The sequence below is a fragment of the Streptomyces sp. NPDC003027 genome, assembly GCF_053591435.1.
The window spans coordinates 1-114,477 of sequence record NZ_JBSFTU010000003.1 but is presented as its reverse complement, the minus strand read 5'-3'; the positions used below and the strand labels follow the sequence as shown (position 1 = coordinate 114,477).

The window sequence follows — 114,477 nt, the reverse complement described above, 5'->3', positions numbered from 1 at the left end:
GTAGGCCCAGTTCATCGGCATGCAGCCCAGGCCCACCGCCCCCACGTCGAGCGCCGCCGCCCCGATAGTCCTGCGCTCCACCTGCCGGTACCCCTCCCTGTGCCGTCCCCCAACGTAACCAATGGCGCCCGGGGATCCCCGCACGGCCTCCCGGTCATGGCACTCGATTAGCCTCGCGGTCATGACACTCGATGACACGACCTCCGACGTGTGGCTCCCGATACCGGCGGAGGAGATCGAAGGACTTCCCGAACCGGGCACGTCGGGGCTGAGCTACCGCTTCTGGGACGGCGGACCGGACTTCCCCGCCGATCCGGCGCTCTGTGTCTTCTACGTGGTCCCCTACATGAAGGGTTCGGAGATCGCCGTCCGGCCGCTCGCCGGTATGAGGTCGCTCAGGGCCGTGCAGACCCTCTCCGCCGGTATCGACCATGTGACCCCCGGCCTTCCGGCCCTGCACCCCGGTGTGGAGCTGTGCAACGCCAAGGGAGTGCACGAGGCCAGCACCGCCGAGCTCACCCTCGCGCTGATCCTCGCCTCGCTGCGCGGAATTCCCGGCTTCGTGCGCGGGCAGGACGCCGAGGAGTGGCGCGCCGGCTTCTATCCGGCGCTCGCGGACAAGTCCGTGCTGATCGTGGGGTACGGGTCGATCGGCGCCGCCATCGAGGACCGGCTCGCGCCGTTCGAGTGCGCGCGGGTGGTGCGCGTCGCGCGCTCCGCACGCACCACGGAGCGCGGACCGGTGCATCCGCTCTCCGAGTTGCCCGCCCTGCTGCCGGGGGCGGATGTGGTCGTGCTCTCCACGCCGCTCACGCCCGAGACGCGGCACCTCGCCGACGCGGGCTTTCTCGGCCGGATGAAGGACGGCGCCCTGCTGGTGAACGTGGCGCGGGGACCGGTCGTGGACACAGCCGCGCTGCTCAAGGAGGTCGAGAGCGGCCGGATCACCGCGGCACTCGATGTCACCGACCCCGAACCGCTCCCGGCCGGGCACCCGCTGTGGCACGCTCGCGGTGTCCTGGTGAGTCCTCATGTCGGCGGTTCCACCTCGGCGTTCCTGCCGCGCGCCAAGCGGCTGATCGCCTCCCAGCTGGCCCGGTTCACGTCGGGTGAGCGGCTGGCGAACGTGGTCCTGACCACCTGAGCCGACGCCCGCCGAGCGTCCGCGTCCGGGCGCCTCGGCCACCGGCCCGTCACCTCCCCGTGATCGTCACGGAGAGTACTGCACCCCTGTCCCTGAGTGACCATCCTGGTGTATCGTCCCGATGCGGGGGGCTGCGTCGAGTACGAGCTGACGCTGGGGAGCGACGTGACGGGTCATCAGATTCCGAGGGGGGCGACGGGTGAAGTACGGCCGATGGACCGACGATCCGACGCGGCGGGACCGCCGTCGACGACCCTCGCGCGCGACGACGACACGGGGACAGACACGGCGGACGCCCGCCCGGGCGAGGTGTGCGGCACGACCGCCCTGCCCGCCCAGGCCGACCGGCGCACCACCGAGGCGGACACCGACGGGCCCGCCCGTCCCCTCCCCCTGCCACGCGGCGGAAAGGGTGCCGCCGACCTCACCGCGGGCGGGCGCGACGGCACGGCCGAGGACCGGGGAGCACCGATGAGGACGCCCGGTGCGCTCGTCGAGCGCCACCACGCGGGCGAAGCCGCCACCGCACCCGTCTCCGGGCCCCCGCCCGCTCCCGCACCGCACCCGCCCGGCCCCGTGCGCCCCGGCCCCCCGCCGCCCGGACGCGGCCCGGTCCTCGCGCAGATCGCCCTCGGGCTGATCTGCGGGGGCTACGCCACCGGCGCCGCGCTCGGCTGGGGATCGCGCCAGATGGCGTTGATCATGGGCGACTTCGGCCTCAGCGCGGCCGCGCTCGCGGCCGCCGTCTCCTGCCTCCTGTACGCCCGCGTCCGGGAGAGCCGCTTCTGCCCCGCCTGGCTGCTCTTCGGCTTCTCCTCCGCCATGGCCGCCGCCGGGAACGCCGTCTGGGGGTGGTACGAGGTCGTCCTCCAGCGGGAGGTGCCCAGCCCCTCCGTCGCCGACCTCTTCTTCCTGCTCTTCGCCCCGCCCGCCATCGTCGGACTGCTCGTCCTCGCCAAGAAGCCCGTCACCCGGGCCGGCTGGGTCTGCCTGGCACTCGACGCCTGGCTCATCGGCGGCTCCCTGCTGACCCTCTCGTGGAGCCTCGCCCTCGCGCACACCGCGCACTTCGAGGGCGAGAGCGTCGCCCGGGCCGCGCTGTCACTGGCCTACCCGCTCCTCGACATCGTGCTCGTCAGCATGGTCCTCGCCCTGCACTTCCGCCGCTCCAACGTCAACCGCTCGGCCACCAACACCGCCATCGCCGCCCTCGCCCTGACCGTGCTGTGCGACGCCCTGTTCACCTCGCCGCTGCTGCGCGAGAACTACACCTCGGGCCAGCTGCTCGACGCCGGCTGGTTCACCGGCTCGCTGCTCCTCGCGTACGCGCCCTGGGGTGCGCGCCGGACCCCGGACACCGTCTCCGAGGCGCGCGGCCCGCGCCTCCCGAGCCGCCCCGTGGCCGGCTCGCTCGCCGCCCTCACCCCGTACCTCGCCGCGGCCGTCTGCACCCTCGGCATCCTGTACAACGTCGTCGAGGGCCGCCGAGTGGACCGGGTGGTCGTCTTCACGGGCTGCACGGTCGTGCTCGCCCTGGTCGTACGACAGGGCATCATGCTCCTCGACAACATCGCCCTCACCCACGAACTGGCGCAGAAGGAGAACCACTTCAGGTCCCTGGTGCAGGGTTCCAGCGACGTCATCATGATCGCCGCCCCCAGCGGCATACTCCGCTATGTGAGCCCCGCCGCCTCGGGGGTCTACGGCCGCGACGCCGAGGAGCTGATCGGCTCGGAGCTGGCCTCCCTCATCCACCCCGAGGACCTGGGCGGCGTGGTTCACGAGGTGCGCCGGTTCCTCGCCGCCTCTCCCGCCGAGGAGCCCACCACCCGGATCGAATGCCGCTTCCGCTCCGGCCGGGGCGACTGGCTGCACGTCGAGTCCACCGTCAACCGCCACCAGGGCGGCCTCATCTTCAACAGCCGGGACGTCACCGAACGGGTCCGCCTCCAGGCACAGTTGCAGCACAACGCCGAGCACGACCCCCTCACCGACCTGCCCAACCGGGCCCTGTTCACCCGGCGGGTCCGCCAAGCCCTCAGCGGCCGGCGCGCCTCCGACCCCGGCACCGCCGTCCTCTTCATCGACCTCGACGGCTTCAAGGCGGTCAACGACCGGCTGGGCCACCAGGCCGGCGACGAACTGCTGGTCCAGGCCGCCCGCCGCCTCCAGGACTCCGTACGGGCCGGGGACACCGCCGCCCGGCTCGGCGGCGACGAGTTCGCCGCCCTCATCCTCGGCGACGGCGCACGGGACCCGTCGGCGCGCGAGTTCCAGGTCCACGAGATCGCCGACCGGCTGCGCCTCACGCTCTCCCAGCCGTACCGCCTGGAGGGCGGCGACGACGTCCGCGTCGCCGCCTCCATCGGCGTCGCCTTCGCCGAGCCCGGCATCAGCGCCGGGGACCTGCTGCGCAACGCCGACCTCGCCATGTACCGGGCCAAGGCCGGCGGCAAGGACCGCGTCGAGCTCTACGCCCCGCAGATGCAGGCCGAGGTCGACCGCAGGTCCGAGCTGGCCACCCGGCTGCGCACCGCCCTCCACGACGGCGAGTTCGCCCTGCTCCACCAGCCGGTCGTCGACCTCGCCACCGGCCGCATCATGGCCGTCTCCGCCCAGGCCCGCTGGCGCTCCGCCCAGGGCATCCTCTTCACCCCCGCCGAGTTCCTGCGCGCCGCCGACGCCGGCGAGCGCACCACCGAGCTCGGCCGCTGGCTCCTCGAAGAGGCCGTCGAGCAGGCCGCCGAACGGGCCAGACTCGGCCATCGCACGCCCGTCTCCGTCCGGCTCTCCGCCCGCGTTCTGCTCGACCGCTCGCTCCCGCTCGACTCGATCGAGGCCCTGCTGACCCGCCACGGCCTGGCGTCCGGCTCCCTGATGATCGAACTCGCCGAGAGCGACCCGCGGGTCTCCTTCGACGAGCTGGAGCAGCGTCTCGTCGCCCTGCGCCGTCTCGGCGTACGGATCGCGCTGGACGGTTTCGGCAGCGGATACGCGGCCATCAACGCCCTGCGCCGCCTCCCGGTCGACGTACTGAAACTGGACAGAGGCCTGGTGGAGGGCGTGGCCGAGTCCGCCCGCCTCCGCAAGATCACCGGCGGGCTCCTCCGTATCGCGCGCGACCTCGGCCTGCGGTCCGTCGCCGACGGCGTGGACACGCCCGAGCAGGTGCTCGCCCTGCGCGCCATGGGCTGCACACACGGCCAGGGCATGGCCTTCGCGGGGCCGCTCGACGAGTACCGGCTGCGCCGCGCGCTCGTACGGGACGGCTATCCGCTTCCCGGGCGGGACCTCGAAGCGGTTCCGGTCCCGGTCGGAAACCATCCCCCGTTCCGCTCACATACTGAGACGCCCGTCCCACCCACTTGACACTGGTAGTGCGTCGGGGGGAGGGTCAGTGCCATGCGCACCCGAATTCTCGTACTTGGAAAGCGCGTCGGCTGAAGCGGGGCCCTCCACGGCCCGGCTTGAACGCTCCCGACGCGCTCCCCTCGCTTGCCTCCCGGCACGAGGGGTTTTTTGTTGCACCGGCCCCCGCCAAACCCTCGCAAAACCCTCGCAAAAACCCTCTGCTTCGAGAAGAGAATGCTGATGACCGAGCAGGCCACCGGGCACCATCCGCAGCCGCGGGCCCGTAGCGGCGGACAGTCCGCCACCATCGTCGAGCACGTCACGGGTGCGCAGTCCCTCATCCGTTCTCTCGAGGAAGTGGGGGCCGACACCGTCTTCGGTATTCCGGGCGGTGCCATCCTCCCCGCGTACGACCCGATGATGGACTCCAAGAAGGTCCGCCACATCCTGGTCCGCCACGAGCAGGGGGCGGGCCACGCCGCCACCGGCTACGCCCAGGCCACCGGCAAGGTCGGCGTCTGCATGGCGACCTCCGGGCCCGGCGCCACCAACCTGGTCACGCCCATCGCCGACGCCCACATGGACTCCGTCCCGCTGGTCGCGATCACCGGCCAGGTCGCCTCCAAGGCCATCGGCACGGACGCCTTCCAGGAGGCGGACATCTGCGGCATCACGATGCCGATCACCAAGCACAACTTCCTGGTCACCAAGGCCGAGGACATCCCGAGGACGATCGCCGAGGCGTTCCACATCGCCTCCACCGGCCGCCCCGGGCCGGTCCTGGTCGACATCGCCAAGGACGCCCTCCAGGCGAAGACCGTCTTCAGCTGGCCGCCGCAGACCGACCTGCCCGGCTACCGCCCGGTGACCAAGCCGCACGCCAAGCAGATCCGCGAGGCCGCCAAGCTCATCACCGCCGCGAAGCGACCCGTCCTGTACGTCGGCGGCGGCGTCCTCAAGGCCGGCGCCACCACCGAGCTGAAGGTCCTCGCCGAGCTCACCGGCGCCCCCGTCACCACCACCCTGATGGCGCTGGGCGCGTTCCCCGACAGCCACCCGCTGCACGTGGGAATGCCGGGCATGCACGGTGCGGTCACCGCCGTCACCGCGCTGCAGAAGGCCGACCTGATCGTCGCCCTCGGAGCCCGCTTCGACGACCGCGTCACCGGCAAGCTGGACAGCTTCGCCCCCTTCGCCAAGATCGTCCACGCCGACATCGACCCGGCCGAGATCGGCAAGAACCGCACCGCCGACGTCCCGATCGTCGGTGACGCCCGCGAGGTCATCGCCGACCTGGTCCAGGCGGTCCAGGCCGAGTACAGCGAGGGCAACAAGGGCGACTACACCGCCTGGTGGAGCGACCTCAACCGCTGGCGCGAGACCTACCCCCTCGGCTACGACCTGCCGGAGGACGGCAGCCTCTCGCCGCAGCAGGTCATCCAGCGCATCGGCCAGCTCGCCCCCGCCGACACCATCTACGCCGCGGGCGTCGGCCAGCACCAGATGTGGGCCGCCCACTTCATCGACTACGAGAAGCCGGCCACCTGGCTGAACTCCGGCGGCGCGGGCACGATGGGCTACGCCGTCCCGGCCGCCATGGGCGCCAAGGCCGGCATGCCGGACCGCCCGGTCTGGGCGATCGACGGCGACGGCTGCTTCCAGATGACCAACCAGGAGCTCGTGACCTGCGCGCTCAACAACATCCCGATCAAGGTCGCCATCATCAACAACGGCGCCCTGGGGATGGTCCGCCAGTGGCAGACCCTCTTCTACAACCAGCGGTACTCCAACACGGTGCTGCACTCCGGCCCGGAGGCCACCGGCCTGGAGCCCTCCAAGGGCACCCGCGTCCCTGACTTCGTCAAGCTGTCCGAGGCCATGGGCTGTGTCGCGCTGCGCTGCGAGGACCCGGCGGACCTGGACAAGGTCATCGCCGAGGCCAACGCCATCAACGACCGCCCCGTCGTGATCGACTTCATCGTCCACGAGGACGCCCAGGTCTGGCCCATGGTCGCCGCCGGCACCTCCAACGACGAGGTCATGGCCGCCCGGGGTGTCCGCCCCGACTTCGGCGACAACGAAGACGACTGAGACGCAGAGCCGTAAGGACCTGAGGAAAAAGGGATCGACGCACATGACTAGGCACACGCTCTCCGTCCTGGTGGAGAACACCCCCGGCATCCTGGCCCGGATCGCCGCCCTGTTCTCCCGCCGCGGCTTCAACATCGACTCGCTCGCCGTCGGTGTCACCGAACACCCCGACATCTCCCGCATCACCATCGTGGTCAATGTCGAGGACCTGCCCCTGGAGCAGGTGACCAAGCAGCTCAACAAGCTGGTCAACGTCCTGAAGATCGTCGAACTCGAGCCCAGCGCCGCGATCCAGCGCGAGCTCGTCCTGGTGAAGGTCCGCGCCGACAACGAGACCCGCTCCCAGATCGTCGAGATCGTCCAGCTGTTCCGCGCCAAGACCGTGGACGTCTCGCCCGAGGCGGTCACCATCGAGGCCACCGGTTCGAGTGACAAGCTCGACGCGATGCTCAAGATGCTGGAGCAGTTCGGCATCAAGGAGCTCGTGCAGTCCGGCACGATCGCCATAGGGCGTGGTGCCCGGTCCATCACGGACCGGTCCCTGCGCTCCCTCGACCGCAGCGCCTGACCCCTCACGCGATCGCCGGGCGGTCGACCGCCGGTCCGTCCGGCGGTCCGCCTGGCGAGACCCGAAAACTTTCCTTCCGCTCCCCGCCGTACGGTGGGACGCAACACCAGCACATCAAGGAGATTCCCAGTGGCCGAGCTGTTCTACGACGACGACGCCGACCTGTCCATCATCCAGGGCCGCAAGGTCGCGGTGATCGGTTACGGCAGCCAGGGCCACGCCCACGCGCTGTCGCTCCGTGACTCGGGTGTCGACGTCCGCGTCGGTCTGCACGAGGGCTCCAAGTCCAAGGCCAAGGCCGAGGAGCAGGGCCTGCGCGTGGTGACGCCCGCCGAGGCGGCCGCCGAGGCCTCCGTCATCATGATCCTGATCCCGGACCCGATCCAGGCCCAGGTCTACGAGGAGTCCATCAAGGACAACCTGGAGGACGGCGACGCGCTGTTCTTCGCCCACGGCTTCAACGTCCGCTTCGGCTTCATCAAGCCCCCGGCCAACGTCGACGTCGCCCTGGTCGCCCCGAAGGGCCCCGGCCACCTGGTCCGCCGCCAGTACGAGGAGGGCCGCGGCGTCCCCGCGATCGCCGCCGTCGAGCAGGACGCGACCGGCAACGCCTTCGCCCTCGCGCTCTCCTACGCCAAGGCCATCGGCGGCACCCGCGCCGGCGTCATCAAGACGACCTTCACCGAGGAGACCGAGACCGACCTCTTCGGTGAGCAGGCCGTCCTGTGCGGTGGCGCCTCGGCGCTGGTGAAGGCGGGCTTCGAGACCCTGGTCGAGGCCGGCTACCAGCCGGAGATCGCCTACTTCGAGTGCCTCCACGAGCTGAAGCTCATCGTCGACCTCATGTACGAGGGCGGCCTGGAGAAGATGCGCTGGTCGGTCTCCGAGACCGCCGAGTGGGGCGACTACGTCACCGGCCCGCGCATCATCACCGACGCCACCAAGGCCGAGATGAAGAAGGTCCTCGCCGAGATCCAGGACGGCACGTTCGCCAAGAACTGGATGGACGAGTACCACGGCGGCCTGAAGAAGTACAACGAGTACAAGACCCAGGACGAGCAGCACCTCCTGGAGACCACCGGCAAGGAGCTGCGCAAGCTCATGAGCTGGGTGAACGACGAGGAGGCGTAAGCGCCTCGGCGCGGGGCCGGACAGGGTGTCCGGCCCCGCGCCCCATCGTTGGACAGGCCGTCCAACCACGGACGGGTGATCCTTCCAACGAGGCGCAGGAAGTGCGCCGACGCACCACTAGACTTCGTCACAACATCGCGTCTGGCCCACAGCGTCGTGCGCTTTCACGCGGCAAGCCCCCTCCACCGCCTGCGGCCGTCGGGACGGCCGTCCTCCCCCGAGGCGCTGCGCGCGCGGGGGGATCCCCAGCCCTTGTGAGGACCCACGTGAGCTCGAAACCTGTCGTACTCATCGCTGAAGAGCTGTCGCCCGCCACCGTCGACGCACTGGGCCCGGACTTCGAGATCCGGCACTGCAACGGCGCCGACCGCGACGAGCTGATCCCCGCCATCGCCGATGTGGACGCCATCCTGGTCCGCTCCGCGACCAAGGTCGACGCCGAGGCCATCGCCGCCGCGAACAAGCTCCGTGTCGTCGCCCGCGCCGGCGTCGGTCTGGACAACGTCGACGTCTCCGCCGCCACCAAGGCCGGCGTGATGGTCGTCAACGCGCCGACCTCCAACATCGTCACCGCCGCCGAGCTCGCGTGCGGTCTGCTCGTCGCCACCGCCCGCAACATCCCGCAGGCCAACACCGCCCTGAAGAACGGCGAGTGGAAGCGGTCGAAGTACACGGGCGTCGAGCTGAGCGAGAAGACCCTCGGCGTCGTCGGCCTCGGCCGCATCGGCGTCCTGGTCGCCCAGCGCATGTCCGCGTTCGGCATGAAGATCGTCGCGTACGACCCCTACGTGCAGCCGGCCCGCGCCGCCCAGATGGGGGTGAAGCTGCTGGCCCTGGACGAGCTCCTGGAGGTCGCCGACTTCATCACCGTCCACCTGCCGAAGACCCCCGAGACCCTCGGTCTCATCGGCGACGAGGCGCTGCACAAGGTCAAGCCGAGCGTCCGCATCGTCAACGCCGCGCGCGGCGGGATCGTCGACGAGGCCGCGCTGTTCTCCGCCCTCAAGGAGGGCCGGGTCGCCGGCGCGGGCCTCGACGTGTACGCGAAGGAGCCCTGCACGGACTCCCCGCTCTTCGAGCTCGACCAGGTCGTCTGCACCCCGCACCTCGGCGCGTCCACGGACGAGGCCCAGGAGAAGGCCGGTATCGCGGTCGCCCGCTCGGTGCGCCTCGCGCTCGCCGGCGAACTGGTGCCGGACGCGGTCAACGTCCAGGGCGGTGTCATCGCCGAGGACGTCAAGCCCGGCCTGCCGCTCGCCGAGAAGCTCGGCCGGATCTTCACCGCCCTCGCCGGCGAGGTCGCGGCGCGGCTCGACGTCGAGGTGTACGGCGAGATCACCCAGCACGATGTGAAGGTGCTCGAACTCTCCGCGCTCAAGGGCGTGTTCGAGGACGTGGTCGACGAGACCGTGTCGTACGTCAACGCCCCGCTGTTCGCGCAGGAGCGCGGTGTCGAGGTCCGTCTGACGACGAGCTCCGAGTCGCCCGACCACCGCAACATGGTCACCGTGCGCGGCACCCTCTCCAGCGGCGAGGAGGTCGCGGTCTCCGGCACGCTGGCCGGCCCCAAGCACCTCCAGAAGATCGTCGCCATCGGCGAGTACGACGTGGACCTGGCGCTCGCCGACCACATGGTGGTGCTGCGCTACGAAGACCGTCCGGGTGTCGTCGGCACCGTCGGCCGGATCCTCGGCGAGGCCGGTCTCAACATCGCGGGCATGCAGGTCTCGCGTACGGAGGAGGGCGGCGAGGCGCTCGTCGTGCTCACCGTCGACGACACGGTGCCGGCGAACGTGCTCGCGGAGATCTCCGAGGAGATCGGCGCGAACTCGGCCCGTTCGGTCAACCTCATCTGACCCGAGGGGCGTTCGCACGCTCCCGTACCCGGCATCCGGACATCGTCCCAGACGGTCGTCCGGGTGCCGGGCACGGTCGGCCCGTCACCGCCACGGGATGTGGCGCCAGGGGCTGCCCTCGTGCTCCGACAGGGCGCGGTGCGCGATGACGCTCTGCTCGTAGAACCGGCCGTACTCCTCCCCGTCGAAGCGCAGCACCCGCCCCAGGGCGTACCCGGCCGAGAACTCCTGCCACGAGGTGTACGCCGACTTGCTCAGCGCCCCGGCGTAGACGATCGCCTGCTCGGCCTCCGGCGGTGCGCAATACCTGGCCGACAGGCCCCAGCGCGCCAGGTTGACCGCCCGGCCGTAGTCGTAGGCGACCGTCGTCCGCACCCGGCCGTCCGGCGCCAGCAGCCCGTCGGCGCGGAAACGGGCCTCGTACCGCAGGATGCGGCGCACCAGCTCCTCGATGTGCGTGACCGCCGCCTGGCCCGCGCCGAGGTCCTGGGCGTGGCCCGCGGCGGTCTCGCGCCACAGGTCGGGCGACGGCGCTTCGCCGTGGCGGGACCGCAGCTCCTCGCGCACCCGCAGGGCGAAGTCGGGCTCCGGCGGGCTGTTGCGCGCGTCCAGCAGCGCGTTCAACTCCCCCTGCCAGCCCGCGCGATCGGTGATGCCCCACGACTCGCTCAGCGTGTCGAGCTCGTCGGTGTAGCCGGAGTACACCGTGCCGACCTCGTTCCACGGCACACCGTTCCCGATCGCCAGGTGCGCGCCGCAGGCCAGGCCGTAGGCGAGCGGTCCGTACAGGGCGCCGTGCCGCAGGGCGACGAGCCGGTCGCCGGCCGGCCGGTCGTTCTCCGCGTAGCAGCGGAGCCAGAAGGCGCGGTGCTGGGGTGTGGTGGGCAGCAGCAGCTGGGCGGGGGTGCCGGCGTTCACCGCGAGCAGCTGCCACGGGTCGCGCCACCCCTCGAACTCGGCGGCCCACCGGAGCGTGACGCTGTGGAACACCCACTCGGGGTGCCAGGGCGGCAGCATCCCCCGGGTGAGCAGCGGCCGGACGGTGCGCCCGCTCTCGTGCGGAAGGGCGCGCCAGTAGACCGTCTCGGGCTCCGCGTCGACCTCGGCCTTCGGCACGCCGATGAAGAGGAGGGTCCCGGCGAGCACGCGCAGCTGCGCCTCCACGTCGCCGCGCAGGCCCGCCTCGTACAGCAGGTGCTCGGTCTCCGTCGGCGGCGCCCAGGGGACGCCGTGGGGGAGGTGCGGGGGGACAGGCGGGGGAGTCATGACCATGGGATGTTCCGGTACGGGCTCGCGGGGTCCTGGATGAGGGTGCGGTGGAGGGCGAGGCACTCCTGGTACATGCCCTCGGGATCGCCCTCGTCGAAGTGGATCAGCCGGGCGAGGAGGTAGCCGAGGGAGAAGTCCGCCCAGGAGCCGTACGCCTGCCGGGCGAGGCCGGCGATCCGCAGGACGGCCTGCTCGGCCTCCGCCGGGTCGCAGTACCGCGCGCCCAGCGCCAGGCGTACGACGTTCACCGCACGGCCGTGGTCGAAGGCGGCCAGGGTGTCGACCCGGCCGTCCGGCGGCAGCAGCCCGTCGGCGCGGAACCGGCCCTCGTAGTGCGCGATCCGGCGCTGGAAGTCGGCGGCCTCGCGCAGGTCGTCGTCGTCCGCGTACCGTCCGCCGAGGGCCGCGGTGACCCCGGCGGCCCACTCCTCGGGGGAGGGCGTCCGGTCGAGCCGCGCCACGAGCCCTCGCCGGGTCCGCAGGACGAGTTCGGCGACGCGCCCCACGAGCCGGGTGGCCAGCAGGCTCTCGAACGTCCGGTGGTAGCCGGCCCGTTGGGTGACGCCCCAGGGGCGGCGCAGCCGCGCGACGTCCTTCGGGTAGTCCTCGTAGACGGCGCCGAGCAGGTTCCACGCGAGGCCGTTGACGATCGCGAGATGGGCGCCGAGCGCGAGACCGGACGCGACCGGTCCGTGCAGATGGCCGCCGGCGTGCGTGATCAGCCGCATCCGCGTCGATCCGGCCGCGCGCGCGGCCGCCTCCCGCCACGCCTGCCGATGGGCGGGCCGGGCCTGCAGGACGGTGGCGTACGGGGTGTCCGGATTGACCGCGAGCCACCACTTGCCGTCCGGCCATGCCTGTGCGAGCTCGTCGAGCGTCGTCTGCCGGAACACCCACTCCGGGTGCCACGGCGGCAGCATCCCCTCGGTGAGGACGGGGACGACGGTACGGCGGGCGGCCTTGTCGCGCCGCGACGGCAGGGGAGCGGTGTAACCCGGGGCGTCGGCGTGCAGCCGAGCGGTCAGTACGTACAGACGCCCGCGGGCGAGTACGTCGAGCGTCCCGGCCTCGTCGCCCCGCGCCACCGCCTCGTGCAGCGACCGCTCGGTGGACGTCGGCGGCGCCCAGGTCTGCGTTGGCATGAGCCCGATCATATAAACCGCGGCAGGCCGTCAGAGTCGCGCCGCCTTGATCGCCATGTGGAGGAGCAGGCGGTCCTCGCCCGCGTCGAGGTCGAGTCCGGTGAGCTGTTCGACGCGGGAGAGGCGGTAGTAGAGGGTCTGGCGGTGGATGCCGAGAGCGGCCGCGGTGCGGCCCGCCTGGCCCGCGTGGTCGAGGAACGTCTCGGCGGTGCGGGCCAGTTCGGCGTGGGCCGGGGTGAGCAGGGCGCGGACCGCCGGGTCGGGTTCGCCGGCCGGGAGGGCGGTGAGCAGCCGGTACGGGCCGATGGCGGACCAGGGCGCCAGCGGCCCGAGCCGGGGCTGGGCGGCGGCGGCCCGGGCGGCGGCGGTGGCCTCGCGCCAGGCCGCGTCGAGCTCCTGGAGCCCGCGCCGGGGCCCGGCGATCCCCGCGACGGCGCCCGCGCCGGCGGCGTCCCGCAGCCGGGTGGCCGCCGTCGTCGCGGGCGCCAGGTTGTCGGCCGACCGCAGGCGCACCACGACCGCCAGCGCGTGCGCGGCACCGGGCCGCCGGGCCTCGTACGGCCCGGCCGGTCCCGTGACGGCGAGGGGTCCGGCGGCGTCGGACCCGCCGCCGTCCCGGGACCGGCCGGCCGAGCCCGGGCCCGCCGGACGTCGCCAGGGGAGGGTGCACAGCGCCGCCGCGCCGGGGATCGTACGGAAGGACGGGCCCTCCTCGTCTGGCCACGGGGCGACGCACACCAGGGCGTGCAGGCCGTCCGCGTCGGGGCCCAGAGCCGTGCGCAGAGCCGCGAGAGCCATGTCGTACTGCCAGCCGCGCTCCGCGCTCAGGGCCGCCCGGAGCTCTCGGGAGAGGTCGGTGCCCGCCCGCTCCTCGTCGGCGAGGAGATCGCCGATCCGGGCCGCGACCTCCATCGCCGCCGCCAGCCGGGCGGGCGAGGGGCCCGGCTCGGCGTCGAGGAGCCAGACGTATCCGAGGACGACGCCCCGATGCCGTACGGGCAGACAGATCCGGTCCCGGAGCACCCCCGCGTCCGGGGCCGCCGGGATCCGCACCGGCCCGGTCGCCCGGGTGATCCCGAAGCCCTCGAACCAGGCCCGTACCGCCGGTGTCGACTTCCTGGTCAGGATCGAGCGGGTGCGGACCGGGTCCAGCGCCGACTCGTCGAAGAAGCTGTCGCTGTCGTGGGCCCCGAAGGCGATCAGACCGAAATCGCGGTTCTCCAGCGTCGCCGGGGCGCCGAGCAGTGCCGAGATCTCGTCCACCAGCTCCTGGTAATCGCCCTTCACGCGGCCATTCTCGCACCCGCCGCCCGCTCCTTCATACAGATGTCTGAGATGCCGTGTGTGGATGCGTGACAGCTGTCGATGGCAGAGGATCGGAGCGATCCTTAGGTTTCACGGTGGTTCTCCGTGCTGTTTCCGAAACCTTCCGTATGTTCGGCTACGGCACCTTTTCAACACCCCGCCCTCAGGAGGTGCCCCGTGCTGGGTCCCGTGATCCTCGCCGCGTCCCGCAGCGACAAGATGCGCCGTTTCGTCTCGGCCGCCCCGGGGACCAAGCAGGTCGTCGACCGGTTCATCGCGGGTGAGACCGTCGAGCACGTCATCCCGATCGTCGAGGACCTCACCGGCCGGGGCCTGGAGGTCACCCTCGACGTCGTGGGCGAGGACATCACCACCGTCGAGCAGTCCTACGCCGCCCGGGACGCCTACCTGGAGCTCATCGGCCGCCTCAAGGAGCTGGGCCTCGGCGAGCGCGCCGAGATGTCGGTCAAGCTGTCGATGTTCGGCCAGTCGCTGGAGATCGAGGGAGGCGAGCCCGCGGGGCTCGCGGCCGAGGGTGGTGGTGGGCGACGGGCGGGCGGCCACGAGCTGGCGCTCGCCAACGTCCGCCCGGTCGTCGAAGCCGCCGCCGAGATCGGCACCACGGTCACCCTGGACGCCGAGGACCACACCACCCTCGACTCGATGTTCGCCATCCACGAGGAGCTGCGGAAGGACTTCCCGCAGACCGGCTGCGTCATCCAGGCGTACCTGCACCGCACCGAGGAGGACGCCCGCCGCCTCGCCGCCGACGGCTCCCGGGTCCGGATCGTGAAGGGCGCCTACAAGGAGCCCGCCTCCGTCGCCATCCAGGACAGGCCCGAGATCGACAAGGCGTACGTCCGGATCATGAAGATCCTCATGGACGGCGAGAGCTACCCCATGATCGGCTCGCACGACCCGCGCCTGATCTCGATAGGCCAGGAGCTCGCGCGCCGCGCCGGGCGCAAACTGGACGAGTACGAGTTCCAGATGCTGTACGGCATCCGCAGCGAGGAGCAGAACCGTCTCGCCGCCGAGGGTCACCGCGTACGCGTCTACACCGCGTACGGCACCGACTGGTACGGCTACTTCATGCGCCGCCTCGCGGAGAAGCCGGCCAACCTGCTCTTCTTCGCACGTTCCATCCTCACCAAGGGCTGAGCCCACCCCTCAGAAGGAGTTAAGAGACTCATGGACGCTGTCACCCAGGTCCCCACTCCGGTCAACGAGCCGGTGCACAGCTACGCCCCCGGTTCCCCCGAGCGCGCCCGCCTGGAGGCCAAGCTCAAGGAGCTGGCCGAGAACCCGCGCGAGCTGCCGATGACCATCGGCGGCGTGAAGCGCATGGGCGGCGGTGAGCGCGTCGACGTCGTACAGCCGCACAACCACAAGGCCGTCATCGGCACCTTCGCCGGCGCCACCCGGCAGGACGCCCAGGACGCCGTCGACGCGGCCCTGGCCGCCGCTCCGGCCTGGCGCGCGATGTCCTTCGACGACCGCGCCGCGATCATCCTGCGCGCCGCCGAGCTGCTGGCCGGCCCCTGGCGCGAGACGCTGGCCGCCTCCACCATGCTCGGCCAGTCGAAGACCGCCCAGCAGGCCGAGATCGACACCCCGTGCGAGCTCGTCGACTTCTGGCGCTTCAACGTCTCCTACGCCCGGCAGATCCTCGCGGAGCAGCCGCCGGCGAACTCCCCGGGTGTGTGGAACCGTCTGGACCACCGCCCGCTGGAGGGCTTCGTCTACGCGATCACGCCGTTCAACTTCACCGCCATCGCGGGCAACCTGCCCACCGCCCCCGCCCTCATGGGCAACGTGGTGGTCTGGAAGCCGTCCCCGACCCAGACCCACTCCGCGGTGCTGCTCATGGAGCTGCTGGAGGAGGCCGGTCTGCCCAAGGGCGTCATCAACCTGGTGACGGGCGACGGCATCGCCGTCTCCGAGGTGGCCCTGAACCACCCGGAGCTGGCCGGTATCCACTTCACCGGCTCGACCAAGACCTTCCAGCACCTGTGGAAGACGGTCGGCAACAACATCGAGAAGTACCGCTCCTACCCCCGGATCGTCGGCGAGACCGGCGGCAAGGACTTCGTCGTCGCCCACCCGAGCGCCGACCGCGCCATCCTGAAGACCGCGCTGACCCGCGGCTCCTTCGAGTTCCAGGGCCAGAAGTGCTCCGCGTCCTCGCGTGCGTACATCCCGGCCTCCCTCTGGAACTCGGGCTTCAAGGAGGAGTTCGCGGCCGAGGTCGACGGCATCAAGATGGGTGACGTCACCGATCTGACGAACTTCATCGGCGCCGTGATCGACGAGCGTGCCTTCGCCAAGAACAAGGCCGCGATCGACCGGGCGAAGGCCGACCCGACCTGCACGATCGTCGCCGGCGGCACGTACGACGACTCGGAGGGCTGGTTCGTCCGTCCGACCGTCATCGAGTGCTCCGACCCCGAGAACGAGGTCTTCACGACCGAGTACTTCGGCCCGATCCTCGCCGTCCACGTCTACGAGGACGAGAAGTACGAGCAGATGCTGGAGCAGATGGAGTCGGTGTCGGCGTACGCGCTGACCGGCTCGATCATCGCCGGTGACCGCGCCGCCGCGGCCCACGCGATGGACAAGCTCCGCTATGCCGCGGGCAACTTCTACATCAACGACAAGTCGACCGGCGCCGTCGTCGGCCAGCAGCCCTTCGGCGGCGGCCGCGCCTCCGGCACGAACGACAAGGCCGGCGCCCCGCAGAACCTGATGCGCTGGACGCTGACCCGCGCGATCAAGGAGACCCTGGTCCCGCCGACCGACTACTCCTACCCCCACATGGGCTGACGCCCCCAGGCCTCCCGGAGGCCCCCTGACACCGCCCCCGTCCTCGGTCCCCCAACCGAGGACGGGGGCGGTTCCATGTGCGGGTGGGGCCACCAGGCGGTGTGGCGGACGCGCGCGGTCGATCTGCCGCTACGCAGCGCGAACGACAGCGCGTTCCAGGAAATCGGCGATGAGTGCGGCGATCCGGGGCGCGTGCGTCTCCAGGGCGAAGTGGCCCGTCGGGAGCAGGTGGACCTCCGCGTGCGGGAGGTCGCGGCGGAAGGCTTCGGCGCCCGCCGGGACGAAGATCTCGTCTCCGGCGCCCCAGACCGCGAGCAGCGGGACCCGGGAGGTGCGGAAGTACTCCTGGAAGGCGGGATAGAGGGCGAAGTTGGAGCCGTAGTCGCTGATCAGGTCCAGCTGGATCGCGTCCTGGCCCTCGCGTGCCATCAGGGCGGCGTCGTGGTGCCAGGCGTCGGGGCTGAGGAGGTCGCGGGACTCGGGCGGGACGCCCGTCTCGTACTGCCACCTGATGCCGTCCAGTGAGCGGATCGCGCGGACCGGTGCCTCGGTCCGCGGGGTGCGGTCGGCGATCAGGGCGAGGACCGGAGCCCAGGCGTCCGCGCCCAGCCCCTCTTCGTAGGCGTTGCCGTTCTGCGTGACGATCGCGGTGATGCGCTCGGGGTGGGCGAGAGCCAGGCGCAGACCGATGGGGGCGCCGTAGTCCTGGATGTACAGCGCGAACCGGTCGAGGCCCAGGTTGTCGGCGAACTCGGCGGTGAGCGCGGCCAGTTCGGCGAAGCTGTAGTCGAACTCGTCGGCCGGAGGCGCGGCGCTGCGGCCGAAGCCGAGGTGGTCGGGGGCGATCAGCCGGTAGCGGTCGGCGAGCAGTGGGATCAGGTCGCGGAACATGTGCGAGCTGGTGGGAAAGCCGTGCAGGAGCAGGAGGACGGGGGCGCCGGCCGGCCCGGCCTCGCGGTAGTGGATCTCGTGACCCCTGACCGTGGTGGTGCGGTGGTGTACCTGCTGTACGAGGACCATGCCTAACCCCTCAAACGGCTTTTAGTGGTTGAGGTGGGAGTCAAGCACCGCATGTCTAACTGGTCAAGGGGTGATGAACGGTTAGGTGGCGTGTGGGGGAGACTCGGAGCATGACTCTGACGACCGCGCCCACCCACGCTCTCGGGGCCGAGAGGCTCCTCGCCGTCCGGGAGATGCTCGATGCCGCCTTCGGTGGTGACTTCTCCGACGAGGACTGGGACCACGCCCTCGGCGGTGTGCACGCCTGCGTGGAGGACGAGAGGGGAGTCGCCGCCCACGGCAGTGTGGTCATGCGCCGGGTGCTGCACGGCGGGCGTTCCCTGCGCGTGGGTTACGTCGAGGGCGTCGGCGTCCGCGCCGATCGGCGCCGGCAGGGGCTGGCCGGTGTCGTCATGGCCGAGCTGGAACGGGTGATCGACGGGGCGTACGCCTTCGGGGCGCTGTCGGCCTCGGACGAGGGGGCCGCGCTCTACCGCGCCCGTGGCTGGACCCTGTGGCAGGGGCGGATCGAGGTCCTGAGTCCGGATGGGATCGTCCGGCTGCCGGACGAGGAGGGCTCCACCCACCTGCGTCCGGCCCGGGGCGGTCTTCTGCCCGACCCCGCCGCCCCGCTCGTCTTCGACTGGCGCGACGGCGACGTGATGTGAGCCGCGGAGGGCGCGGCCCGTGCCGCGTCCGCCCGCGCCCTCAACGGCCTTCGCCGACGCGCCCCTTCTCCGTCTCCAGCTTCGCCGTGTACGTCGCCGACACCGCCCAGCCCACACCGAAGAGCGCCAGGGCGTACCCCGGCATCCCGAGCCCCAGGCCGGCCGCCGCCAGGCACGCCACCACGGCGACCGCCCAGACGGCGAGCGCCACCTTGCCCCGGCGGCTCAGGAACAGCCACTCGCGCGGGCGGGCCGGGCGGGTGGCCAGTTCGCCCGCGGGCCCCTCACTCGCCGCCTTCGGGCGCTTGAAGTAGCCGTACATCATCCATTCGCCGCAGAGCTCCCAGCCCTCGGGCTCCAGCGCGGCCAGGACCTGGTCGCGGCGCCGGCCCTTGATCACCTCGCGCCGGTACTCCCAGCGCAGCGCAGCGCCCGGCGCCCGGCGGCACACGAACCGCCCGAGCGCGTCGAGGGACTCCACCTCCCAGCCCTGGTCGCCGTGGACCGCCAGCATCCGCCGGTCGTTGAAGATGTCCGCGGTCCAGGTCCAGCTCTCCGCCGCCTCGTCCGGCTCCCCGGGCAGCGGCGCCAGACCGCCGAGCTGCGCCGCGAAGGCGGCGGCCGGACCGAACTCCTCCTCCGCCGTCACCCCCGTCCGGTCGAGATGGCCGCGCAGGTCGGCGACGGTCGCGTCGATCTGCGCGCGCGGCACGCCGGCGGTGCGCAGCGCGGTGGCGAGCTGCTCGAAGTACGTGTCCGTGGTCATGGTGTCGATCCCCCTGGGTGCAGCGCGGCCCGTACGGCCGTGTGGAAGTCCAGCCAGGCCCCGCTCTCGGCGGCGAGATGCTCCCGCCCCCGCTCGGTCAGCCGGTAGTAGCGGCGTCCCGGTCCTCGCTCGGCGGCCCGGAACTCGGCCTCCAGCAGGCCCGCTTCCTCCAGCCGGTTGAGCACGGGATAGAGCGTCCCGCCCTTGATCTCGCCCAGTCCCGCCTCGGCGAGCGACTTGGCGATCTCGTACCCGTAACTCTCGCCGTCGGTCAGGCAGGAGAGGACGAGCAGGTCGAGGACTCCCTTGAGCCAGCTGGATCTGCGGTCTGCGGCCATGCGTGCATTCCATCACCACCTAGATAGGAAAGCAATCTAGCTAGCGGGGTCGACTTCGCGGGACACCAGCATCTTCCCGGCGTTCTCCCCGCGCAGCATGCCGAGGAAGGCGTCCACGATGTGCTCGAACCCCTCCACCACCGTCACGTCCAGCGGCAGCCGCCCGCTCCGCAGGTGCGGCACCGCGAAGTCGTACAACTCCCCCCGCGCGTCCTGGTGGTCACGCACCAGAGAGCCTTCGAGGCGCAGGCTCTTGCCCACCACGTCGAAGAGGTTGCGCGGGGCGGGCGGGGGAGCGGGCCCTCGCCCACGCGCGACGGGTACTGCGGCTCCTGGAGGTGATGGCCGCCGAGGTGCGCGGCGCGGAGACCGGCACCGCCTCCGGACCGCTGCGGATCGCCGCCTTCCGCAGCGCCGCCCTGATGGCCCTGATCCGGGCCCTGCGGGAAACCCGCCGTCTCAGATAGTAGGAAGTCCGAGTAATTGTGGAGACAGACCCGGCCGCCTGTCCTAGCTTGGTAGGAGCCGAACGTCTCGCTCCATCAGCGAATGGCGGTCGTGAGCGCGATGCCCTTGTGCAGGCAACCCCTGCGGCGGCGCTCCCCGCCCCTTCCGGCGCCTTCGATCACCACTGATCTCGGATCACCACTGATCTCAAGGAGTCGATCCCCCATGGCCGCTGAGACCCTCCGCCGCGTCCGCCACTCCGCCACCCGCCCCAGCGACGACGCCCGCAAGAACGCCGCCGCCGCCCTCCAGCGGGCCCTCGACCGCCGGGACAACGGCGGGTCCACGGGCCACTGAGGCTTACGGATCCCACCGGCGCCGGGGCTTACGGAGCCGCGCGCCGCACCTCGAAGTGGTCGACGCGCTCGCCGCTCCCGGCGAGCGCCGAGACCTTGGGCACCGGCGACGCCCCGGCCACCGCCTCCACGATTTCCGAAGAACCCGGTTCCGTCCGGATGGTGGACAATGAGTGTCAGGAACTGGGACGAGGAGTAGGGTGCCGACATGTCTCACAGCATCGATCTCGCAGTCATTCCCGGCGACGGCATCGGCCAGGAGGTCGTGGCCGAGGGCCTCAAGGTCCTCGCCGCCGCGCTCCCGCAGGACGTGAAGCTGGAGACGAAGGAGTACGACTTCGGCGCCAAGCGCTACCACGCGACCGGTGAGACCCTCACCGACGCCGACGTCGCGGCGCTGAAGCAGCACGACGCCATCCTGCTCGGCGCCATCGGCGACCCGTCGGTCCCGTCCGGCGTGCTGGAGCGCGGCTTCCTTCTGAAGCTCCGCTTCCTCTTCGACCACCACGTCAACCTGCGTCCCTCGAAGCTGCTGCCCGGCGTGTCGACCCCGCTCAAGGGCCAGCCCGAGATCGACTTCATCGTGGTCCGCGAGGGCACCGAGGGTCCGTACACCGGCAACGGCGGCTCGATCAGGACCGGTACGCCGCACGAGGTCGCCACCGAGGTCTCCGTCAACACGGCCTTCGGTGTCGAGCGCGTGGTCCGCGACGCCTTCACCCGCGCCCAGGCCCGCCCGCGCAAGAAGCTGACGCTGGTCCACAAGAACAACGTCCTGGCGTACGCGGGTCACCTCTGGACCAACATCTTCAACAAGGTGGCCGAGGAGTTCCCCGAGGTCACCACCGACTACCTGCACGTGGACGCGGCGACGATCTTCCTCGTCACGCAGCCCGAGCGGTTCGACGTGATCGTCACCGACAACCTCTTCGGCGACATCATCACCGACCTCGCCGCGGCCGTCTCCGGCGGCATCGGCGTCGCCGCCTCCGGCAACATCAACCCGAGCGGCGAGTTCCCGTCCATGTTCGAGCCGGTCCACGGCTCCGCGCCGGACATCGCGGGCCAGGGCAAGGCCGACCCCACGGCCACCGTCCTCTCGGTCGCGCTCCTGCTGCGGCACCTCGGCTACGAGAACGAGGCCGGCCGCATCGAGGCGGCCGTCGCCGCCGACCTGACCGAGCGCGGAGACGCCAGGAACGCGGCCCGCACGACGGGCGAGATCGGCGACGCGCTCGCGGTACGCGTAGCGAGCTGACCCGCCGACTGACGCATCACCACAGCCGCCGGGTCGCATTCCGCACCCGGCGGCTGTACCTATGCGGTCGCAGGGTGCCACCATCACATCCTGGACCGTATGCACACCGTTTCCGTGCACCGGACCCCACAGGCGATAATCGAACGTGGGGCCGCGGCATGCGGGAAAGCTCGGACGTCCTAGCAGAGCACTGATAGCGGCGTGAGCGCGGTCCGTCACACACAACCGGTGAAGGACAAGCACTCATGACGACGCCCACGATCGAGCTCAAGCCCTCCTCCAGCCCGCTGTCCGACGCGGAGCGCGAGGCGATCCTGGCCAACCCGGGATTCGGCCGCCACTTCACCGACCACATGGTGACCATCCGGTGGACCGAGGGCCGCGGCTGGCACGACGGCCAGCTCGTGCCGTACGGCCCGCTCTCCCTCGACCCGGCCACGAACGTCCTGCACTACGCACAGGAGATCTTCGAGGGCCTGAAGGCCTACCGCCACCCCGACGGCTCGGTCGCCAGCTTCCGCCCCGACGCCAACGCCCGGCGCTTCCAGGCGTCCGCCCGCCGTCTGGCGATGCCGGAGCTGCCCGTCGAGACCTTCATCGAGGCGTGTGACGCGCTCGTCCAGCAGGACAAGGCGTGGGTCCCGGCGCACGGCGGCGAGGAGTCCCTCTACCTGCGCCCGTTCATGATCGCGACCGAGGTCGGACTCGGTGTGCGGCCCGCCAACGAGTACCTCTTCGTCGTCATCGCGTCGCCCGCCGGACCGTACTTCCCCGGCGGCGTGAAGCCCGTCTCCATCTGGCTCTCCGAGGACCGCGTCCGCGCGGTCCCCGGCGGTATGGGCGACGCCAAGACCGGCGGCAACTACGCCGCCTCCCTGCTCGCGCAGGCCGAGGCGGCGGCGAAGGGCTGCGACCAGGTCGCCTACCTCGACGCCGTGGAGCACAAGTGGGTCGAGGAACTCGGCGGCATGAACCTGTACTTCGTGTACGGCGGCGAGGCCGGCCGGAAGCCCCGGATCGTCACGCCCACGCTGACCGGTTCGCTCCTCGCCGGCATCACCCGCGACTCGCTCCTCCAGCTCGCGAAGGACCTCGGTTGCGAGGCGGAGGAGGGCCGGGTCTCCATCGACCAGTGGCACGCCGACTCGCTGAACGGCACCCTGACGGAGGTCTTCGCCTGCGGTACGGCCGCGGTGATCACCCCGGTCGGCACGGTCAAGGCGGCCCGCGGCGAGTGGCAGCAGTCGGACGGACAGCCCGGCGAGGTCACGATGCGCCTGCGCGAGGCGCTGCTCGCCATCCAGACCGGCAAGGCGGAGGACGTCCACGGCTGGACGCACCAGCTGGGTTAGTCGGTACGTGAGTGGGGGCGCCCTCCTGGAGAGGGCGCCCCCTGAGCCTTTCGTTTGGATCGTGCCGGGCTCGCGGGCCCTCAGGAGACGGCGACCTCCGGTTCCGGCGCCGTCGCCGGCTTCGGTGTCAGGACCGCGTACAGCACGCCGCCCACCAGGCCCGACAGCACGAAGCTGCAGTCGATGCCGTCCGTGAGGGCGAGCAGCGGCCCCTCGTACAGCGGCGTGGCCACCGACGCCAGGCCCACGCCCGCCCCGATCGCCCACGAGGCGGTCGCCCGCGCGTTCCACCCCGCCGTGAACCAGTACGCCCCGCCCCGCGCCCGGCGGTTGTAGACCTGGAGCGCCTCCGGGTCGTACGCGCCCGCGCACCGCGTGTGCCCGATCAGGGTGATCACCGCCCACGGAGTGCCGACCGCGGTGAGCAGCAGCACGAACGACGTCATCGCCGTCTGCGCGTCCGTGGCGAAGTGGCCCAGGAAGACGAAGGCCGTCGCCACCACCGCGACCACGAGCGTCGCCCGCGCGCGCGTCGCGCGGGGCAGGATGGCGTCCAGGTCGAGCCCCATGGAGTACAGCATCAGCCCCGCGTTGCCGACCGAGCCGGCGGTCGCCGCGAGCAGCAGCGGCACCAGGTACCAGACGGGGGAGGCGTCGACGAGCGGCCCGGCGTAGTCGAGGGCGCCGCGCGCCGCCAACGCCGTGTACGTACCGAAGAGCTGAGGGATCAGCAGACCCACCAGCAGGCCCAGACAGGTCGCTCGCCAGACGGACTTCGAGCTGTGCCGTTCGGGTGAGATGTAGCGCGTGTAGTCACCGAGCAGCGTGATGAAGGCGACCGGGCCGCTGAGCCCGGCGGCCACCGCTGACAGTACCCAGGTCGGCCAGAACGAGCCCAGCAGATACGGGGTTTCGGGCACCGCCGCCGCGGTGAAGTCCCCGGCGTACGCGAACAGGCCCAGCGCGAGCAGCAGGGTCATGCCGACCGCCAGGGCCTTGCTGAGCCTGAGCAGCAGCCGGTAGCCGTAGACCGCGGCGACGACCGTGCAGGCGGCGAGCACCGCGTACACGACGGTGTGCGTGACGTCCCCGGTCGGCAGCCCCACCAGCCGGTCCAGCGTTCCCACGATCACGTCCCCGCCGATCCACAGGGTCAGCGCGGTGTAGCCGAGGGAGAGCAGCAGACCGACGACGGAGCCGACCAGCCGTCCCCGGACGCCGAAGAAGGCGCCGCTGGAGGTGGAGAGGTTCGTCGCGGTGCGCAGCGAGACGAGGGCGAGCGGGGCGGTCACGGCGACGCCGACGAGCGTGCCGGCGACGACGGAGGTCACCGACGCCCACAGGCCCAGGCCGAAGGAGACCGGCAGCCAGCCGAAGACGATCACGCCGAGGCAGAGGTTGGATCCGAGGAGGATCGAGACGAGGTCACGCGGGCCGCTGGTGCGTTCCGCTTCGGGGATGGTGTCGACTCCGCGCTGTTCTATCGGCATGGGGGCTCCCTGCGGGCAAGCGGACGGACTGGTTTTTGAGTGGCGCTCAATGTGACCTACTACGACTCGGTACGTCAATCCTTGGAACAAGTGCGTTCAGCGATTAGAGTGTCGCTCAAACAGGAGGTGTTTCTGACGTGCGACTGACCCCCACGGAGCGCGACCGGCTGCTGCTCTTCGGCGCCGCCGAGCTCGCCAGGGCCCGCCGGGCCAGGGGCCTGCGGCTGAACGTGCCCGAGGCGACCGCCCTGATCGCGGACACCGTCTGCGAGGCGGCCCGCGACGGCAAGCGGCTCGCCGAGGCGATCGCGGCGGCCCGCTCCGTCCTCGGCCCGGACGACGTGCTGCCGGGCGTGGCCGACATCGTCACCGAAGTGCATGTCGAGGCCGTTTTCGACGACGGCTCGCGGCTCGCGGTCGTCTCCGACCCGATCGGCTGGGGGTCCCCCCGCGAATCGGGGGGAGGCGCTCTCGGCGAGGGCGCCCCGGGCGCCCTGCTGCCGGGCCCCGCGCCGGCCGAGCAGCAGCCCGCGCTCACCCTGACCGTCCGCAACACCGCGGCCGTCCCCGTCAGCGTCACCTCGCACTTCCACTTCTTCGAGGCCAACCCGCGGCTCGACTTCGACCGCGCCGCCGCCTACGGCATGCGGCTCGCCGTCCCGGCCGGGTCCTCGTTCCGCTTCGACCCGGGCGGTGAGGCTGAGGTCGGCCTCGTCCCCATCGGCGGCGCCCGCGTCGCCATCGGCTTCGCGGGCCTGGTCGACGGCCCGCTCGACGAGCCGGGCGCGAAGGAAGAGGCGCTGCGCAGGGCGGCGGCCTGTGGCTACCTCGGTGCCGAGTCCCCGAAGGAGGGCAACTGATGGACCCGTACGAGTACGCGTCGGTGCACGGCCCCCGTGCCGGGGACCGGGTCGTCCTGGGCGACTCCGGGCTCGTCGTCCGGGTCGAGTCGGACTCCCAGAAGCCCGGCGACGAGTTCCTCGCCGGCTTCGGCAAGACCGCCCGCGACGGCCTGCACCTCAAGGCCGCGGCCGTCCGCGAGACCTGCGACGTCGTGATCAGCAACGTCCTGCTGATCGACGCCGTCCAGGGCATCCGCAAGGTGTCCATCGGCATCCGCGAGGGCCGCATCCACGCCATCGGGCGGGCCGGCAACCCGGACACCCTCGACGGCGTCGACGTCGTCGTCGGCACCGGCACGTCGATCGTCTCCGGCGAGGGCCTGATCGCCACCGCCGGAGCCATCGACACCCACGTCCACCTCCTGTCGCCGCGGATCATGGAAGCCTCGCTGGCCTCCGGCGTGACCACGATCATCGGCCAGGAGTTCGGCCCCGTCTGGGGCGTCGGCGTCAACTCGCCCTGGGCCCTCAAGCACGCCTTCAACGCCTTCGACGCCTGGCCCGTCAACATCGGCTTCCTCGCCCGCGGCTCCTCCTCGGACGCCGCCCCGCTCGTCGAGGCGCTCGCCGAGGGCGGCGCGTCCGGCTTCAAGGTCCACGAGGACATGGGCGCGCACACCCGCGCCCTCGACACCGCCCTGCGGGTCGCCGAGGAGCACGACGTCCAGGTCGCCCTGCACAGCGACGGCCTCAACGAATGCCTCTCCGTCGAGGACACCCTGCGCGTCCTGGACGGCCGTACGATCCACGCCTTCCACATCGAGGGCTGCGGCGGCGGACACGTGCCCAACGTCCTCAAGATGGCGGGCGTGCCGAACGTCATCGGCTCGTCCACCAACCCCACGCTGCCCTTCGGCCGCGACGCGGTCGCCGAGCACTACGGGATGATCGTCTCCGTCCACGACCTGAAGACCGACCTCCCCGGCGACGCCGCCATGGCGCGCGACCGGATCCGGGCCGGGACGATGGGAGCGGAGGACGTCCTGCACGACCTCGGCGCGATCGGGATCACCTCCTCCGACGCGCAGGGGATGGGAAGGGCCGGCGAGACCGTACGCCGGACCTTCGCCATGGCCGGGAAGATGAAGGCCGAGCTGGGCCCGCTGGAGGGCGACGGCGCGCACGACGACAACGCGCGCGTGCTGCGCTACATGGCCAAGCTCACCATCAACCCGGCGATCGCCCACGGCCTCGCCCACGAGATCGGCTCCGTCGAGGTCGGCAAGATGGCCGACATCGTGCTGTGGCGGCCCGAGTTCTTCGGTGCCAAGCCGCAGATGGTGCTGAAGTCCGGCTTCCCCGCCTGGGGGGTCGTGGGCGATCCGAACGCCGCCACCGACACCTGCGAACCGCTGGTCCTCGGACCGCTGTTCGGGGCGCACGGCGCGACCCCGGCCGACATCTCCGTCGCCTTCGTCGCCCAGGCCGCCGTCGACCTCGGCTCCGACTCCATGCCGACCCGGCGCCGCCGGGTGGCCGTCCGCGGCACGCGGGGCATCGGCCCCGGCGACCTGCTCCTCAACTCCCGTATCGGAGACGTCTCGGTCGACGGCCGGACGGGCCTGGTGTCGCTGGACGGCGACCCGATCCGCTCCGAACCGGCCGAGTCCATCTCCCTCAACCGTCTCTACTTCCTCTGAGGACGCATCCCATGAGCTTCCGCATGCCGCCCGAGTGGGCCCCCCACGAGCGCACCTGGATGGCCTGGCCCGGCCCCAACCCCACCTTCACCAGCGAGGAGGAACTGACCGAGGCGCGCGCCGCCTGGGCCTCGGTGGCCCGTGCCGTGCGCCGCTTCGAGCCGGTGACGATGGTGGTCGGCCCCGGGCAGCTGGACTCCGCGCGGGCCCTGCTCGGCGACTCGGTCGACCTGGTCGAGCGGGATCTGGACGACGCCTGGATGCGGGACATCGGCCCCACGTTCGTCACCGACGGCTCCGAACTCCGCGCGGTCGACTGGGTGTTCAACGGCTGGGGCGCGCAGGACTGGGCGCGCTGGGAGCACGACTCCAAGATCGCCCGCCATGTCGCGGACCTGGCCGGGGTGCCGGTGCTCTCCTCGCCGCTCGTCAACGAGGGCGGCGCGATCCACGTCGACGGTGAGGGAACGGTCCTGCTGACCGACACCGTCCAGCTCGGCGCGGGCCGCAACCCCCAGTGGACGCGCGAGGAGGTCGAGGCCGAGATCCACGCCAAGCTGGGCACGACGAAGGCGATCTGGCTCCCGCACGGCCTGACCGGGGACTACGGCCTCTACGGCACCCAGGGACATGTCGACATCGTGGCCGCCTTCGCCAAGCCCGGCGTCGTGGTCGTCCACAGCCAGCAGGACCCGGCCCACCCCGACCACGAGCGCTCGCGCCTGTACGTCGACCTGCTGCGCGGCCAGACCGACGCGAAGGGCCGCACCCTGGAGATCGTCGAGATCCCGGCCCCGACCGTCCTGAAGGACGAGGAGGGCGACTGGGTCGATTACTCGTACATCAACCACTACCTCTGCAACGGCGGCGTGGTGCTGTGCGGCTTCGACGACCCGAACGACGAGATCGCGGCGGGCATCTTCCGCCGGCTCTTCCCGGAGCGGATCGTGACGCTGGTGGACGCGCGCGCGATCTTCGCGGGCGGGGGCGGCATCCACTGCATCACGCAGCAGCAGCCGAAGGTCTGAGAGGCCGAGGGGGGCGGGCCGCGGGCTCCCGGAGGGCCCGCGGCCGGGCTGCGGCACGCCAGGAGCCCCCGTTCCCGGGGGTGCGCCCCCGCCGGAAGGCGGACCGAACCCCCTTGAGCCCATGAGGTAGAACGTACGAGTGACCCGCATCAACCCCGCCGCCCCCCGGCGCCGCAACCAGGCCGCCCCGCCCCGCGACGAGCTGCTCGCCGCCGCGATGGACACCATCGCCGAGCGCGGGCTCGACGGGCTGACCATGGCCGGGCTCGGGCGCGAGGTCGGGATGAGCAGCGGGCACCTGCTCTACTACTTCCGCACCAAGGACGAGCTGCTCCTGCAGACCCTGGAGTGGAGCGAGGGGCGGCTCGGCGTAGAGCGCAGCGCCCTGCTCTCCCGGCCCGGGACCGCCCGCGAGCGGCTCGACGGATACATCGACGTCTACGTCCCCGACGGCCCCCGCGACCCCCACTGGACCCTCTGGCTCGAGGTCTGGAACCGGTCCCAGAACGCCGAGGCCGACGCCCGCGCCCGGCAGGCCGCCATCGAAGGGGCCTGGCACCGGGACCTGGTCGCGCTGATCGCCGAGGGCGTCTCGCGCGGCGAGTTCCGGCCGGTGGACCCCGACCGCTTCGCGGCCCGGATGCGGGCCCTCCTCGACGGGTTCAGCGTCCACGTCGCGGTCGGCATCCCCGGCACCGGACGGGAACAGGTCCTCGCCCACGTACGGGAGTTCGTGGAGGACACGCTGGTCGCGCGAGCGTAGCGCGGGCGAGGGCGCCCGGGTGGGGACATCCGCCCCGCCACCGCCGATCCCGCCCGCGTGAGCGCGGGCCCTGCGACGACCTGCATCCGGGCTCCCGGGCGTCGCCGAGCCGGACGCCGGTGCGTCGCCGCGCTCCCGGGCGGCGCCGTTTCGTACGCCGGCGCCGCGACCCGGCACGGGCGGGTGCCCGAATCGTGAGATCCGTGTCCCGCGGCCGGGAGGGGTGTGGCACACTGCGGGCGTGCTTGCTACCACGATGATTATCGGCAGCAGCGCGCCGGTCCGCAGTGACCGCTGAACCGCGGCTCGATCCCCGCGGCAGTGGACACCGTGCCCCAGACCCGCGCGCAGACCTCTCGCACCCGCGAGGGGTTTTTTCGTTTTCCGGCCCCACCCACGCCGGAGACGGACCGCGCGCGAAAATGGGGGCAAGTGGAGCCAGACCTTCCGGAGCCACATCCGACAGGAGCCAACACAGTCATGACCACGGAGACCGACGCGAGCGCGCGTCCCGACGACAGCTTCCACGTCTTCGACACCACGCTGCGCGACGGGGCGCAGCGCGAGGGGATCAACCTCACCGTCGCGGACAAGCTGACCATCGCGCGGCACCTCGACGAGTTCGGCGTGGGCTTCATCGAGGGCGGCTGGCCCGGCGCCAACCCGCGTGACACCGAGTTCTTCGCGCGCGCCCGGCAGGAGATCGACTTCCGGCACGCCCAGCTCGTCGCCTTCGGCGCCACCCGCCGGGCCGGCGGCAACGCCGCCGAGGACCCGCAGGTCAAGGCCCTCCTCGACTCCGGCGCCCCGGTGATCACCCTGGTCGCCAAGTCGCACGACCGGCATGTCGAGCTCGCGCTGCGCACCACCCTGGACGAGAACCTGGAGATGGTCCGCGACACCGTCTCCCACCTGCGCTCCCAGGGCCGCCGGGTCTTCGTCGACTGCGAGCACTTCTTCGACGGCTACAAGGCCAACCCGCAGTACGCCAAGGACGTCGTCCGCGCCGCCCACGAGGCCGGCGCCGACGTCGTGATCCTCTGCGACACCAACGGCGGCATGCTCCCCGCCCAGGTCCAGGCCGTCGTCGCCACCGTCATCGCCGACACCGGCGCCCGGCTCGGCATCCACGCCCAGGACGACACCGGCTGCGCCGTCGCCAACACGCTGGCCGCGGTCGACGCGGGCGCCACCCACGTCCAGTGCACCGCCAACGGCTACGGCGAGCGCGTCGGCAACGCCAACCTCTTCCCGGTCGTCGCCGCGCTCGAGCTCAAGTACGGCAAGCGGGTGCTGCCCGAGGGCGCGCTCGCAGAGATGACCCGCATCTCGCACGCCATCGCCGAGGTCGTCAATCTGACCCCCTCCACCCACCAGCCCTACGTGGGTGTCTCGGCCTTCGCGCACAAGGCCGGACTCCACGCCTCCGCCATCAAGGTCGACCCGGACCTCTACCAGCACATCGACCCGGAGCTGGTCGGCAACACCATGCGGATGCTCGTCTCCGACATGGCCGGACGCGCCTCCATCGAGCTCAAGGGCAAGGAGCTCGGCGTCGACCTCGGCGACGACCGCCAACTGGTCGGCCGGGTCGTCGAGCGGGTCAAGGAACGCGAACTCAAGGGCTACACCTACGAGGCCGCCGACGCCTCCTTCGAGCTGCTGCTGCGCGAGGAGGCGGAGGGCAGGCCGCGCCGCTACTTCCGTACGGAGTCCTGGCGCGCGATCGTCGAGGACCGGCCCGACGGCATCCACGCCAACGAGGCGACCGTGAAGCTCTGGGCCAAGGGTGAGCGGATCGTCGCCACGGCGGAGGGCAACGGCCCCGTCAACGCCCTCGACCGGGCGATGCGGGTGGCCCTGGAGCGGATCTACCCCCAGCTCGCCAAGTTCGAGCTGGTCGACTACAAGGTCCGCATCCTGGAGGGCCGCCACGGCACGGAGTCCACGACCCGCGTGCTGATCACCACCAGCGACGGCAACGGCGAGTGGTCGACGGTCGGCGTCGGCGAGAACGTGATCGCCGCCTCCTGGCAGGCGCTGGAGGACGCGTTCACCTACGGGCTGCTGCGGGTCGGCATCGAACCGGCGGAGTAGCCCCACGCTCTGAGGGCCTGCCCCGAGTGATGGGAAACGGTCTGCGTCCTCTATGTCTTGTTCGAGCCTGTTCGGGTAGCTTCGAACTATGAGGACCAGGCCGTTTCCCCTTCTGTCGGCCCTCGCGGGGCTGGCACTGCTGCTGCTCCTGGTCCTGACCCCGTCCGCGGGCGCCAGGGCCACCGGGATCTCCGACGCCGCCGAGGCCCTGAAGCAGGGTCCGGTGTACGTCCATCCAGGCGCCGCCGACCAGCTCTCGCGGGCCGACGCGGACGCCCTCGCCCAGAAGATCAAGGACGCGGACAAGCCGCTCTTCGTGGCCGTGCTGCCGGCGAACGAGGAGTTCCCGCCCGAGAACCTGCTCCGCAATCTGCGCACCGAGACCGGGGTGACCGGCCTCTACGCCGTCCGCCTCGGTGACGGCTTCAACGCCGCCGCGGACTCCTCCGTGCTGTCCCGCGACGCCGTGCAGAACCTGATCACGGCCGTGCGCCAGCCGGGGGTCGACGCCGGGACCGAGCTGAACAACTTCGTCGACCAGGCCCTGCCCACCCTGCGCGGCTCCGCCCCCGCCTCCTGGGGAGACGTGGGCACCGACAGCGGTGCCCCGGTCGCCGGTCTGGTGACCCTCGGCGCGGTCGCCGCCGCGGGCGGTGCGAGCGCCTACGCGGTCGTCCGCCGCAACCGGCTCCGCAGGGAGGCCGAGGAGCGCGCGGCCCTCGACCGGCTCCGGGTCGTCGTCGACGAGGACATCACCGCCTTCGGCGAGGAGCTCGACCGCCTCGACTTCCACCCGGCGGAGCCCGGCGCCGACGACGCCATGCGCGGCGAGTACGAACGCGCCCTCGACTCCTACGACAAGGCCAAGTCGCTCATGGGCTCGGCGAGGCACCCGCACGACGTCCGCGCCGTGACCCAGGCCCTGGAGGACGGCCGCTGGTCCCTCGCCGTGCTGGCCGCCCGCCGCGAGCGCCGACCGCTGCCCGAGCGCCGGCCGCCCTGCTTCTTCGACCCGCGGCACGGCCCGGCCTCCGAGGACCGGACCTGGACCCCGGTCGGCGGCGCCGCCCGCCAGGTCCCGGTCTGCGCCGCCGACGCCGCCCGCCTCGACGACGGGCGGGACCCCATGGCCCGTACGGTCGAGACCGACGGCGGCCGCCGCCCGTACTGGGAGGCGGGACCGGCGTACGGCCCCTGGGCGGGCGGCTACTTCGGCGGCGGTCTGCTTCCCGGCCTGCTGGTCGGCACCATGCTCGGCTCCATGCTCTCCACCCCGGCCTACGCGGGCGAGTACGGCGGCTCGGAGTTCGAGGGCGGGGACTTCTCCGGCGCGGACTTCAGCTCCGGTGACTTCGGGTCGAGCGACTTCGGTGGTGGCGGCGGGTTCGGCGACTTCGGCGGCGGCGGGGACTTCGGTGGCGGGTTCTAGGGGGCGAGGCGCACCCTGGGCCGGGTCCCGAGAGCACCGGCCGCCCCAGAGCCCGGCCGCCCCAGAGCCCGGTCGGCCCAGAACCCCCGGCCGCCCGAGAACCCCGGCCGCCCGAGAACCCCGGCCGCCCAGAGCCCCGGTCGGCCCATCCCCGGCCGTCACATCAGCGGCTTCACCGACATCAGCAGATGGCGGTGGGCCGCGCCCTCCCCGTCCGTGATCAGCGCGCGCTGGCCCGGGCCGAGCAGATGGAAACGGACCGATCCGGTGCCGAACGAGCCGAGCGCGTCCAGGAGATAGCCGGGATTGAAGGCGACCGTCATCGACTCGGCCCCGGTCAGGACGGCCCGGAGCCGCTGGGAGGCCACGTCGTCCTCGTACCCGGCCTGGAGATGGACGGCGTCGCCGGTGAAGGCCAGCTGGACCGGGCTGTCGCCCTCCGCGACCACCGCGACCCGCTTCACGGCCTCGACCAGCGGCACCCGGTCCGTCCGCGCGACGGCGTGGTCACCGAGGGCGAAGAGCTTGTCGTGGCGGGGGAGGCGGCCGTCGAGCAGCCGGGTCGTCGCCCGCGTCCCCTCGCTCTCGAAGCCGATCGAACCGCCGTCCAGGGCGAGCCGGACCGGACCGGCCCCGGAGAGGGAGCGGGCGATCTCGGTCAGCCGGCGCGCCGGCACCACGACATCGGTCTCCCCGGTCTCCTCGGCGGAGGGCTCCGGCTTCCACTCCAGCGTGCGGACCGCGTAGCGGTAGCGGTCGGTCGCGGCCAGCGTCATCTCCGTACCGTCGAGGGCGAGCCGTACGCCCGTCAGGACCGGCAGCGAGTCGTCCCGGCCCGCGGCCACCGCCACCTGCCCGACCGCCGTCGCGAACGCCTCGGCGTCCACCACTCCCCGGAACGCGGGCAGCGCAGGCTGCGCCGGATAGTCCTCCAGCGGCAGCAGGGAGAGGCCGAACCGGGCGTCCCCACCGGTCACCGCGAGCCGTGCCCCCTCGACCGCGCACTCCACGGGCCCCCTCGGCAGGACCTTGCAGATGTCGAGCAACCGCCGTCCCAGCACCAGGACCCGGCCCGGCGCGGCCGTGTCCGCCGCGACCTCGATGCGTGCCGACGCCTCGTAGTCGAGTCCGGAGACGCGCAACAGGCCGTCGTCCCGCGCCTCCAGGAGGAGCCCGCCGAGCACAGGCACCGGCGACCGGGCGGGCAGGACGCGGGCGGCCCAGGCCACGGCGTCGGTCAACACACTGCTGTCGATGCGGAATTCCATGCCGCCGACGCTAGCGGCCACCACTGACAAGGCCCCCGCAAACGCCGAGCGCCCGCCCTTCCGCTGTCGCGGAGGGCGGGCGCGCTCGTGTGGCGGGGCGTCCCGGAGCGATCAGGCGGCGTTCCTGATCGCGGAGATGTCGAAGTTCAGCTTGACCTTGTCGCTGACCATGACGCCGCCGGTCTCCAGCGCCGCGTTCCACGTCAGGCCCCAGTCGGAGCGCAGGATCTCGGCCGAGCCCTCGAAGCCGACGCGCTCGTTGCCGTAGACGTCCGTGGCCGCGCCGTTGAACTCCAGGTCGATGGAGAGCGGGCGCGTGACGTCCTTGATCGTGAGGTCACCGGTGACGCGGTACAGGTCGCCGCCCAGCTGCTCGGCCCTGGTGGAGCGGAAGGACATCAGCGGGAAGCGCTCGGCGTCGAAGAAGTCGCCGCCGCGCAGGTGGCCGTCGCGGTCGGCGATGCCCGTGTCGATGGAGGCGATCTTGACGTCGATCGAGGCGGAGGAGGCGCCCGGGTTCGACCCGTCGAGCGTCAGCGTGCCCTCGTGCTCGGCGAAGCTGCCGCGCACATTGGTGACCATCGCGTGGCGGACGGTGAAGCCGATGCTGCTGTGGGCCGGGTCGATGGTGTAGTCGCCGGTCAGGGCGGCCAGGGCCGGGTCGACGGGGAGGGTGGCGACGGCGGTGGTGGCGGCGGTCTCGTTCCTGCGGCCGAAGATGCCCATGACGTACTCCTTGAGGGATCGCGGATGTTGTTTAAGCTTCAACAACAACGACCGTAACCCGATTCCGTTCAAGTTTCAACATCTTCGGCGAAGGATCACCCGGACGGCGCTTGGACTAACCGAAGAGGGTTGTTGGACTGGTGCGGCCCGCGGCCCGCGATCTCGTTGACGGTGCCGCGCGCCACGGGCCAACTAGGGGCCATGTCCCTCGCCAAGCCCCTCCCCAAGCCCCTTCCCCGGCCCGCGCCCGGGTCGCGACGTCTCCGCGCGGCCTGTGCCCTCGCCGCCGCCTCGTCCGTCGTGGTCGCCCTGGCGGGGCCGTCCCTCGCCGACGCCCCCGGCCCGCAGGCGGCCTCCTCCGCCGCCTCCGCCACGTCCCTCATCGGCTCCGACCAGCTCTCCGTCGCCGTCGCCCAGGACTTCCCGCGCGTCGTCTCGTACACCGACCGCGCGACCGGCGCCCGCCTCCTCGGCAGTACGGCCCCGGTGACCCGGATCGTCCTCAACGGCACGGCGTACGAGGTGGAAGCCACGTCCGCCCCCGTCCTCACCCCCGCCACCGCCGCGTACACCCTGGCCTTCCCCGCCCTGCCCGGAGTCGAGATCGACGCGACCCTGAGCGTCAGCGGCCGCGCCACTACCTTCAAGGTCACCACCGTCCGCGACACCGGGGCGTTCCGGGTCGGCACCCTCGACATACCCGGCCACGACCTCGTCTCCGTCGGCTCCTCCGACAGCGGCGCCGAGACCGCCTTCACCCGGCTCGACCCCGACTCCACCCGCACCGCCGACGTCTTCGCGAAGGTCACCGACGCCACACCCGCCGAGGCCGCCCCGACCGGCGCCAGCTACGCCATCGTCAACACCGGGTCCCTCGCCGCTGCCGTCGAGTCGAACTCCAGCTACGACAAGCCCTCCGGCCCGAGCGCCCGCGACGGCGCCCGCTTCTGGCACCAGGCGCGGAAGAACGGCGCCGAGACCCGCGTCGGCGTCTGGTCCGGCCAGTGGACCTACCGGGGCGCCGGCGCGCCCGCCCCCGAGAGCGGCGCCGACCTGCCCTGGGCCAAGGTCGTCGTCACCCCCGACGCCAACGCCGACGGGCGCACCGACTGGCAGGACGGCGCCCTGGCCTTCCCCGCGATCGGGATCAAGGCACCGGGCAGCGACGCGACCCCGGACCGGGTGATCGCGCACATCCCGTTCAACTTCGCCAGCAACGCCACCCACCCCTTCCTGCGCACCCTCGACGACGTCAAGCGCATCTCGCTCGCCACCGACGGCCTCGGCCAGTTCGCCCTGCTCAAGGGGTACGGCTCCGAGGGCCACGACTCCGCCCACCCCGACTACGGCGGCAACTACAACAAGCGCGCGGGCGGCCTCGACGACCTCAACACGCTGCTCAGGGAAGGCCGGAAGTGGGGCGCCGGCTTCGGCGTCCACGTCAACGCCACCGAGTCCTACCCGGAGGCGAGGAACTTCAGCGAGACCCTCGTCGACAAGACCAGGCCCGGCTGGAACTGGCTCAACCAGAGCTACTACATCGACCAGCGCCGGGACATCAACAGCGGCGACCTCGCCCGCCGCTTCCAGCAGCTGCGCGACGAGACCGACCCCAACCTGTCGATGCTCTACATCGACGTCTACTACACCCACGGCTGGATCGCGGACAAGACGATGCGGGCCGTGCGGGCACAGGGCTGGAACGTCGCCACCGAGTGGTCCGAGAAGTTCGAGCGCGCCTCCCTCTGGTCCCACTGGGCCAACGACCTGGACTACGGCGGCGCCACCAACAAGGGCCTGAACTCGCAGATCATCCGGTTCATCCGCAACGCCGAGAAGGACGTCTGGAACAACCACCCGGTCCTCGGCCAGACCGCCCTCGAAGACTTCGAAGGCTGGACCGGCGAGACGGACTGGAACCACTTCTACGCCAACATCTGGCAGAAGAACCTGCCCGCCAAATACCTCCAGCAGCAGAGGATCACCCGCTGGAACGGCAACGACCTCACCTTCACCGGCGGCGTTCGCGGCACCGTGGAGAACGGCCGCCGCACCTTCCACGACAACGGCCGCAAGGTCCTCGACGGCGAGACCTACCTCCTGCCCTGGGACGGCGGCAGGAAGCTCTACCACTACAACAAGGCGGGCGGCACGACCACTTGGGCGGTTGCGGGCACCGGCCCGTACACCGTCCACAAGCTCACCGACAACGGCCGGGTGAAGACCGCGACCGTACGGCCCGTCGGCGGGAGGATCACCCTCGACGCCGTCGCCGGACAACCCTACGTCCTCTACCCGCAGCGGGCACCCGAGCCGCGTGACCCGCGCTGGGGCGAGGGCACCCCGGTCAAGGACCCCGGCTTCAACGACCGGAACCTCGCCGCCTGGTCGAAGACCGGCACGGTCACCCGTGACACCGACGACCACGGCCGCAACAGCGCGAAGCTCACCGGATCGGCCACCACCTCCGTACGCCAGCAGCTCACCGGACTGACCCCCGGCAAGCGGTACACCGCCTCCGCCCTGATCGAGGTGGAGCCCGGGAAGACCCGCCCGACCACGCTCTCCGTCGCCGGCCGGTCCGTCACCGTCACGCGCTCGGCCCTCGAGGACCGGGTCGCCGCCTCCGACTGGAACGGCACCCGCCTCCAGCGCGCCAAGGTCACCTTCACCGCCCCGGCCGGCGGGACCGCGACCCTGAGGATCGAGGCCGCCGGCGGCAGCACCGCCACCGTCCGGGCCGACGACGTCCGCGTCGTGGCCAACGACCCGGCGACCAAGGCCGGCGCGGCGGTGTACGAGGACTTCGAGGCCGTCGACCAGGGCTGGGGCCCCTTCCTCAAGGGCGACTCCGGCGGTACGACCGACCCGCGCACCCACATCGCCCAACTGCACGCCCCCTACACGCAGTCCGGCTGGAACGGAAAGCTGATCGACGACGTCATCGGCGGCGCCGAGTCCCTCAAGTCGCACGACGAGAACACCGGCCTGGTCTACCGGACCGCGCCCTGGACCGTCCCCATGAAGGACGGGCACACCTACCGCGTGGAGTACGCCTACCAGTCCAGCCACGCGGGCGCCTACGAGTGGGTCACCGGGTACGACCGCGGGCACGGGAACGGCGCCTCCGTCGAGACCCGCAGGACCCCCCTCGGCGAGCAGCGGACCACCGGGCACTTCTCGGAGACGGTGACGGCCGGCTGCGGCGACACCTGGACCGGACTGCGCAAGCGCGGCGACGCGCCCGACGGAGCCGACTTCGTCCTCGACTCCTTCACCGTCACCGACCTGGGTCCGGCCGCGCGGAAGCCCGCCTGCGGCACGCTCGCCGTCACCGCCCCGGACGCCCTGGAGCCCGGCCGGGCCAACGAGGTCACGGCCACCTTCGCCAACGACGAGGCGGGCGCCGTCGGCGACGCCCGGGTGACGCTCACCCTCCCCGAGGGCTGGACCGCCGAGCCGGCCGCCCCCGTCGCCCTCCCGACGGTCGCGCCGGGCGCCAGGACCACAGCGAAGTGGAAGGTGACACCCCCGGCGGACGCCGCCCACCAGCCGTACCCCCTGGGCTCCACCGTCACGTACAGCGTCGGGGGAGAGGCCAGGAGGCTGACCGCCACCACCTCCGTCCGTACGCTGCCCCCGCCGCCCACCGCCGACAGCTGGGCGAGCGACCTGGACTGGACCTCGGCCACCAACGGCTGGGGACCGGTCGAGCGCGACCTCTCCAACGGCGAGACGGGCACCGGCGACGGCGGCCCACTGCGTATCGGGGGAGTGGCGTACGCCAAGGGCCTGGGCACCCACGCCCCGGCCCGGATCCGCTACCACCTCGGTGGCAGGTGCACCTCCCTCACCGCCGACGTCGGCGTGGACGACGTCCAGACGACCCGGGGCACCGTCCGCTTCAGCGTCCTCGCCGACGGTACGGAGAAGGCCGCCTCACCGGTCCTCGAGGCGACCGACCCGGCCTGGTCCCTCACCGCCGACGTCACGGGCGCCGCCTTCGTCGACCTCGTCGTCACGGACGGCGGCGACGGCAACGGCAACGACCACGCCGACTGGGGGAACGCCCGCTTCCGCTGCGGCGGCTGACCGGGCCCGGCCTCCGGGAATCTCCGGCGGGCCGGTACGGTGCCCGTACCGGCCCGAGCCACCCACCGCTGCCAAGGCCTTCGCCCAGGTGGGTTATGTGAGAATCCTACAAACACTAGGGGTCTCCCGCTGTCGACTCGCGCCGGGTGCGGCACGGTTCTGTCCAGCCCCACCAGGAATCGACGCGGGAGACTGTACGGAGTGGACGGCGGGATTTCCTTGGTCGACTTCGTAGGGTCGGTACATGACCGTTGTGGACCAGATCCCGAGCGAGCCGACCGACGCCCGTGGCCGTGTGGCCGAACTGGACGCCCTGCGCGACGAGGCCAGGCGTGGCCCGAGCGACCGAGCGACCGAGGCGCAGCACGCCAAGGGCAAGCTGACCGCCCGGGAGCGCATCGAGCTGCTGCTCGACCCGGGCTCCTTCCACGAGGTCGAGCAGCTGCGCCGGCACCGCGCCACCGGCTTCGGCCTGGAGGCCAAGAGGCCGTACACCGACGGTGTCGTCACCGGCTGGGGCACGGTTGAGGGCCGCACGGTCTTCGTCTACGCCCACGACTTCCGGATCTTCGGCGGCGCGCTGGGCGAGGCCCACGCCACCAAGATCCACAAGATCATGGACATGGCCATCGCGGCCGGCGCCCCGCTCGTCTCGCTGAACGACGGCGCGGGCGCCCGGATCCAGGAGGGCGTCTCCGCCCTCGCCGGCTACGGCGGCATCTTCCAGCGCAACACTCGCGCCTCGGGCGTCATCCCGCAGATCAGCGTGATGCTCGGCCCGTGCGCCGGCGGCGCGGCCTACAGCCCCGCCCTCACCGACTTCGTCTTCATGGTCCGCGAGACCTCGCAGATGTTCATCACGGGACCGGACGTCGTCAAGGCCGTCACCGGTGAGGAGATCACCCAGAACGGCCTCGGCGGCGCCGATGTCCACGCCGAGACCAGCGGCGTCGCGCACTTCGCGTACGACGACGAGGAGACCTGCATCGCCGAGGTGCGCTACCTCCTGTCGATGCTCCCGCAGAACAACCGCGAGAACCCGCCGACCGTCGCCTCCGAGGACCCGGCCGACCGCCGCTCGGACGTCCTGCTCGACCTGGTGCCCGCCGACGGCAACCGTCCGTACGACATGCACAAGGTGATCGAGGAGCTCGTCGACGACGGCGACTACCTGGAGATCCACGAGCGCTGGGCCCGCAACATCATCTGCGCGCTGGCCCGGTTCGACGGCCAGGTCGTCGGCATCGTCGCCAACCAGCCGCAGTCGCTGGCGGGCGTCCTGGACATCGAGGCGTCCGAGAAGGCCGCACGATTCGTCCAGATGTGCGACGCTTTCAATATCCCGATCATCACTCTTCTGGACGTACCCGGCTTCCTGCCGGGCGTCGACCAGGAGCACGGTGGAATCATCCGCCACGGCGCGAAGCTGCTGTACGCGTACTGCAACGCGACCGTGCCCCGGATCTCGCTGATCCTGCGCAAGGCGTACGGCGGCGCCTACATCGTCATGGACTCCCAGTCCATCGGCGCCGACCTGACGTACGCCTGGCCCACCAACGAAATCGCGGTGATGGGCGCCGAAGGTGCCGCCAACGTCATCTTCCGCAAGCAGATCGCCGAGGCCGAGGACTCCGAGGCCATGCGGGCCCGCATGGTCAAGGAGTACAAGGCCGAGCTGATGCACCCCTACTACGCCGCGGAGCGCGGCCTGGTCGACGACGTGATCGACCCCGCCGAGACGCGGGAGGTCCTCATCCGGTCCCTCGCCATGCTCCGCACCAAGCACGCCGACCTGCCGTCCCGCAAGCACGGCAACCCGCCTCAGTAAGAGGAGACCTTCGTGACCATGCCCGCCAACCTTCTCCGAGTCGAGAAGGGCCACGCCGACCCCGAGGAGCTGGCCGCCATCACCGCGGTCCTGCTCGCCCGCGCGGCCGCCCAGCCCGCCGACGCCACGACGTCCGCCCGCTCCACGGCCGGCTGGCGCCGCCTGGAGCGCCAGTCGGGCTTCCGCCCCTCCCACTCCTGGCAGGGCTGAGCCCGCAGGGCACCGAAGGCCCCCCGCTCCGTGAGGAGCAGGGGGCCTTCGCCGTACCCGGTCATGCGCCCCCGCGCCGGTACGCGCCCCCGCGGACGCCAGGAAGCCCCGCGCACCGGACGGTGCGGCGGGGCTTCTTCACACCTCGCGGTGGGACTTACCGAAGGCGGGCCATCAGAGCGTGCTCCACCAGCGTGATCAGCGCGCTCTTGGCGTCCGCGCGGTGGCGGGCGTCGGTGGTGATGATGGGGGTGTCCGGGCCGATCTGCAGCGCCTCGCGGACTTCCTCCGGGTTGTACGGCTGGTGGCCGTCGAAGCCGTTCAGCGCGATGACGAACGGCAGGCCGCTGTTCTCGAAGTAGTCGACCGCGGGGAAGCAGTCGGCGAGCCGCCGGGTGTCCACGAGCACGACGGCGCCGATGGCGCCGCGGACCAGGTCGTCCCACATGAACCAGAAGCGGTCCTGGCCCGGGGTACCGAAGAGGTACAGGATCAGGTCCTGGTCCAGGGTGATACGGCCGAAGTCCATCGCGACAGTCGTCGTCGTCTTGTCGCCGGTGTGCGTGAGGTCGTCGATGCCCGCCGACGCAGACGTCATCACGGCCTCGGTACGCAGCGGGTTGATCTCCGAGACGGCGCCGACGAACGTGGTCTTGCCCACGCCGAAGCCACCCGCCACCACGATCTTCGCGCTGGTGGTTGAACGGGCCGCGCCGCCGCTAGAGCTTGCGAAGTCCACTGAGCACCCTTTCGAGCAGTGTCACGTCTGGCTGACCGCCGGCGGCTTCGTCGCCGCCGGGCTGGTGGATGGCGACAAGTCCGGCCTCGGCCAGGTCGGCGACGAGAATCCGGGCAACGCCGAGGGGGATGGAGAGGAGCGCCGAGATCTCGGCGACCGACTTGATCTCGAAGCAGAGCCGGCAGATCCGCTGGTGCTCGGGCAACTGCCCCTGCAGCCGGGACGGATCGGCCGTCGTACTGACCAGCGCCTCGATGGCGAGCTGGTAACGCGGCCGGGTCCGGCCGCCGGTCATCGCGTAGGGACGCACGAGCGGGTTGTGCACACCCGGACCGGCCGAACCGCCCGAACCACCCGAACCGCTCGGACGACGCGCGGCGCTCGGCGCGCTCGGCGCGCTCACGGGCGACGGCTGGGCCTGCGGCTGCTGATAGGGCTGCTGTGCACCCTGTCTGCTCGGTGCGGAGGGAAAGTTGAACCGGTTCTGCGCCGTGTCTCCGTGCGGCTGCTGCGCCTCAAAACCGTTGTAAGGGCGTCCGCCCGGGGGTGTTCCCACGTCTCCTCCTCCGACTGCCTCGCGGTCCATGTCCCTGTGGAGCCGCGCCACCGCACCTTACGGTGCGGTGGCGAGATACGCACTGTCTGTCTGTTAGTTGAGCAGACTTCCCTGAAGCTCCGCCCGGAGGTCAGGAGTCAGCACGCTGCCCGCACGGTCGACGAGCAGCGCCATCTCGTAGCCCACGAGACCGATGTCCGCCTCCGGGTGCGCGAGTACGGCCAGCGAGGAGCCGTCCGAGATCGACATGATGAAGAGGAAGCCGCGCTCCATCTCCACGACGGTCTGGTTGACCGCACCACCCTCGAAGATCCGGGACGCGCCCGCGGTCAGCGAGGTCAGTCCGGAGGCGACGGCCGCCAGCTGGTCGGCTCGGTCCCGGGGGAAACCCTCGGACATCGCCAGCAGGAGTCCGTCGGCGGAGACCACCACCGTGTGGGACACCCCGGGGGTGTTGTCCACGAAGTTGGTGATCAACCAGTTCAGATTCTGCGCCGCCTGGCTCATGCTCACACTAACGCTCCTGGTTGTAGGTACTGCCCGGGCCGAGGCCCGATCCGTTCGTGTCCGTTCCCGCGGTGCGTCCCTGCTGGACGCCACGGCGCAGGTTGCTCAACCTGCCTCGCACGTCCTCGGGGGCGCGGGAGACCTGGGGGCCACCCTGCGGGGTCTGCTCCGCCGTCCCCTCGACCAGATTGGCCTTCGGGACGCGCCGCGGAAGGCCGGAGGAGGTGACCCCGCCCGCCTTCGGCTCGCGGAGCTTCTCGGCCCGCATCCAGCGCTCGTCGTTGGTCGAGCGCCATTCCTCGGTGCCGTCGGCTTCGTTCTGCTGCGCCGGCTGCGGGGCCGCCCGCGTGGGCAGCGGCTGCTGCGCGGGCTGAGGCGCCTGCGCGGCCGTGCTGCCACGGAGCGGCAGACCGGCGTCGGTCAGCGCGTGGCCGGCGTCCGGGGCCGGGTTCGGCGTGGGACCCGGACGGTCGAAGCCTACGCGGTCAGGAGCCTGTTCGGGAGCGTCCGAAGCAGATTCCGCTTCCGCCTGGTACTGCTGCTCGTAGCCACCCTGGTACGCGCCCTGATCCGCCCACTCGCCCTGCTGGGACTGGGCGTCATAGCCGCCGTCGTACTGCGCCTGAGCGTTGTCCCCACCCTGGTAGGCGGCTTCCGCATAGCCGGACTGCGCGGCCTGTCCGTAGTCGCCGACGGGCTGGGCGTACTCGTCGTAGCCCTGCTGCGGGTAGTCGTAGCCGCCGTGCTGCTGAGCCTGCTGACCGAAGTCGGCCGCGTACTCCTGTACGTACCCCTGCTCCGGTGCGTACTCCTGCTCCTGCTCGTGCTGTACGTACCCCTGCTGCTCCGGGTCGAGCTCGTCCCGGAACAGCGGACGGTCGCCGCCCTGCGCCTGCGCCTCCAGCGCGGCCCGCCGCTCCTCGCGCAGCAGCGAACGGTTGACCGGGTCGAGCGGCCGGCCCTCGCCGGGCTGCTCGTAGCGGGAGTCGTCGAAGCCGAGCTCGGCCGCGGTCCGCATCGGCTGCTGCACGGGCTCGAAGGACTGCGTCTGCTGCTGCGGGATCATCTGCGAGACGGTGAAGTCGTCCTGCGGCAGCGCCTCGCCACCGCCACCGTGGGTGATCGCGTCCGGCAGCATGACCAGCGAGGTCGTACCGGCCTGCTCGCCCGAGGGACGCAGCTGGACCCGGATGCCGTGCCGGTCGGCCAGTCGGCCGACCACGAACAGGCCCATGCGCTGCGAGACGGCGGCGTCCACGGTGGGCGGGTTCGCCAGCTTGTGGTTGATGTCCGCGAAGTCCTCGGCGGTGAGACCGATGCCCTTGTCGTGGATCTCGACCATCACCCGGCCGTCGGGCAGCCGGGTGGCCGTGACGCGGACCTTCGTCTGCGGCGAGGAGAACGTGGTGGCGTTCTCCAGGAGCTCGGCGAGCAGGTGCACGAGGTCGGTCACGGCCTGGCCGTGGATCTCCGCCTCCGGGACACCGGCCAGCTCGATGCGCTCGTACTGCTCCACCTCGGAGGAGGCGGCGCGCATCACGTCGACCAGCGGCACCGGCTGGTCCCAGCGGCGGCCGGGCTCCTCGCCGGCGAGGACGAGGAGGTTCTCGCCGTTGCGCCGCATACGGGTGGCCAGGTGGTCCAGCTTGAAGAGGTTCTCCAGCTGGTCCGGGTCCGCCTCGTTGTTCTCCAGGTCGGTGATGAGGGTCAGCTGGCCCTCGATCAGCGACTGGTTGCGGCGCGAGAGGTTGGTGAAGATCGCGTTGACGTTGCCGCGGAGCATGGCCTGCTCGGCGGCGAGCCGGACGGCCTCGCGGTGGACCTGGTCGAAGGCGCGGGCGACCTCGCCGATCTCGTCCTGGGAGTCGATCGGGATGGGCTGGACGCGGGTGTCGACCCGGCCGGGTTCGGTGCGGGAGAGCTGGTCGACCAGCATCGGCAGGCGCTGCTCGGCGATGCCGAAGGCGGCGGTGCGCAGCTGCTGCATCGAGCGGCTCATCTGCCGGGCCATCATCCCGGCCAGGATGAACGCGGCGAGCAGCGCGATGACGACGATGCCACCGTTGAGGAAGGCGTCCGTCCGGGCGTCGTCGGAGATCGCGGAGGCCTCGTTCACGGCCTTGTCGACGAGCTCCTTCTCGACCTCGGTGTAGCCGTCGAACTTGGCGGTGGCCGCACCCATCCAGGTCTCGGGGGTGACGTCCTGCTTGCGCAGGTCCTCGATCGCGTCGGCGTCCTCGGCCGAACCGATCGCCTTCGCCATCCCGGTGTAGACCGAGCCGTCCTCCGTGCCCTTGGGCGGGTTCAGGTCGGCGGCCTCGAGCTTCTTGGCGCCCTCGGTGGCCTTCTCGGTCATGACCTGCTTCAGACGGTCCACATCCGCCTGGGTGCCGCCGGACTGGTACTCGCCGAGGGCGATCTGCTCCAGGTAGTTGTACGAGTTGAACGCCACCGACTGCTGGGCGAAGACCGCGTCCGACTTGCTGGGGCGCACCAGGAGCTGCATGCCGATCGAGCGCTGCAGCGACTCGGCGGCCTTGGCGAGCTGGATGGCGTAGACGGTACGGCCGTAGCTGGTGATGTTGCCCGTACCGAGCCCGAGCTCGTTGGAGAACTCCATCAGGTAGTGCTGGACGTCGGTGTACCCGAGCTGGGTCTGCACCGGGTCCATGGCCTTGGTGTACGCGACCTCGCGAAGCTTCTTGAGGTTCGGCTCCTTGTCCTTGAACAGCTTCAGGCGGCGCTCCAGGCCCTCGCCCTCCGGCATGTCCTTGGTGGCCTGCTCGAACTTCACCGCGGCGGCGTCGCTGGCGGCGTACGCCTGCGCGACCTCCTGGCTCTCGCGGTCCTTCGCGGAGGTGGCCTTCAGGAGCGGAGCGGCCGTGAGGTCGCGCTCGTTCAGCAGGGCCTGGCTGTACTCCGAGGCGGCGCGCACGATGAGCGCCGTCTTCTCGGCGTTCTGCGCCTCCTGCCAGGTGTCGATCGACCCCTTCACCTGGAAGCCGCCCATGACGAGGCCGACCAGCACGGGTATGAGGAGGATGGCGTTCAGCCTGGTGGGTACACGCCAGTTGCGCGGGGACAGCTTGCTGGAGCTGCCCTTGCGGGCCGGGGGCGGGACAGGCGTGGCAGCGATGTCGGCGGGAGACGCCACCGTGCGCGCAGGCGGTGTGAAGTTGCCTCGCGCCTGCTGCTCCGCGGAGCTTTCCTTGCTTCGCCTCACTCGACCAACAACCTCTCGGCGTCGGCACCTACGTTGTGCCGGTGTTTCTGTCAGGGCCGTACTACTCGGGAGTTCATGAATTGCAGCACGTGAAGGGGGTCCCCTCCAAACAGCGCTGAGCGGGCGCTTTCACGACTCGAGGCCGAAGATAAAACGGGCATAAAGAACGAGCCCCGTCAAAAGGCGGGGCTCATGTGAGCACAGTGGTACCGAACGGATGCGTCGGGTGTCCGTGGCTCACCAATTCTCTGTCGAAACGTTATGAACGCGAGGGCGGACCGTGTCAAAGGACACAGGCCGCCCCCAGAGAGGCGTACGACAACTGCCGTATGCGTTCGCCTACTTGAGTCGCGCCATCAGAGCGTGCTCCACCAGCGTGATCAGCGCGCCCTTGGCGTCCGCGCGGTGGCGGGCGTCGGTGGTGATGATCGGCGTGCCCGGTCCGATCTGCAGCGCCTCGCGGACCTCGTCCGGAGTGTACGGCTGGTGGCCCTCGAAGCCGTTCAGCGCGATGACGAACGGCAGGCCGCTGTTCTCGAAGTAGTCGACCGCGGGGAAGCAGTCGGCGAGCCGCCGCGTGTCCACGAGCACGACGGCGCCGATGGCGCCGCGGACCAGGTCGTCCCACATGAACCAGAAGCGGTCCTGGCCCGGCGTACCGAAGAGGTACAGGATCAGGTCCTGGTCCAGCGTGATGCGGCCGAAGTCCATCGCCACCGTCGTGGTGGTCTTGTCCCCGGTGTGCGTGAGGTCGTCGATGCCGGCCGAGGCCGAGGTCATCACGGCCTCGGTACGCAGCGGGTCGATCTCCGAGACGGCGCCGACGAACGTGGTCTTGCCCACGCCGAAGCCACCCGCCACCACGATCTTGGCGCTGGTGGTCGCCCGGCCCTGGGAGCCGGTACCGCCGTCAGATCTTGCGAAGTCCACTGAGCACCCTTTCGAGCAGTGTCACGTCCGGCGTGCCGCCGGTCTCTCCGTTGCCCGGCTGGTGGATCGCCACCATGCCCGCCTCCGCCAGGTCGGCGACGAGGATCCGGGCGACACCGAGCGGCATCGACAGCAGGGCCGAGACCTCGGCCACCGACTTGACCTCACGGCACAGGTGGCAGATCCGCTGGTGCTCGGGGAGCAGACTGGCGAGGTGCGCCGGGTCGGCCGTGGTGCTGACCAGCGCCTCGATGGCGAGCTGGTAACGCGGCCGGGTCCGGCCGCCGGTCATCGCATACGGACGTACCAGCGGCTGGTCGCCCTCATATCCGTACGACTCGTCGAGTGAGGCGCCGTACGGATCGTGAGAGGCGGGGGGCGGGGTCATGAATCCTCCGGGCGTGACAGCAAGAAGTCTGCCGTCTGATGGGGCCGGTGGGGGGCCGAATGGGGGCGGCCGGACGGTGTGTGTGCCCGGTGCGGTACGGAGGGGCGTACCGCGCCGTCGGGCGGGGCTAGTGGAGCAGGCTGCCCTGGAGCTCCGCACGGAGGTCCGGGGTGAGGACACTGCCGGCCCGGTCGACCAGCAGCGTCATCTCGTAGCCCACGAGGCCGATGTCGCACTCCGGGTGCGCGAGCACGGCCAGCGAGGAGCCGTCGGAGACGGACATCAGGAAGAGGAAGCCGCGCTCCATCTCCACGACGGTCTGTGCGACCGGGCCGCCCTCGAAGATGCGGGACGCGCCCGCGGTCAACGAGGTCAGTCCGGACGCGACCGCCGCCAGCTGATCGGCACGGTCACGGGGAAACCCTTCCGACATGGCCAGCAGCAGGCCGTCGGCGGAGACCACCACCGTGTGGGACACCCCGGGGGTGTTGTCCACGAAGTTGGTGATCAACCAGTTCAGATTCTGCGCCGCCTGGCTCATCGCGCTCAACTAACGCTCCTGCTGGTGGGTCGGGCCGAGGTGGTGGTTACCCGTGGTCGAGTTACCGGCCTGGCGGCCCTGTTGGATACCGCGGCGCAGATTGGTGAGCCGCCCGCGGACGTCGTCGGGTGCACGCGAGACCTGGGGGCCGGCCGTGTGGGCCTGCTCCTGTGCGGTCCCGGGTACGAGGTTGGCGCGCGGCACCCGCCGCGGCAGCCCCGAGGTGGTGACACCGCCGGCCGCGGGCTTGCGCACCCGCTCGGCCTGGCGCACCAACTCGTCGTTGGGGGAGGTCCGCCAGGAGGCGGGGGCGGCCTGCTGGCCGCCGTCGCCGCCCTGGGGGGCGGAGGGACGCCGCGGCGCCGGAGCGGCGGACGGCTGCGGCACGACCGGGGTCTGCATGGTCTGCTCGGCGTCCGGGACCCGGCCGCCGTCCTGCCGGCCCTGCTCCTGGGCCTGACCGTGGAACCAGTTGGTCTCCAGCGTGTCGTACAGCGGCGTACGGCCGTCGCCCGACCCGCTCGCCGGAGGCAGGGCCTCGGGCTGACGGGGCTGCTGCACCTGGGGCTGCTGAGACTGCTGGGGCTGCTGCGGCAGGCTTCCGGCCGGGCGCGGGGCGCCGTAGTCGGAGCCGCCCCGGCGCGGGGCCGGGCCCTGCTGCTGGGGGGCCTGCTGCTGGTAGCCCTGCGGTGCCTGCTGCTGCGCGCCGAAGTCGGGGCGCGCGAACTGGGCGGTGGCCGCCGGGTCCTGCGCCGGGGGCTGGTACGCCTGGGGCGACTGCTGGGGAGCCTGCGGACGGCCGCCGAGGTCCGGGCCCGTGAACCCGCCGGTGGAACCGGGGGCCTGGGGCGACGCCGGACGGGCGTACCGGCCCGTGGTCTCCGGCTCCTCGTGGCCGCGCGGCGCGTCCAGCGGGGACGGCTCCTGCCGCGGGCGGCGGACCGGCTGCGCCTGGTCGGTGCCCCAGCTCGCGGCCTGCGGACGCTGCTGCTGCGGGGCGCCGCCGGGGAGTTCGGCGCGCGGGTTCTGGCCGGGACGAGCGCCACCCTGCTGCCCCTGGCCCTGCTGGCCCGGGTGGTGCTGCTGCGACTGCGGAGGCTGCGGGGGCTGGCCCTGGCTGTTCTGGTTGCTCTTGTTGCCCTGGCCGCCCCAGACGTCCGTACGGGACGGGATGGCCCGCTGGGCCCCGCCGCCGAGACCGCCGGCGGCGGGGCGCTGCGGCTCCGCGGAGACCTGCGGCATCTGGGCGGTCTGCGCCGGCTGGGGGGCGGGCGCGGGGGCCTGGTGCTGCCCCTGACCCTGCGGAGCACCGTCCCGGCCGGGCAGCGCGGCCCGCGGACCGTTGCCCGCGCCGACCTGGCCACGCGCGCCGCCCGCACCGGCACCGCCGCCGAGGAGGCCGGCGGGGGCGGACGGGGAGCCGAGACCGGGACGGCCACCACCGGCGCCGCCGGGGCCGCCGGCCGCACCGGGGCCACCGGGGAGCCGGCCGCCGGGAGCGGAGGGACCCTGCGGCATCGCGCCCTGGCCGCCGGAACCCGCCTTGGGCACCGGCTTCTTGCCGCCCTGGGCGACATCGACGGGGAGCATGACGAGCGCGGTGGTACCGCCCGAGTCGGAGGGGCGCAGCTGGATCCGGATGCCGTGCCGCAGGGACAGGCGGCCGACCACGAACAGGCCCATGCGGCGGGAGACCGAGACGTCCACGGTGGGCGGCGAGGCGAGCCGCTCGTTGATCGCGGCGAGGTCCTCGGGGGAGAGGCCGATGCCGGTGTCGTGGATCTCGACGAGCACGCGGCCGTCGGGCAGCGCGTGACCGGTGACCCGGACCTTGGTCTGCGGCGAGGAGAACGACGTGGCGTTCTCCAGCAGCTCGGCGAGGAGGTGCACGAGGTCGTTGACGACCCGGCCGGCGACCTCGGTCCCCGGGACGGAGGACAGTTCGATGCGCTCGTACTGCTCCACCTCGGAGGCGGCGGCGCGCAGCACGTCGACCAGCGGGACCGGGCGGGTCCAGCGACGCCCCGGTTCCTCACCGGCGAGGACGAGGAGGTTCTCGCCGTTACGCCGCATGCGGGTGGCGAGGTGGTCGAGCTTGAAGAGCGAGGAGAGCTGGTCCGGGTCGGCTTCGCGGGACTCCAGCTCGGAGATGAGCGAGAGCTGACGCTGGATCAGACCCTGGGAGCGGCGCGAGAGGTTGGTGAACATCGCGTTGACGTTGCCCCGCAGCAGAGCCTGCTCGGCGGCGAGGCGGACCGCCTCGCGGTGCACGTCGTCGAAGGCCGCGGCCACCTGGCCGATCTCGTCCCGGGAGTGCACACCGACGGACTCTACGGAGGTGTCGACGTCCTGGGGGTCGGCCTCGGAGAGCTGCTTGACGAGCTCGGGCAGACGTTCCTGGGCGACCTTGGTGGCGGTGTCCTGGAGCCGGCGCAGCGAGCGGATCATGGACCGGGCCACGACGAAGGCGCCGATGAGGGAGACACCGAGGACGAGGACGATCAAGGCACCGTTGATGATCGCTTCGCGCTGCGACTCCTGGCGCAGCTCACGGGCCTTCTCCTCCATCTGGCCGAGGAGGTGGGCCTCGATGAGACTCATCGTCTCGAGCTTGGTGCCGTACTCGTCCGTGAAGTTCAGGTGGCCGCGGGGCGTGCGGCTCTCCATGCCGGAGTCGTTGCTCAGCACCCGGTCGGCGTACTTGTCGGCGGCGTCGATCGACGGGTTGCCGGTGGTGAGCGGGGCGGTCAGGTCGTCGGCGTCGCCGCCGGCCGACTCGTAGATGGACGAGAAGGCCTTGAGCTCGACGTTCTCGCCGCGCTGGGCGGCGTAGCCGTAGAGGCGGTCGCCCGGCTCCAGCTTGCCCGGCCTGCTGTCGCTGGAGGGGAGCGCTGCGGCGATGATCGCCTGCTGGATGGAGGCGTACTCCTTGGCGGACGAGAACGCCGCGAGCGCCCGGGTCCGCTTGATCATCTCCGGGTTGCTGGTCGCCTGCGCCATGTCCTGGGAGAGGCTCAGCAGCGAACGGATCAGCCGGCTGTACGCCTCGACCGTCACCGAGTGGGCGACGCCGGGCTTGTAGGCGTCCTGCCGGATGCCGCCGATCAGGACGACCTGGGACGCGATCTGGCTGACGTTCTGGCGGATGCCCTGCAGGGCCTCGTCGCCCTCCGACGCAGGGATCTCCGCGGTGGCGTCCATGAACGCCTTCTGGGCGCGGTCCGTCTTCTTGCGGGGGTTGGCGACCTGGTAGTCGCTGGCCGACTTCCGGTTCGCCAGCGGACCCGCGGACAGGTCGCGCTCCTCCTGGAGGGCCTCGGCGAGCTTCGTCGCGTCCTTGGTCAGCTTGGTGAGCAGCTGCATGTGCTCCAGCTGCTCCATGTCCTGGAGCGACTCACTGATCCGGATGCCGCCCAGGCTGGTGGCCGCCACCACGGGAAGGGTCAGCAGAGCGACCAGGCGCGTCGAGATGCGCCAGTTCCGCAGGGCTATTCGCGGCCCGGCGTCGACCTCGGCCTTCAGCTGGGGCACCGCCGCGGACTCGGCGGCGGGCTTCGCGGCACCCTTGCGCGCGGCGCCGTCACCACCCTCGGAGGCCGGTCCCTGCGCCTGGTTCTGGGCGTGCTGGGCCGAGGAACCGCGGTCGGTCCCGGCAGCGCGCTCCTGCTCCGCCGCAGCATCCCCTCGGCCCTGACGGGCCTGGGGGGACCCCATGCCATCCCTCTTGAAACGTCCCTGCACTAGCGTCGCAACCTCTGGACCAGGCGTCCTTCCGCGTGAGCGGAACAGACGGTGTCGGCGTCGTGGGACACGAGTGCGCCCCATGGTGGTCGTCGGTGACCGGCGCAGATCCCCCTTCCCGCCGCTCACCCGGCGCTGCGTTGCGCCCCTGCGCGCCGGCTTGAAACCCGCGCGGTGCGTGGAATTCCAGCACAGTGCCGGATCTCCAACAAGAGCCGCGTCTCGGGCCACCTACGGGATAACAAACCGTGAACATTCTGTCACCCGACGTAGAACATGATCATGGAGGAATCGGACTTATTACCTCCAAAGGCTTACGCGGGCCGAGTGTCCCAGTCGCGATGATCAGGAGCGGAATGAAGCGTTCAGCTACGCATTGTCCGTTTCCGTGACCTCTGAAGGCGGTCCGTAATGCCTGGATTTGCCCACTCATTGGTGAGCAAACTCACACCCGAATCGCTGTCTGAGCCATGCATTCGAAGGGAATGGGGCGTTTAGCCTGACGCTTTACACCAGCCCCCACTCTGTAGAGGTCTGACACCGCGATGAAGACGACGATGCTGCTCCGCTCCACGGCCAACCCCCGCCGCACCACGCTCGCACACCTCGAAGACGCCGAGCGGCTCGACCTCGGCGCACAGCGTGAGCACACGATCGAACTCCCCGCCCAGACCGCCAACCCCCGCCGCACGATCCTCATGACCGCGCCCGAGGCCCTCCAGCCCGCAGAGTAATAGCGTTTCCGGGCTCGGTTCGCGCCGCCCCTCGCCGCGTTAGCCTGGAGCGTCAGACTCCAGCCAGTAGCAAGTGAGGGGCGACAGCACTCGTGCGCATCGCCAGATTCTCCATCGACGGCAATGTCGCCTTCGGCGCCGTCGAGGGCGAGGGAACCGTCGAGTCCGGCGGCCTGGTCCTCGACATCATCAAGGGCATCCCGTACACGGACTTCGAACTGAGCGGCACCAAGGTGCCGCTCGGCAAGGTGCGGCTGCTGCCGCCCGTGCTGCCCAACAAAGTCGTCGCCATCGGGCGCAACTACGCGGAGCACGCCGCCGAACTCGGCAACGAGGTCCCCGACGTCCCCGTCGCCTTCTTCAAGCCCACCACCTCGGTGATCGGCTCCGGCGACGCGATCGAGTACCCCTCCTTCTCCAACGAACTGCACCACGAGGCCGAACTGGCCGTCGTCATCGGCCGCATGTGCCGCGAGGTCCCGCGCGAACGCGTCAAGGACGTCGTCTTCGGCTACACCTGCGCCAACGACGTCACCGCCCGCGACGTCCAGCAGCGCGAGAAGCAGTGGGCCCGGGCCAAGGGCTTCGACACCAGCTGCCCGCTGGGTCCCTGGGTGGAGACCGATCTCGACCCGAGCGACCTCACCATCCAGGCCACGGTCAACGGCGAACAGCGCCAGCTCGGTCGTACGAGCGACATGGTCCGCTCCATCGAGGACCTGGTCGTCCACATCACCGAGGCCATGACGCTGCTCCCCGGCGACGTCATCCTCACCGGCACCCCGGCCGGGGTCGGACCGCTCAACGTCGGCGACGAGGTCGCCGTCACCATCGAAGGCATCGGCACTCTCACCAACAAGGTGATCAAGCGTGGCTAACGCGAACGTCCGCGTACGTTTCTGTCCCTCCCCGACCGGCAACCCGCACGTGGGCCTGGTCAGGACCGCCCTCTTCAACTGGGCGTTCGCCCGCCACCACGGCGGTACGTTCGTCTTCCGCATCGAGGACACCGACGCGGCGCGCGACTCTGAGGAGTCGTACCAGCAGCTGCTCGACTCGCTGCGCTGGCTCGGCTTCACCTGGGACGAGGGCCCGGACGAGGTCGGCGGCCCGCACGCCCCGTACCGCCAGTCCCAGCGGATGGACATCTACAAGGACGTCGCCGAGAAGCTGCTCGCCGGCGGGTACGCCTACCACTGCTTCTGCACCGCCGTGGAGCTGGAGGCCCGCCGCGACGCCGCCCGCCTGGCCGGCAAGCCCTCCGGCTACGACGGCACCTGCCGCAACCTGAGCGCCGAGCGCATCGAGCGCTACCGCGCCGAGGGCCGCGAGTCCATCGTCCGGTTCAAGATGCCCGACGAGCCGATCACCTTCACCGACCTGGTCCGCGGCGAACTCACCTTCACCCCGGACAACGTCCCGGACTACGGCATCGTGCGCGCCAACGGCGCCCCGCTGTACACCCTGGTCAACCCGGTCGACGACGCGCTCATGGAGATCACCCACGTGCTGCGCGGCGAGGACCTGCTCTCCTCCACCCCGCGCCAGATCGCGCTCTACAAGGCGCTGATCGAGCTGGGCGTCGCCAAGGGGATCCCCGCCTTCGGCCACCTGCCGTACGTGATGGGCGAGGGCAACAAGAAGCTCTCCAAGCGCGACCCGCAGGCCTCCCTCAACCTCTACCGGGAGCGCGGCTTCCTCCCCGAGGGCCTTCTGAACTACCTCTCCCTCCTCGGCTGGTCCTTCTCGGCCGACCAGGACATCTTCACCATCGACGAGATGGTGGCGAAGTTCGACATCGCCGACGTCAACGCCAATCCGGCGCGCTTCGACCTCAAGAAGGCCGAGTCGATCAACGCCGACCACATCCGCATGCTGGACGTGAAGGCGTTCGCCGCGGCCTGCGAGCCCTGGCTCCAGGCCCCGCACGCCAACTGGGCCCCCGAGGACTTCGACCGCGCGGCGTGGGAGGCCATCGCCCCGCACGCGCAGACGCGTGTCACGGTCCTCTCCGACATCACGCAGAACGTGGACTTCCTGTTCCTCCCCGAGCCGGTCTTCGACCAGGCCTCGTGGGACAAGGCCATGAAGGGCGAGCCGGCCGCGCTGCTCACCACCGCCCGCGAGAAGCTCGACGGCGCCGACTGGAGCGACCCGGAGTCCCTCAAGAACGCGGTCCTCGCCGCCGGCGAGGCGCACGGCCTCAAGCTCGGCAAGGCCCAGGCCCCGGTCCGCGTCGCGGTCACCGGCCGCACGGTCGGCCTGCCGCTCTTCGAGTCCCTGGAGATCCTGGGCCGGGAGAAGACCCTCTCCCGCATCGACGCGGCGCTGGCCAAGCTGGCGGCGTGATCGCGGGCCGGGTGCCGGTGCCCTTCCGGGGATAACCCCCGGAGCCCCCGGCAAGGGGGGCGGTACCGTCGTCGTATGGCCATCCGCGCGGTCCTGTGGGACATCGACGACACGATCTTCGACTACGCCCGCGCCGACCTGGCCGGCATGCGCGACCATCTCACGGCCGAGGGCCTGGTGGACGGATTCGACTCCGTCGACCAGGCCCTCGTCCGCTGGCAGGAGCTCACCGTCGTCCACTGGCGCCGGTTCGAGGCCGGCGGGGTGGACTTCCAGGAGCAGCGGCGCGAGCGCGTGCGCGACTTCCTCGGGGCGCCCGCCCTCACCGCCGGCGAGGCCGACGGCTGGTTCGAGCGGTACATCACCCACTACGAATCAGCCTGGGAGCTCTTCCCCGACACCGTCCCCGTCCTGGACCTGCTGGCGCGTGAGTACCGTCACGCCGTCCTGTCGAACTCCAGCGTCCACAACCAGGACCGCAAGCTGCGGGTGCTCGGCGTACGGGACCGCTTCGAGGCCGTCGTCTGCGCCGCCGAGCTGGGGGTCGCCAAGCCCGCCGCCGAGGCGTTCCACGCGGCCTGCGCCGCGCTCGGGCTCGCCCCGAACGAGGTGGCGTACGTCGGTGACCAGCCGGACATCGACGCCCGGGGGGCGGTCGAGGCGGGGCTCACGGGCATCTGGCTGGACCGCGCGGGCCGCGGCGGCCGACCCGAGCTGACCCGCATCACCGACCTCCATCAGCTCCCCGCGCTGCTGCGCCGCGATAGTCGTTTTGGAGCGCCGGACACCTTCGGGTAATGTTCTTCCTGCGCCGAGGGGAGCAAGCCGAAAGGCCGAAACCCACGGAGCACAACCCGAACAAGATCCCCGAGCCGGGGGTTGAGTTTTGGTGGCCTATGGTGTAATTGGCAGCACGACTGATTCTGGTTCAGTTAGTCTAGGTTCGAGTCCTGGTAGGCCAGCTCGCAGAGCTCATCTGCACCACGCGGATCTGATCCGCAAAGCCCCCGTTGTGTAGCGGCCTAGCACGCTGCCCTCTCAAGGCAGTAGCGCCGGTTCGAATCCGGTCGGGGGTACAGATCCATCCTGCGCATCACCAGGGTCGCTCCCGGTGAACACGTGGTGACATCGCTCGGCACTCCGGTGCCGGGCGGGATCGCTAGGGCCCCCGTTGTGTAGCGGCCTAGCACGCCGCCCTCTCAAGGCGGTAGCGCCGGTTCGAATCCGGTCGGGGGTACTGGTCTAAACCACCATGGCCTATGGTGTAATTGGCAACACTACGGTTTCTGGTACCGTCATTCTAGGTTCGAGTCCTGGTAGGCCAGCTCGCGGAGCTCATCCGCAAGGCCCCCGTTGTGTAGCGGCCTAGCACGCCGCCCTCTCAAGGCGGTAGCGCCGGTTCGAATCCGGTCGGGGGTACGCATCGAAGAAGCCCTTCCCTTCGGGGGAGGGCTTCTTCGCGTTGCCGGACAACTGAAGATCGTGCATACGGCGCCGGACACAACTCCGGCCCACCGCTGCGGCGTTGAAGCGGTGGGCCGGGACGGACAAGGAGGAGGCGAAGGCGGTCAGCCGTTGCGGCGCAGCGCCTCCGAGAGGCGGGCGGCCGCGTCGATGACCGCCTGGGCGTGCATACGGCCGGGGTGGCGGGTCAGGCGCTCGATCGGCCCCGAGACCGACACGGCGGCCACCACGCGGTTCGAGGGGCCGCGCACGGGCGCGGAGACCGACGCCACGCCCGGCTCCCGCTCACCGATCGACTGGGCCCAGCCGCGGCGCCGTACGCCCGACAGGGCCGTCGCCGTGAAGCGGGCGCCCTGAAGACCGCGGTGGAGCCGCTCGGGCTCCTCCCAGGCCATCAGGATCTGCGCGGAGGAGCCGGCCTTCATCGTCAGCGTCGAGCCGACCGGGACCGTGTCCCGCAGGCCGGACAGCCGCTCGGCCGCCGCCACGCAGATGCGCATGTCTCCCTGGCGCCGGTAGAGCTGGGCGCTCTCGCCGGTCACATCGCGCAGATGCGTCAGTACCGGGCCCGCGGTGGCGAGCAGGCGGTCCTCACCGGCCGCGGCGGCGAGCTCCGCCAGGCGCGGTCCGAGGATGAACCGGCCCTGCATGTCGCGAGCCACCATCCGGTGGTGTTCCAGTGCCACGGCGAGTCGGTGTGCCGTGGGTCGTGCGAGTCCCGTCGCCGCGACCAGACCTGCGAGGGTGGCCGGACCGGACTCCAGAGCGCTCAGGACAAGGGCTGCCTTGTCGAGAACGCCCACGCCGCTAGAGTTGTCCATGCAACGATATTCACGTCTCACTCTGTGAAACGCAAGTTCAATTTCTCCCGGAACCTGTGACCCTGGTGGGGCGGCCGCACAACGGCCCGCGAAACGGGTCTCTAGTTGTGCCGGCGTATACGTCGGCCGGAGGGAAAGCGATGGGTAGGACACTCGCGGAGAAGGTCTGGGACGATCATGTCGTCCGGCGCGCCGAGGGCGAGCCCGACCTCCTCTTCATCGATCTGCACCTGCTGCACGAGGTCACCAGCCCCCAGGCGTTCGACGGTCTCCGTCAGAACGGCCGCCAGGTGCGTCGCCTCGACCTCACCATCGCCACCGAGGACCACAACACCCCGACCCTCGACATCGACAAGCCGATCGCCGACCCGGTCTCCCGCGCGCAGTTGGAGACCCTGCGCAAGAACTGTGCCGACTTCGGCGTACGGCTGCACCCGCTGGGCGACGTCGAGCAGGGCGTCGTCCACGTCGTTGGCCCCCAGCTGGGCCTGACCCAGCCCGGCACCACCGTGGTCTGCGGCGACTCGCACACCTCCACGCACGGCGCGTTCGGCGCCCTGGCGTTCGGTATCGGCACCAGCCAGGTCGAGCACGTGCTGGCCACCCAGACGCTGCCGCTGGCCCGCCCCAAGACCATGGCCATCACGGTCGACGGCGAGCTGCCCGAGGACGTCACCGCCAAGGACCTGATCCTGGCGATCATCGCCAAGATCGGCACCGGCGGCGGCCAGGGCTACATCCTGGAGTACCGCGGCTCCGCCATCGAGAAGCTCTCGATGGAGGCCCGGATGACCATCTGCAACATGTCGATCGAGGCCGGCGCCCGCGCGGGCATGATCGCCCCCGACGAGACCACCTTCGCCTACCTGAAGGGCCGCGACCACGCCCCCGAGGGCGAGGACTGGGACGCCGCCGTCGCCTACTGGAAGACCCTGAAGAGCGACGACGACGCGGTCTTCGACGCCGAGGTCGTCATCGACGCCGCCTCCCTGGCGCCGTTCGTCACCTGGGGCACCAACCCCGGCCAGGGAGCACCGCTTTCGGCGAACGTCCCCGACCCGGCTTCGTACGAAGACGCTTCGGAGCGCCTCGCCGCCGAAAAGGCCCTGGAGTACATGGGGTTGAGCGCCGGACAGCGGCTGCGGGACATCAAGGTCGACACCGTCTTCGTAGGCTCGTGCACCAACGGCCGCATCGAGGACCTGCGCAACGCCGCCGAGCTGCTGCGCGGCCGCAAGGTCGCCGACGGCGTCCGGATGCTGGTCGTCCCCGGTTCGGTCCGGGTCGCCCTGCAGGCGGTCGAGGAGGGCCTGGACAAGGTCTTCAAGGAGTCCGGCGCCGAATGGCGGCACGCGGGCTGCTCGATGTGCCTGGGCATGAACCCCGACCAACTGGCGCCGGGCGAGCGCTCCGCGTCCACCTCCAACCGCAACTTCGAGGGCCGGCAGGGCAAGGGCGGCCGGACCCACCTGGTCTCCCCCCAGGTCGCCGCCGCCACCGCCGTACTGGGCCATCTGGCCTCCCCGGCCGATCTGTCCGACGTCGCTACGCCCGCGGGGGTCTGAGAACCATGGAAGCCTTCACCACACACACCGGTCGCGCCGTCCCGCTGCGCCGCAGCAACGTCGACACCGACCAGATCATCCCCGCCCACTGGCTGAAGAAGGTCACCCGCGACGGCTTCGAGGACGGGCTCTTCGAGGCCTGGCGCAAGGACCCCGAGTTCGTGCTCAACCGCCCCGAGCGGCAGGGTGCCTCGGTCCTGGTCGCCGGCCCCGACTTCGGCACCGGCTCCTCCCGTGAGCACGCCGTCTGGGCGCTGCAGAACTACGGCTTCAAGACCGTGATCTCCTCCCGGTTCGCCGACATCTTCCGCGGCAACTCGCTCAAGAACGGTCTGCTGACCGTGGTCCTCGACCAGCAGGTCGTGGACCGGCTCTGGGAGCTGACCGAGGCCGACCCGACGGCCGAGGTCACCGTCGACCTGGAGCAGCGGAAGGTGCTCGCCGCCGGGATCGACGCCGACTTCGAACTCGACGAGAACGCCCGCTGGCGGCTGCTCAACGGCCTGGACGACATCAGCCTCACCCTTCAGAACGAAGGCGACATCGCGGCTTACGAGGCGGCACGGCCGGCCTTCAAGCCCCGTACAATTACCGTCTGAGCAGCGCTTTTCCACGACTGCGCCCCCCACCCTCCGGTGGGGGGCGCAGTCGCTTGTTGAGACCCCGTCGGGCGACAACTCGCCCTAGATGGCACAATCTGTGCATGGAACGCGACAGCCAACTCGAGCTCTACGAGGCAGTCGCCGCCCGATTGAAGGAAGCGCACAGAAGGGTGCGCGAACTGCAAGTCCCGGAGGGCGTAAGGATGGCGCTGTCCCGGAAGCTGCTGGTCGTGACGGCCGCGGCGAAGCACGATCTAGCGGACGCGGCAGCGCGTCTGGACCGGTTGATGAAGGACCTCGACGAGGGCCGATTCCCTGAAGGCGACTGACACCAGGAACTCCGCAACGGGACTTCCGCGTTGCGGCACTAGGGTGATTAGCCCGTTTCGTGTTTGATTTGCGGTATATACATGCCTAACGTGCGAAAAAGCTTGAACACTTTCGTTCTGGCAATGTCTCCGAAGGGGAAGACGTGAACAAGGCGCAGCTCGTAGAAGCGATTGCCGACAAGATGGGCGGTCGCCAGCAGGCCGCCGACGCCGTCGACCACGTGCTCGACGCCATCGTGCGTGCCGTGGTCGGCGGGGACCGGGTCTCGGTCACCGGCTTCGGGTCGTTCGAGAAGGTCGACCGGCCGGCCCGTTACGCCCGTAACCCCCAGACGGGCGAGCGCGTGCGGGTCAAGAAGACCTCCGTGCCGCGCTTCCGCGCGGGTCAGGGCTTCAAGGACCTGGTCAGCGGCTCGAAGAAGCTCCCCAAGGGAGGCGAGGTCTCCGTCAAGAAGGCGCCCAAGGGCAGCCTTTCCGGGCCGCCGCCCACCATCGCCAAGGCCGCCGGCAAGAAGGCCGCCGCCAAGAAGACCTCCGCCGCGGCCGCGAAGAAGGCCGCCGCCAAGAAGGCCACCCCGGCGAAGAAGACCACCGCCACGGCGAAGAAGACCGCCGCCACCAAGAGCACGAGCGCGGCCAAGACGACGGCCGCCAAGAAGACCACCCCGGCGAAGACCACCGCCGCCGCGAAGAAGACCACCGCGAAGAAGACCGCCCCGGCGAAGAAGGCCACGGCGAAGAAGGCGCCGGCGAAGAAGACCACCGCGCGCAAGACCACCCCCGCCAAGAAGACCACCACCGCCCGCAAGAAGTAAGCGGCGCAGGGTCACAGGGCCACTCACACGCCGGGCCGCGCTCCCCTCCGGGGGAGCGCGGCCCGCGTGTTGCCCGAGGTGTCAGAACGTCTGCAGGGTGATCAGCGTGATCCGGGGGGCGGCGTCCCCCGGCGCGGGCTCCGTCTCGATCCGCACCCGCTGCCCCGGACGCAGCAGCCGCAGCCCGCCCGCCTCGAAGGCCTCGGCCCCGAACTCCACCGGGGTGCCGTCGTCGAGCAGCACACTTCCGCTGCGGGTCTCGGGGTCGTACGTGTACGCGGTCGCCTGCATGGACCGCAGCCTATCCGGCCGCGCGGTCGAAATGAGCGGCCGTCCGCGGACCGATGCCCAGGCCGAGCGCCGCCGCCAGATCCTCGCCGGTGTCCACGTCCCGGCGCACGGAATCCACCCCGGCCAGCCGGATTTCCACCGCCCCCGACGACAAATGCCGCCGCCGCGAAGCGCCACCGAAAGCAGGCGCCAATTCCACTCCCGGGCCTGCCGAGAGGAATGTCGTACCTATTCCGGCGGCATCCGCGAGAAATGCCCGAGGGAATTCTCCGGCCACCTGGAGGACCCGGGCCAGCTCCGCCGGCCGCAGCGCCGGAAGATCGGCGTTCAGCGCCGCCACCCGTCCCCCGGCGCGACCGCCGCGCACCGCGCGCTCCCCATGGGCCAGCGCCGCGTTGAGCCCGGCGGCGGGGGAGTCCGGAACGATCCGCGCCCCCAGCGCCGAAAGCGCCACCGCCGCCACCGGATCGTCCGTGACGACCACCACATCGCGCACCCGCGCGCATTCCAGCGCCGCGGCCACCGTGTCCTGCGCGAACGCCAGCGCCAGCCGCGGCCGCGCCCGCGCACCGGCCGCCGCGGCGAGCCTGCTCTTCGCCCGCGCAAGGGGCTTCAGGGGAACGACCAGGGACCAGCCGCCATCCGGATCGGTGTTCATCGGGGCCATTGTGGCCCCGCTCGCGGTCGGACTGTCCGGCGGGAGCCGCGGCCCGGGGCGTACGGTGTTCTCGACAGACCAGGAGCATGGGGCGACACTTGACCCCCTGCAAGCCAGTCCCAGAGGAAGGTGTCCGAGTGTCCCGCCGCAGAATCGGCTTCTGGTACCGCCTGGCGGCGGTCATCGCTAAACCGCCGCTGGTGGTTCTGTTCAAGCGGGACTGGCGCGGAACGGAACACATTCCGGCCGACGGCGGATTCATCACCGCCGTCAACCACAACTCTTATCTGGACCCGCTGTCCTACGCGCACTACCAGTACAACACCGGGCGCGTCCCGCGCTTTCTCGCCAAGGCCGGCCTCTTCAAGGGCTCGTTCGTCGGCATGATGCTGCGCGGCACCGGACAGATCCCCGTCTACCGCGAGACCACCAACGCGCTGGACGCCTTCCGCGCCGCCGTCGAGGCCATCGAGCGCGGCGAATGCGTCGCCTTCTACCCCGAGGGCACCCTCACCCGCGACCCCGACATGTGGCCCATGGCCGGCAAGACCGGCGCCGCCCGCGTCGCACTGCTCACCAAGGCCCCCGTCATCCCGGTCGCCCAGTGGGGCGCCAACCTCGCGATGCCGCCGTACGCCAAGGAGAACAGGCTCAGGCTGTTCCCCCGCAAGACGCTGATCGTCCAGGCCGGTCCGCCGGTCGACCTCTCCCGCTTCTACGGCAAGGAACCGACGCCCGAGGTGCTGCGCGAGGCGACCGAGGTCATCATGGCCGCGATCACCGCACTCCTGGAGGACGTACGCGGCGAGAAGGCGCCCGCCGAACCGTACGACCACCGCAAGGCACGGCTGGAACTGCGGCGCAAGGCCGCCGGAGAGGGCAAGAAGTGACCAAGGCAGCCGTCTTCGGTACGGGATCGTGGGGCACCGCCTTCGGCATGGTGCTCGCCGACGCGGGCTGCGAGGTGACCCTCTGGGGACGCCGCGCCGAACTCGTCGACGCGATCAACACCACCCGGACCAACCCCGACTACCTCCCCGGCATCGAACTGCCCGCCAAGGTCCGGGCCACCACCGACCCGGCCGAGGCCGCCCGCGACGCCGAGTTCACCGTGCTCGCCGTCCCCTCCCAGACCCTGCGCGGAAACCTCGCCGACTGGGCCCCCGAGCTGGCCCCGGACACCGTCCTCGTCTCCCTGATGAAGGGCGTCGAACTCGGCACCGCCAAGCGGATGAGCGAGGTCATCGCCGAGGTCGCCGACGTCCCCGCCGCGCGCGTGGCCGTCCTCACCGGCCCCAACCTGGCCAAGGAGATCGCCGCCCGGCAGCCCGCCGCCGCCGTCGTCGCCTGCTCCGACGAATCCGTCGCCCAGCGCCTCCAGGCCGCCTGCATGACCCCGTACTTCCGCCCGTACACCAACACCGACGTCGTCGGCTGCGAGCTCGGCGGCGCCGTCAAGAACGTCATCGGGCTCGCCGTCGGCATCGCCGACGGCATGGGACTCGGCGACAACTCCAAGGCCACGCTCATCACCCGCGGCCTGGCCGAGACCACCCGCCTCGGCCTCGCCATGGGAGCCGACCCGCTCACCTTCTCCGGCCTCGCCGGACTCGGCGACCTGGTCGCCACCTGCTCCTCGCCGCTCTCCCGCAACCACACCTTCGGCACCAACCTCGGCCGCGGCATGACGCTCGAGGAGACCATCGCCGCGACCAAGCAGACCGCCGAGGGCGTCAAGTCCTGCGAGTCGGTCCTCGACCTGGCCCGCCGCCACGGCGTCGACATGCCGATCACCGAGACGGTCGTCTCCATCGTCCACGAGGGCAAGCCGCCGATCGTCGCCCTCAAGGAACTGATGTCCCGCAGCGCCAAACCCGAGCGGCGCTGAGCGGTGCCGAGCGGCCCGCCGGGGGAGGCCCGTTGGGCCGGACGCGCGCGGCGCACCGGGGCACTCAACCCTGTCGGAGACGCAAGGTACGCTCAACGCGATATGAGCGAGAACACCCAGAGCCCCCGCAAGCCGCGCGTGGCCGTCGTCTTCGGCGGACGCAGCTCGGAGCACGCCATCTCCGTCGTCACCGCCGGTGCCGTCCTGCGCGCCATCGACCGGGACAAGTACGACGTGCTGCCCATCGGCATCACCACCGACGGGCGCTGGGCGCTGACCGCCGACGCCCCCGAGCGGATGGCCATCGCCGAGCGCTCCCTGCCGAACGTCGCCGACCTCGCCGAGTCCGAGACGGGCGGGGTGGTCCTCTCCGTCGACCCCGCCAACCGCGAGGTCGTGTACACCGAGCCCGGCGCCGTGCCCAAGGCCCTCGGCGACGTCGACGTCGTCTTCCCCGTGCTGCACGGCCCCTACGGCGAGGACGGCACGCTCCAGGGACTCCTCGAGCTCTCCGGCGTCCCCTACGTCGGCGCGGGCGTCCTCGCCTCCGCCGTCGGCCAGGACAAGGAGTACATGAAGCGGGTCTTCACCTCCTTCGGGCTGCCCGTCGGCCCGTACGAGGTCATCCGGCCCCGCGAGTGGGACCAGAACCCCGCGGCCGCGCGCAAGAAGATCGTCGAGTTCGCCGCCGAACACGGCTGGCCGCTCTTCGTGAAGCCCGCCCGAGGCGGCTCCTCCATGGGCATCACCAAGGTCGACGACCTCTCCGGCCTGGACGAGGCCATCGAGGAGGCCCGCCGCCACGACCCCAAGATCCTCGTCGAGTCGCTGCTGCGCGGCCGCGAGATCGAGTGCGGCGTCCTGGAGTTCGAGGACGGCCCGCGCGCCAGCGTGCCGGCCGAGATCCCGCCCGTCACCGACCACGACTTCTACGACTTCGAGGCGAAGTACATCGACTCGGCGTCCGGCATCGTGCCCGCGCCGATCGGCGACGAGGCCACCGCCGAGGTCCAGCGCCTCGCGGTCGCCGCCTACGAGGCCGTCTCCTGCGAGGGTCTGGTCCGCGCCGACTTCTTCCTCACCGAGGACGGCGACTTCGTCATCAACGAGATCAACACCATGCCCGGCTTCACGCCGATCTCCATGTACCCGCGCATGTGGCAGGAGAGCGGCGTCAGCTATCCCGAGCTCGTCGACCGGCTGATCCAGGCCGCGCTGACCCGCTCCACGGGCCTGCGCTGACTACACGCTGTCCGGGACCGCCTTCTTGACGGGGGCGGCGAGATCCACGAGCGGGCCGACGTCATGCGCGTACCGCTCGTCCAGCGTCACCTCGACGTACGCCTTCCGGTACGTCGTGGTGAAGCGGGGTCCGTCGCCCTGCCGCGGCTCGTACAGCCAGTTCACACCCTCGGCGTCGACCCCCTGTGCCTGGGGATCGTTCATCCTGTCGGGCCGGGGGACGCCGCAGCGCAGTACGATCGCCGCGTCCCCCCACCCGGCGGTCAGCTCGGAGCCGGGCTCCGGGTCGTTCCGTTCCAGCCCCGCCACGGTCCGGGGAAGTTCCTTCGCCAGCGCCCGGCAGAAGGCGGCTTCCTCCGCCGGAGGGCTGGGAACGGGGGCCGACACCTTCGCGTCCGTGGAGGAGCAGCCCGTGGCGGACAGCAGCAGCGCGGCCGCGGTCGCGGCGGCGACGGGCAGGCCGAAGGGCCGGTGGGTTGACATCACCGGCCAAGCGTAGACGGGGGCTACAGATGCACGACCGGGCAGGTGAGGGTCCGCGTGATGCCGTCCACTTGCTGGACCTTGGCGACCACCATGCGGCCGAGGTCGTCGACCGTGTCGGCCTGGGCGCGGACGATCACGTCGTACGGTCCCGTCACGTCCTCCGCCTGGATCACCCCCGGGATCTCGGAGATGGTCTCGGCGACGGTCGACGCCTTGCCCACCTCGGTCTGAATGAGGATGTACGCCTGTACCACGGAACCTCCAGGGCGACCACGAGGATCTTGTGGGAGAAAGGGACGCCACGGTACCGCGTCGCCCCGGGCCGCGGGGAGACCTGCGCGCCCGGAGGCGCCCACAGTGTGGCGAAGGCACGACAGAAGTTGACGGTCCACTTGACGGTATCTGGCGCAGTGACGGCTCGCGACCCGCGGTCGGCGCGCACGGCCGGCACGACAACACGAGGTGAGACGCGGTGAAGGGCACAGTCGGCGAGTTGGGGGAGTTCGGGCTCATCAAGGAGCTCACGTCCCGGCTCACCTCCACCCCGGCGGTACGGATCGGGCCGGGCGACGACGCCGCGGTCGTCTCCGCACCCGACCGGCGCGTGGTGGCCAGCACGGACATCCTGCTCGAAGGACGGCACTTCCGCCGCGACTGGTCGACGGCGTACGACGTCGGCCGCAAGGCGGCCGCACAGAACCTCGCCGACATCGCCGCGATGGGCGCCGTGCCGACCGCGCTCCTGCTCGGCCTCGTCGTCCCCGCGGAGCTGCCCGTCACCTGGCCCACGGAACTCATGGACGGCCTGCGCGACGAGTGCCAGGTCGCCGGCGCGGCCGTCGTCGGCGGCGACGTCGTCCGCGGCGACACCATCACCGTCGCCATCACCGCCCTCGGCGACCTGCGCAACCACGACCCGGTGACCCGCGGCGGGGCGCAGCCCGGCGACGTCGTCGCGTACACCGGCTGGCTGGGCTGGTCCGCCGCCGGCTACGCCGTCCTCTCCCGGGGCTTCCGCTCGCCGCGCGCGTTCGTCGAGGCGCACCGGCGGCCCGAACCGCCGTACCACGCGGGCCCCGCAGCGGCCGGGCTCGGCGCCACCGCCATGTGCGACGTCAGCGACGGACTCATCGCCGACCTCGGCCACATCGCCGAGGCCAGCAAGGTCCGTATCGACCTGCGCTCCGGCCTCATCGACATCCCCACCCAGATGTACGACATCGGCCAGGCCGTCGGCGTGGACCCCCTGCAGTGGGTGCTCACCGGCGGCGAGGACCACGCGATCGTCGCCACCTTCCCGCCGGACGTGAAGCTGCCGGCCCGCTGGAAGGTCATCGGCGAGGTCCTCAACCCCTCGGCGCTGCCGCAGGTGACCGTGGACGGCGCGCCCTGGCACAGCACGGGCGGCTGGGACCACTTCGGGGAGACGGAGTGATCCCGCCCCTGGTCCTGACCGTCGCCGGATCGGACTCCGGCGGCGGCGCGGGCATCCAGGCCGATCTGAAGACCATGCTCGCCCTCGGCGTCCACGGCATGAGCGTGATCACCGCCGTCACGGCCCAGAACTCCCGGGGCGTCCAGGGGGCGTGGGAGCTGCCCGAGGAGGCCGTACGAGCCCAGTACCGCGCCGTCGTCGACGACATCGGCGTCCAGGCGGTGAAGACCGGCATGCTCGCCTCGGCGCCCCTCGTGGAGACCGTCGCCGAGCTGCTCGCCGCGACACACGCGCCCGTGGTCGTCGACCCGGTGGGCGTCTCCAAGCACGGGGACGCGCTGCTCGCCGCCTCCGCGCTGGACTCCGTACGGACGAGGCTGCTGCCGGTCGCGACCGTGGCCACGCCCAACCTGGACGAGGTGGCGCAGCTCACCGGGATTCGTGTTGTCGACGAGCGCGACATGCGGACCGCCGCCGAGGCGATCCTGTCGTACGGCCCGCGCTGGGCGTTGATCAAGGGCGGGCACCTGCCGACCGGTGAGGAGGCCGTGGACCTGCTCACGGACGGCGACGAGGAGCACTGGCTGCGCGCGCCGCGCCACGACAACCGGCACACGCACGGGACGGGCTGCACGCTCGCCTCGGCGGTGGCGTCGGGGCTCGCGAAGGGGCTGCCGGTACCGGAGGCGGTGCGGGAGGCGAAGGCGTACGTGACGGGGGCGATCGCGGCCGGTTTCGCGCTGGGCGCGGGAATCGGACCGGTGGACCACGCCTGGCGGTGGCGCGGTTCGGCGTGACACCCTGAGGGCCGTGATCATCAGGGTGAGTGAGGCACGCGTACGTCCTGAGCGGTTCGAGGCGTTCCGCGACATGATCGTCTCCGCGGTGCGCGAGTTTCCCGGCCGCTATCCGGGGCTTGTGGACCACGAGGTCCTGCTCGCGCCGCCCGACTCGCTGGTGTACGTCAGCCGCTGGCGCGGCGAGGAGGATCTGGTCGGCTACGCCGGCGAGCACTGGCGGGACCAGCCCGTGGTCCTGCCTGGCGAGGACGAGTACCTCGTCGCGCCACTGAGGGTGCGGCACTTCACGCTCGCGTCTCTGCGCTGATCCGGCGGACGGCTCTTGAGCCCTTGACCGAGGGCCCCGTTGTAACAGAAGCTGTTGCGGGAGAAGGGGGAGGGCGGATGGCGGCGAACAGTCGATTGACCATCGCGACACACGCGCTGGCCTGGCTGGCGTTGGCGCAGCGCCGCGGCCGGGACGTTCTCACGTCGGAGCAGGTCGCGGCCAGCGTCAACACCAACCCCGTGGTCATCCGGCGCAGCCTGGGTGACCTGCGGCGAGCCGGTCTGGTGGAGGTCCGCCACGGCGCCGGCGCGGGCTGGAGCCTGGCCCGCGCGCCGGAGGAGATCTCCCTCCTCGACGTGCACGACGCCGTCGGCGCGCAGGCGCCGTTCGGCCTGCACCACGGCGAGCCCAACCTGGAGTGCCCGGTCGGCCGGGGCATCCGCCCCGCGCTGAGCGACGTCTACGGCCGGGTCGAGCAGGCCATGCGGCGGGAGCTGGCGGAGACGTCGATCGCCGATGTGCTGCGCGAGACGCTGGTGAACTAGGGGCCGTCCGCTGCGGGCGGATGGCCGCCGGGAAAGCCGTACCCGTTGTTGTAACAAAAACAGTTTCATCACTCGAGCGAGGAGCGGTCTGGTGGAAGCCCTACGGTGCCCGGTCGTCGAACTGCGGCAGTACACGCTGCACCCAGGACGGCGGGACGTGCTGATCGACCTGTTCGACCGGGAGTTCGTCGAGCCCCAGGAGGACGTCGGCATGACCGTCCTCGGGCAGTTCCGCGACCTGGACGACCCCGACCGGTTCGTCTGGCTGCGCGGCTTCGACGACATGCCGCGCCGTGCCGAGGCGCTGGCGGGCTTCTACGGCGGGCCGGTCTGGCAGGCGCATCGCGACCGGGCCAACGCGACGATGATCGACTCCGACGACGTCCTGCTGCTGCGGCCCGCCTCGGCGGACGCGGGGTTCCCCGCGCCGGTCGCCGCCCGCCGAGCCCCCGGCGAGCCGGCGGACGCGCCACCGTCGCTGGTCCTCGCCACGGTCTGGTACGGCAACCGCCCGTTCGACGCCGCGTTCGTCGAGTTCTTCGAGCGGCGGGTGCGGCCCGTCCTGGCCGAGGCCGGCGGCGAGCCACTGGCGTACCTGCGGTCGGAACACGCCCCGAACACCTTCCCGGCGCTGCCGGTACGGACGGGCGAGGAGGTCTTCGTCTTCTTCGCGCGGTTCACCGACGAGGGCCGGCTCGACGCCCACCTGCGTCGCCTGCGGCAGTCCGGACGCTGGCGCGAGGAGCTGCTGCCGACCCTGTCGCAGGGGTGGGCCAGGCCGCCGCGACAGCTCCGGCTGGCACCCACGGAGCGGTCACTGCTGCGCTGAGACGGGCGGAGCGGCCGACGGCCCGGTCCGGACGGGGACGGTCACGGCGTCGCCGCCCTCAGGGCATGGCAAAAGGCCGGTTCACCGAGGTGAACCGGCCTTTCAAGGCAACCGCAGGGGCTGCGCTACGACAAAACGTCGGCGGGATCTTCCCCACTTGCGCGGGGAGCATCACTTAGCGCGAGACCTTGCCGGCCTTGATGCACGAGGTGCAGACGTTGAGCCGCTTCGGCGTCCGACCGACCACGGCACGCACGCGCTGGATGTTCGGGTTCCAGCGACGGGACGTACGGCGGTGCGAGTGCGAAATGTTGTTGCCGAAGCCCGGCCCCTTGCCGCAGACGTCGCAGTTGGCAGCCACGGGTCACTCCAAAGACTTCAGATTTACAGTGAATTCCGGCGCACCGGAATCAGAGTTCTGAAGTGGCTTGCCGGGGGAATGGCCCGACTCTCGCCGGGCAACCGGAGCAGCATACAACGGCTGCTCCCGTAGAACGAAACTACCATGACCTCGGCGGCCCCCGTCCCCGGCCGAGGTCATGAGCGGGTCTACCCTGCGGTGAGCTCGCCGCCCAGGCCGCCCCCGGCCGCCAGGCCGTCACAGGAGGATCACCCGTTGCCGCAGACCGCGCAGACCCTCGACGCCGCAGCGGTCCGATCCTGGTGCGTACGGGCGCTGGAGGCGCTCGGCCGGGAGCGCGAGGAGATCGACGCGATCAACGTCTACCCGATCGCCGACGGGGACACCGGGACCAACCTCTATCTGACCGTGGAATCCGCCGCCCAGGCGGTCGAGGCGGTCTTCGCCGCCGACGAGCCGGACGCCGTGGACGCGATACGGGCCATGGCGCACGGCGCCCTCATCGGGGCGCGGGGCAACTCCGGGACCATTCTGTCGCAGCTGCTGCGCGGCATGGCGTCCGTCCTCGCCGACGGGCGGGACGGCGATCACCTCGCCCGGTCGCTGACGGCGGCCTCCGCCGCCGCCCGCCGGGCCGTGGCACACCCGGTCGAGGGCACGATCCTGACCGTCGCGCGCGCGGCGGCGGACGCCTGCGCGGGCGGCGGGGACCTCGTGGCGGTTGCCAGAGGGGCGTACGAAGGGGCCAGGACGGCCCTGGAGGCGACTCCCGGGCAGCTGCCCGCCCTTCAGCGCGCGGGCGTCGTGGACGCCGGCGGACGCGGCCTGGTGGCGGTCCTCGGCGCCCTCGTCGAGGTGGTGTCGGGCGAGGCGCAGATACGGCCGGTACGTCCCGCCCGTCCCGTACGGGACGAGGAGGAGTGCCCGGCCGAGGAGGGCCGGCGCGGCCCCGCGTTCGAGGTGATCTACCTCCTGGAGGCGGAGGACGCGGCCGTGGAACGGTTGCGGGCCCGGCTGGACGGCCTGGGGGACTCGCTGGTCGTCGTGGGCGGCGACGGACTGTGGAACGTCCACGTCCATGTCGACGACGCGGGAGCGGCGGTCGAGGCGGGCGTGGAGGCGGGACGCCCGTACCGGATCCGGATCACCCACTTCGCGGGGGTGGCGCCGGCCGAGCGGGCGCAGCGCGCGGTGGTCGCGGTGGTCCCCGGCGAGGGCATCGCGGGCCTGTGCGAGGAGGCGGGCGCCACGACGGTCCTGGCCCGGGCGGGGGAGCCGCCGGCCAGCGGGGAACTGGTCGACGCGATCCGGCGGGCCCACGCGCGCGAGGTGGTCCTCCTGCCGAACGACACCGCCCTGCGGCACACGGCGGGCGCCGCGGCCGAACAGGCCCGCGCCGAGGGCATCAGGGTCGCCCTGATCCCGACCCGCGCGGCCGTCCAGGGCATCGCGGCCCTGGCCGTCCACGAACCGGAGCGCCGCTTCGACGAGGACGTGGTCGCGATGACGGCGGCGGCGGGCGCCACGCGCTACGCCGAACTGGCCGTCGCCGAACGGCAGTCCTTCACCTCGGCGGGCGTGTGCCAGGCCGGTGACGTCCTCGGCCTGATCGAGGGCGACGTGGCGGTCATCGGCCAGGACCTGACGGCGACAGCGCGGACGGTTTTGGACCGGATGCTGTCCGCGGGCGGCGAACTGGTCACCCTGATCGTCGCGACCGACACCCCCGAGAGCCTGGCGTCGGCCCTCGAACGCCACGTCCGCGACACGTACTTGGCGGTCGACACCGCGACCTACCACGCGGGCCCCGGAGCGCCGCCCCTCCTCATCGGCGTGGAGTAGCCACCGGCGGACCCGCGGATACCCACAGCCTGCGGGACGGTTGTCGGTGCCGTGGTGTGCAATGGAACGCGTGCCCGTGCTCGACGAACCACTGAACCGACTGCCCGAGGGGAGCCGCCGTGCTGCTCGGTGACCCGCTCAAGAACGTCCTCGGGGCCGCCACCGCCAAGGTGATGGCCGACCATCTCGACCTGCGCACGGTCGGCGACCTGCTCCACCACTACCCGCGGCGGTACGCCGAGCGCGGGGAGCTGACGGCGCTGGCCGACCTGCCCCTGGACGAGCACGTCACGGTCGTCGCGCAGGTGGCCGACGCCCGCGTGCTGACCTTCAACAAAGGGGGGCGGGGCAAGGGCCAGCGGCTCGAGGTCACGATCACCGACGGCAGCGGCCGGATGCAGCTGGTCTTCTTCGGCCGGGCGGTCTTCTTCCACCAGAAGGAGCTGCTGCCGGGTCGGCGCGGCATGTTCGCCGGCAAGGTCGGGCTCTTCAACCGCAAGCTCCAGCTCTCCCACCCCGAGTACAAGCTCCTGGACGCCGACAGCAGCGACGAGACGGTCAAGGCGTTCGCGAGCGAGCTGCTGCCCATCTATCCCGCCTGCAAGCAGCTGGAGTCCTGGACCATCGAGCAGTCGGTCTCCATCGTCCTGGACTCCATGGCCGCCACCGGCTGGGCCGGGCTCGCCGACCCCCTGCCGCCCGCCCTGCGCGAGGGCCGCGGCCTCGCCGCCCTGCCCGAGGCGCTCCAGAAGGTGCACCGCCCTCGCACCAGGGCGGACATCGAGGACGCCCGGCAGCGGCTGAAGTGGGACGAGGCCTTCGTCCTCCAGGTCGCCCTCGCCCGTCGGCGCTTCGCCGACACCCAACTGCCCGCCGTCGCCCGCCGTCCCGTCCCGGGCGGCCTCCTCGACACCTTCGACGCCGAACTCCCCTTCACCCTCACCGACGGCCAGCGGAAGGTCTCGAAGGAGATCTTCGACGACCTCGCCACCGAGCACCCGATGCACCGGCTCCTCCAGGGCGAGGTCGGGTCCGGAAAGACGATGGTCGCCCTGCGGGCCATGCTCGCCGTCGTCGACGCCGGGGGACAGGCCGCCATGCTCGCCCCCACCGAGGTCCTCGCCCAGCAGCACCACCGGTCGATCACCGAGATGATGGGCGAGCTGGCCCAGGGAGGGATGCTCGGCGGGGCGGAGAACGCCACCAAGGTCGTGCTCCTCACCGGCTCCATGGGCGCGGCCGCCCGCCGCCAGGCGCTCCTCGACCTCGTCACCGGCGAGGCCGGGATCGTCATCGGCACCCACGCCCTGATCGAGGACAAGGTGCGGTTCCACGACCTCGGCCTGGTCGTCGTCGACGAACAGCACCGCTTCGGCGTGGAGCAGCGCGACGCCCTGCGCGGCAAGGGGAAGCAGCCCCCGCACCTGCTCGTCATGACGGCGACCCCCATCCCGCGCACGGTCGCCATGACCGTCTTCGGTGATCTGGAGACCTCCGTCCTGGACCAGCTGCCCGCCGGGCGCTCACCGATCGCCAGCCATGTCGTCCCCGCCGCCGACAAGCCGCACTTCCTCACGCGCGCGTGGGAGCGCGTGCGCGAAGAGGTGGAGAAGGGGCACCAGGCGTACGTCGTCTGCCCCCGTATCGGCGACGGCGAGGACGACCCCAAGGCGAAGAAGAAGCCCACCCCCGAGGACGAGGCGGAGAAGCGCCCCCCGCTCGCCGTCCTCGACGTCACCGAGAAGCTGAGGACCGGCCCGCTCGCCGGGCTGCGCGTCGAGGTCCTGCACGGCCGGATGCACCCCGACGACAAGGACGACGTCATGCGCCGCTTCGCCGCCGGCGAGGTCGACGTCCTCGTCGCCACCACCGTCATCGAGGTCGGTGTCAACGTCCCCAACGCCACCGCCATGGTGATCATGGACGCCGACCGGTTCGGCGTCTCCCAGCTCCACCAGCTCCGCGGCCGCGTCGGCCGCGGCTCCGCCCCCGGTCTGTGCCTCCTGGTCACCGAGATGCCCGAGGCGAGCCCCGCCCGGCAGCGCCTCGGCGCCGTCGCCGCCACCCTCGACGGCTTCGAACTCTCCCGGATCGACCTCGAACAGCGCCGCGAGGGTGACGTCCTCGGCCAGGCCCAGTCCGGCGTCCGCTCCTCACTGCGGATGCTCACCGTCATCGACGACGAGGACGTCATCACGGCCGCCCGCGAGGAGGCCACCGCCGTCGTCCTCGCCGACCCGGACCTCACCGACCACCCCGAGCTGCGCACCGCCCTCGACGCCCTCCTCGACAAGGAACGCGAGGAGTACCTGGAGAAGGGCTGACGCGGCAGGGCAGCAGCCGCCATAAGCTATTGCACACGCAATGGCTCATGGCTCACGGCCCATACAGAGCGAGGACCCAGATGACCCGCGTGATCGCCGGCACCGCCGGCGGACGCCGACTCGCCGTACCGCCGGGCAACGGCACCCGCCCCACCTCCGACCGGGCACGGGAAGGCCTCTTCTCCACCTGGGAGTCGTTCCACGGCCTGGCCGGGGCGCGGGTCGTCGACCTGTACGCCGGTTCCGGCGCCGTCGGCCTGGAGGCGCTGTCCCGCGGCGCGTCCCACGCGCTGCTCGTCGAAGCCGACCCGCGCGCCGCGAAGACCGTCCGCGAGAACATCCGCACCCTCGGACTGCCCGGCGCCGAACTCCGTACCGGCAAAGCGGAACAGATCGTGACGGGCCCGGCCCCGGCCGAGCCGTACGACCTCGTCTTCCTCGACCCGCCGTACGCCGTCTCCGACGACGATCTTCGCGAGATCCTCCTCACACTCCGCTCCGGGGGCTGGATCGCGGAGGATGCTCTCGTCACCGTGGAGCGCAGCACCCGAGGCGGGGAATTCGGCTGGCCGGCCGGTTTCGAGCCACTGCGAGCCCGTCGCTACGGCGAGGGAACGTTTTGGTACGGTCGCGCCGCCTCTACGTGCGAAGACGCACGATGACCGGACCGGAGAGCGAGGGACCCAAGTTGCGCCGCGCCGTCTGTCCGGGGTCATTCGACCCCATCACCAACGGACATCTCGACATCATCGCCCGCGCCTCCAAGCTGTACGACGTCGTACACGTCGCGGTGATGATCAACCAGTCCAAGAAGGGGCTGTTCACCGTCGACGAGCGGATCGAGCTGATCCGCGAGGTGACCGCCGACTTCGGAAACGTCGAGGTCGAGTCCTTCCACGGCCTCCTCGTGGACTTCTGCAAGCAGCGGGACATCCCGGCCATCGTCAAGGGCCTCCGCGCGGTCAGCGACTTCGACTACGAACTGCAGATGGCGCAGATGAACAACGGCCTCTCGGGCGTCGAGACCCTGTTCGTCCCCACCAACCCCACCTACAGCTTCCTGTCGTCCTCCCTGGTCAAGGAGGTCGCCGCCTGGGGCGGCGACGTCTCCCACCTGGTGCCCGAGGCCGTCCTCGGCCGGCTCACCGAGCGCCTCGCCCAGCAGCGCGGCGGACAGTGACCACGCGCCACCGCGGCTGACAGGCCGTCACCCGGTGTCGGACGGGGGACGACTGCCCTTACAGTCGTCCCGTCCGTCTTCATTCAGCTGTAGAGAGTGGCGAACACCCGGTGGACGTGCAGAAGAAGCTCGACGAGATCGTTTCGACGGTCGCCAACGCCCGCTCCATGCCCATGTCGGCATCCTGTGTGATCAACCGCGCCGAGCTGCTCGCCCTGCTCGAAGAGGTACGGGAGGCCCTGCCGGGCTCGCTCGCCCAGGCCCAGGAGCTCCTCGGCGGCCGGGAGCAGATGGTCGAGCAGGCCCGTCAGGAGGCCGAGCGGATCATCGAGGCCGCCCACGCCGAGCGCGGCTCCCTGATCTCCGACACCCAGGTCGCCCGCCAGTCCCAGGACGAGGCCGACCGGATCCTCGCCGAGGCCCGCCGCGAGGCCGACGAGATCCGCGCCGAGGCCGACGACTACGTCGACTCCAAGCTCGCCAACTTCGAGGTCGTCCTCAACAAGACCATCGGCTCCGTCGACCGCGGCCGCGAGAAGCTCCTCGGCCGGGGCCCGGGCCTGGACGAGCAGGGTTACGCCGACGAGGACGCGCCCGAGTACAGCTCGGACCCGCAGACCCTGATCCACCGGGCCGACGCGTACGTCGACGCCAAGCTGGGCGCCTTCGAGGCCGTGCTGTCCAAGACCCTGGAGGCGGTCGGCCGGGGCCGGCAGAAGCTGCACGGGCGCACCACCAGCGACGCGCTGGGCGAGCACATGGCGGCCCAGGACGCGGCCGGCGGCGTGGTGCACACCAGCGACGCCGACTATCTGGCCGGGCTCGCGGAGCTCGCCGACCCGGAGCCGGTGCGGCAGTACGTCCCGCAGGAGGCGCCGCAGCCGCCGCAGCAGGCCCCGCAGACGGCCCAGCAGCCCGACCCGTACGGCTACCAGCAGCCCCAGGAGACGTACGCGTACCAGCAGCAGGATCCGTACGCCTACCAGAGCCAGAACCAGGACCCGTACGCGTACCAGCAGCAGTACGCCTACGACCAGCAGCCGCAGGCCCCGCAGCAGCACCAGCAGCAGGTCCAGCAGCCGCAGGCCGCCGCTCTCGACGAGACCAGCTTCTTCGACACCGGCATGATCGACCTGGAGCAGCTGCGCCGGTACGAGCAGGGGCGCTGAGCCCCGGCGCGGCACGGGCCCGGATTGGGCCCTGAGCGAAGCGTCCAGTATCCTGGCTCTTCGGTCGCGCGTATGCCCGCGATCCATGCTGCCCGCTTCGTCTCTCGATTCGAACACGGCAGCCCTCTCACGATCCGAAAGCAGGAAGAGCCCTGAGCACGCGCCTCGACCACCGCAACCCCCTCGTGTTCGACACACACGAGCTGGGGCGGCGTCCTGGTGCCCTCCAGCGGCTCTCCCGTTCGGTCGCGGCCCCCGCCGACCTCGGCGTCGAAGGGGTCGTGGGAGTGCCGGAAGGCGCGCCCGTGGAGATCGATCTCCGTCTCGAGTCGGTCATGGAAGGGGTGCTTGTCACAGGCACCGCCCGTGCATCGGCCGAGGGGGAGTGCGTAAGGTGTCTGGAGCCCGTCGAGCTTGAGCTCGACGTGGACTTCCAGGAGATGTTCTCGTACCCCGACTCCGACGACCGGGGCCGCTCCAAGGCGGCCGCGGGCGACGAAGCCGAGGAAGACGAGGACATGATCCCCCTCGAGGACGGCATGTTCGACCTCGAACCCGTGCTGCGTGATGCGGTGGTGCTCGCACTGCCGATGCAGCCGGTGTGCCGGGAGGACTGTGCGGGTCTGTGTTCCCAGTGCGGAACCAACCTGAACGACAACCCGGACCACCACCATGACGCCGTCGACATCCGTTGGGCGGCACTGCAGGGACTCGCCGGTTCGCTGGGAACCGATGAGAAGGACAACATGAGCGGCGCCGAAGCGGGCGTCGACGAGAAGCAGGAGAAGTAGCCGTGGCTGTTCCGAAGCGGAAGATGTCGCGCAGCAACACGCGCCACCGCCGGTCGCAGTGGAAGGCTGCGGTCCCCACCCTGGTTTCGTGTGAGCGTTGCCAGGAGCCGAAGCAGCAGCACATCGCGTGCCCGAGCTGCGGCACCTACAACAAGCGCCAGGTCCTCTCGGTCTGAGTGGCTGGTGAGAGGCGCAATGTCTGAGTCCCACAAGACGGACAACAAGACGGACAATGCCTCGTCCCACACGCTTCTGGAAGGGCGGCTCGGGTATCAGCTCGAGTCCGCCCTTCTGGTGCGTGCGCTGACGCATCGCTCGTACGCGTACGAGAACGGCGGCCTGCCCACCAACGAGCGTCTGGAGTTCCTCGGGGACTCCGTGCTCGGCCTGGTGGTCACGGACACGCTGTACCGCACCCACCCCGACCTGCCCGAGGGCCAGCTGGCCAAGTTGCGGGCCGCGGTGGTCAATTCGCGTGCGCTGGCGGAGGTCAGCCGCGGCCTCGAACTCGGCTCCTTCATCCGGCTCGGCCGGGGCGAAGAGGGCACGGGTGGCCGGGACAAGGCGTCCATCCTCGCCGACACCCTTGAAGCGGTGATCGGCGCGGTCTACCTCGACCAGGGCCTCGACGCGGCGTCCGAGCTGGTGCACCGGCTCTTCGACCCGCTGATCGAGAAGTCCTCGAACCTCGGTGCCGGACTGGACTGGAAGACCAGCCTCCAGGAGCTCACCGCGGCCGAGGGCCTGGGTGTTCCGGAGTACCTCGTCTCCGAGACGGGCCCGGACCACGAGAAGGTCTTCACTGCTGCCGCCCGCGTCGGTGGTGTCTCGTACGGCACCGGCACCGGCCGCAGCAAGAAGGAAGCGGAGCAGCAGGCCGCGGAATCCGCGTGGCGCGCGATCCGCTCGGCCGCGGACGAACGCCTGGTGGCGGCGAAGGCCGCGGCCGAGGCGGGAACGGAAGAGGGCGCCGACGTCTCTTCCGCCGCGGATCAGGCCTCGGCCTGAGACCACCGCTTCCTGACGACCCCGCCCGGGACCCCGACCAGGGTCCCGGGCGGGGTCGTTCCGCGTGGAACCCTCGGGCCGGGGGCGGCGGTCCGGGCGGTAGGCTTCGGGCATCGTTCCCACCCCGTCCGGAGGAGTCCCGTGCCCGAGCTGCCCGAGGTCGAGGTCGTGCGGCGCGGTCTCGAACGCTGGGTCGCCGGGCGGACCGTCGGCGAGGTCGAGGTCCTGCACCCGCGGGCGGTACGGCGGCACCCGGCCGGCGGCGAGGACTTCGCCGCACGGCTCAAGGGGCACCGCCTCGGGACCGCCCGGCGGCGCGGCAAGTACCTCTGGATCCCGCTCGCCGACTCCGACGCCTCCGTCCTCGGCCATCTCGGCATGAGCGGCCAGCTGCTCGTCCAGCCGGAGACGGCACCCGACGAGAAGCATCTGCGCATCCGCGTCCGGTTCGACGACACGGTGACATCAGCGGCCGGCGCCGCGGGCGGCACCGAGCTGCGCTTCGTCGACCAGCGGACCTTCGGCGGACTCTCGCTCCACGAGAACACACCGGACGGCCTGCCCGACGTCATCGCCCACATCGCGCGCGACCCGCTGGACCCGGCGTTCGACGACGCCGCCTTCCAGGCCGCGCTGCGTCTGCGCCGTACGACCATCAAGCGCGCGCTGCTCGACCAGTCGCTGATCAGCGGGGTCGGCAACATCTACGCCGACGAGGCGCTGTGGCGGGCCAGGCTGCACTACGAACGCCCGACCGCGAGCCTGACCCGGCCCCGCTCCGCCGAGCTGCTGGGCCATGTACGCGATGTGATGAACGCGGCGCTCGCGGCCGGCGGGACCAGCTTCGACAGCCTGTACGTCAACGTGAACGGCGAATCCGGCTACTTCGACCGGTCCCTGGACGCGTACGGCCGCGAGGACGAGCCGTGCCGGCGCTGCGGGACACCGATCCGCCGCCGCCCGTGGATGAACAGGTCCAGCTACTTCTGTCCGCGCTGCCAGCGCCCGCCGCGCGCCGCCCTCTGAGGAGCCCGGGGCGTCACGGCGCGACGGGCTCGCTCGGCACGCGCGCCGCCCTCTGAGGAGCCCGGGGCGTCACGGCGCGACGGGCTCGCTCGGCACGCGCGCCGCGTCATAGCTCTCGCGCGCCGACAGCACCTGGGGCATCCGCCCCTCGACCAGGTCGATCAGCCGGCGCAACTGCTCCGCGATGTCCCGGCCCAACGGCGTCAGCCGATAGTCCACCCGCGGCGGATTGGTCGGCCGCGCCTCACGGTGGACGAGCCCGTCCCGCTCCAGCGCGTGCAGGGTCTGCGCCAGCATCTTCTCGCTCACACCGTCGACCCGGCGGCGCAACTCGTTGAAACGGAACGTGCCCTCGTACAGTGCGCCCAGGGTGAGCGAACCCCACCGCCCGGTCACATGCTCCAACGTCTCGCGCGAGGCACAGGCCCGGGCGAACACATCGAACACGAGGTCGTCACTCATCCCTCCACCTTACGCGCGAGGCGCTGCGCCCAGGAGTGCGCTCACTCAGGGGTTGCGCTTCCGGAGAGGGGACCCGCGGCCTCGCCGAGGACGGCCACGGCTCAGTAGCCGAAGTCCTGGGTCCACCACGGGCCGCCGTCCGCGAAGTGGACACCGACTCCCAGCGAGGTGTAGTCGCAGTTCAGGATGTTCGCGCGGTGTCCGTCGCTGTTCATCCAGGACGACATCACGGCCGCGGCGTCCACCTGCCCGCGAGCGATGTTCTCGCCGCCCATGCCGGATATGCCCGCCTTGGCCGCTCGGTCCCACGGCGTCGCGCCGTCCGGGTCCGTGTGGTCGAAGAAGCCGCGCCGTGCCATGTCCTCGCTGAAGGCGTCGGCCAGCTCCGTCAGCTCCGCGTCGGAGCGGACGGGGACGCAGCCGACCTTGGCCCGCTCCAGGTTGACCAGGCGGACCACCTCCGCCGCGGCGGCCGCGTCACGGCTGACCAGCGACGGGGTCTCCGTCCGCACGACCGGCTTCTCGGTCGTGGGCGCCGGCTTGGGCTTGGGCTTCGCGGTCCGCACCGTCTTCGACGGCTGGGGGGAGGGCTTCTTCGGCGCCGGGGAGGCGGTGGTCTTCGACGGGGTGGGCGACGGCTTCGCCGACGGCGAGGCCTTCTTCGCGGCGGTGCCCGTACCCGCGCTCCTGCCCGCGCTCGCGGTGGGGGAGGAGGAGCGGTCGGACGGGGTCGCCGAGGCGCCGCCCTGCGTCGTCAGCTCCGGCGCCTGCTGGGCGTGGGGGTGGGTTCGGGTCTCGCCCGAGCCCGTGCTGCCGACGGTGTACGTGTCCCCACCCGGCAGCAGACCCGAGGCGACGGCGACCGCGCCGATCGCCACCGCGGCGGAGGCGCCGAGCAGCCCGGTGCGCACGGGTACGCCCCGCTTCTTGCGGCGGGCACCCCTGTGCCGGCGGTCCCCGTCCGTCGCGTACCCTTCTGCGGCGGGCGCGGCGCCGGAGCGACGATGGCGTCCCATCTGCTCTGCCTTCCTGACGACCTGTGCTGTGATCTTTGCTGATCTTTGCTTCTGTGGAGCCTGTCAAAGGGGACTCGCCCATGCGGGTGAGTCTCATTCGGTCGGGACTGTACGCCATGACGCGCGGGGGCGGTGCCCCTCTGCGGTGATCGGCCCGTTAGCGTGCAGCCATGAACGAAGACGTACGGCTCACCGCCTGGGTGCGCGGTCGAGTACAGGGAGTGGGCTTCCGCTGGTTCACCAGGGCAAACGCGCTGGAGATCGGCGGCCTGGTCGGATTCGCGCTCAATCTCGACGACGGACGGGTGCAGGTCGTCGCCGAAGGGCCGCGTGAGAATTGCCACCGTCTGCTCGACTGGCTGCGCTCCGACGACACACCCGGGCGCGTCGACGGGGTCACTGAGATCTGGGACACCCCGCGCGGCGGCTACGACGGCTTCGCGATCCGCTGACGATCCTTCCCGCTCACTCCGCCCGGTGGTCCACGCGACCACCGGGCGGACGTTCGAGCAACATCACCTGACCGGGAAATGACCAGGTGGTTGCCGAGAAGGGCTTGCCTTGTCCGGTCGCACGAGGAAGGATGATCTCCACAGCCCCAGAGGCACCGATGTCGCGAGGCCCGCCGCATGTTCCGCGGCCGTGGACCCCCCGGTCGCCCCTTGATGCGGGGCGTGATCGTGTTGACCGTCAAACATTTTGGTGAGACTCTGGAAGCCCCGCGCACCTTAGCTGTTTGGCAGTAAGAACCGGCACCACAAGAAGTACTGCCGAGCACCGCGGGTGCGAATCCCTCACGACCCACACCGCATCGGTCGGTCACTCATTGTGGAGGACCATCCATCATGGCAAAGGCGCTTCTCGGTTACGTCGGCGGCTCCGACCCGCGACTCCTCGCCGAGATGCGACGGCTTCAGCAGCGCGTGCAGGACCTCGAGTCCGAGCTTGTACGGATTCAGTCCGAGAACGACGCGCTCAACGCTGCCGCCGCACAGCACGGAGACTCGCTGCTCGACCGCATCGACCTCGACGTACCCCAGGCGGAGCCTGCGCTCACCTGATGTCTCAGCCCGCAGGGGCCAGGTGAGAGACACTCTCGCTGGCACAGCCAGATATGCAAGGGACGCTTCGGCGTCCCTTCTTTCTTGAGTCCCCCAGGTCCCACCCCCCTTTTCCTGAGTGAGGGTCTGCCCTGCGCCTTCGCGGGCGAAACGCACGCGCCCCGGTAGAGTCCGGGGGCGTGCATCTCAAGGCCCTGACACTCCGCGGTTTCAAGTCGTTCGCCTCCGCCACCACGCTGCGGTTCGAACCCGGAATCACCTGTGTCGTGGGCCCCAACGGATCCGGTAAGTCCAACGTCGTGGACGCGCTGTCCTGGGTCATGGGAGAGCAGGGCGCCAAGTCGCTGCGCGGCGGCAAGATGGAGGACGTCATCTTCGCCGGCACGACCGGGCGGCCGCCGCTCGGCCGCGCCGAGGTCTCGCTGACCATCGACAACTCCGACGGCGCACTGCCCATCGACTACGCCGAGGTCACCCTCACCCGGATCATGTTCCGGGGCGGCAGCAGCGAGTACCAGATCAACGGCGACACCTGCCGGCTGCTCGACATCCAGGACCTGCTCTCCGACTCCGGCATCGGGCGCGAGATGCACGTGATCGTCGGCCAGGGACAGCTCGACTCCGTCCTGCACGCCGACCCGATGGGACGGCGCGCCTTCATCGAGGAGGCGGCCGGCGTCCTCAAGCACCGCAAGCGCAAGGAGAAGGCGCTGCGGAAGCTGGACGCGATGCAGGCCAACCTCGCACGCGTGCAGGACCTCACCGACGAACTGCGGCGCCAGCTCAAGCCTCTCGGCCGGCAGGCGGCGGTCGCCCGCCGCGCCGCGGTCATCCAGGCCGACCTGCGCGACGCCCGGCTGAGGCTGCTCTCCGACGATCTCGTACGGCTCCAGGAGGCGCTGAAGGCCGAGGTCGCCGACGAGGCCGCGCTCAAGGAGCGCAGGGAGAGCGCCGAGGCCGAGCTGCGGGCCGCGCTCGCCAAGGAGGCGGACCTGGAGGACGAGGTGCGGCGGCTCACCCCCCGCCTCCAGCGGGCCCAGCAGACCTGGTACGAACTCTCCCAGCTCGCGGAGCGGGTGCGCGGCACGATCTCCCTCGCCGACGCGCGCGTGAAGAGCGCCACCACCCAGCCGCTGGAGGAGCGTCGCGGACGCGACCCGGAGGACATGGAGCGCGAGGCGGCCCGTATCCGCGAGCAGGAGGCCGAACTGGAGGCCGCGCTGGAGGCGGCCGAGCGGGCTCTCGAGGACACCGTCGCCCACCGCGCCGAGCTGGAACGCGAGCTGGCGGTGGAGGAGCGACGGCTCAAGGACGTGGCCCGCGCCATCGCCGACCGGCGCGAGGGGCTCGCCCGGCTGCACGGCCAGGTCAACGCCGCCCGCTCGCGTGCGGCGTCCGCGCAGGCCGAGATCGACCGGCTCGCCGCCGCGCGCGACGAGGCGCGGGAGCGGGCGACGCGCGCCCAGGAGGAGTACGAGCAGCTCAAGGCCGAGGTCGACGGGCTCGACGCGGACGACACCGAGCTGGGGGAGCGGTACAAGGCCGCCCGCCGGGACCTCGCCGAGGCGGAGGCCGCCCTGACGGCCGCGCGCGAGGCCGCCACCGCCGCCGACCGCAGCCGCGCGGCGACCCGCGCCCGGCACGAGGCCCTCGCCCTGGGCCTTCGCCGCAAGGACGGCACCGGTGCGCTGCTCGCCGCCCGGGACATCGTGGACGGTCTCCTCGGCCCCGCGGCGGAACTCCTCACGGTCACCCCCGGGTACGAGATCCCCGTCGCCGCCGCCCTCGGCGCCGCGGCCGACGCGATCGCCGTCTCGGGCCCCGCCTCGGCGGCCCAGGCGCTGCGCCTGCTGCGCAAGCAGGACGCCGGCCGCGCGTCCCTGCTGCTCACGGGCGCGCAGGCAGCGGAAGTCCCCGAGCCCGTCCCCGACGGCACCGCCCGGGACGGGGACGGCTTTGCCACGCCCGCCGACGGCCGACCGGCGGCCGCCCGTGGCGCCGGGGACGGGGACGGCTCGGTCGCGACCGCCGACGGCCGAGCGGAGGCCGCCGACGGCGACGTGCCCGTCGTCTCCCTGGTGCGCGGGCCCGAGGAGCTCATGGGCGCCGTGCGGCGTCTGCTCGACGGGATCGTCGTGGTCGAGGGCCTGGAGGAGGCCGAGGAGCTCGTCCGCGTCCGGCCGTGGCTGACCGCCGTCACCGCCGAGGGGGACCTGCTGGGGGCGCACTTCGCGCAGGGCGGCTCCGCCGGGGCGCCGAGCCTGCTCGAAGTGCAGGCGTCCGTCGACGAGGCCGCCGCCGAGCTGGCGGAGCTCGACGTGCGCTGCGAAGCGCTCGCGTCGGCGCAGCGGGAGGCCGACGAGCGCCGCCGCGCCGCCGCCGCACTCGTCGAGGAGCTGGCCGAACGCCGCCGCGCCGCCGACCGGGAGAAGTCCGCCGTCGCGCAGAGCCTCGGCCGCCTCGCGGGCCAGGCCCGGGGCGCCGCCGGTGAGGCCGAGCGGTCCGCCGCGGCCGCGGCTCGCGCGCAGGAGTCCCTGGAGAAGGCGCTGTACGAGGCGGAGGAGCTGGCCGAACGGTTCCTCGTCGCCGAGGAGGCCCCGGCCGACGAGGAACCCGACACCTCCGTGCGCGACCGGCTCGCCGCCGACGGCGCCAACGCCCGCCAGACGGAGATGGAGGCCCGGCTCCAGCTCCGTACCCACGAGGAACGGGTCAAGGGTCTCGCCGGACGCGCCGACTCCCTCGACCGGGCCGCACGCGCCGAACGCGAGGCACGCGCGCGTGCGGAGCAGCGCCGCGCCCGGCTGCGCCACGAGGCCGAGGTCGCCACCGCCGTCGCCGCCGGAGCCCGGCAGCTGCTGGCGCACATCGAGGTCTCCCTGGTCCGGGCCGAGCAGGAGCGCGCCCTGGCCGAGGCCGCCAAGGGCGCCCGCGAACAGGGCCTGGCAGCCGCCCGCGCCCGGGGCCGCGACCTGAAGGGCGAACTCGACAGGCTCACCGACTCCGTCCACCGGGGCGAGGTCCTCGGTGCGGAGAAGCGGCTGCGGATCGAGCAGCTGGAGACCAAGGCCCTGGAGGAGTTCGGTGTCGAGCCGGCCGGCCTGATCTCCGAGTACGGCCCCCATCAGCTCGTACCGCCGTCGCCCCCCGCGGAGGGCGAGACGCTGCCCGAGGACCCGGAGGACCCGCGCAACCAGCCGCGCCCCTTCGTCCGTGCGGAGCAGGAGAAGCGGCTGAAGGCCGCCGAGCGGGCATACCAGCAGCTCGGAAAGGTGAACCCGCTGGCCCTTGAGGAGTTCGCGGCGTTGGAGGAGCGCCACCAGTTCCTCTCCGAGCAGTTGGAGGACCTGAAGAAGACCCGTGCCGACCTCCTTCAGGTCGTGAAGGAGGTCGACGTCCGTGTCGAGCAGGTCTTCACCGAGGCGTACCGGGACACCGCCCGCGAGTTCGAGGGAGTCTTCTCGCGCCTCTTCCCCGGGGGCGAGGGGCGGCTGGTCCTGACCGACCCCGACAACATGCTCACCACCGGCGTCGACGTGGAGGCCCGCCCGCCGGGGAAGAAGGTCAAGCGGCTCTCGCTGCTCTCCGGCGGCGAGCGTTCGCTGACCGCCGTGGCGATGCTGGTCTCGATCTTCAAGGCCCGCCCCAGCCCGTTCTACGTGATGGACGAGGTCGAGGCGGCGCTGGACGACACCAACCTCCAGAGGCTGATCCGGATCATGCGGGAGCTCCAGGAGTCCTCGCAGCTGATCGTGATCACGCACCAGAAGCGGACCATGGAGGTCGCGGACGCCCTCTACGGCGTTTCCATGCAGGGCGACGGGGTATCGAAGGTCATCAGCCAGCGGCTGCGCTGACCCTAGGCATTCAAGACTTGAACGCAAGACGACACGCCGTCGGTTCAAATTCACAAGCGGACAAGTCTTGACTTCGAAACTTGAAGGAATAGTCTCTGCAACGTTGCTTTTACCTTCAAGTGGTGGGCGGCGTGAAGTTGTGCGCCACTGGAAGGGCTCGCCCCCCACGCCCCGGCGACGCTGCCGGAGCCTCCAGGAGTCCATGTGACCAGCACCGCGCAGGCGCCCACGCCGCCGCCGTCCGAAGGCCGAGCCGCCCACCCGGACCACCTCGGCCACGTCATCTTCATCACGGCGTCCGCCGCGATGGGCGGTTTCCTCTTCGGGTACGACAGCTCCGTCATCAACGGCGCCGTCGAAGCCATCAGGGACCGGTACGACATCGGCTCCGGGACGCTCGCCCAGGTCATCGCCATCGCCCTGATCGGCTGCGCCATCGGCGCCGCGACCGCCGGCCGGATGGCCGACAAGATCGGCCGCATCCGCTGCATGCAGATCGCCGCCGTGCTGTTCTCCATCAGCGCCGTGGGCTCGGCGCTGCCCTTCGCCCTCTGGGACCTCGCCTTCTGGCGGATCGTCGGCGGCTTCGCCATCGGCATGGCCTCGGTGATCGGCCCCGCGTACATCGCCGAGGTCGCCCCCGCCGCCTACCGAGGGCGCCTCGGCTCCTTCCAGCAGGCCGCCATCGTCATCGGCATCGCCATCTCCCAGCTGGTCAACTACGGCATCCTGCAGCTCGCCGACGGCGACCAGCGCGGAGAGATCGCCGGTCTCGAAGCCTGGCAGTGGATGCTCGGCGTGATGGTGGTCCCCGCCGTCCTCTACGGCCTGCTCTCCTTCGCCATCCCCGAGTCCCCGCGCTTCCTGATCTCCGTGGGCAGGATCGACCGGGCCAAGGAGGTCCTGGCCGAGGTCGAGGGCCACAGCGTCAACCTCGACCACCGCGTCGCCGAGATCGAGCTGGCCATGCGCCGGGAGCACAAGTCCACCTTCAGGGACCTGCTCGCCACCGGCCGCCGCTTCAAGCTGCTCCCCATCGTCTGGGTCGGCATCGGGCTCTCGGTCTTCCAGCAGCTCGTCGGCATCAACGTCGCCTTCTACTACTCCGCGACGCTCTGGCAGTCCGTCGGCATCGACCCGTCCAGCTCGTTCTTCTACTCCTTCACCACGTCGATCATCAACATCGTCGGCACGGTGATCGCGATGGTCCTGGTCGACCGGGTGGGCCGCAAGCCGCTCGCGCTGGTCGGCTCCATCGGCATGGCCGTCGCCCTCGCCTTCGAGGCGTGGGCCTTCTCCGCCGACCTCGTCGACGGCAAGCTGCCCGAGACCCAGGGCGTCGTCGCGCTCGTCGCCGCCCATGTCTTCGTGCTCTTCTTCGCCCTCTCCTGGGGCGTGGTCGTCTGGGTCTTCCTCGGCGAGATGTTCCCCAACCGGATCCGCGCCGCCGCCCTGGGCGTCGCCGCCTCCGCGCAGTGGATCGCCAACTGGGCCATCACCGCGAGCTTCCCGTCCCTCGCGGACTGGAACCTCTCCGGCACCTACGTCATCTACACGGTCTTCGCCGTGCTCTCCATCCCCTTCGTGCTGCGGTACGTGAAGGAGACCAAGGGCAAGGCGTTGGAGGAGATGGGCTAATCCCCGCTGCCCCTCTCCTCGACCACGGAACTGCCCCGGCTCAGGGCCCTGTGCCCCGAGCCGGGGCAGTACGTCGTTCCCGAACAGCCGCAGACTCCGCCACGCCTCGCCGACCGGCATCCCGCGGAGTGACCCGTACCGTACGGCCCTGATATGTGAAGGGCTCACCGGACCACGCCTGGAGCAGGGTCTCCAGGAGCAGGTCCTGCGGCTTGCCGCGCCTGCCCCGGTCGACCCCGCGCTCCTCGTGCTCCTCGGGCCGGTAGCCGATGCCCGCCACCGTCACCAGGCGGCCGCCGCCGAGCAGATCGAGGACCGCGATCTGCCTCGGCCGGCCGCAGCGGGTCGCGCAGCGGACCGATGGCGGCGGACACGGTGACCGCGATCCGCCTCGTCGCCCCGAACACGGCGCCGGCGAAGTGGGACAGTATCTGACGCAACGTCAGATAGAAACGGTTCCAGCGTCAGATGGTGACTTTCTCGCGGACCTCGACGGGCTCCGCCGGCACCCCGGCGGACGTCCGCGGCAGCACGGCGTACAGCGCGCCCGCGATCACGATGGTCGCGCCCCAGCCGAGCCCGTTCTCACCGATCCACGAGGACGCCAGCGGACCGGAGAACCAGTCGACCCTGGTGAACAGCAGACCCGCCACCAGCGCCACGGCCCAGGCCGTCATCGCCTGCCAGGCGAAGCCGCCCCGGTACCAGTAGGCACTCGTCCGCGTGGTGTCCATCAGCGCCGCCCCGTCGTACGACCGACGGCGCAGCATGTCGACGCCGAAGACGCCGATCCACGCGGAGAACGCCACCGCGAGCAGCGTCAGGAAGGAGATGAACGAACCGATGAAGCTCGTCGCCACCACCATCAGCAGGAAGCCGAAGACCAGGCTGATCACGGCGTTCACACTGACCGCCGCGGCGCGCGAGACCTTGATCCCCAGCGTCTGCGCGGTGAACCCGGCGGAGTACATCGACATCGAGTTGATCAGCAGCATCCCGATCAGAGCGATGAGCAGGTACGGGACGGAGATCCAGGCCGGCAGCAGCTCGCCGATGAAGGACACCGGGTCCTGCGCCGAGGCGAGACCGGGCGTCGCCACCGCCATCACCGCGCCCATCAGCACCATCGGCAGCACGACGATCCCGGCGCCGCCGATCGTGGAGCCGACCATCGCCTTGGCGGAGGCGGTACGCGGGAGGTAGCGGGTGAAGTCCGGCCCGGAGGGGACCCAGCTGATGCCGCCCGCCGCGATGGTGCCGATGCCCGCGATCATCATCGCCGTCGAACCGGCCGGCTTGTCGAAGACCGCCGACCAGTCGGTGTCGGCTATCAGATACACCAGCACGAGCACGGAGAACGCGCCGAAGAGATACGTCGACCACTTGCTGCACACCCGCAGCGCGTTGATGCCGAGACCGGAGACCAGGAACGTACAGGCGACGAAGAGCAGCAGCGTGACGACGATCAGCACCGTGTTCGACTCGACCCCGAAGAGCAGGTCGAGCACGGTCAGCACGGCATAGGCGCCGGTGACCGCGTTGATGGTCTCCCAGCCCCAGCGCGCCACCCAGATCAACGAGCCGGGGAAGAGGTTCCCCCGCTGACCGAAGACGGCCCGGGAGAGCGCCATGCCCGGCGAGCCGCCGCGCTTCCCGGCGATCGAGATCAGACCGACGATCCCGTACGACAGGACCGGCGCCGCGATCGCGACGACCAGCACCTGCCAGAAGTTCAGGCCGTTGAAGACGATCAGGCCGGCGCCCATCGTGAGAAGAAGCACACTGATGTTGGCCGCGACCCAGGTCGGGAAGAGCTCGCGCACATGGCCCGTGCGCTCGGCGTCGGGGACGGGTTCGAGACCTCGGGTCTCCATCGCGCCGTCGTTCGCCGCGCCGTCGCGCGTCGCGCCTTCGGCTTCGGAGGCGTGGGGCATGGGGGTACTCCGTACAGATGAGGGGGGACCCACCCAGCGTACGTGCTCCTTCCCCGGTCCGGTCGTGGCCGATACTGGACGGGTTATGGAACTCATCCTTGCTGTAGTCATCGCTCTCGTCGTCGCGGTCGCCGTGACCAGCGGGCTCGTGATCAGCGGCCGCAAGAAGAAGCAGCTGCCGCCGGCCGAGGCGCCGTCCACCACGCCGACCATCACCGCTCCGCCCGCCGAACCGCATGTCGGCGACGAGGCGGAGACACCGCGGGAAGAACCACGCCGCACGATCGAGGAGCTCGACCTCCCGACCGCCGAGGAGGCCGTCGAGACCCCGGCCGCGCTCGAGGACCCCGTCGTCGCCGAGGCGCCCCCCGCCCCGGAGATCGAGGTGCCCGAGCCGACCGCGGGCCGTCTCGTACGGCTCCGGGCCAAGCTCGCCCGCTCGCAGAACTCGCTGGGCAAGGGGCTGCTCACGCTGCTCTCCCGCGAGCACCTGGACGAGGAGACCTGGGAGGAGATCGAGGAGACCCTCCTCACCGCCGATGTCGGCGTCGCCCCCACCCAGGAGCTCGTCGAGCGGCTGCGCGAGCGCGTCCGGGTGCTCGGCACGCGCACCCCCGACGAGCTGCGCGCCCTGCTCCGTGAAGAGCTCGTCGCCCTGCTCGGCGACTTCGACCGCTCGGTGAAGACCGAGAGCGCCCCGGGCACGCCCGGCGTCGTCATGGTCGTCGGCGTCAACGGCACCGGCAAGACCACCACCACCGGCAAGCTCGCCCGGGTGCTCGTCGCCGACGGCCGCACGGTCGTCCTCGGCGCCGCCGACACCTTCCGCGCCGCCGCCGCCGACCAGCTCCAGACCTGGGGCGAGCGCGTCGGCGCCCGCACCGTGCGCGGCCCCGAGGGCGGCGACCCGGCGTCGATCGCCTTCGACGCGGTCAAGGAAGGCATCGCCGAGGGCGCCGACGTCGTCCTCATCGACACCGCGGGCCGGCTGCACACCAAGACCGGCCTGATGGACGAGCTCGGCAAGGTCAAGCGCGTCGTCGAGAAGCACGGCCCGCTCGACGAGATCCTGCTCGTCCTGGACGCCACCACCGGCCAGAACGGCCTCGTCCAGGCGCGCGTCTTCGCCGAGGTCGTCGACATCACGGGCATCGTGCTCACCAAGCTCGACGGAACGGCCAAGGGCGGCATCGTCGTCGCGGTCCAGCGCGAGCTGGGCGTCCCGGTCAAGCTGGTCGGCCTGGGCGAGGGCCCGGACGACCTGGCTCCCTTCGAGCCCGGCGCGTTCGTCGACGCCCTGATCGGCGACGGAGCCTAGACCGATCCGGCCTCACCGGGCCCGCCCACCCGCCGGTGGGCGGGCCCGGGGCCGCAGCCCCGCGAGCGCCGCTAGAAGTGCGTGCGGTGGCAGATGTACGCCAAGGTGCCCAGGAGCAGCCGCGCCTGCGGCGGCGCTCCCGCCGTGTCCAGGGTCGGCGGGCGCAGCCAGCGCACCGGGCCCAGGCCGCCGAGGTCCGAGGGCGGCGCGGTGATGTGCGCGCCGGGCGCCGGGCAGCGCAGGTCCAGATCGGCGTCGTCCCAGCCCATCCGGTACAGCAGTTCCGGCAGCTCCGCCGCCGCGCCCGGGGCCACGAAGAACTGGGCCCGCCCGGTCGGCGTCACGCACACCGGGCCCAGCGGCAGCCCCATGCGCTCCAGCCGGACCAGCGCCCGCCGGCCCGCCGTCTCGGCGACCTCGAGCACGTCGAAGGACCGGCCCACCGGCAGCAGCAGCGCCGCGCCCGGATACCGGGCCCACGTCCTGGCCGCTTCGTCGAGACCCGCCCCCGCCGGAACCTCCTCGGCGAACGGGAGCGGATGCGCCCCCGGGGCCGTACACGACGCGTCCCCGCAGGAGCACCGGCCGGACACCGCCCGTACGCCCGGGACGACGTCCCAGCCCCACAGCCCGGTGTACTCGGCCACCGCTGTGCACTCCGTGGTGCGGACGCGGCGCCGTGCGCCGGACCGCATCTCACGAATGCCGCCGATCGTGAAGCCCATGCCCCCTCCAACGGGTCGGACGCGCCGGTGGTTACGACCCGGAGCACCATCGTCACGCTCCGTCGCCCTCGCGGGGCGCACGGTCGCGAGGGAGGTGGTGCGGACCGCCGCGCACGCCTCTTCGCGCTTCGCTCCGCCGACCCGGGTTCGTCGCATGTCAAGTGAATCGTGTTCGGCGACGGGCGAGTTCATTCGAAGGGGTGGCGAATGGTGGCGTTTCTTGAATCGGCCTCCCCGGACGGGTGATCGTAGGGTTACGTTCGGTGCACAAGCCCAAGAATTCATTGCGCGTGTGGGTATGCCGGAGGCAACTCGGCTTCCTGTTCGAAGCGGTGCAAGCCCCGGACGGGAGCCGCGACGCACGGCATTCTGATAGTGCTTCGCGCGACAGGACATCAACGTGGATGGGGGCGTTCCAGTGGGCGGCAACGGCGCAGACGGTACGACTGCCGGCAAGCGCCCCAACGAGCAGCTGAGTTCGTGGTTCGTGCGCAGCGGCTGGTCGAAGGGCGAACTCGCGCGCCAAGTGAACCGCAGGGCCCGGCAGATGGGCGCGCACCACATCAGCACCGACACCTCACGTGTACGGCGCTGGCTGGACGGCGAGCAGCCCCGCGAGCCCATCCCGCGGATCCTGTCGGAACTCTTCTCGGAGCGGTTCGGCACCGTCGTCGCCGTCGAGGACCTCGGACTGCGCACCGCCCACCAGTCACCGTCCGTCTCCGGCGTCGACCTGCCCTGGGCCGGACCCCAGACGGTCGCCCTCCTCAGCGAGTTCTCCCGCAGCGACCTGATGCTCGCCCGCCGCGGCTTCCTCGGCACCTCCCTGGCCCTCGCCGCCGGACCCGCCCTCATCGAGCCCATGCAGCGCTGGCTCGTACCCACCCCCGTCGGCGAAGCGCAGCCCGCCGAACCCGCCCTCGACACCCGCCGCCCCCACCGGCTCTCCACCGGCGAACTCGACCTCCTCGAAACCACCACCGCCATGTTCCGCCAGTGGGACGCCCAGTGCGGCGGCGGCCTGCGCCGCAAGGCGGTCGTCGGCCAGCTCCACGAGGTCACCGACCTGCTCCAGGAGCCGCAGCCCGCCGCCACCGCCCGACGCCTCTTCAAGTGCGCCGCCGAACTCGCGGAGCTGGCCGGCTGGATGAGCTACGACGTGGGCCTCCAACCCACCGCGCAGAAGTACTTCGTCCTCGCCCTGCACGCCGCCAAGGAAGCCGGCGACAAGCCCCTCGGGTCCTACATCCTCTCCTCGATGAGCCGCCAGATGATCCACCTCGGCAGGCCCGACGACGCCCTCGAACTCATCCACCTCGCCCAGTACGGCAGTCGCGACTGCGCCACCGCCCGCACCCAGTCCATGCTGTATGCGATGGAGGCCCGCGCCTACGCCAACATGGGCCAGCCCAGCAAGTGCAAGCGGGCCGTGCGCATGGCCGAGGACACCTTCGCCGACGTCGGCCTGGACGGTGAGCCCGAGCCCGACTGGATCCGCTTCTTCTCCGAGGCCGAGCTCAACGGCGAGAACTCCCACTCCTACCGCGACCTCGCCTACGTCGCCGGCCGCTCCCCGACCTACGCCTCCCTCGCCGAGCCCATCATGGAGCGGGCCGTCCAGCTCTTCGAGAAGGACCCCGAGCACCAGCGCTCGTACGCGCTCAACCTCATCGGCATGGCCACCGTGCACCTCCTCAAGCGGGAACCGGAGCAGTCCGCCCGCCTCGCGGAGAAGGCGCTCGTCGTCGCCAAGAAGGTCCGCTCCGAGCGGGTCAACAACCGGCTCCGCAAGACCGTCGACACGGCCGCCCGCGACTTCGGCGACGTCGCCGAAGTCGTCCGGCTCACCGACCGGCTCACCGCCCTGCTACCCGAGACCGCCGAGGCGGTCTGACCGCCCGCCGTCCTCTCGTACGGCCCCTCGAACCCCGGCCGCGACAGACATCCCTTACCGCCCGACTCGGCTCCCCCGCCGCAAGGTCACTGGGACGACTGCCGCGGCCGGTCCGCGTCCGCGGGCGGGTCGGGACCGCCGCGGGCAGGGTACGCGCGTTACCTTCCCGTGACACAGCCGTTCACCGTCGTGTAACACGTCCCCTCCCTTCGTCACTGCGCCGAAACATCGTGCGGCATCGACGGAAACCGCGCTGCGCCAACCTCTGGCGCATAACCGGCCACCCTCACGGCCGAAGCCGCTCTCCGGCCCCGCCCCCGCACAGGCCGTACCGACGACGAGGAGACGCCGATGGCACCAGCCATCACGACCCTGGCAGCAGACGCCCCCGAGCTGTCCGCCGCCAACACCGGGTTCATGCTCATCTGCTCCGCCCTGGTCATGCTGATGACCCCGGCCCTCGCCTTCTTCTACGGAGGCATGGTCCGCGTCAAGTCCACCCTCAACATGCTGATGATGAGCTTCATCAGCCTCGGGATCGTCACGATCCTGTGGGTGCTCTACGGCTTCAGCATCGCCTTCGGCACCGACTCCGGATCGGTCATCGGCTGGTCCTCCGAGTACGTCGGCCTCAGCGGCATCGGCGTCACCGAGCTGTGGGACGGCTACACCATCCCGGTGTACGTCTTCGCCGTCTTCCAGCTGATGTTCGCCATCCTCACCCCGGCCCTGATCAGCGGCGCCCTCGCCGACCGGGTGAAGTTCACCGCCTGGGCCCTGTTCATCGCCCTGTGGGTCACCGTCGTCTACTTCCCCGTCGCCCACTGGGTCTGGGGCTCCGGCGGCTGGCTCTTCGAGATGGGCGTCATCGACTTCGCCGGCGGCACCGCCGTCCACATCAACGCCGGTGCGGCCGCCCTCGGCGTGATCCTCGTCATCGGCAAGCGCGTCGGCTTCAAGAAGGACCCGATGCGCCCGCACAGCCTCCCGCTGGTCATGCTCGGCGCCGGGCTGCTCTGGTTCGGCTGGTTCGGCTTCAACGCCGGCTCCTGGCTCGGCAACGACGACGGCGTCGGCGCCGTGATGTTCGTCAACACCCAGGTCGCCACCGCCGCCGCCATGCTCGCCTGGCTCGCCTACGAGAAGATCCGCCACGGGTCCTTCACCACGCTCGGCGCCGCCTCCGGCGCGGTCGCCGGCCTGGTCGCGATCACCCCCGCCGGCGGCTCCGTGAGCCCGCTCGGCGCGATCGCCGTCGGCGCCATCGCCGGTCTGGTCTGCGCCATGGCCGTCGGCCTGAAGTACAAGTTCGGCTACGACGACTCCCTCGACGTCATCGGCGTCCACCTCGTCGGCGGTGTCATCGGCTCCCTGCTCGTCGGCTTCTTCGCCACCGGCGGTGTCCAGTCCGACGCCAAGGGCCTCTTCTACGGCGGCGGCCTCGACCAGCTCGGCAAGCAGGCCATCGGCGTCGTCGCCGTCCTCGCCTACTCTCTGATCGCCTCCGCGATCCTCGCGCTGATCATCGACAAGACGATGGGCATGCGGGTCAGCGAGGACGACGAGGTCTCCGGCATCGACCAGGTCGAGCACGCGGAGACCGCGTACGACTTCAGCGGAGCCGGCGGCGGAGCCTCCTCGCGCTCCACCGCCGCCCCCGCCCCCGCCGTCACGCAGACCAAGAAGGTGGACGCATGAAGCTCATCACCGCAGTCGTCAAGCCGCACCGGCTCGACGAGATCAAGGAAGCCCTCCAGGCCTTCGGAGTCCAGGGCCTGACGGTCACCGAGGCCAGCGGCTACGGCCGCCAGCGCGGCCACACCGAGGTCTACCGCGGCGCCGAGTACACCGTCGACCTCGTCCCCAAGATCCGTATCGAGGTCCTGGTCGAGGACGGTGACGCCGAACAGCTCATCGACGTCGTGGTCAAGGCCGCCCGCACCGGCAAGATCGGTGACGGCAAGGTGTGGAGCGTGCCCGTCGAGACGGCCGTACGCGTCCGCACCGGCGAACGCGGTCCGGACGCACTGTAAGCACACGGAGAGGAGCCGCTGGGTGACGAGCGTCGATGTGACTACGCGAGCGGAAGACCCGGGACCCAGCGGTTACGCGGCGGCCCGGCTGCGCCTTCTCAGCGAGAAGGCGCGGTCAGGGCCGCCGCGCCGTTCCGCCCTGGCCCGGCTCACCGACGACTGGCTGAACGGACTGTTCACCGCCACCGAGCCACCACGAGGGGTCGCGCTCGTCGCCGTCGGCGGCTACGGACGCGGCGAGCTCTCCCCTCGCAGCGACCTCGACCTGCTGCTCCTGCACGACGGCACTACCGACCCCGGCGCCATCGCCACCCTCGCCGACCGCATCTGGTACCCGGTCTGGGACCTCGGCCTCGCCCTCGACCACTCCGTCCGCACCCCCGCCGAGGCCCGCAAGACCGCAGGGGACGACCTCAAGGTCCAGCTCGGACTGCTCGACGCCCGGCCCGTCGCAGGCGACCACGGCCTCGTCGCCGGACTGCGCACCGCCGTCCTCGCCGACTGGCGCAACCAGGCGCCCCAGCGGCTCCCCGAACTCGACGCGCTCTGCCGGGAGCGGGCCGAACGGATGGGGGAGCTCCAGTTCCTCCTCGAACCCGATCTGAAGGAGGCCAGAGGCGGACTGCGCGACGCCCAGGTCCTGCGCGCCGTCGCCGCCTCCTGGCTCGCCGACGCCCCCCGCGAGGGACTGGACGCGGCCCGGCGCCGGCTCCTCGACGCCCGCGACGCCCTCCACCTGGCGACCGGCCGGGCCACCGACCGGCTCGCCCTCCAGGAACAGGACGCCGTCGCCGACGAACTGGGCCTCCTGGACGCCGACACCCTGCTGCGCGAGGTCTACGAAGCCGCGCGGATCATCTCGTACGCCACCGACGTCACCTGGCGCGAGGTCAACCGGGTGCTCAAGGCCCGCTCCAGCCGGCCCCGGCTGCGCACCCTCCTCGGCGGCCGGTCGGGCGGCGGAAAACCGCCCGTCGTGCGCACCCCCCTGGCCGAGGGCGTCGTCGAGATGGACGGCGAGGTCGTCCTCGCCCGCGGCGCCCGACCCGAACGCGACCCCGTCCTGCCCCTTCGGGCCGCCGCGGCCGCCGCCCAGTCCGGCCTCCCCATCTCCCTGCACGCCGTACGCCGCCTCGCGGCCGCCGCCACACCCCTGCCGGTGCCGTGGCCCGCCGAGGCGCGCGAGGAACTGGTCACCCTGCTCGGCGCGGGAGAGTCGACCGTCCCCGTATGGGAGGCGCTGGAGGCCGAAGGGCTCATCACCCGGCTCCTGCCCGACTGGGAACGCGTCCGCTGCCGCCCCCAGCGCAACCCCGTCCACACCTGGACCGTCGACCGGCACCTTGTCGAGACGGCCGTACGCGCGTCCTCGCTGGCCCGCCGCGTCGGCCGCCCCGACCTGCTCCTCGTCGCCGCGCTGCTCCACGACATCGGCAAGGGCTGGCCCGGCGACCACTCGGTGGCCGGCGAGACCATCGCCCGCGACCTCGCCACCCGCGTCGGCTTCGACCGCGCCGACGTCGGCGTCATCGCCACCGTCGTACGCCACCACCTGCTGCTCATCGAGACCGCGACCCGGCGCGACCTCGACGACCCCGCGACCGTCCGGTCGGTGGCCGACGCCGTCGGCACGCTCGGCACGCTGGAGCTGCTGCACGCCCTCACCGAGGCCGACGCCCTGGCCACCGGACCGGCGGCCTGGTCCTCCTGGCGCGGATCGCTCGTCGCCGACCTGGTGAAACGGGTCGCCGCCGTCCTGGCGGGCGAGCCGGCCGCCGAGCCCGAGGCGGCCGAACCCAGCGCGGAACAGGAACGGCTCGCCGTCGAGGCCCTGCGCACAGGGGAGCCGGTGCTCGCCCTGCACGCCCAGCCGGAGGAGCCCGTGGACCCCGGCGCCCCCGAGCCCGTCGGCGTCGAACTCCTCATCGCCCTGCCGGAGCGGACCGGGGTCCTGCCCGCGGCGGCCGGGGTCCTCGCCCTGCACCGGCTGACGGTGCGCGCCGCCGACCTGCGCGCCATCGAACTCCCCACCGAGCTCGGCGCCGGCGCGGTACTGATCCTGAACTGGCGGGTCGCGGCGGAGTACGGCTCCCTGCCGGAGGCCGCCCGGCTCCGCGCCGACCTCGTACGCGCCCTCGACGGCTCCCTGGACATCCCCGCCCGCCTCGCCGAACGCGAGGCCGCCTATCCCAGGCGCCGGGGGGCCACCGCCCCGCCGCCGCGCGTCACGGTCGCCGCCGCCGGCTCCCGCCTGGCCACCGTCATCGAGGTCCGCGCCCACGACGCCCCCGGCCTCCTCCACCGCATCGGCCGCGCGCTGGAGGGCGCGGACGTACGGGTCAGGAGCGCCCACGTCTCCACCCTGGGCGCGAACGCGGTGGACACCCTCTACGTCACCCGCCCGGACGGCTCGCTCCTCTCCGGCGAGGAGGCGGCGGAGCTGGCGCGGACCCTGGAGAGCGCGCTGCGGTGAGAGCGTGACGGCGCGGCCGCGGGCGGGGTGGGGGAATCGCCGCCCGGGCCGCGCGCCGCACCCGATACCCTGGAGGGCAATCCGTCCGCCCGCCCCCGACACCGAGGATCCGCGACCGCCGTGTTCGATACCCTCTCCGACCGCCTTGCAGCGACATTCAAGAACCTCCGGGGCAAGGGCCGCCTGTCCGAGGCGGACATCGACGCCACCGCGCGCGAGATCCGTATCGCCCTCCTGGAAGCCGACGTCGCGCTGCCCGTCGTCCGGGCGTTCATCAAGCAGGTCAAGGAGCGCGCGTCCGGCGCCGAGGTCTCCCAGGCCCTGAACCCGGCCCAGCAGGTCATCAAGATCGTCAACGAGGAGCTCGTCGGCATCCTCGGCGGCGAGACCCGCCGTCTGCGGTTCGCCAAGACCGCCCCGACCGTGATCATGCTCGCCGGCCTCCAGGGTGCCGGTAAGACCACCCTCGCCGGAAAGCTCGGTCTCTGGCTCAAGGGCCAGGGCCACTCCCCGCTGCTCGTCGCCTGCGACCTCCAGCGCCCCAACGCCGTCACCCAGCTCGGTGTCGTCGCCGAGCGCGCGGGCGTGGCCTTCTACGGCCCCCAGCCGGGCAACGGCGTCGGCGACCCGGTCCAGGTCGCCAAGGACTCCATCGAGTACGCCCGCGGCAAGCAGTACGACATCGTCATCGTCGACACCGCCGGCCGCCTCGGCATCGACGCGGAGATGATGCAGCAGGCCGCGGACATCCGCGACGCTGTCAGCCCCGACGAGGTCCTGTTCGTCGTCGACGCCATGATCGGCCAGGACGCGGTCAACACCGCCGAGGCCTTCCGCGACGGCGTCGGCTTCGACGGCGTCGTGCTCTCCAAGCTCGACGGCGACGCCCGCGGTGGTGCCGCGCTCTCCATCGCGCACGTCACCGGCAAGCAGATCATGTTCGCCTCCAACGGCGAGAAGCTGGACGACTTCGACGCGTTCCACCCGGACCGCATGGCGTCCCGCATCCTCGGCATGGGCGACATGCTGTCGCTCATCGAGAAGGCCGAGCAGACCTTCAGCCAGGAAGAGGCCTCCAAGATGGCCTCCAAGCTGGCGTCCAAGAAGGGCCAGGAGTTCACGCTCGACGACTTCCTCGCCCAGATGGAACAGGTCCGCAAGATGGGCTCCATCTCCAAGCTGCTCGGCATGCTGCCCGGCATGGCGCAGATGAAGGAGCAGATCAACAACATCGACGAGCGCGACGTCGACCGCACGGCCGCCATCATCAAGTCGATGACGCCCGCGGAGCGGCAGGACCCGACGATCATCAACGGCTCCCGCCGCGCCCGTATCGCCAAGGGCTCGGGCGTCGAGGTCAGCACCGTCAAGGGCCTGGTCGAGCGGTTCTTCGAGGCCCGCAAGATGATGTCGCGCATGGCCCAGGGCGGCGGCATGCCCGGGATGCCCGGGATGCCGGGCATGGGTGGCGGCCCCGGCCGGCAGAAGAAGCAGATCAAGCAGGCCAAGGGCAAGCGCAAGAGCGGCAACCCGATGAAGCGCAAGGCCGAGGAGCAGGCCGCGGCCGCCCGCCGCGAGCAGGCCCAGCAGGGTGGCGCCTTCGGGCTCCCGGCGGCCGGGCAGGGCCCGCAGGACTTCGAGCTCCCGGACGAGTTCAAGAAGTTCATGGGCTGACGAGGGCGTTCACGGTCTGACGAGGACGTCACGGTCAGGCGAGGGCCGGATCCGAGGGGCCCGGGACGGTACGCAACCGTCCCGGGCCCCTTTTTCACACCCGCGCCCCACCCGTAATGCCGGGTTGATCCCCTTCTCGCATCATGGGGGCTGACGTCGGCTTGAGGAGAGCAGCGTGGCCAACTCCGTCCCCCCGCGCGACCGGACCGACCAGCCGTGGCGCTCGGAAGGGGCCCCGCCGCCCCCGCCGTCGAAGAAGAAGATGCCCGGCGGCTGGCCGGGACTCGTCCTCGCCGCCCTGATCGTCTTCCTCCTCACCAACATCGTGCTGTCCTTCTTCAACGGCGGCGACGGCCCGACGATCTCGTACACCGAGTTCAGCAGGCAGGTGAACGCCGGCAACGTCACCAAGATCTACTCCAAGGGCGACGCCATCCAGGGGGAGCTGAAGAACAAGCAGCCCGTGCCCGACGGAGAGGGCGACTACACGCAGTTCACCACCCAGCGGCCCGCCTTCGCCGACGACAGCCTCTGGGACGAGCTGACGCGGCAGAAGGTGACCGTCACCGCGGAGCCCGTCGTCCGGGAACGCAGCTTCCTCGCCAACCTGCTGATCTCGCTCGCACCGATGCTGCTGCTCGTCCTGCTGTGGGTGTTCATCGCCCGCCGCATGAGCTCCGGGATGGGCGGCGCCGGCGGCATGCTCGCCCGCAAGGCACCGCCCAGACCCGTCGAGCTGGAAGGCACCCGGCGCACGACCTTCGAGGACGTCGCCGGCATCGACGAGGTCGAGGGCGAGCTCAACGACGTCGTCGACTTCCTCAAGAACCCGGACCCCTACCGCGCGATGGGCGCCAAGATGCCGCGCGGCGTGCTCCTGGCCGGACCACCCGGAACCGGCAAGACCCTCCTCGCGCGGGCGGTCGCCGGAGAGGCCGGAGTGCCGTTCTTCTCGGCCTCGGCGTCGGAGTTCATCGAGATGATCGTGGGCGTGGGCGCCTCCCGCGTACGGGAGCTCTTCGCCGAGGCCCGCAAGGTCGCTCCGGCGATCGTCTTCATCGACGAGATCGACACCATCGGCCGGGCCCGGGGCGGCGGCTCCGGCATGGGCGGGCACGACGAGCGCGAGCAGACGCTCAACCAGATCCTCACCGAGATGGACGGATTCACCGGCTCCGAGGGCGTCATCGTCCTCGCCGCCACCAACCGCGCCGACGTCCTCGACCCGGCGCTCACCCGGCCCGGCCGCTTCGACCGGATCGTCCACGTCAACCCGCCCGACCGCGGGGGCCGCGAGGCCATCCTCAGGATCCACACCCGCGAGATCCCGCTCGCCCCCGACGTCGACCTGGTCCAGGTGGCCCGCACGACCCCCGGAATGACGGGCGCGGAGCTCGCCAACCTCGCCAACGAGGCCGCCCTGCTCGCCGTGAAGCGCCGGCAGGAGCAGGTCGGCCGGTCCGACCTCTCCGACGCCCTGGAGAAGGTCCAGCTGGGCGCCGAGCGCCCGCTCGTCATGCCGGAGGAGGAACGGCGCCGCACCGCCTACCACGAGAGCGGGCACGCCCTCCTCGGCATGCTCCAGCCCGGCGCCGACCCCGTCCGCAAGATCACCATCGTGCCGCGCGGCCGGGCCCTCGGCGTCACCCTGTCGACACCCGACGCCGACAAGTACGCCTACACCGAGGAGTACCTGCGCGGCCGGATCATCGGCGCGCTGGGCGGGATGGCCGCCGAACAGGTCGTCTTCGGCGTCGTCACCACGGGCTCCGAGAGCGACCTGGAGCAGGTCACCCACATCGCCCGCGGCATGGCGGGCCGCTGGGGCATGAGCGAACGCGTCGGCCGGCTCACCGCCATCCCCGGCGACGCCCAGCAGGCGTACGGCCTGTCGGCGGCACCCGCCACCCTCGACACGGTCGCCGAGGAGATGCGCCGGATCGTCGACGAATGCTACGAGAGCGCCGTCCGGCAGCTCGGCGACCACCGCGACCAGCTCGACGCCCTGGCGGCGGCCCTCCTCGCCAACGAGACGCTGGAGGAGGACGCCGCCTACCGCGCCGCCGGCATCACCCGCCTCACGAAGGAGGCGTCGGCGGAGGAGAGCTAGGTTCCCGGGAGGTCGTGGACAGGCCTGGAGGATCCGGCGGATCAGGGCACGCGGGCGATCAGGTAGCGGAAGACGTTCGGCATCCACACCGTCCCGTCGGCGCGGACATGGGGATCCAGGGCCTCCAGGATCTCCTTCTCGACCTGCGCCGGCTCCGTCGCGCGGACCGCCGCGTCGAAGTCACCCGTCGAGAGCAGCCCGCGGACCGCGCTCTCCGGGTCCGCGTAGCCGAACGGGCACGCCACCCGGCCCGAGCCGTCGGGCCGCAGCCCCGAGCGGAACACCACGTCCTCCAGATCGTCCCGCAGGGCCGGACGCCACCCCGTCAGCCGCGACGCGACCCGCAGGACCGACGCCGTCGCACACCGCTCGGGCGGCCCCCAGCCCGCCAGCACCACCGCCGCCCCCGACTGGGCCAGAGGAGTGACGGCGGCCAGCGCCGCGCCCAGCCCGCCGACCGGATGAAAGGCGGTGACGACGTCGTACGGCGCGGCCGACAGGCCCACGACATCCGCCGGAGCCCCCGTGACGACCGTGTGTCCCGAGCCCTCCGGAAGCCGCTCCCTGGCCAGCTCCACGCGCGCGTGATCCTGATCCACACCGGTGACCTGTGCGCCCCGCGCGGCCGCCATCAGCAGCGCGAGGCCCGACCCGCAGCCGAGCCCGAGGACCCGGGATCCGGGACCCACACCGAGACGGTCGTACACCGCCTCGTACAGCGGGACCAGCATGCGCTCCTGGATCTCGACCCAGTCGCGCGCGGGGTGGTGCGGGACGAGCGTAGGTGTCATGGAATGCGCCCCAATCAGTACCTGGTCGACAGCCCCCGTGTCCGTGTGCGCCCGCATCCCCCCGTATGCCAGGGAACTGCGCATCCGTCCCGGCGTCCAGTGGTGGCGCCGCACCACTTTCCCTCCGGGTGACGGCGGGGGCGACGGCTCCGGGGCGACCGCCGGGGTGCCGGCTGCGCCGAGGGGCGGTGCGCCGCCTTGCGCCCGCACCCGATACTGTCCTGCCACAGCTCCCGGGGCGCGTACGCCACCCCTACGCGCCGGGGCGTATGCGCCGCTACACACCAGCTTGCAGCGGGCTGCGCGGCTTCTCCGCAGATCGGCGCACTGGCCCTCGTCCCGACCCAACAGCGGCAACTGACGGGTACGTGCAAATTATTTGACATGCCCCGTAATGGAACCCGGGGGCGTCTCGGCTCGTTGTACGCGACGTGAGCACGACACCACCTGTTCTCGCCGCAGAGCTGGCACAGGCGTGGGCCGACATTCAGCGGCACCACCCCGAGCTGCCCGACCTTGCCGCGCCCGAGTCCCTGATCGGAGAGTCCTCGTCCGCCTGCGGCGCCGAACTCTCCTTCGAACGACTGCTCCATGAGGCAGTCCACGGCATCGCAGCCGCCCGAGGTGTCCGTGACACCTCGCGCGCCGGCCGCTACCACAACCGCAGATTCCTGGCGATCGCCGAGGAGATGGGCCTCGACCACCCCGAGGAGCCCCACGCGAGCAGCGGCTTCTCCCTGGTCACGCTGAACCCCGAGGCGAGGCGGCGCTACCGCCCCACGATCGAGCGGCTCCAGCGCGCCCTCAAGGCCCACACCGTCGCGACGGCCGCCGACACCAAACGCTCCTTCCGCGGCCCGGCCGCCCGCCACGGCTCCTCCGGCGGCGGCGTCCGGGTCAAGGCCGTCTGCGACTGCGGGCGCAACGTCCGCGTGGTCCCCTCGGTCCTCGCCCAGGCCCCCATCGTGTGCGGCGGGTGCGGCAAGCCCTTCCGTATCCCGGAGACGGTCGGCGCGGCGAGTTGAGAGACGGCGGCGTACGGCCCGGGCCGGGGCCACGGCCCGGGTCCGGCGCGCCGCGCGCGTGTGGCACAATGGCTAGCTGTACTCGACAGCCGCACAGGACCCCTCTCTCCTCCGGCTGACGCGTCCATCGGGCACCCGAGTACCGCAACCCCACGTGGCATCTCATGTGCCCAACCACGTCAAGACCAGGAGACACCACTCCAGTGGCAGTCAAGATCAAGCTCAAGCGCCTCGGCAAGATTCGCCAGCCGCACTACCGCATCGTCGTCGCCGACTCCCGCACCCGCCGGGACGGTCGTGCGATCGAGGAGATCGGTCTGTACCACCCGACGTACAACCCCTCGAAGATCGAGGTCGACTCCGAGCGTGCGCAGTACTGGCTGTCCGTCGGCGCCCAGCCGACCGAGCCGGTGCTCGCCATCCTGAAGCTCACCGGTGACTGGCAGAAGCACAAGGGCCTGCCGGCCCCGGCGCCGCTGCTGCAGCCGGAGACCAAGGAGGACAAGCGCGCCTCCTTCGACGCGTTCGCCAAGACCCTCGAGGGCGACGACGCCAAGGGTGAGGCCATCACCCCGAAGGCGAAGAAGGCCGACAAGAAGGCGGACGAGGCCGAGGCCGCGTCCACCGAGTCGACCGAGGCCTGATCATGCTCGAGGAGGCTCTCGAGCACCTCGTGAAGGGCATCGTCGACAACCCCGACGACGTGCAGGTCGCCTCGCGCACCCTGCGCCGCGGGCGCGTGCTGGAGGTCCGGGTGCACCCCGACGACCTCGGCAAGGTGATCGGCCGCAACGGCCGCACCGCACGCGCGCTGCGGACCGTCGTCGGCGCCATCGGCGGCCGTGGCATCCGCGTCGACCTCGTCGACGTGGACCAGGTCCGCTGAGAAAGTCGGCTGTTTCACCATAGATGCGCCGGCAACGGGCCGGGGAGGGCATAGCGCCCGCCCCGGCCCGTCGTCGTCCGACAGGAGAGTGTGTACGTCGTGCAGCTGGTAGTCGCGCGGATCGGCCGCGCCCACGGGATCAAGGGCGAAGTCACCGTCGAGGTGCGTACGGACGAGCCCGAGCTCAGGCTCGCGCCCGGAGCCGTCCTGACCACGGACCCGGCCTCCGCCGGACCGTTGACCATCGAGACCGGCCGCGTCCACAGCGGCCGACTGCTGCTCCGCTTCGAAGGCGTCCGCGACCGCACCGCCGCCGAGGCCCTGCGCAACATCCTGCTCATCGCCGACATCGACCCCGACGAGCGGCCCGAGCAGGACGACGAGTACTACGACCACCAGCTCATGGACCTGGACGTGGTGCTGACCGACGGCACCGAGGTCGGCCGGATCACCGAGATCTCCCATCTGCCGTCCCAGGACCTCTTCATCGTCGAGCGCCCCGACGGCACCGAGCTGATGATCCCGTTCGTCGAGGAGATCGTCACCGAGATCGACCTGGAGGAGCAGCGGGCCGTCATCGACCCGCCGCCCGGACTGATCGACGACCGCGCCGAGATCGTCTCCTCCCGGGACGACGAGGCACACGGGGACGGTGGCGCCCACCGGGACGGTGACGCCCTCAAGGACGGCGACGCGCACCTGGACGACGACGCATGAGGCTCGACGTCGTCACGATCTTCCCCGAGTACCTCGAACCGCTGAACGTCTCCCTCGTCGGCAAGGCACGCGCGCGTGGACAGCTCGACGTCCACGTCCACGACCTGCGCGAGTGGACCTACGACCGGCACAACACCGTCGACGACACCCCCTACGGCGGCGGCCCCGGCATGGTCATGAAGACCGAGCCCTGGGGCGAGGCCCTGGACCAGACCCTCGCCGACGGCTACGAGGCGGGAGCGCACGGCCCGGTGATCGTCGTCCCCACCCCCAGCGGCCGCCCCTTCACCCAGGAACTCGCCGTCGAGCTCTCCGAGCGGCCCTGGCTGATCTTCACCCCCGCCCGCTACGAGGGCATCGACCGCCGGGTCATCGACGAGTACGCCACCCGGATGCCCGTCTACGAGGTCTCCATCGGCGACTACGTCCTGGCCGGCGGCGAGGCCGCCGTCCTGGTCGTCACCGAGGCCGTCGCCCGGCTGCTGCCCGGCGTCCTCGGAAACGCCGAGTCCCACCGCGACGACTCCTTCGCCCCGGGAGCCATGGCCAACCTCCTCGAAGGGCCCGTCTACACCAAGCCGCCGCAGTGGCGCGGCCGCACCATCCCCGACGTACTCCTCAGCGGGCACCACGGGAAGATCGCACGCTGGCGGCGCGACGAGGCGTTCCGGCGAACAGCGCGCAACCGGCCGGATCTGATCGAGCGCTGCGACCCGGCCCTCTTCGACAAGAAGGACCGGGAGATCCTCTCCATGCTGGGCTGGGCCCCGGAGCCCGGTGGCCGATTTTGGCGCAGGCCCGACGGCGTGGAAGAATAGGCCGCTGCCGTTTGTCCGGCGTGCGCCCCTGCCACAGGGGGAACGACGCCCGCCCGCGACCGGCGCTCCATCCACTTCGAACGTACCGCTGATGACCTGTGGCATCAGCGAGGAAAGAGACCTCCATGGCCTCCCTGCTCGACTCGGTCAACGCGGCTTCGCTCCGCACCGACCTCCCCGCCTTCCGTCCCGGCGACACCGTGAACGTCCACGTGCGCGTCATCGAGGGCAACCGCTCCCGTATCCAGCAGTTCAAGGGCGTTGTCATCCGCCGCCAGGGCTCGGGCGTCAGCGAGACCTTCACGGTCCGCAAGGTCTCGTTCTCCGTCGGCGTCGAGCGCACCTTCCCGGTGAACAGCCCGATCTTCGAGAAGATCGAGCTCGTCAGCCGCGGTGACGTCCGTCGCGCCAAGCTCTACTACCTGCGTGAGCTGCGCGGCAAGGCCGCCAAGATCAAGGAGAAGCGCGACAGGTGAGCTAGAGCTCACCGTTCGCGCGGGGCTTCGGATCACTGACTCTCAGGGCGGCCGGATAGGCTCTGCCCCCGATGGACACCGAAGCACAGCACACGGAGCGCGACCGCTCCTCCGAGACGGAGGAGCGGTCGCGCTCCGCGCGTATGTCCGGGGCCGAGGACCTGGACCGCACGGAGGGCCCGGCGTCCGGGGCTGAGGAGCCGCGTGTGGCGGGGGAGCCGTCGGAGGCCCAGGAGCCGCGTGAGGCGGGGGAGCCGTCCGGGGCCGAGGGCCCCGACGTACCGGACGAGGCCTCCGCCTGGCCCTCCTGGCGGCGTACGGGGCTCATCGGCGCCGCCTGCGTGGTCTTCCTGCTGTTCCTGAGCCACTTCGTGCTCCAGCCGTTCCTGATCCCCAGCGGCTCCATGGAGCCCACACTCCAGGTCGGCGACCGGATCCTGGTCAACAAGCTGGCGTACCGTTTCGGCGATGCGCCGCGCCGCGGCGACGTCGTCGTCTTCGACGGCACCGGCTCCTTCCTCCAGGAAGCCCCCGAGGAGAACCCGGTCGCCGGCCTCCTGCGGGGCGCCGCCTCCTCCCTCGGCCTCGCGGAGCCCGCCGAGACCGACTTCGTGAAGCGGGTGGTGGGCGTGGGCGGCGACCGCGTCGTCTGCTGCGGCGAGGACGGCCGGCTCAACGTCAACGGCGTACCGGTCGAGGAGTGGTACGTCATGCCGGGCGACGCGCCCTCCCATGTGCCGTTCGACATCGTCGTACCGCCGGGCACCCTGTGGGTGATGGGCGACCACCGCAGCCAGTCCAGCGACTCCCGTGACCACCTGGGGCAGCCGGGCGGGGGGATGGTGCCCGTCGACCGGGTGATCGGGCGCGCGGACTGGATCGGATGGCCCGTCGGGCGCTGGTCGGGCGTGCCGGAGACCGGCGCCTTCGACGCCGTACCCGCTCCTACGGCGGGCGGTCATGGGTAACCGGGGCAGGCCGCCGGGGGAGCGCGGCGACCCGCGGCTGCCCACCGGCACCCGTTCCGCGGACGGCGTCGCGCGCCCGCGCCCCGGCCGGGCGGAGCGGCGCAGGCTCGCCCGCAAGGTCAAACGCCGCAGACGGCGCTCCGCCGTGAAGGAGATACCCCTCCTGATCATGGTGGCCCTGCTGATCGCCCTCGTCCTGAAGACCTTCCTCATCCAGGCGTTCGTCATCCCGTCCGGCTCCATGGAGCAGACCATCCGGATCGACGACCGCGTCGTGGTGGACAAGCTGACGCCCTGGTTCGGCTCGAAGCCGCAGCGCGGCGACGTCGTCGTCTTCAAGGACCCCGGCAACTGGCTCCAGCAGGAGGAGGCGCCGCCCGCCGACGACCCCGTCGGCGTCAAGCAGATCAAGCAGTTCCTGACCTTCATCGGCCTGCTGCCCTCGGCCGACGAGCAGGATCTGATCAAGCGGGTCGTCGCGGTCGGCGGCGACACGGTCGAGTGCTGCGGTAAGGACGGCCGGCTCACCGTCAACGGCGTACCGCTGGACGAACCGTATCTGCACCCCGGGGACGCTCCTTCGAAGATCACCTTCGAAGTGAAGGTGCCGACGGGCCGGATCTTCGTCCTGGGCGACCACCGGTCGGACTCCGCCGACTCCCGCTTCCACCTGGAGGAGAAGGATCGGGGGACGATCTCCGAAAAGGACGTCGTCGGGCGGGCCGTCGCCATCGTGTGGCCGGTGGGGCACTGGCGCCGGCTGGAGGAGCCCGAGACCTTCGCCGCGGTACCGGACGGAGGTTCGGGATCCGCGTCGGCGCTCGGTATGTCGCATAGTGTGTCCTCGCGCAATCTGAACGGATTGCCCTGGCTCCCGACCCCTGCGGAACTCCCGCTCGTTATGGGAGTGGTGGGCCTGTCCCTGTTCCGGGGCGGGCGATTGCACGGACTGAGGAGTGGATGTGGGGGATTTGGCCGTCGGCGCACGATCCGGACACGACGAGCCCGACAAGCGGCCGGAGGGGCTCGCCGAGTCGTCGGTCGCCATGACGGATGACTCCGCAGGCCGCTCGGACGCCGATCCCGGCGACACCGACTCCGCGGACGCTGCGGGGGAGAGGGGAGCGGACCCGAAGAAGCCGCGTTCCTTCTGGAAGGAACTGCCCCTGCTGATCGGTATCGCCCTGCTGCTCGCGCTGCTGATCAAGACCTTCCTCGTGCAGGCGTTCTCGATCCCCTCGGAATCGATGCTGAACACCCTGCAGAAGGGCGACCGGGTCCTCGTGGACAAACTGACCCCGTGGTTCGGCTCCGAGCCCGACCGCGGCGAGGTCGTCGTCTTCCACGACCCGGGCGGCTGGCTGGAGAACCAGCCGGTCACCGACCCGAACGTGCTGCAGGAGTTCCTGAGCTTCATCGGCCTCATGCCGTCCGCCGAGGAGAAGGACCTGATCAAGCGGGTCATCGCGGTCGGCGGCGACACGGTCTCCTGCAAGGAGGGCGGCAAGGTCGTCCTCAACGGCAAGGAGCTGAACGAGACCGCCTATCTCTACCCCGGCTCCATGCCCTGCCAGGACTCCTTCGGCCCGATCCACGTCCCCCAGGGCAGCATCTGGGTGATGGGCGACAACCGGCAGAACTCCCTGGACTCGCGCTACCACCAGCAGCTTCCCGGCGGCGGCACCATCGCCAACGACCAGGTGGTCGGACGCGCGATCGTGGTGGCCTGGCCCGTGACCCGCTGGGCCACACTCCCCGAGCCCGCCGTCTTCGACCAGCCCGGGCTGAACCAGGCGCTGGCCGTGGCCCCGGGCGCGGCCGGACTCGCGGGCGCGCTCCCGCTGGTGCTGTGGCGCCGCAAGCGGCTCACCTCTCGGCATACCGCCGAGTAGCGACCCGCGGGTAGGGTGCCGTCCCAGATCGTCGGACCGAGCTACGGAATCCTTCGTGGTGGGGAGCGCTGGGATGAGCGGGACCATACGTACGGAAGGCGGCCGCGGCCGCCTCGGCAGTGCGCTGTCGGGGCTGGCCGTGGCCGTCGGCTGTCTGCTTTTCATCGGCGGCATCGCCTGGGGCGCCGTGCTCTACCAGCCCTACACCGTGCCCAGCGACTCGATGACTCCGAGCCTGGACGTCGGCTCCCGGGTCCTCGCGCAGCGGATCGACGGCGACGAGGTGCGGCGCGGCGACATCGTCGTCTTCACCGACCCGAGGTGGGGCGGTATGCCCATGGTCAAGCGGGTCGTCGGCGTCGGCGGTGACACGATCGCCTGCTGCGGTGCGGACGGACGGCTCACCGTCAACGGGAAGCCGGTCGAGGAACCGTATCTGCGGCCCGGCCACCCCGCCTCGGGACAGGAGTTCTCGGCCACCGTGCCCGAGCGGAACCTCTTCCTCCTCGGCGACGAGCGGCACAACTCCCTCGACTCCCGCGTCCACCTCCAGGAGGCCGGCCAGGGCTCCGTACCGCGCTCCGCGGTCACCGGGCGGGTGGACGCGCTCGCCTGGCCCATGGAGGGCGTCCTGGCGCGCCCCGCGAGCTTCGCGGCCCTGCCGGGCGGGGTCTCGACGCCGGGGCCGGTCACGCCGCTCTTCTACGCCGTCGTCGCCGGGTGTGTACTGATCCTGGCCGGGGCGGCGTACGGGCCGCTGGCGGCACGGGTGAACTCACGGCCGCGGAAGGAGACGGCGGGCGTATGACGGGCATGGGCGACGGGACGGGCCCTGATGCTGCGGTAGGTGGCGGTGCTGGTGCTGTCGTCGGCGCGAGCGGTGCCGGGCCCGGCGTCGAGGGGCCGGAGCTGCGCAGGGTCGCACGGGTCGTGCTGCTCGATCCCGACGACCGCATCCTCCTCCTGCACGGATACGAGCCCGACGCCCCGGAACAGACCTGGTGGTTCACTCCCGGAGGCGGCCTGGAGGGCGACGAGTCCCGCGAGCAGGCCGCGCTGCGCGAACTGGTCGAGGAGACCGGAATCACCGAAGTCGAACTGGGCCCGGTGATCTGGCGGCGAATCTGCTCGTTCCCCTTCGACGGCCGACGCTGGGACCAGGACGAGTGGTACTACCTGGCACGAACCACCCAGACCGCGACCGTCCCCGCCGGACTCACCGAGCTCGAGGCGCGCAGTGTCGCGGGGCTGAGGTGGTGGACCTCCGCCGAACTGTCGGCGGCGCGTGAGACGGTGTACCCGACCAGACTCGCCGAGCTGCTGCACACGCTGCTCGACGAGGGACCTCCGAGTGCACCGCTGGATCTCGCCCCGGAAATCGTTTAGGGGTGCGAGAGCCTGGCGCACAATAGGGGGACGCACGGCTGAAGGGGAACATGCCATGAGCGCCGAGGACCTCGAGAAGTACGAGACCGAGATGGAGCTGAAGCTCTACCGGGAGTACCGCGACGTCGTCGGGCTGTTCAAATACGTGATCGAGACCGAGCGGCGCTTCTACCTCACCAACGACTACGAGATGCAGGTGCACTCGGTCCAGGGCGAGGTGTTCTTCGAGGTATCCATGGCGGATGCCTGGGTCTGGGACATGTACCGGCCCGCCAGATTCGTGAAGCAGGTCCGCGTCCTCACGTTCAAAGACGTGAACATCGAGGAGCTCAACAAGAGCGACCTGGAGCTCCCCGGCAGCTGACGGCGGCTGACCGGCCTCATCGCCGGTCGCCCCTCGGCAGGCCGGCGACCCTCCGAAACCACCCGCACGAGTGAGGCGGTTTTCCACAGGCGAACGCTCCTCCACAGCCTCCTGCACGCAGCGTCGCCAGGTGTCACCGTGGGTGCCGGAGGTGGTACCGATGAACGCCACGAAAGCACTCGGACGGTACGGAGAGGAACTCGCCGTCCGCCGACTCACCCAGACCGGCATGACCGTCCTCGCCAGGAACTGGCGCTGTGGACGCGCCGGAGAGATCGACATCGTCGCCAGGGACGGCGACACCGTCGTGGTCTGCGAGGTGAAAACCCGCCGCGAAGGCCCCTTCGAGCACCCCATGGCCGCCGTCACCCCCACCAAGGCCGACCGCCTCAAACGACTCGCCGCCTGCTGGCTCGACCGCCACGGCGCACCCCCACCCGACGGCGGCGTCCGCATCGACCTCATCGGGGTCGTCCTGCCCCGCCGCGGCGCACCCCGCCTCACCCACGCCAGGGGCGTGGCCTGATGGGATTCGCCCGCACCTGCTCCGTCGCCCTCGTCGGCGTCGAAGGCGTCGTCGTCGAGGTCCAAGCGGACCTGGAGGCCGGAGTCGCCGCCTTCACCCTCGTCGGACTCCCCGACAAGAGCCTCTCCGAAAGCCGCGACCGAGTCAGGGCCGCCATCGTCAACTCCGACGCCGAATGGCCCCAGAAGAAACTCACCGTCGGACTCAGCCCCGCATCCGTCCCCAAAGGCGGCAGCGGATTCGACCTCGCCGTCGCCGCAGCGGTGCTCGGCGCCGCCGAACGCATCGACCCCCGCGTCATCGCCGACCTCGTCCTCATCGGAGAGCTCGGACTCGACGGCCGCGTGCGCCCCGTACGAGGCGTCCTGCCCGCCGTCCTCGCCGCAGCCGACGCCGGCTACCGACAGGTCGTCGTCCCCGAACAGACCGCCGGCGAAGCGTCCCTCGTCCCCGGAGTCTCCGTCCTCGGCGTCCGCAGCCTGCGCCAGCTCATCGCCGTCCTCACCGACGAACCCGTCCCCCAGGAGGAACCCGCCGAGGAAGGCCGCCCCGACGCCATGCTCGCCGGACTCCTCGTCCCCGGCGCCGGCATCGGCACCGGACTGGCCGCCGACCCCGCCGACGGACCCGACCTCGCCGACGTCGCCGGACAACACGGCGCCCGCAGAGCCCTCGAAGTCGCCGCCGCCGGCAGCCACCACCTGCTGCTCTCCGGACCACCGGGCGCCGGAAAAACCATGCTCGCCGAACGACTCCCCGGCATCCTGCCCCCACTCACCCGCCAGGAGTCCCTGGAAGTCACCGCCGTCCACTCCGTCGCCGGCATCCTCCCGCCGGGCGAACCCCTGGTGCGCCGCGCGCCCTACTGCGCACCCCACCACTCCGCGACCATGCAGTCCCTCGTCGGCGGCGGCAACGGACTCCCGCGCCCCGGCGCCGTCTCCCTCGCCCACCGAGGCGTCCTCTTCCTCGACGAGGCCCCGGAGTTCTCCGGCAAAGCGCTGGACGCCCTGCGCCAACCCCTCGAATCCGGGCACGTCGTCGTCGCCCGCGCCGCCGGAGTCGTACGCCTGCCGGCCCGCTTCCTCCTCACGCTCGCCGCCAACCCCTGTCCCTGCGGACGGCACACCCTGCACGGCGCCGGATGCGAATGCCCCGCCTCCCTCATCCGCCGCTACCAGGCACGGCTCTCCGGCCCCCTCCTCGACCGCGTCGACCTGCGCGTCGAAGCCGAGCCCGTCACCCGCTCCGACCTCCTCGCCCACGGCGGCCGGGGCGAATCCACCACGGCCGTCGCCGACCGCGTCCGCGAGGCACGCGACCGAGCCGCCACCCGCCTCGCGGACACCCCCTGGACCGTCAACAGCGAAGTGCCGGGACACGAACTCCGCACCCGCTACACCGTCGCCCCCGGCGCCCTCGCGGCCGCCGAACGGGACATCGAACGCGGCATGCTCACCGCCCGCGGCCTCGACCGGGTCCTCCGCGTCGCCTGGACCGTCGCCGACCTCGCCGGACACGACCGGCCCGACACCCGGGACGTCGGCCTCGCCCTGGAACTGCGCACCGGCATCGCCCGGGGCGTGGCCGTGGGAGCGGGTGACCGCAAATGAACACGGACGACGAGCGCCTCGCCCGCGCCGCCCTGACCCGCATCGTCGAACCCGGCGACGAACACGCCGGCCGCTGGCTGGACCGGTACGGCGCGAACGGGTTCCTCCAACGCCTCAGGGACCCGGCCCGACGCGCAGCCGACCCCGGCACCCTGCCGGAGCCGCGGGTCGGAACCCCGGAACCACGGCTCGCAATCCCCGAACCATCGGACGGCCCCCCGCCCCAGCCTCGACCAGACACCCGGCCCGAGGCGCGGGCCGACACTGTGCCCGAGGCGCGGGCCGACGACGGGCACCCGGCGAGCTCCGCCGGCCCGGGACCGTTCCCCGGAACCGGTGAGAAACGAGTCGACGGATGGCGGCGACGGGCCGCCGGCGTCGACCCCCGACGGGACCTCGACGCCATCGCCCAGCACGGCGGACGCTTCGTCGTCCCCGGCGACACCGAGTGGCCCCGGCAACTCGACGACCTCGGCGACGCCCGCCCCATCGGCCTCTGGATCCGCGGCCCGGCCGACCTACGCTCCTGGGCCCTGCGCTCCGTCGCCGTCGTCGGCGCCCGCGCCTGCACCCCGTACGGCGCCCACATCGCCACCACACTCGCCTCCGACCTCGCCGAACGCGGCTGGGTCGTCGTCTCAGGAGCCGCCTTCGGCATCGACGGCGCCGCCCACCGAGGCGCCCTCGCCGCCCACGGCGCGACCGTCGCCGTCCTCGCCTGCGGCGTCGACACCCCCTACCCCCGCGGTCACGCCGGGCTCCTTCGCCGCATCACCGAACAGGGCCTCGTCATCGGCGAGTTGCCACCCGGCACCCACCCCACCCCCAGCCGCTTCATCCTCCGCAACCGCGTCATCGCCGCCCTCACCCGAGGCACCGTCGTGATCGAGGCCGAATACCGCAGCGGCTCCCTCGTCACCGCCCGCCACGCCCAACGCCTCGGCCGCCACACCATGGGCGTCCCCGGCGCCGTCACCAGCGGCCTCTCCGCCGGCGTCCACGAACTCCTGCGCGGCCACGCCACCCTGGTCACCGACGCCGCGGAGGTCATCGAACTCGTCGGCGACATGGGCGAACTCGCACCCGCCCGCCGAGGCCCCGTCCTGCCCAGAGACCTCCTCGCCCCCGCCGCGGCCCGCGTCCTCGAAGCCCTGCCCGCCCGCCGCCCCACCCCCGTGAACGAGATCGCCGCACGAGCCGGCACCGCCCCCGACGACACCCTCGCCCGGCTGTACGAACTGCACTCCTTGGGGTACGTCGAACGGCAAGGAGACCACTGGCGGTTGACGAACAGCCCGGCCGAAGGGTCGAACGCACGGCGAGGCGGTACGTGACCTGGGGCATTCGGGTGAAAAGGTGATGCCGCTGAACAACCGCGTCCCTCGGCCGCACCCGAGGTGCCGACACACGCCACGACCTGCGTTCGAAGATGTGGCCAACGCCCCCCACCCGGACCGGCGCGATCCACGAATGTTCGCGCACCGCGACAGCCCAGTCACGCTACGCTCACCAGGATTCACTACCGGACACCCACTCCGACCGACTCCACAGCAGAACGGCTCAAGGCAACGCATGCCCCAGCACACCTCCGGGTCTGACCGCGCTGCGGTGCCCCCAGCAGCCCGGGGCACCGTGCGACCGCCCGCACCGACATCGCTCGACGAGCTCTGGCGGTCCTACAAGGACACGGGCGACGAGCGGCTGCGGGAGCAGCTGATCCTCCACTACTCCCCGCTCGTCAAGTACGTCGCCGGCCGCGTCAGTGTGGGACTGCCGTCCAATGTGGAGCAGGCGGACTTCGTCTCCTCCGGAGTCTTCGGCCTCATCGACGCCATCGAGAAGTTCGACGTCGAACGGTCGATCAAGTTCGAGACCTACGCCATCACCCGCATCCGCGGCGCGATGATCGACGAACTGCGCGCCCTCGACTGGATCCCCCGCTCCGTACGCCAGAAGGCCCGCAACGTCGAGCGCGCGTACGCCACCCTCGAAGCCCAACTGCGGCGCACCCCGACCGAGACCGAGGTCGCCGCCGAGATGGGCATCGCGGTGGAAGAACTGCACGCGGTTTTCAGCCAGCTGTCCCTGGCGAACGTGGTCGCGCTCGAAGAGCTGCTGCACGTCGGCGGAGAGGGCGGCGACCGGCTGTCCATCATGGACACGCTGGAGGACACCGCCGCCGACAACCCCGTCGAGGTCGCCGAGGACCGCGAACTGCGCCGCCTGCTGGCCCGGGCCATCAACACCCTCCCCGAGCGGGAGAAGACCGTCGTCACGCTCTACTACTACGAAGGACTCACCCTCGCCGAGATCGGGCACGTCCTCGGCGTCACGGAGAGCAGGGTCAGTCAGATCCACACCAAGTCCGTCCTCCAGCTGCGCGCCAAGCTGGCCGATGTGGGACGCTGACGCCGCGGGGCCGGTCGTACAGTGGAGCCGTGCCCAGGATTCGAGCGGCCTCCGTGGCCGAGCACCGGTCGATGCAGCGCGGCGCCCTGCTGGACGCCGCGCGATCCCTGCTGTCCGAAGGCGGAACGGAAGCGCTCACCTTCCCCGCCCTCGCCGAGCGCACGGGCCTGGCCCGCTCCTCGGTGTACGAGTACTTCCGCTCCCGCGCGGCCGTGGTCGAGGAGCTGTGCGCCGTCGACTTCCCCGTCTGGGCGGCCGAGGTCGAATCCGCGATGGCCGAGGCCGGCACCGCCGAGGGCAAGGTCGAGGCGTACGTCCGCAAGCAGCTGGAGCTGGTGGGCGACCGGCGCCACCGCGCCGTCGTCGCGATCTCCGCGAGCGAGCTGGACGACGGCGCCCGCGAGAAGATCCGAGCCGCGCACGGCGGCCTGGTCGCCATGATCGTCGAAGCCCTCCGCGACCTGGGCCAGGACCAGCCCCGCCTCGGCGCGATGCTCCTCCAGGGCGTGGTGGACGCGGCGGTGCGCCGCATCGAACTCGGAGCGGCCGAGGAGCCGGACCGGATCGCGGAGGCCGCGGTCTCCATGGCCCTCCACGGCGTCCGGGGCTGATCCCCACCCCCCACCC

Annotated in this window: 104 protein-coding genes, 5 tRNA genes and 2 pseudogenes (1 of these 111 only partly in view); 80 read left to right on the top strand and 31 right to left on the bottom strand. The window is 71.4% G+C overall.

From position 1 onward, the window contains the following. Window positions 1–81, bottom strand: the 5' portion of a protein-coding gene (locus ACWDX6_RS03840) for an aldo/keto reductase (protein ID WP_451483321.1). The gene continues 921 nt to the left of window position 1, outside the view; only the first 81 of its 1,002 coding nucleotides appear in the window; the start codon lies at window positions 79–81; its stop codon lies beyond the left edge, outside the window. Window positions 82–181: 100 nt separating this feature from the next. Here ACWDX6_RS03840 and ACWDX6_RS03835 point away from each other — a divergent pair, with 100 nt between their 5' ends. The 6 genes from ACWDX6_RS03835 (at window position 182) to serA (ending at window position 10,141) form a co-directional block, all read left to right on the top strand. Further along, complete coding sequence (locus tag ACWDX6_RS03835; protein ID WP_451483320.1) at window positions 182–1,144, top strand: 2-hydroxyacid dehydrogenase; 963 nt, start codon at window positions 182–184, stop codon at window positions 1,142–1,144. Window positions 1,145–1,615: 471 nt separating this feature from the next. Then, complete coding sequence (locus ACWDX6_RS03830; protein ID WP_451483496.1) at window positions 1,616–4,513, top strand: putative bifunctional diguanylate cyclase/phosphodiesterase; 2,898 nt, start codon at window positions 1,616–1,618, stop codon at window positions 4,511–4,513. A 222-nt stretch (window positions 4,514–4,735) separates the two neighbouring features. Further along, window positions 4,736–6,586 (top strand): acetolactate synthase large subunit, encoded by a 1,851-nt coding sequence (locus ACWDX6_RS03825; RefSeq protein ID WP_451483319.1) that lies wholly within the window; start codon window positions 4,736–4,738, stop codon window positions 6,584–6,586. A 43-nt stretch (window positions 6,587–6,629) separates the two neighbouring features. Continuing rightward, a complete protein-coding gene (gene ilvN, locus ACWDX6_RS03820) occupies window positions 6,630–7,154 on the top strand; it encodes an acetolactate synthase small subunit (RefSeq protein WP_158990801.1) in 525 nt (174 codons plus the stop codon). A 129-nt stretch (window positions 7,155–7,283) separates the two neighbouring features. Beyond that, window positions 7,284–8,285 carry a ketol-acid reductoisomerase gene (gene ilvC, locus ACWDX6_RS03815; protein WP_403294641.1) on the top strand — a complete coding sequence of 334 codons (1,002 nt, stop codon included), beginning with the start codon at window positions 7,284–7,286 and terminating at the stop codon, window positions 8,283–8,285. A gap of 266 nt (window positions 8,286–8,551) precedes the next feature. Beyond that, entirely contained in the window at window positions 8,552–10,141 is a 1,590-nt protein-coding gene (serA, locus tag ACWDX6_RS03810) for a phosphoglycerate dehydrogenase (RefSeq protein WP_451483318.1), read from the top strand. An 84-nt stretch (window positions 10,142–10,225) separates the two neighbouring features. Here the strand turns inward: serA and ACWDX6_RS03805 are convergent, their stop codons facing one another. The 3 genes from ACWDX6_RS03805 to ACWDX6_RS03795 are packed head-to-tail and all read right to left on the bottom strand — an operon-like array spanning window position 10,226 to window position 13,839. After that, window positions 10,226–11,413 carry a DUF1266 domain-containing protein gene (locus ACWDX6_RS03805; protein ID WP_451483317.1) on the bottom strand — a complete coding sequence of 396 codons (1,188 nt, stop codon included), beginning with the start codon at window positions 11,411–11,413 and terminating at the stop codon, window positions 10,226–10,228. Next, a complete protein-coding gene (locus ACWDX6_RS03800) occupies window positions 11,404–12,552 on the bottom strand; it encodes a DUF1266 domain-containing protein (protein WP_451483316.1) in 1,149 nt (382 codons plus the stop codon). Before ACWDX6_RS03800 ends, ACWDX6_RS03805 begins: the two co-directional genes overlap by 10 nt. Before the next feature lie 30 nt (window positions 12,553–12,582). Further along, window positions 12,583–13,839, bottom strand: coding sequence for a PucR family transcriptional regulator (locus ACWDX6_RS03795; protein WP_451483315.1), 1,257 nt, complete (start codon window positions 13,837–13,839; stop codon window positions 12,583–12,585). Window positions 13,840–14,034: 195 nt separating this feature from the next. Here ACWDX6_RS03795 and ACWDX6_RS03790 point away from each other — a divergent pair, with 195 nt between their 5' ends. Then, on the top strand, window positions 14,035–15,018 hold the full coding sequence (locus ACWDX6_RS03790) for a proline dehydrogenase family protein (RefSeq protein ID WP_451483314.1): 984 nt from the start codon (window positions 14,035–14,037) through the stop codon (window positions 15,016–15,018). A 30-nt stretch (window positions 15,019–15,048) separates the two neighbouring features. Continuing rightward, the gene (pruA, locus tag ACWDX6_RS03785) at window positions 15,049–16,680 is read left to right on the top strand and encodes an L-glutamate gamma-semialdehyde dehydrogenase (RefSeq protein ID WP_451483313.1); all 1,632 of its coding nucleotides are present in this window, start codon (window positions 15,049–15,051) and stop codon (window positions 16,678–16,680) included. 129 nt (window positions 16,681–16,809) lie between these two features. Here the strand turns inward: pruA and ACWDX6_RS03780 are convergent, their stop codons facing one another. Beyond that, a complete protein-coding gene (locus ACWDX6_RS03780) occupies window positions 16,810–17,700 on the bottom strand; it encodes an alpha/beta fold hydrolase (RefSeq protein ID WP_451483312.1) in 891 nt (296 codons plus the stop codon). A gap of 110 nt (window positions 17,701–17,810) precedes the next feature. Between ACWDX6_RS03780 and ACWDX6_RS03775 the strand changes: the two genes are divergently transcribed. Further along, entirely contained in the window at window positions 17,811–18,347 is a 537-nt protein-coding gene (locus tag ACWDX6_RS03775) for a GNAT family N-acetyltransferase (protein WP_451483311.1), read from the top strand. A 40-nt stretch (window positions 18,348–18,387) separates the two neighbouring features. Here ACWDX6_RS03775 and ACWDX6_RS03770 read toward each other — a convergent pair whose 3' ends face one another. From ACWDX6_RS03770 to ACWDX6_RS03760, 3 genes and pseudogenes are all read right to left on the bottom strand, one after another. Beyond that, the gene (locus ACWDX6_RS03770; RefSeq protein WP_451483310.1) at window positions 18,388–19,113 is read right to left on the bottom strand and encodes a hypothetical protein; all 726 of its coding nucleotides are present in this window, start codon (window positions 19,111–19,113) and stop codon (window positions 18,388–18,390) included. Further along, window positions 19,110–19,451, bottom strand: a complete 342-nt coding sequence (locus ACWDX6_RS03765) for a PadR family transcriptional regulator (RefSeq protein ID WP_451483309.1) — start codon at window positions 19,449–19,451, stop codon at window positions 19,110–19,112. Before ACWDX6_RS03765 ends, ACWDX6_RS03770 begins: the two co-directional genes overlap by 4 nt. 36 nt (window positions 19,452–19,487) lie before the next feature. Then, a pseudogene (locus tag ACWDX6_RS03760) lies at window positions 19,488–19,745 on the bottom strand (NADP-dependent oxidoreductase); the annotation flags it as partial. Window positions 19,746–19,792: 47 nt separating this feature from the next. On the opposite strand from ACWDX6_RS03760, the gene ACWDX6_RS03755 reads away from it, so the two are divergent. From ACWDX6_RS03755 to ACWDX6_RS03740, 4 genes are all read left to right on the top strand, one after another. Continuing rightward, window positions 19,793–19,918, top strand: coding sequence for a hypothetical protein (locus ACWDX6_RS03755; RefSeq protein WP_451483308.1), 126 nt, complete (start codon window positions 19,793–19,795; stop codon window positions 19,916–19,918). Window positions 19,919–20,123: 205 nt separating this feature from the next. Beyond that, the gene (locus ACWDX6_RS03750; RefSeq protein WP_403294626.1) at window positions 20,124–20,255 is read left to right on the top strand and encodes a hypothetical protein; all 132 of its coding nucleotides are present in this window, start codon (window positions 20,124–20,126) and stop codon (window positions 20,253–20,255) included. Window positions 20,256–20,462: 207 nt separating this feature from the next. Beyond that, entirely contained in the window at window positions 20,463–21,512 is a 1,050-nt protein-coding gene (locus ACWDX6_RS03745; RefSeq protein ID WP_451483307.1) for a 3-isopropylmalate dehydrogenase, read from the top strand. Between the two features lie 245 nt (window positions 21,513–21,757). After that, complete coding sequence (locus tag ACWDX6_RS03740) at window positions 21,758–22,864, top strand: branched-chain amino acid aminotransferase (RefSeq protein ID WP_451483306.1); 1,107 nt, start codon at window positions 21,758–21,760, stop codon at window positions 22,862–22,864. An 80-nt stretch (window positions 22,865–22,944) separates the two neighbouring features. On the opposite strand, the gene ACWDX6_RS03735 is transcribed toward ACWDX6_RS03740, so the two are convergent. Continuing rightward, complete coding sequence (locus tag ACWDX6_RS03735; RefSeq protein ID WP_451483305.1) at window positions 22,945–24,354, bottom strand: cytosine permease; 1,410 nt, start codon at window positions 24,352–24,354, stop codon at window positions 22,945–22,947. Between the two features lie 137 nt (window positions 24,355–24,491). On the opposite strand from ACWDX6_RS03735, the gene ureA reads away from it, so the two are divergent. From ureA to ACWDX6_RS03705, 6 genes are all read left to right on the top strand, one after another. Continuing rightward, window positions 24,492–25,214, top strand: coding sequence for an urease subunit gamma (ureA, locus tag ACWDX6_RS03730; RefSeq protein WP_451483304.1), 723 nt, complete (start codon window positions 24,492–24,494; stop codon window positions 25,212–25,214). Next, on the top strand, window positions 25,214–26,896 hold the full coding sequence (locus tag ACWDX6_RS03725) for an urease subunit alpha (protein WP_451483303.1): 1,683 nt from the start codon (window positions 25,214–25,216) through the stop codon (window positions 26,894–26,896). The genes ureA and ACWDX6_RS03725 overlap by 1 nt, the downstream gene beginning before the upstream one ends. Window positions 26,897–26,907: 11 nt before the next feature. After that, window positions 26,908–27,924, top strand: a complete 1,017-nt coding sequence (locus tag ACWDX6_RS03720) for an agmatine deiminase family protein (protein ID WP_451483302.1) — start codon at window positions 26,908–26,910, stop codon at window positions 27,922–27,924. Window positions 27,925–28,126: 202 nt separating this feature from the next. Then, a complete protein-coding gene (locus ACWDX6_RS03715) occupies window positions 28,127–28,687 on the top strand; it encodes a TetR/AcrR family transcriptional regulator (protein WP_451483495.1) in 561 nt (186 codons plus the stop codon). 480 nt (window positions 28,688–29,167) lie between these two features. Beyond that, entirely contained in the window at window positions 29,168–30,784 is a 1,617-nt protein-coding gene (cimA, locus tag ACWDX6_RS03710; RefSeq protein ID WP_451483301.1) for a citramalate synthase, read from the top strand. An 88-nt stretch (window positions 30,785–30,872) separates the two neighbouring features. Further along, on the top strand, window positions 30,873–32,213 hold the full coding sequence (locus tag ACWDX6_RS03705) for a hypothetical protein (RefSeq protein WP_451483300.1): 1,341 nt from the start codon (window positions 30,873–30,875) through the stop codon (window positions 32,211–32,213). A 158-nt stretch (window positions 32,214–32,371) separates the two neighbouring features. Here ACWDX6_RS03705 and dnaN read toward each other — a convergent pair whose 3' ends face one another. Together dnaN and ACWDX6_RS03695 are read right to left on the bottom strand one after the other, a co-directional pair. Beyond that, window positions 32,372–33,481, bottom strand: a complete 1,110-nt coding sequence (gene dnaN / locus ACWDX6_RS03700) for a DNA polymerase III subunit beta (protein WP_451483299.1) — start codon at window positions 33,479–33,481, stop codon at window positions 32,372–32,374. Between the two features lie 111 nt (window positions 33,482–33,592). After that, window positions 33,593–34,207: a YceI family protein gene (locus ACWDX6_RS03695; protein WP_451483298.1), complete on the bottom strand. Its 615-nt coding sequence runs from the start codon at window positions 34,205–34,207 to the stop codon at window positions 33,593–33,595. 201 nt (window positions 34,208–34,408) lie between these two features. Between ACWDX6_RS03695 and ACWDX6_RS03690 the strand changes: the two genes are divergently transcribed. From ACWDX6_RS03690 to ACWDX6_RS03680, 3 genes are all read left to right on the top strand, one after another. Continuing rightward, complete coding sequence (locus ACWDX6_RS03690; protein ID WP_451483297.1) at window positions 34,409–38,299, top strand: endo-alpha-N-acetylgalactosaminidase family protein; 3,891 nt, start codon at window positions 34,409–34,411, stop codon at window positions 38,297–38,299. Between the two features lie 244 nt (window positions 38,300–38,543). Beyond that, the gene (locus ACWDX6_RS03685) at window positions 38,544–40,127 is read left to right on the top strand and encodes an acyl-CoA carboxylase subunit beta (RefSeq protein WP_451483296.1); all 1,584 of its coding nucleotides are present in this window, start codon (window positions 38,544–38,546) and stop codon (window positions 40,125–40,127) included. An 18-nt stretch (window positions 40,128–40,145) separates the two neighbouring features. Next, window positions 40,146–40,337 (top strand): acyl-CoA carboxylase subunit epsilon, encoded by a 192-nt coding sequence (locus ACWDX6_RS03680; protein ID WP_451483494.1) that lies wholly within the window; start codon window positions 40,146–40,148, stop codon window positions 40,335–40,337. A 157-nt stretch (window positions 40,338–40,494) separates the two neighbouring features. On the opposite strand, the gene ACWDX6_RS03675 is transcribed toward ACWDX6_RS03680, so the two are convergent. The 8 genes from ACWDX6_RS03675 to ACWDX6_RS03640 form a co-directional block, all read right to left on the bottom strand. Then, window positions 40,495–41,076: a GTP-binding protein gene (locus tag ACWDX6_RS03675; protein ID WP_050791473.1), complete on the bottom strand. Its 582-nt coding sequence runs from the start codon at window positions 41,074–41,076 to the stop codon at window positions 40,495–40,497. Beyond that, entirely contained in the window at window positions 41,057–41,632 is a 576-nt protein-coding gene (locus tag ACWDX6_RS03670; protein ID WP_451483295.1) for a DUF742 domain-containing protein, read from the bottom strand. Before ACWDX6_RS03670 ends, ACWDX6_RS03675 begins: the two co-directional genes overlap by 20 nt. A 93-nt stretch (window positions 41,633–41,725) precedes the next feature. Beyond that, window positions 41,726–42,139, bottom strand: coding sequence for a roadblock/LC7 domain-containing protein (locus ACWDX6_RS03665; RefSeq protein ID WP_005311461.1), 414 nt, complete (start codon window positions 42,137–42,139; stop codon window positions 41,726–41,728). 7 nt (window positions 42,140–42,146) lie between these two features. Further along, window positions 42,147–45,362, bottom strand: a complete 3,216-nt coding sequence (locus ACWDX6_RS03660) for a nitrate- and nitrite sensing domain-containing protein (protein WP_451483294.1) — start codon at window positions 45,360–45,362, stop codon at window positions 42,147–42,149. Window positions 45,363–45,701: 339 nt separating this feature from the next. After that, the gene (locus tag ACWDX6_RS03655) at window positions 45,702–46,292 is read right to left on the bottom strand and encodes a GTP-binding protein (protein ID WP_356894194.1); all 591 of its coding nucleotides are present in this window, start codon (window positions 46,290–46,292) and stop codon (window positions 45,702–45,704) included. Then, window positions 46,273–46,680 (bottom strand): DUF742 domain-containing protein, encoded by a 408-nt coding sequence (locus ACWDX6_RS03650; protein WP_356894192.1) that lies wholly within the window; start codon window positions 46,678–46,680, stop codon window positions 46,273–46,275. The genes ACWDX6_RS03655 and ACWDX6_RS03650 overlap by 20 nt, the downstream gene beginning before the upstream one ends. A 127-nt stretch (window positions 46,681–46,807) precedes the next feature. Continuing rightward, entirely contained in the window at window positions 46,808–47,221 is a 414-nt protein-coding gene (locus ACWDX6_RS03645) for a roadblock/LC7 domain-containing protein (RefSeq protein WP_030325548.1), read from the bottom strand. Window positions 47,222–47,230: 9 nt separating this feature from the next. Next, on the bottom strand, window positions 47,231–50,935 hold the full coding sequence (locus ACWDX6_RS03640; RefSeq protein ID WP_451483293.1) for a nitrate- and nitrite sensing domain-containing protein: 3,705 nt from the start codon (window positions 50,933–50,935) through the stop codon (window positions 47,231–47,233). Window positions 50,936–51,507: 572 nt separating this feature from the next. Between ACWDX6_RS03640 and ACWDX6_RS03635 the strand changes: the two genes are divergently transcribed. The 9 genes from ACWDX6_RS03635 (at window position 51,508) to ACWDX6_RS03595 (ending at window position 55,464) form a co-directional block, all read left to right on the top strand. Continuing rightward, complete coding sequence (locus ACWDX6_RS03635) at window positions 51,508–51,696, top strand: hypothetical protein (RefSeq protein ID WP_403294607.1); 189 nt, start codon at window positions 51,508–51,510, stop codon at window positions 51,694–51,696. Between the two features lie 92 nt (window positions 51,697–51,788). Continuing rightward, the gene (locus ACWDX6_RS03630) at window positions 51,789–52,574 is read left to right on the top strand and encodes a fumarylacetoacetate hydrolase family protein (RefSeq protein ID WP_451483292.1); all 786 of its coding nucleotides are present in this window, start codon (window positions 51,789–51,791) and stop codon (window positions 52,572–52,574) included. Continuing rightward, the gene (gltX, locus tag ACWDX6_RS03625; protein ID WP_451483291.1) at window positions 52,567–54,045 is read left to right on the top strand and encodes a glutamate--tRNA ligase; all 1,479 of its coding nucleotides are present in this window, start codon (window positions 52,567–52,569) and stop codon (window positions 54,043–54,045) included. The genes ACWDX6_RS03630 and gltX overlap by 8 nt, the downstream gene beginning before the upstream one ends. 75 nt (window positions 54,046–54,120) lie before the next feature. Beyond that, complete coding sequence (locus ACWDX6_RS03620) at window positions 54,121–54,843, top strand: HAD family hydrolase (RefSeq protein WP_451483290.1); 723 nt, start codon at window positions 54,121–54,123, stop codon at window positions 54,841–54,843. A gap of 92 nt (window positions 54,844–54,935) precedes the next feature. Next, window positions 54,936–55,007 (top strand) — tRNA-Gln (locus tag ACWDX6_RS03615). A 41-nt stretch (window positions 55,008–55,048) separates the two neighbouring features. Then, a tRNA-Glu gene (locus ACWDX6_RS03610) sits at window positions 55,049–55,121 on the top strand. 88 nt (window positions 55,122–55,209) lie between these two features. Beyond that, window positions 55,210–55,282 (top strand) — tRNA-Glu (locus ACWDX6_RS03605). A gap of 16 nt (window positions 55,283–55,298) precedes the next feature. After that, a tRNA-Gln gene (locus ACWDX6_RS03600) sits at window positions 55,299–55,370 on the top strand. A gap of 21 nt (window positions 55,371–55,391) precedes the next feature. Further along, window positions 55,392–55,464 (top strand) — tRNA-Glu (locus tag ACWDX6_RS03595). A 149-nt stretch (window positions 55,465–55,613) separates the two neighbouring features. Here the strand turns inward: ACWDX6_RS03595 and ndgR are convergent. Continuing rightward, on the bottom strand, window positions 55,614–56,330 hold the full coding sequence (gene ndgR, locus ACWDX6_RS03590; RefSeq protein ID WP_005311436.1) for an IclR family transcriptional regulator NdgR: 717 nt from the start codon (window positions 56,328–56,330) through the stop codon (window positions 55,614–55,616). Between the two features lie 140 nt (window positions 56,331–56,470). Here ndgR and leuC point away from each other — a divergent pair, with 140 nt between their 5' ends. The 4 genes from leuC (at window position 56,471) to ACWDX6_RS03570 (ending at window position 59,641) form a co-directional block, all read left to right on the top strand. Beyond that, window positions 56,471–57,895 (top strand): 3-isopropylmalate dehydratase large subunit, encoded by a 1,425-nt coding sequence (gene leuC / locus ACWDX6_RS03585; protein WP_451483289.1) that lies wholly within the window; start codon window positions 56,471–56,473, stop codon window positions 57,893–57,895. Window positions 57,896–57,900: 5 nt separating this feature from the next. After that, the gene (leuD, locus tag ACWDX6_RS03580) at window positions 57,901–58,494 is read left to right on the top strand and encodes a 3-isopropylmalate dehydratase small subunit (RefSeq protein ID WP_451483288.1); all 594 of its coding nucleotides are present in this window, start codon (window positions 57,901–57,903) and stop codon (window positions 58,492–58,494) included. Window positions 58,495–58,598: 104 nt separating this feature from the next. Beyond that, complete coding sequence (locus ACWDX6_RS03575; RefSeq protein WP_451483287.1) at window positions 58,599–58,826, top strand: SCO5555 family protein; 228 nt, start codon at window positions 58,599–58,601, stop codon at window positions 58,824–58,826. A 143-nt stretch (window positions 58,827–58,969) separates the two neighbouring features. Further along, window positions 58,970–59,641 carry an HU family DNA-binding protein gene (locus ACWDX6_RS03570; RefSeq protein ID WP_451483286.1) on the top strand — a complete coding sequence of 224 codons (672 nt, stop codon included), beginning with the start codon at window positions 58,970–58,972 and terminating at the stop codon, window positions 59,639–59,641. Between the two features lie 81 nt (window positions 59,642–59,722). Here the strand turns inward: ACWDX6_RS03570 and ACWDX6_RS03565 are convergent, their stop codons facing one another. Next, window positions 59,723–59,932 carry a hypothetical protein gene (locus ACWDX6_RS03565; protein ID WP_451483285.1) on the bottom strand — a complete coding sequence of 70 codons (210 nt, stop codon included), beginning with the start codon at window positions 59,930–59,932 and terminating at the stop codon, window positions 59,723–59,725. Window positions 59,933–59,942: 10 nt separating this feature from the next. Beyond that, window positions 59,943–60,590, bottom strand: a complete 648-nt coding sequence (cofC, locus tag ACWDX6_RS03560; protein WP_451483284.1) for a 2-phospho-L-lactate guanylyltransferase — start codon at window positions 60,588–60,590, stop codon at window positions 59,943–59,945. A 137-nt stretch (window positions 60,591–60,727) separates the two neighbouring features. Between cofC and ACWDX6_RS03555 the strand changes: the two genes are divergently transcribed. From ACWDX6_RS03555 to ACWDX6_RS03545, 3 genes are all read left to right on the top strand, one after another. Continuing rightward, on the top strand, window positions 60,728–61,480 hold the full coding sequence (locus ACWDX6_RS03555; protein ID WP_451483283.1) for a lysophospholipid acyltransferase family protein: 753 nt from the start codon (window positions 60,728–60,730) through the stop codon (window positions 61,478–61,480). Further along, window positions 61,477–62,478, top strand: coding sequence for an NAD(P)H-dependent glycerol-3-phosphate dehydrogenase (locus ACWDX6_RS03550; protein WP_451483282.1), 1,002 nt, complete (start codon window positions 61,477–61,479; stop codon window positions 62,476–62,478). Before ACWDX6_RS03555 ends, ACWDX6_RS03550 begins: the two co-directional genes overlap by 4 nt. Before the next feature lie 102 nt (window positions 62,479–62,580). After that, window positions 62,581–63,720: a D-alanine--D-alanine ligase family protein gene (locus ACWDX6_RS03545; protein WP_451483281.1), complete on the top strand. Its 1,140-nt coding sequence runs from the start codon at window positions 62,581–62,583 to the stop codon at window positions 63,718–63,720. Here ACWDX6_RS03545 and ACWDX6_RS03540 read toward each other — a convergent pair whose 3' ends face one another. Both ACWDX6_RS03540 and ACWDX6_RS03535 read right to left on the bottom strand, forming a co-directional pair. Next, entirely contained in the window at window positions 63,721–64,203 is a 483-nt protein-coding gene (locus tag ACWDX6_RS03540; RefSeq protein WP_451483493.1) for a DUF3515 domain-containing protein, read from the bottom strand. Between the two features lie 23 nt (window positions 64,204–64,226). Continuing rightward, window positions 64,227–64,460 carry an Lrp/AsnC family transcriptional regulator gene (locus tag ACWDX6_RS03535; protein ID WP_403294595.1) on the bottom strand — a complete coding sequence of 78 codons (234 nt, stop codon included), beginning with the start codon at window positions 64,458–64,460 and terminating at the stop codon, window positions 64,227–64,229. Window positions 64,461–64,678: 218 nt separating this feature from the next. Between ACWDX6_RS03535 and ACWDX6_RS03530 the strand changes: the two genes are divergently transcribed. The 5 genes from ACWDX6_RS03530 (at window position 64,679) to ACWDX6_RS03510 (ending at window position 68,083) form a co-directional block, all read left to right on the top strand. Next, window positions 64,679–65,641, top strand: a complete 963-nt coding sequence (locus ACWDX6_RS03530) for a thiamine-phosphate kinase (protein WP_451483280.1) — start codon at window positions 64,679–64,681, stop codon at window positions 65,639–65,641. Then, complete coding sequence (gene thiD / locus ACWDX6_RS03525; protein WP_451483279.1) at window positions 65,638–66,438, top strand: bifunctional hydroxymethylpyrimidine kinase/phosphomethylpyrimidine kinase; 801 nt, start codon at window positions 65,638–65,640, stop codon at window positions 66,436–66,438. Before ACWDX6_RS03530 ends, thiD begins: the two co-directional genes overlap by 4 nt. A gap of 13 nt (window positions 66,439–66,451) precedes the next feature. Beyond that, entirely contained in the window at window positions 66,452–66,748 is a 297-nt protein-coding gene (locus ACWDX6_RS03520) for an antibiotic biosynthesis monooxygenase (protein WP_451483278.1), read from the top strand. A gap of 77 nt (window positions 66,749–66,825) precedes the next feature. Beyond that, window positions 66,826–67,254, top strand: coding sequence for an Rrf2 family transcriptional regulator (locus ACWDX6_RS03515; RefSeq protein WP_451483277.1), 429 nt, complete (start codon window positions 66,826–66,828; stop codon window positions 67,252–67,254). Window positions 67,255–67,345: 91 nt separating this feature from the next. After that, window positions 67,346–68,083: an NIPSNAP family protein gene (locus ACWDX6_RS03510; protein WP_451483276.1), complete on the top strand. Its 738-nt coding sequence runs from the start codon at window positions 67,346–67,348 to the stop codon at window positions 68,081–68,083. 175 nt (window positions 68,084–68,258) lie between these two features. Here ACWDX6_RS03510 and rpmB read toward each other — a convergent pair whose 3' ends face one another. Beyond that, entirely contained in the window at window positions 68,259–68,444 is a 186-nt protein-coding gene (gene rpmB / locus ACWDX6_RS03505; RefSeq protein WP_003957616.1) for a 50S ribosomal protein L28, read from the bottom strand. Window positions 68,445–68,699: 255 nt separating this feature from the next. Between rpmB and ACWDX6_RS03500 the strand changes: the two genes are divergently transcribed. The 9 genes from ACWDX6_RS03500 to mutM all read left to right on the top strand — a co-directional run bounded on the left by ACWDX6_RS03500 (window position 68,700) and on the right by mutM (window position 77,784). Then, window positions 68,700–70,286: a DAK2 domain-containing protein gene (locus ACWDX6_RS03500; protein ID WP_451483275.1), complete on the top strand. Its 1,587-nt coding sequence runs from the start codon at window positions 68,700–68,702 to the stop codon at window positions 70,284–70,286. Between the two features lie 173 nt (window positions 70,287–70,459). Continuing rightward, window positions 70,460–72,610, top strand: a complete 2,151-nt coding sequence (gene recG / locus ACWDX6_RS03495) for an ATP-dependent DNA helicase RecG (protein ID WP_451483492.1) — start codon at window positions 70,460–70,462, stop codon at window positions 72,608–72,610. An 80-nt stretch (window positions 72,611–72,690) separates the two neighbouring features. After that, window positions 72,691–73,272, top strand: a complete 582-nt coding sequence (rsmD, locus tag ACWDX6_RS03490) for a 16S rRNA (guanine(966)-N(2))-methyltransferase RsmD (RefSeq protein ID WP_451483274.1) — start codon at window positions 72,691–72,693, stop codon at window positions 73,270–73,272. Between the two features lie 26 nt (window positions 73,273–73,298). Next, on the top strand, window positions 73,299–73,790 hold the full coding sequence (coaD, locus tag ACWDX6_RS03485) for a pantetheine-phosphate adenylyltransferase (RefSeq protein ID WP_356894206.1): 492 nt from the start codon (window positions 73,299–73,301) through the stop codon (window positions 73,788–73,790). A 110-nt stretch (window positions 73,791–73,900) separates the two neighbouring features. Then, complete coding sequence (locus ACWDX6_RS03480) at window positions 73,901–74,959, top strand: ATP synthase F0 subunit B (RefSeq protein ID WP_451483273.1); 1,059 nt, start codon at window positions 73,901–73,903, stop codon at window positions 74,957–74,959. A 152-nt stretch (window positions 74,960–75,111) separates the two neighbouring features. Then, window positions 75,112–75,750, top strand: a complete 639-nt coding sequence (locus tag ACWDX6_RS03475; RefSeq protein ID WP_451483491.1) for a YceD family protein — start codon at window positions 75,112–75,114, stop codon at window positions 75,748–75,750. A 2-nt stretch (window positions 75,751–75,752) separates the two neighbouring features. Next, entirely contained in the window at window positions 75,753–75,926 is a 174-nt protein-coding gene (rpmF, locus tag ACWDX6_RS03470; RefSeq protein ID WP_030496967.1) for a 50S ribosomal protein L32, read from the top strand. 19 nt (window positions 75,927–75,945) lie between these two features. Then, the gene (gene rnc, locus ACWDX6_RS03465) at window positions 75,946–76,758 is read left to right on the top strand and encodes a ribonuclease III (RefSeq protein ID WP_451483272.1); all 813 of its coding nucleotides are present in this window, start codon (window positions 75,946–75,948) and stop codon (window positions 76,756–76,758) included. Between the two features lie 141 nt (window positions 76,759–76,899). Beyond that, window positions 76,900–77,784 carry a bifunctional DNA-formamidopyrimidine glycosylase/DNA-(apurinic or apyrimidinic site) lyase gene (gene mutM / locus ACWDX6_RS03460; RefSeq protein WP_451483271.1) on the top strand — a complete coding sequence of 295 codons (885 nt, stop codon included), beginning with the start codon at window positions 76,900–76,902 and terminating at the stop codon, window positions 77,782–77,784. Between the two features lie 69 nt (window positions 77,785–77,853). On the opposite strand, the gene ACWDX6_RS03455 is transcribed toward mutM, so the two are convergent. Next, on the bottom strand, window positions 77,854–78,246 hold the full coding sequence (locus ACWDX6_RS03455) for a winged helix-turn-helix transcriptional regulator (RefSeq protein WP_451483270.1): 393 nt from the start codon (window positions 78,244–78,246) through the stop codon (window positions 77,854–77,856). A gap of 101 nt (window positions 78,247–78,347) precedes the next feature. Next, window positions 78,348–79,262: a CAP domain-containing protein gene (locus ACWDX6_RS03450; protein WP_451483269.1), complete on the bottom strand. Its 915-nt coding sequence runs from the start codon at window positions 79,260–79,262 to the stop codon at window positions 78,348–78,350. A gap of 170 nt (window positions 79,263–79,432) precedes the next feature. On the opposite strand from ACWDX6_RS03450, the gene ACWDX6_RS03445 reads away from it, so the two are divergent. From ACWDX6_RS03445 to ACWDX6_RS03430, 4 genes are all read left to right on the top strand, one after another. Next, window positions 79,433–79,714: an acylphosphatase gene (locus ACWDX6_RS03445; protein ID WP_403294581.1), complete on the top strand. Its 282-nt coding sequence runs from the start codon at window positions 79,433–79,435 to the stop codon at window positions 79,712–79,714. Window positions 79,715–80,107: 393 nt separating this feature from the next. After that, on the top strand, window positions 80,108–80,323 hold the full coding sequence (locus ACWDX6_RS03440) for a hypothetical protein (protein WP_403294580.1): 216 nt from the start codon (window positions 80,108–80,110) through the stop codon (window positions 80,321–80,323). 179 nt (window positions 80,324–80,502) lie between these two features. Continuing rightward, entirely contained in the window at window positions 80,503–84,180 is a 3,678-nt protein-coding gene (locus ACWDX6_RS03435; protein ID WP_451483268.1) for an AAA family ATPase, read from the top strand. A 204-nt stretch (window positions 84,181–84,384) separates the two neighbouring features. Continuing rightward, a complete protein-coding gene (locus ACWDX6_RS03430) occupies window positions 84,385–85,818 on the top strand; it encodes a sugar porter family MFS transporter (RefSeq protein WP_451483267.1) in 1,434 nt (477 codons plus the stop codon). A gap of 121 nt (window positions 85,819–85,939) precedes the next feature. Here ACWDX6_RS03430 and ACWDX6_RS03425 read toward each other — a convergent pair. Continuing rightward, window positions 85,940–86,237, bottom strand: a pseudogene (locus tag ACWDX6_RS03425) (LLM class flavin-dependent oxidoreductase); the annotation flags it as partial. A gap of 45 nt (window positions 86,238–86,282) precedes the next feature. Then, window positions 86,283–87,752, bottom strand: coding sequence for a cytosine permease (locus tag ACWDX6_RS03420; protein ID WP_451483266.1), 1,470 nt, complete (start codon window positions 87,750–87,752; stop codon window positions 86,283–86,285). 85 nt (window positions 87,753–87,837) lie between these two features. Between ACWDX6_RS03420 and ftsY the strand changes: the two genes are divergently transcribed. Then, window positions 87,838–89,070 carry a signal recognition particle-docking protein FtsY gene (gene ftsY / locus ACWDX6_RS03415; RefSeq protein ID WP_451483265.1) on the top strand — a complete coding sequence of 411 codons (1,233 nt, stop codon included), beginning with the start codon at window positions 87,838–87,840 and terminating at the stop codon, window positions 89,068–89,070. Between the two features lie 71 nt (window positions 89,071–89,141). On the opposite strand, the gene ACWDX6_RS03410 is transcribed toward ftsY, so the two are convergent. Further along, the gene (locus ACWDX6_RS03410) at window positions 89,142–89,795 is read right to left on the bottom strand and encodes a bifunctional DNA primase/polymerase (protein WP_451483264.1); all 654 of its coding nucleotides are present in this window, start codon (window positions 89,793–89,795) and stop codon (window positions 89,142–89,144) included. Between the two features lie 418 nt (window positions 89,796–90,213). Here ACWDX6_RS03410 and nsdA point away from each other — a divergent pair, with 418 nt between their 5' ends. From nsdA to ftsH, 6 genes are all read left to right on the top strand, one after another. Beyond that, window positions 90,214–91,689 (top strand): transcriptional repressor NsdA, encoded by a 1,476-nt coding sequence (nsdA, locus tag ACWDX6_RS03405; RefSeq protein WP_451483263.1) that lies wholly within the window; start codon window positions 90,214–90,216, stop codon window positions 91,687–91,689. A 351-nt stretch (window positions 91,690–92,040) separates the two neighbouring features. Beyond that, window positions 92,041–93,387: an ammonium transporter gene (locus ACWDX6_RS03400; RefSeq protein ID WP_451483262.1), complete on the top strand. Its 1,347-nt coding sequence runs from the start codon at window positions 92,041–92,043 to the stop codon at window positions 93,385–93,387. Continuing rightward, on the top strand, window positions 93,384–93,722 hold the full coding sequence (locus tag ACWDX6_RS03395; RefSeq protein ID WP_064070309.1) for a P-II family nitrogen regulator: 339 nt from the start codon (window positions 93,384–93,386) through the stop codon (window positions 93,720–93,722). Before ACWDX6_RS03400 ends, ACWDX6_RS03395 begins: the two co-directional genes overlap by 4 nt. 22 nt (window positions 93,723–93,744) lie before the next feature. Continuing rightward, window positions 93,745–96,195 carry a [protein-PII] uridylyltransferase gene (locus ACWDX6_RS03390; RefSeq protein ID WP_451483261.1) on the top strand — a complete coding sequence of 817 codons (2,451 nt, stop codon included), beginning with the start codon at window positions 93,745–93,747 and terminating at the stop codon, window positions 96,193–96,195. Between the two features lie 120 nt (window positions 96,196–96,315). Further along, on the top strand, window positions 96,316–97,869 hold the full coding sequence (gene ffh / locus ACWDX6_RS03385; protein WP_451483260.1) for a signal recognition particle protein: 1,554 nt from the start codon (window positions 96,316–96,318) through the stop codon (window positions 97,867–97,869). A 175-nt stretch (window positions 97,870–98,044) separates the two neighbouring features. Next, a complete protein-coding gene (gene ftsH / locus ACWDX6_RS03380; protein WP_451483259.1) occupies window positions 98,045–99,979 on the top strand; it encodes an ATP-dependent zinc metalloprotease FtsH in 1,935 nt (644 codons plus the stop codon). Between the two features lie 41 nt (window positions 99,980–100,020). Here the strand turns inward: ftsH and ACWDX6_RS03375 are convergent, their stop codons facing one another. Beyond that, window positions 100,021–100,770 carry a class I SAM-dependent methyltransferase gene (locus ACWDX6_RS03375; protein ID WP_451483258.1) on the bottom strand — a complete coding sequence of 250 codons (750 nt, stop codon included), beginning with the start codon at window positions 100,768–100,770 and terminating at the stop codon, window positions 100,021–100,023. Between the two features lie 431 nt (window positions 100,771–101,201). Between ACWDX6_RS03375 and ACWDX6_RS03370 the strand changes: the two genes are divergently transcribed. The 17 genes from ACWDX6_RS03370 (at window position 101,202) to ACWDX6_RS03290 (ending at window position 114,461) form a co-directional block, all read left to right on the top strand. Next, window positions 101,202–101,795 (top strand): hypothetical protein, encoded by a 594-nt coding sequence (locus tag ACWDX6_RS03370; RefSeq protein ID WP_024755886.1) that lies wholly within the window; start codon window positions 101,202–101,204, stop codon window positions 101,793–101,795. 203 nt (window positions 101,796–101,998) lie between these two features. Next, window positions 101,999–102,439 (top strand): 30S ribosomal protein S16, encoded by a 441-nt coding sequence (rpsP, locus tag ACWDX6_RS03365; protein ID WP_158990950.1) that lies wholly within the window; start codon window positions 101,999–102,001, stop codon window positions 102,437–102,439. A gap of 2 nt (window positions 102,440–102,441) precedes the next feature. Next, on the top strand, window positions 102,442–102,681 hold the full coding sequence (locus ACWDX6_RS03360) for an RNA-binding protein (protein ID WP_003980229.1): 240 nt from the start codon (window positions 102,442–102,444) through the stop codon (window positions 102,679–102,681). A gap of 99 nt (window positions 102,682–102,780) precedes the next feature. Beyond that, entirely contained in the window at window positions 102,781–103,398 is a 618-nt protein-coding gene (gene rimM / locus ACWDX6_RS03355; protein WP_451483257.1) for a ribosome maturation factor RimM, read from the top strand. Beyond that, window positions 103,395–104,216, top strand: coding sequence for a tRNA (guanosine(37)-N1)-methyltransferase TrmD (gene trmD / locus ACWDX6_RS03350; RefSeq protein WP_403294565.1), 822 nt, complete (start codon window positions 103,395–103,397; stop codon window positions 104,214–104,216). Before rimM ends, trmD begins: the two co-directional genes overlap by 4 nt. A gap of 125 nt (window positions 104,217–104,341) precedes the next feature. Further along, window positions 104,342–104,692: a 50S ribosomal protein L19 gene (gene rplS / locus ACWDX6_RS03345; protein ID WP_403294564.1), complete on the top strand. Its 351-nt coding sequence runs from the start codon at window positions 104,342–104,344 to the stop codon at window positions 104,690–104,692. Window positions 104,693–104,763: 71 nt separating this feature from the next. Beyond that, window positions 104,764–105,660 (top strand): signal peptidase I, encoded by an 897-nt coding sequence (gene lepB / locus ACWDX6_RS03340; RefSeq protein WP_451483256.1) that lies wholly within the window; start codon window positions 104,764–104,766, stop codon window positions 105,658–105,660. After that, window positions 105,653–106,717 carry a signal peptidase I gene (gene lepB, locus ACWDX6_RS03335; RefSeq protein WP_451483255.1) on the top strand — a complete coding sequence of 355 codons (1,065 nt, stop codon included), beginning with the start codon at window positions 105,653–105,655 and terminating at the stop codon, window positions 106,715–106,717. Before lepB (ACWDX6_RS03340) ends, lepB (ACWDX6_RS03335) begins: the two co-directional genes overlap by 8 nt. After that, a complete protein-coding gene (gene lepB / locus ACWDX6_RS03330; protein ID WP_451483254.1) occupies window positions 106,617–107,552 on the top strand; it encodes a signal peptidase I in 936 nt (311 codons plus the stop codon). The genes lepB (ACWDX6_RS03335) and lepB (ACWDX6_RS03330) overlap by 101 nt, the downstream gene beginning before the upstream one ends. A gap of 73 nt (window positions 107,553–107,625) precedes the next feature. Further along, the gene (gene lepB, locus ACWDX6_RS03325; protein WP_451483253.1) at window positions 107,626–108,360 is read left to right on the top strand and encodes a signal peptidase I; all 735 of its coding nucleotides are present in this window, start codon (window positions 107,626–107,628) and stop codon (window positions 108,358–108,360) included. Between the two features lie 5 nt (window positions 108,361–108,365). Continuing rightward, a complete protein-coding gene (locus ACWDX6_RS03320) occupies window positions 108,366–108,938 on the top strand; it encodes an NUDIX hydrolase (RefSeq protein WP_451483490.1) in 573 nt (190 codons plus the stop codon). Between the two features lie 55 nt (window positions 108,939–108,993). Beyond that, entirely contained in the window at window positions 108,994–109,302 is a 309-nt protein-coding gene (locus tag ACWDX6_RS03315) for a DUF2469 domain-containing protein (protein WP_005311352.1), read from the top strand. Window positions 109,303–109,462: 160 nt separating this feature from the next. Continuing rightward, the gene (locus tag ACWDX6_RS03310; RefSeq protein WP_451483252.1) at window positions 109,463–109,828 is read left to right on the top strand and encodes a YraN family protein; all 366 of its coding nucleotides are present in this window, start codon (window positions 109,463–109,465) and stop codon (window positions 109,826–109,828) included. Beyond that, window positions 109,828–111,441: a YifB family Mg chelatase-like AAA ATPase gene (locus ACWDX6_RS03305; protein WP_451483251.1), complete on the top strand. Its 1,614-nt coding sequence runs from the start codon at window positions 109,828–109,830 to the stop codon at window positions 111,439–111,441. The genes ACWDX6_RS03310 and ACWDX6_RS03305 overlap by 1 nt, the downstream gene beginning before the upstream one ends. Beyond that, window positions 111,438–112,775: a DNA-processing protein DprA gene (dprA, locus tag ACWDX6_RS03300; RefSeq protein WP_451483250.1), complete on the top strand. Its 1,338-nt coding sequence runs from the start codon at window positions 111,438–111,440 to the stop codon at window positions 112,773–112,775. Before ACWDX6_RS03305 ends, dprA begins: the two co-directional genes overlap by 4 nt. A 238-nt stretch (window positions 112,776–113,013) precedes the next feature. Beyond that, window positions 113,014–113,850: an RNA polymerase sigma factor WhiG gene (gene whiG / locus ACWDX6_RS03295; RefSeq protein WP_451483249.1), complete on the top strand. Its 837-nt coding sequence runs from the start codon at window positions 113,014–113,016 to the stop codon at window positions 113,848–113,850. A gap of 53 nt (window positions 113,851–113,903) precedes the next feature. Continuing rightward, window positions 113,904–114,461 (top strand): TetR/AcrR family transcriptional regulator, encoded by a 558-nt coding sequence (locus tag ACWDX6_RS03290; protein WP_451483489.1) that lies wholly within the window; start codon window positions 113,904–113,906, stop codon window positions 114,459–114,461. Window positions 114,462–114,477: the final 16 nt, after the last annotated feature.

Bases quoted from the DNA above. Each gene is read 5' to 3' on its own strand.
- ACWDX6_RS03720 (WP_451483302.1), top strand. From the start codon at position 26,908: ATGAGCTTCCGCATGCCGCCCGAGTGGGCCCCCCACGAGCGCACCTGG.
- ACWDX6_RS03750 (WP_403294626.1), top strand. From the start codon at position 20,124: ATGGCCGCTGAGACCCTCCGCCGCGTCCGCCACTCCGCCACCCGCCCC.
- whiG (WP_451483249.1), top strand. From the start codon at position 113,014: ATGCCCCAGCACACCTCCGGGTCTGACCGCGCTGCGGTGCCCCCAGCA.
- ACWDX6_RS03665 (WP_005311461.1), bottom strand. From the start codon at position 42,139: ATGAGCCAGGCGGCGCAGAATCTGAACTGGTTGATCACCAACTTCGTG.
- ACWDX6_RS03620 (WP_451483290.1), top strand. From the start codon at position 54,121: ATGGCCATCCGCGCGGTCCTGTGGGACATCGACGACACGATCTTCGAC.
- cimA (WP_451483301.1), top strand. From the start codon at position 29,168: ATGACCACGGAGACCGACGCGAGCGCGCGTCCCGACGACAGCTTCCAC.
- ACWDX6_RS03800 (WP_451483316.1), bottom strand. From the start codon at position 12,552: ATGCCAACGCAGACCTGGGCGCCGCCGACGTCCACCGAGCGGTCGCTG.
- ACWDX6_RS03745 (WP_451483307.1), top strand. From the start codon at position 20,463: ATGTCTCACAGCATCGATCTCGCAGTCATTCCCGGCGACGGCATCGGC.
- ACWDX6_RS03755 (WP_451483308.1), top strand. From the start codon at position 19,793: ATGGCCGCCGAGGTGCGCGGCGCGGAGACCGGCACCGCCTCCGGACCG.
- recG (WP_451483492.1), top strand. From the start codon at position 70,460: ATGGCCGACCATCTCGACCTGCGCACGGTCGGCGACCTGCTCCACCAC.
- ACWDX6_RS03450 (WP_451483269.1), bottom strand. From the start codon at position 79,262: ATGGGACGCCATCGTCGCTCCGGCGCCGCGCCCGCCGCAGAAGGGTAC.
- dnaN (WP_451483299.1), bottom strand. From the start codon at position 33,481: ATGGAATTCCGCATCGACAGCAGTGTGTTGACCGACGCCGTGGCCTGG.
- leuD (WP_451483288.1), top strand. From the start codon at position 57,901: ATGGAAGCCTTCACCACACACACCGGTCGCGCCGTCCCGCTGCGCCGC.
- ACWDX6_RS03825 (WP_451483319.1), top strand. From the start codon at position 4,736: ATGACCGAGCAGGCCACCGGGCACCATCCGCAGCCGCGGGCCCGTAGC.
- ACWDX6_RS03735 (WP_451483305.1), bottom strand. From the start codon at position 24,354: ATGCCGATAGAACAGCGCGGAGTCGACACCATCCCCGAAGCGGAACGC.
- ACWDX6_RS03445 (WP_403294581.1), top strand. From the start codon at position 79,433: ATGAACGAAGACGTACGGCTCACCGCCTGGGTGCGCGGTCGAGTACAG.
- ACWDX6_RS03830 (WP_451483496.1), top strand. From the start codon at position 1,616: ATGAGGACGCCCGGTGCGCTCGTCGAGCGCCACCACGCGGGCGAAGCC.
- ACWDX6_RS03400 (WP_451483262.1), top strand. From the start codon at position 92,041: ATGGCACCAGCCATCACGACCCTGGCAGCAGACGCCCCCGAGCTGTCC.
- ACWDX6_RS03680 (WP_451483494.1), top strand. From the start codon at position 40,146: ATGCCCGCCAACCTTCTCCGAGTCGAGAAGGGCCACGCCGACCCCGAG.
- ACWDX6_RS03320 (WP_451483490.1), top strand. From the start codon at position 108,366: ATGGGCGACGGGACGGGCCCTGATGCTGCGGTAGGTGGCGGTGCTGGT.
- rplS (WP_403294564.1), top strand. From the start codon at position 104,342: ATGGCCTCCCTGCTCGACTCGGTCAACGCGGCTTCGCTCCGCACCGAC.
- ACWDX6_RS03695 (WP_451483298.1), bottom strand. From the start codon at position 34,207: ATGGGCATCTTCGGCCGCAGGAACGAGACCGCCGCCACCACCGCCGTC.
- ACWDX6_RS03685 (WP_451483296.1), top strand. From the start codon at position 38,544: ATGACCGTTGTGGACCAGATCCCGAGCGAGCCGACCGACGCCCGTGGC.
- ACWDX6_RS03310 (WP_451483252.1), top strand. From the start codon at position 109,463: ATGAACGCCACGAAAGCACTCGGACGGTACGGAGAGGAACTCGCCGTC.
- lepB (WP_451483253.1), top strand. From the start codon at position 107,626: ATGAGCGGGACCATACGTACGGAAGGCGGCCGCGGCCGCCTCGGCAGT.
- ACWDX6_RS03410 (WP_451483264.1), bottom strand. From the start codon at position 89,795: ATGGGCTTCACGATCGGCGGCATTCGTGAGATGCGGTCCGGCGCACGG.
- ACWDX6_RS03575 (WP_451483287.1), top strand. From the start codon at position 58,599: ATGGAACGCGACAGCCAACTCGAGCTCTACGAGGCAGTCGCCGCCCGA.
- ACWDX6_RS03690 (WP_451483297.1), top strand. From the start codon at position 34,409: ATGTCCCTCGCCAAGCCCCTCCCCAAGCCCCTTCCCCGGCCCGCGCCC.
- ftsY (WP_451483265.1), top strand. From the start codon at position 87,838: ATGGAACTCATCCTTGCTGTAGTCATCGCTCTCGTCGTCGCGGTCGCC.
- ACWDX6_RS03515 (WP_451483277.1), top strand. From the start codon at position 66,826: ATGGCGGCGAACAGTCGATTGACCATCGCGACACACGCGCTGGCCTGG.
- ACWDX6_RS03545 (WP_451483281.1), top strand. From the start codon at position 62,581: ATGAGCGAGAACACCCAGAGCCCCCGCAAGCCGCGCGTGGCCGTCGTC.
- ACWDX6_RS03650 (WP_356894192.1), bottom strand. From the start codon at position 46,680: ATGACCCCGCCCCCCGCCTCTCACGATCCGTACGGCGCCTCACTCGAC.
- ACWDX6_RS03305 (WP_451483251.1), top strand. From the start codon at position 109,828: ATGGGATTCGCCCGCACCTGCTCCGTCGCCCTCGTCGGCGTCGAAGGC.
- ACWDX6_RS03740 (WP_451483306.1), top strand. From the start codon at position 21,758: ATGACGACGCCCACGATCGAGCTCAAGCCCTCCTCCAGCCCGCTGTCC.
- ACWDX6_RS03420 (WP_451483266.1), bottom strand. From the start codon at position 87,752: ATGCCCCACGCCTCCGAAGCCGAAGGCGCGACGCGCGACGGCGCGGCG.
- dprA (WP_451483250.1), top strand. From the start codon at position 111,438: ATGAACACGGACGACGAGCGCCTCGCCCGCGCCGCCCTGACCCGCATC.
- ACWDX6_RS03540 (WP_451483493.1), bottom strand. From the start codon at position 64,203: ATGTCAACCCACCGGCCCTTCGGCCTGCCCGTCGCCGCCGCGACCGCG.
- trmD (WP_403294565.1), top strand. From the start codon at position 103,395: ATGAGGCTCGACGTCGTCACGATCTTCCCCGAGTACCTCGAACCGCTG.
- leuC (WP_451483289.1), top strand. From the start codon at position 56,471: ATGGGTAGGACACTCGCGGAGAAGGTCTGGGACGATCATGTCGTCCGG.
- ACWDX6_RS03835 (WP_451483320.1), top strand. From the start codon at position 182: ATGACACTCGATGACACGACCTCCGACGTGTGGCTCCCGATACCGGCG.
- ilvN (WP_158990801.1), top strand. From the start codon at position 6,630: ATGACTAGGCACACGCTCTCCGTCCTGGTGGAGAACACCCCCGGCATC.
- ACWDX6_RS03705 (WP_451483300.1), top strand. From the start codon at position 30,873: ATGAGGACCAGGCCGTTTCCCCTTCTGTCGGCCCTCGCGGGGCTGGCA.
- cofC (WP_451483284.1), bottom strand. From the start codon at position 60,590: ATGAACACCGATCCGGATGGCGGCTGGTCCCTGGTCGTTCCCCTGAAG.
- ACWDX6_RS03375 (WP_451483258.1), bottom strand. From the start codon at position 100,770: ATGACACCTACGCTCGTCCCGCACCACCCCGCGCGCGACTGGGTCGAG.
- ACWDX6_RS03640 (WP_451483293.1), bottom strand. From the start codon at position 50,935: ATGGGGTCCCCCCAGGCCCGTCAGGGCCGAGGGGATGCTGCGGCGGAG.
- rsmD (WP_451483274.1), top strand. From the start codon at position 72,691: ATGACCCGCGTGATCGCCGGCACCGCCGGCGGACGCCGACTCGCCGTA.
- ACWDX6_RS03780 (WP_451483312.1), bottom strand. From the start codon at position 17,700: ATGGTCCTCGTACAGCAGGTACACCACCGCACCACCACGGTCAGGGGT.
- ACWDX6_RS03805 (WP_451483317.1), bottom strand. From the start codon at position 11,413: ATGGTCATGACTCCCCCGCCTGTCCCCCCGCACCTCCCCCACGGCGTC.
- ACWDX6_RS03765 (WP_451483309.1), bottom strand. From the start codon at position 19,451: ATGGCCGCAGACCGCAGATCCAGCTGGCTCAAGGGAGTCCTCGACCTG.
- ACWDX6_RS03775 (WP_451483311.1), top strand. From the start codon at position 17,811: ATGACTCTGACGACCGCGCCCACCCACGCTCTCGGGGCCGAGAGGCTC.
- ACWDX6_RS03440 (WP_403294580.1), top strand. From the start codon at position 80,108: ATGGCAAAGGCGCTTCTCGGTTACGTCGGCGGCTCCGACCCGCGACTC.
- ACWDX6_RS03455 (WP_451483270.1), bottom strand. From the start codon at position 78,246: ATGAGTGACGACCTCGTGTTCGATGTGTTCGCCCGGGCCTGTGCCTCG.
- ndgR (WP_005311436.1), bottom strand. From the start codon at position 56,330: ATGGACAACTCTAGCGGCGTGGGCGTTCTCGACAAGGCAGCCCTTGTC.
- ACWDX6_RS03635 (WP_403294607.1), top strand. From the start codon at position 51,508: ATGAAGACGACGATGCTGCTCCGCTCCACGGCCAACCCCCGCCGCACC.
- ACWDX6_RS03565 (WP_451483285.1), bottom strand. From the start codon at position 59,932: ATGCAGGCGACCGCGTACACGTACGACCCCGAGACCCGCAGCGGAAGT.
- ACWDX6_RS03315 (WP_005311352.1), top strand. From the start codon at position 108,994: ATGAGCGCCGAGGACCTCGAGAAGTACGAGACCGAGATGGAGCTGAAG.
- ACWDX6_RS03645 (WP_030325548.1), bottom strand. From the start codon at position 47,221: ATGAGCCAGGCGGCGCAGAATCTGAACTGGTTGATCACCAACTTCGTG.
- ACWDX6_RS03725 (WP_451483303.1), top strand. From the start codon at position 25,214: ATGGACCCGTACGAGTACGCGTCGGTGCACGGCCCCCGTGCCGGGGAC.
- ACWDX6_RS03770 (WP_451483310.1), bottom strand. From the start codon at position 19,113: ATGACCACGGACACGTACTTCGAGCAGCTCGCCACCGCGCTGCGCACC.
- ACWDX6_RS03360 (WP_003980229.1), top strand. From the start codon at position 102,442: ATGCTCGAGGAGGCTCTCGAGCACCTCGTGAAGGGCATCGTCGACAAC.
- pruA (WP_451483313.1), top strand. From the start codon at position 15,049: ATGGACGCTGTCACCCAGGTCCCCACTCCGGTCAACGAGCCGGTGCAC.
- rnc (WP_451483272.1), top strand. From the start codon at position 75,946: ATGTCTGAGTCCCACAAGACGGACAACAAGACGGACAATGCCTCGTCC.
- ACWDX6_RS03395 (WP_064070309.1), top strand. From the start codon at position 93,384: ATGAAGCTCATCACCGCAGTCGTCAAGCCGCACCGGCTCGACGAGATC.
- lepB (WP_451483255.1), top strand. From the start codon at position 105,653: ATGGGTAACCGGGGCAGGCCGCCGGGGGAGCGCGGCGACCCGCGGCTG.
- lepB (WP_451483256.1), top strand. From the start codon at position 104,764: ATGGACACCGAAGCACAGCACACGGAGCGCGACCGCTCCTCCGAGACG.